General features: G+C 64.5%; 95 protein-coding genes (1 of these 95 running past the window's edge). 59 read left to right on the forward strand and 36 right to left on the reverse strand.

What is annotated here, in order from left to right; all coding sequences use genetic code 11:
- The 4 genes from BCV67_RS09645 to rpmH all read right to left on the reverse strand — a co-directional run.
- On the reverse strand, window positions 1–597 hold the start of the coding sequence (locus tag BCV67_RS09645; RefSeq protein ID WP_062170862.1) for a polysaccharide deacetylase family protein. The gene continues 2,085 nt to the left of window position 1, outside the view; the window shows 597 of its 2,682 coding nt (coding positions 1–597); the start codon lies at window positions 595–597; its stop codon lies beyond the left edge, outside the window.
- Window positions 598–856: 259 nt separating this feature from the next.
- A complete protein-coding gene (gene yidC, locus BCV67_RS09650; RefSeq protein WP_062170859.1) occupies window positions 857–2,566 on the reverse strand; it encodes a membrane protein insertase YidC in 1,710 nt (569 codons plus the stop codon).
- The gene (rnpA, locus tag BCV67_RS19555) at window positions 2,566–3,069 is read right to left on the reverse strand and encodes a ribonuclease P protein component (protein WP_428999471.1); all 504 of its coding nucleotides are present in this window, start codon (window positions 3,067–3,069) and stop codon (window positions 2,566–2,568) included. Before rnpA ends, yidC begins: the two co-directional genes overlap by 1 nt.
- On the reverse strand, window positions 3,066–3,206 hold the full coding sequence (gene rpmH, locus BCV67_RS09655; RefSeq protein WP_006404565.1) for a 50S ribosomal protein L34: 141 nt from the start codon (window positions 3,204–3,206) through the stop codon (window positions 3,066–3,068). The genes rnpA and rpmH overlap by 4 nt, the downstream gene beginning before the upstream one ends.
- Before the next feature lie 253 nt (window positions 3,207–3,459).
- Here rpmH and dnaA point away from each other — a divergent pair, with 253 nt between their 5' ends.
- From dnaA to BCV67_RS09710, 11 genes are all read left to right on the forward strand, one after another.
- Window positions 3,460–4,788 carry a chromosomal replication initiator protein DnaA gene (dnaA, locus tag BCV67_RS09660; protein WP_062170857.1) on the forward strand — a complete coding sequence of 443 codons (1,329 nt, stop codon included), beginning with the start codon at window positions 3,460–3,462 and terminating at the stop codon, window positions 4,786–4,788.
- 368 nt (window positions 4,789–5,156) lie between these two features.
- On the forward strand, window positions 5,157–6,257 hold the full coding sequence (gene dnaN, locus BCV67_RS09665) for a DNA polymerase III subunit beta (protein ID WP_062170855.1): 1,101 nt from the start codon (window positions 5,157–5,159) through the stop codon (window positions 6,255–6,257).
- A 1,237-nt stretch (window positions 6,258–7,494) separates the two neighbouring features.
- Window positions 7,495–8,595, forward strand: coding sequence for a DNA replication/repair protein RecF (recF, locus tag BCV67_RS09670; RefSeq protein WP_062170854.1), 1,101 nt, complete (start codon window positions 7,495–7,497; stop codon window positions 8,593–8,595).
- 109 nt (window positions 8,596–8,704) lie between these two features.
- Complete coding sequence (gyrB, locus tag BCV67_RS09675; protein WP_062170852.1) at window positions 8,705–11,164, forward strand: DNA topoisomerase (ATP-hydrolyzing) subunit B; 2,460 nt, start codon at window positions 8,705–8,707, stop codon at window positions 11,162–11,164.
- A 72-nt stretch (window positions 11,165–11,236) separates the two neighbouring features.
- The gene (locus BCV67_RS09680) at window positions 11,237–12,070 is read left to right on the forward strand and encodes a CPBP family intramembrane glutamic endopeptidase (RefSeq protein WP_062170850.1); all 834 of its coding nucleotides are present in this window, start codon (window positions 11,237–11,239) and stop codon (window positions 12,068–12,070) included.
- Between the two features lie 73 nt (window positions 12,071–12,143).
- Window positions 12,144–12,950 (forward strand): M48 family metallopeptidase, encoded by an 807-nt coding sequence (locus BCV67_RS09685; protein WP_062170848.1) that lies wholly within the window; start codon window positions 12,144–12,146, stop codon window positions 12,948–12,950.
- Between the two features lie 131 nt (window positions 12,951–13,081).
- A complete protein-coding gene (locus tag BCV67_RS09690; RefSeq protein ID WP_062170846.1) occupies window positions 13,082–14,266 on the forward strand; it encodes a tetratricopeptide repeat protein in 1,185 nt (394 codons plus the stop codon).
- 146 nt (window positions 14,267–14,412) lie between these two features.
- Window positions 14,413–15,087, forward strand: a complete 675-nt coding sequence (locus BCV67_RS09695) for an energy transducer TonB (protein WP_062170844.1) — start codon at window positions 14,413–14,415, stop codon at window positions 15,085–15,087.
- A gap of 86 nt (window positions 15,088–15,173) precedes the next feature.
- Complete coding sequence (exbB, locus tag BCV67_RS09700) at window positions 15,174–15,917, forward strand: TonB-system energizer ExbB (RefSeq protein WP_057629874.1); 744 nt, start codon at window positions 15,174–15,176, stop codon at window positions 15,915–15,917.
- Window positions 15,918–15,964: 47 nt separating this feature from the next.
- Window positions 15,965–16,393, forward strand: coding sequence for an ExbD/TolR family protein (locus BCV67_RS09705; RefSeq protein ID WP_057629873.1), 429 nt, complete (start codon window positions 15,965–15,967; stop codon window positions 16,391–16,393).
- A gap of 3 nt (window positions 16,394–16,396) precedes the next feature.
- Complete coding sequence (locus BCV67_RS09710; RefSeq protein WP_057629870.1) at window positions 16,397–16,807, forward strand: ExbD/TolR family protein; 411 nt, start codon at window positions 16,397–16,399, stop codon at window positions 16,805–16,807.
- A 1,285-nt stretch (window positions 16,808–18,092) separates the two neighbouring features.
- Here BCV67_RS09710 and BCV67_RS09715 read toward each other — a convergent pair.
- The 3 genes from BCV67_RS09715 to cls form a co-directional block, all read right to left on the reverse strand.
- Entirely contained in the window at window positions 18,093–18,860 is a 768-nt protein-coding gene (locus BCV67_RS09715) for a pyridoxine 5'-phosphate synthase (RefSeq protein WP_062170842.1), read from the reverse strand.
- Window positions 18,857–19,171 (reverse strand): hypothetical protein, encoded by a 315-nt coding sequence (locus BCV67_RS09720; RefSeq protein WP_062170840.1) that lies wholly within the window; start codon window positions 19,169–19,171, stop codon window positions 18,857–18,859. The genes BCV67_RS09715 and BCV67_RS09720 overlap by 4 nt, the downstream gene beginning before the upstream one ends.
- A 178-nt stretch (window positions 19,172–19,349) precedes the next feature.
- A complete protein-coding gene (gene cls / locus BCV67_RS09725) occupies window positions 19,350–20,810 on the reverse strand; it encodes a cardiolipin synthase (RefSeq protein WP_062170838.1) in 1,461 nt (486 codons plus the stop codon).
- Window positions 20,811–21,588: 778 nt separating this feature from the next.
- Here cls and BCV67_RS09730 point away from each other — a divergent pair.
- The 6 genes from BCV67_RS09730 to BCV67_RS09755 all read left to right on the forward strand — a co-directional run bounded on the left by BCV67_RS09730 (window position 21,589) and on the right by BCV67_RS09755 (window position 27,257).
- Window positions 21,589–22,104: a MarR family winged helix-turn-helix transcriptional regulator gene (locus BCV67_RS09730; RefSeq protein ID WP_062170836.1), complete on the forward strand. Its 516-nt coding sequence runs from the start codon at window positions 21,589–21,591 to the stop codon at window positions 22,102–22,104.
- Window positions 22,101–24,266: an FUSC family protein gene (locus tag BCV67_RS09735; RefSeq protein WP_065868100.1), complete on the forward strand. Its 2,166-nt coding sequence runs from the start codon at window positions 22,101–22,103 to the stop codon at window positions 24,264–24,266. The genes BCV67_RS09730 and BCV67_RS09735 overlap by 4 nt, the downstream gene beginning before the upstream one ends.
- Entirely contained in the window at window positions 24,256–24,468 is a 213-nt protein-coding gene (locus tag BCV67_RS09740; protein WP_062170832.1) for a DUF1656 domain-containing protein, read from the forward strand. The genes BCV67_RS09735 and BCV67_RS09740 overlap by 11 nt, the downstream gene beginning before the upstream one ends.
- A gap of 10 nt (window positions 24,469–24,478) precedes the next feature.
- Complete coding sequence (locus BCV67_RS09745; protein ID WP_062170830.1) at window positions 24,479–25,477, forward strand: biotin/lipoyl-binding protein; 999 nt, start codon at window positions 24,479–24,481, stop codon at window positions 25,475–25,477.
- A 64-nt stretch (window positions 25,478–25,541) separates the two neighbouring features.
- The gene (locus tag BCV67_RS09750) at window positions 25,542–26,633 is read left to right on the forward strand and encodes a PA0069 family radical SAM protein (protein WP_062170828.1); all 1,092 of its coding nucleotides are present in this window, start codon (window positions 25,542–25,544) and stop codon (window positions 26,631–26,633) included.
- Window positions 26,634–26,870: 237 nt separating this feature from the next.
- Entirely contained in the window at window positions 26,871–27,257 is a 387-nt protein-coding gene (locus tag BCV67_RS09755; RefSeq protein ID WP_062170827.1) for a hypothetical protein, read from the forward strand.
- 232 nt (window positions 27,258–27,489) lie between these two features.
- Here the strand turns inward: BCV67_RS09755 and BCV67_RS09760 are convergent, their stop codons facing one another.
- From BCV67_RS09760 to BCV67_RS09770, 3 genes are all read right to left on the reverse strand, one after another.
- Window positions 27,490–28,194 (reverse strand): 2OG-Fe(II) oxygenase, encoded by a 705-nt coding sequence (locus tag BCV67_RS09760; RefSeq protein WP_156455907.1) that lies wholly within the window; start codon window positions 28,192–28,194, stop codon window positions 27,490–27,492.
- Window positions 28,191–28,622, reverse strand: a complete 432-nt coding sequence (locus BCV67_RS09765) for a nuclear transport factor 2 family protein (RefSeq protein ID WP_065868101.1) — start codon at window positions 28,620–28,622, stop codon at window positions 28,191–28,193. The genes BCV67_RS09760 and BCV67_RS09765 overlap by 4 nt, the downstream gene beginning before the upstream one ends.
- 330 nt (window positions 28,623–28,952) lie before the next feature.
- Entirely contained in the window at window positions 28,953–29,960 is a 1,008-nt protein-coding gene (locus BCV67_RS09770; RefSeq protein ID WP_062170820.1) for a class 1 fructose-bisphosphatase, read from the reverse strand.
- Window positions 29,961–30,248: 288 nt separating this feature from the next.
- Between BCV67_RS09770 and BCV67_RS09775 the strand changes: the two genes are divergently transcribed.
- The gene (locus BCV67_RS09775; protein WP_062170818.1) at window positions 30,249–31,484 is read left to right on the forward strand and encodes an MgtC/SapB family protein; all 1,236 of its coding nucleotides are present in this window, start codon (window positions 30,249–30,251) and stop codon (window positions 31,482–31,484) included.
- A gap of 368 nt (window positions 31,485–31,852) precedes the next feature.
- On the opposite strand, the gene BCV67_RS09780 is transcribed toward BCV67_RS09775, so the two are convergent.
- Window positions 31,853–33,055, reverse strand: a complete 1,203-nt coding sequence (locus BCV67_RS09780) for an aromatic amino acid transaminase (RefSeq protein ID WP_062170816.1) — start codon at window positions 33,053–33,055, stop codon at window positions 31,853–31,855.
- 175 nt (window positions 33,056–33,230) lie between these two features.
- On the opposite strand from BCV67_RS09780, the gene BCV67_RS09785 reads away from it, so the two are divergent.
- The gene (locus BCV67_RS09785) at window positions 33,231–35,351 is read left to right on the forward strand and encodes a TonB-dependent receptor (protein WP_082746658.1); all 2,121 of its coding nucleotides are present in this window, start codon (window positions 33,231–33,233) and stop codon (window positions 35,349–35,351) included.
- Window positions 35,352–35,618: 267 nt separating this feature from the next.
- Window positions 35,619–35,942: a hypothetical protein gene (locus tag BCV67_RS09790; RefSeq protein WP_062171971.1), complete on the forward strand. Its 324-nt coding sequence runs from the start codon at window positions 35,619–35,621 to the stop codon at window positions 35,940–35,942.
- 429 nt (window positions 35,943–36,371) lie between these two features.
- Here the strand turns inward: BCV67_RS09790 and adhP are convergent, their stop codons facing one another.
- Window positions 36,372–37,400: an alcohol dehydrogenase AdhP gene (gene adhP, locus BCV67_RS09795; protein WP_062170814.1), complete on the reverse strand. Its 1,029-nt coding sequence runs from the start codon at window positions 37,398–37,400 to the stop codon at window positions 36,372–36,374.
- Window positions 37,401–37,507: 107 nt separating this feature from the next.
- Entirely contained in the window at window positions 37,508–39,037 is a 1,530-nt protein-coding gene (gene adh, locus BCV67_RS09800) for an aldehyde dehydrogenase (protein ID WP_062170812.1), read from the reverse strand.
- A 241-nt stretch (window positions 39,038–39,278) separates the two neighbouring features.
- Between adh and BCV67_RS09805 the strand changes: the two genes are divergently transcribed.
- On the forward strand, window positions 39,279–41,138 hold the full coding sequence (locus BCV67_RS09805) for a sigma-54-dependent Fis family transcriptional regulator (RefSeq protein WP_062170810.1): 1,860 nt from the start codon (window positions 39,279–39,281) through the stop codon (window positions 41,136–41,138).
- Window positions 41,139–41,412: 274 nt separating this feature from the next.
- On the opposite strand, the gene eda is transcribed toward BCV67_RS09805, so the two are convergent.
- Window positions 41,413–42,051, reverse strand: coding sequence for a bifunctional 4-hydroxy-2-oxoglutarate aldolase/2-dehydro-3-deoxy-phosphogluconate aldolase (gene eda, locus BCV67_RS09810; protein ID WP_062170809.1), 639 nt, complete (start codon window positions 42,049–42,051; stop codon window positions 41,413–41,415).
- Window positions 42,038–43,060: a sugar kinase gene (locus tag BCV67_RS09815; RefSeq protein ID WP_062170806.1), complete on the reverse strand. Its 1,023-nt coding sequence runs from the start codon at window positions 43,058–43,060 to the stop codon at window positions 42,038–42,040. Before BCV67_RS09815 ends, eda begins: the two co-directional genes overlap by 14 nt.
- A 273-nt stretch (window positions 43,061–43,333) precedes the next feature.
- On the opposite strand from BCV67_RS09815, the gene BCV67_RS09820 reads away from it, so the two are divergent.
- The 4 genes from BCV67_RS09820 to BCV67_RS09835 all read left to right on the forward strand — a co-directional run bounded on the left by BCV67_RS09820 (window position 43,334) and on the right by BCV67_RS09835 (window position 54,587).
- A complete protein-coding gene (locus tag BCV67_RS09820; protein WP_062170805.1) occupies window positions 43,334–46,105 on the forward strand; it encodes a TonB-dependent receptor in 2,772 nt (923 codons plus the stop codon).
- A 248-nt stretch (window positions 46,106–46,353) separates the two neighbouring features.
- Window positions 46,354–49,482, forward strand: coding sequence for a TonB-dependent receptor (locus BCV67_RS09825; RefSeq protein WP_062171968.1), 3,129 nt, complete (start codon window positions 46,354–46,356; stop codon window positions 49,480–49,482).
- A gap of 78 nt (window positions 49,483–49,560) precedes the next feature.
- Entirely contained in the window at window positions 49,561–50,622 is a 1,062-nt protein-coding gene (pelA, locus tag BCV67_RS09830) for a pectate lyase (RefSeq protein ID WP_231732413.1), read from the forward strand.
- 170 nt (window positions 50,623–50,792) lie between these two features.
- Window positions 50,793–54,587, forward strand: coding sequence for a LamG-like jellyroll fold domain-containing protein (locus BCV67_RS09835; RefSeq protein WP_082746657.1), 3,795 nt, complete (start codon window positions 50,793–50,795; stop codon window positions 54,585–54,587).
- A 316-nt stretch (window positions 54,588–54,903) separates the two neighbouring features.
- Here the strand turns inward: BCV67_RS09835 and BCV67_RS09840 are convergent, their stop codons facing one another.
- The 3 genes from BCV67_RS09840 to BCV67_RS09850 form a co-directional block, all read right to left on the reverse strand.
- On the reverse strand, window positions 54,904–55,494 hold the full coding sequence (locus BCV67_RS09840; RefSeq protein ID WP_082746656.1) for a cysteine dioxygenase family protein: 591 nt from the start codon (window positions 55,492–55,494) through the stop codon (window positions 54,904–54,906).
- Window positions 55,495–55,550: 56 nt separating this feature from the next.
- Window positions 55,551–57,155 carry a carboxylesterase/lipase family protein gene (locus BCV67_RS09845; RefSeq protein ID WP_062170799.1) on the reverse strand — a complete coding sequence of 535 codons (1,605 nt, stop codon included), beginning with the start codon at window positions 57,153–57,155 and terminating at the stop codon, window positions 55,551–55,553.
- Between the two features lie 101 nt (window positions 57,156–57,256).
- Entirely contained in the window at window positions 57,257–58,243 is a 987-nt protein-coding gene (locus BCV67_RS09850) for an alpha/beta hydrolase (RefSeq protein WP_082746742.1), read from the reverse strand.
- 140 nt (window positions 58,244–58,383) lie between these two features.
- On the opposite strand from BCV67_RS09850, the gene BCV67_RS09855 reads away from it, so the two are divergent.
- The 10 genes from BCV67_RS09855 to BCV67_RS09900 all read left to right on the forward strand — a co-directional run bounded on the left by BCV67_RS09855 (window position 58,384) and on the right by BCV67_RS09900 (window position 69,322).
- Complete coding sequence (locus BCV67_RS09855) at window positions 58,384–59,211, forward strand: 2-keto-4-pentenoate hydratase (protein ID WP_062170797.1); 828 nt, start codon at window positions 58,384–58,386, stop codon at window positions 59,209–59,211.
- Window positions 59,212–59,248: 37 nt separating this feature from the next.
- Entirely contained in the window at window positions 59,249–60,253 is a 1,005-nt protein-coding gene (locus BCV67_RS09860; protein ID WP_082746655.1) for a TRAP transporter substrate-binding protein, read from the forward strand.
- A gap of 13 nt (window positions 60,254–60,266) precedes the next feature.
- On the forward strand, window positions 60,267–60,800 hold the full coding sequence (locus BCV67_RS09865) for a TRAP transporter small permease (protein ID WP_062170793.1): 534 nt from the start codon (window positions 60,267–60,269) through the stop codon (window positions 60,798–60,800).
- 3 nt (window positions 60,801–60,803) lie between these two features.
- Window positions 60,804–62,087 (forward strand): TRAP transporter large permease, encoded by a 1,284-nt coding sequence (locus tag BCV67_RS09870; RefSeq protein ID WP_057630408.1) that lies wholly within the window; start codon window positions 60,804–60,806, stop codon window positions 62,085–62,087.
- Window positions 62,088–62,175: 88 nt separating this feature from the next.
- Window positions 62,176–63,753 (forward strand): family 43 glycosylhydrolase, encoded by a 1,578-nt coding sequence (locus BCV67_RS09875; RefSeq protein WP_062171960.1) that lies wholly within the window; start codon window positions 62,176–62,178, stop codon window positions 63,751–63,753.
- 15 nt (window positions 63,754–63,768) lie between these two features.
- The gene (locus BCV67_RS09880) at window positions 63,769–64,854 is read left to right on the forward strand and encodes a LacI family DNA-binding transcriptional regulator (RefSeq protein ID WP_082746654.1); all 1,086 of its coding nucleotides are present in this window, start codon (window positions 63,769–63,771) and stop codon (window positions 64,852–64,854) included.
- Between the two features lie 217 nt (window positions 64,855–65,071).
- On the forward strand, window positions 65,072–65,827 hold the full coding sequence (kduD, locus tag BCV67_RS09885; protein ID WP_062170791.1) for a 2-dehydro-3-deoxy-D-gluconate 5-dehydrogenase KduD: 756 nt from the start codon (window positions 65,072–65,074) through the stop codon (window positions 65,825–65,827).
- 434 nt (window positions 65,828–66,261) lie between these two features.
- Window positions 66,262–66,900, forward strand: coding sequence for an RpiB/LacA/LacB family sugar-phosphate isomerase (locus tag BCV67_RS09890; RefSeq protein WP_057630411.1), 639 nt, complete (start codon window positions 66,262–66,264; stop codon window positions 66,898–66,900).
- 277 nt (window positions 66,901–67,177) lie between these two features.
- A complete protein-coding gene (locus BCV67_RS09895) occupies window positions 67,178–68,374 on the forward strand; it encodes a GDSL-type esterase/lipase family protein (protein WP_062170790.1) in 1,197 nt (398 codons plus the stop codon).
- A gap of 231 nt (window positions 68,375–68,605) precedes the next feature.
- Complete coding sequence (locus BCV67_RS09900) at window positions 68,606–69,322, forward strand: hypothetical protein (protein WP_065868215.1); 717 nt, start codon at window positions 68,606–68,608, stop codon at window positions 69,320–69,322.
- Between the two features lie 45 nt (window positions 69,323–69,367).
- Here BCV67_RS09900 and BCV67_RS09905 read toward each other — a convergent pair whose 3' ends face one another.
- A complete protein-coding gene (locus BCV67_RS09905) occupies window positions 69,368–70,282 on the reverse strand; it encodes a LysR family transcriptional regulator (protein WP_062170786.1) in 915 nt (304 codons plus the stop codon).
- 137 nt (window positions 70,283–70,419) lie between these two features.
- Here BCV67_RS09905 and BCV67_RS09910 point away from each other — a divergent pair, with 137 nt between their 5' ends.
- The 5 genes from BCV67_RS09910 to BCV67_RS09930 all read left to right on the forward strand — a co-directional run bounded on the left by BCV67_RS09910 (window position 70,420) and on the right by BCV67_RS09930 (window position 74,873).
- Window positions 70,420–71,130 carry a pirin family protein gene (locus tag BCV67_RS09910; protein ID WP_062171957.1) on the forward strand — a complete coding sequence of 237 codons (711 nt, stop codon included), beginning with the start codon at window positions 70,420–70,422 and terminating at the stop codon, window positions 71,128–71,130.
- Between the two features lie 371 nt (window positions 71,131–71,501).
- The gene (gene copC, locus BCV67_RS09915) at window positions 71,502–71,882 is read left to right on the forward strand and encodes a copper homeostasis periplasmic binding protein CopC (protein ID WP_082746653.1); all 381 of its coding nucleotides are present in this window, start codon (window positions 71,502–71,504) and stop codon (window positions 71,880–71,882) included.
- Between the two features lie 9 nt (window positions 71,883–71,891).
- A complete protein-coding gene (gene copD, locus BCV67_RS09920) occupies window positions 71,892–72,788 on the forward strand; it encodes a copper homeostasis membrane protein CopD (protein ID WP_231732412.1) in 897 nt (298 codons plus the stop codon).
- A gap of 25 nt (window positions 72,789–72,813) precedes the next feature.
- Window positions 72,814–73,506: a heavy metal response regulator transcription factor gene (locus tag BCV67_RS09925; protein WP_062170782.1), complete on the forward strand. Its 693-nt coding sequence runs from the start codon at window positions 72,814–72,816 to the stop codon at window positions 73,504–73,506.
- Window positions 73,506–74,873, forward strand: coding sequence for a heavy metal sensor histidine kinase (locus tag BCV67_RS09930; RefSeq protein ID WP_062170780.1), 1,368 nt, complete (start codon window positions 73,506–73,508; stop codon window positions 74,871–74,873). Before BCV67_RS09925 ends, BCV67_RS09930 begins: the two co-directional genes overlap by 1 nt.
- 18 nt (window positions 74,874–74,891) lie before the next feature.
- On the opposite strand, the gene BCV67_RS09935 is transcribed toward BCV67_RS09930, so the two are convergent.
- From BCV67_RS09935 to BCV67_RS09955, 5 genes are all read right to left on the reverse strand, one after another.
- Window positions 74,892–75,548 carry a DUF2894 domain-containing protein gene (locus tag BCV67_RS09935; RefSeq protein ID WP_062170779.1) on the reverse strand — a complete coding sequence of 219 codons (657 nt, stop codon included), beginning with the start codon at window positions 75,546–75,548 and terminating at the stop codon, window positions 74,892–74,894.
- Window positions 75,545–76,195, reverse strand: a complete 651-nt coding sequence (locus BCV67_RS09940) for an OmpA family protein (protein ID WP_062170776.1) — start codon at window positions 76,193–76,195, stop codon at window positions 75,545–75,547. The genes BCV67_RS09935 and BCV67_RS09940 overlap by 4 nt, the downstream gene beginning before the upstream one ends.
- A gap of 5 nt (window positions 76,196–76,200) precedes the next feature.
- Window positions 76,201–78,288, reverse strand: a complete 2,088-nt coding sequence (locus BCV67_RS09945) for a DUF802 domain-containing protein (RefSeq protein WP_062171950.1) — start codon at window positions 78,286–78,288, stop codon at window positions 76,201–76,203.
- Window positions 78,289–78,298: 10 nt separating this feature from the next.
- Window positions 78,299–79,015 carry a DUF3348 domain-containing protein gene (locus BCV67_RS09950; protein ID WP_062170775.1) on the reverse strand — a complete coding sequence of 239 codons (717 nt, stop codon included), beginning with the start codon at window positions 79,013–79,015 and terminating at the stop codon, window positions 78,299–78,301.
- 87 nt (window positions 79,016–79,102) lie between these two features.
- Entirely contained in the window at window positions 79,103–79,375 is a 273-nt protein-coding gene (locus BCV67_RS09955) for a metal/formaldehyde-sensitive transcriptional repressor (RefSeq protein ID WP_057629483.1), read from the reverse strand.
- Window positions 79,376–79,440: 65 nt separating this feature from the next.
- Here BCV67_RS09955 and dmeF point away from each other — a divergent pair, with 65 nt between their 5' ends.
- A complete protein-coding gene (dmeF, locus tag BCV67_RS09960) occupies window positions 79,441–80,421 on the forward strand; it encodes a CDF family Co(II)/Ni(II) efflux transporter DmeF (RefSeq protein WP_062170773.1) in 981 nt (326 codons plus the stop codon).
- 211 nt (window positions 80,422–80,632) lie between these two features.
- Here dmeF and BCV67_RS09965 read toward each other — a convergent pair whose 3' ends face one another.
- Both BCV67_RS09965 and BCV67_RS09970 read right to left on the reverse strand, forming a co-directional pair.
- A complete protein-coding gene (locus BCV67_RS09965; RefSeq protein WP_062170771.1) occupies window positions 80,633–81,268 on the reverse strand; it encodes a response regulator transcription factor in 636 nt (211 codons plus the stop codon).
- Window positions 81,265–82,371, reverse strand: a complete 1,107-nt coding sequence (locus tag BCV67_RS09970; RefSeq protein WP_062170769.1) for a sensor histidine kinase — start codon at window positions 82,369–82,371, stop codon at window positions 81,265–81,267. Before BCV67_RS09970 ends, BCV67_RS09965 begins: the two co-directional genes overlap by 4 nt.
- 167 nt (window positions 82,372–82,538) lie before the next feature.
- On the opposite strand from BCV67_RS09970, the gene BCV67_RS09975 reads away from it, so the two are divergent.
- Window positions 82,539–83,258: a hypothetical protein gene (locus tag BCV67_RS09975; protein ID WP_062170768.1), complete on the forward strand. Its 720-nt coding sequence runs from the start codon at window positions 82,539–82,541 to the stop codon at window positions 83,256–83,258.
- Window positions 83,259–83,381: 123 nt separating this feature from the next.
- On the opposite strand, the gene phhA is transcribed toward BCV67_RS09975, so the two are convergent.
- Complete coding sequence (gene phhA / locus BCV67_RS09980) at window positions 83,382–84,272, reverse strand: phenylalanine 4-monooxygenase (protein ID WP_062170766.1); 891 nt, start codon at window positions 84,270–84,272, stop codon at window positions 83,382–83,384.
- A gap of 132 nt (window positions 84,273–84,404) precedes the next feature.
- Between phhA and BCV67_RS09985 the strand changes: the two genes are divergently transcribed.
- Window positions 84,405–84,887: an Lrp/AsnC family transcriptional regulator gene (locus BCV67_RS09985; RefSeq protein ID WP_057629470.1), complete on the forward strand. Its 483-nt coding sequence runs from the start codon at window positions 84,405–84,407 to the stop codon at window positions 84,885–84,887.
- Between the two features lie 267 nt (window positions 84,888–85,154).
- Here BCV67_RS09985 and BCV67_RS09990 read toward each other — a convergent pair whose 3' ends face one another.
- The 3 genes from BCV67_RS09990 to BCV67_RS10000 form a co-directional block, all read right to left on the reverse strand.
- Window positions 85,155–86,189 carry a patatin-like phospholipase family protein gene (locus BCV67_RS09990; RefSeq protein WP_057629471.1) on the reverse strand — a complete coding sequence of 345 codons (1,035 nt, stop codon included), beginning with the start codon at window positions 86,187–86,189 and terminating at the stop codon, window positions 85,155–85,157.
- Window positions 86,190–86,295: 106 nt separating this feature from the next.
- Window positions 86,296–86,907 (reverse strand): hypothetical protein, encoded by a 612-nt coding sequence (locus tag BCV67_RS09995; RefSeq protein WP_062170764.1) that lies wholly within the window; start codon window positions 86,905–86,907, stop codon window positions 86,296–86,298.
- Between the two features lie 167 nt (window positions 86,908–87,074).
- On the reverse strand, window positions 87,075–88,088 hold the full coding sequence (locus tag BCV67_RS10000; protein WP_062170762.1) for a TIGR00266 family protein: 1,014 nt from the start codon (window positions 88,086–88,088) through the stop codon (window positions 87,075–87,077).
- Between the two features lie 169 nt (window positions 88,089–88,257).
- Here BCV67_RS10000 and BCV67_RS10005 point away from each other — a divergent pair, with 169 nt between their 5' ends.
- Window positions 88,258–90,588, forward strand: coding sequence for a TonB-dependent receptor (locus tag BCV67_RS10005; protein ID WP_062170759.1), 2,331 nt, complete (start codon window positions 88,258–88,260; stop codon window positions 90,586–90,588).
- 125 nt (window positions 90,589–90,713) lie between these two features.
- On the opposite strand, the gene BCV67_RS10010 is transcribed toward BCV67_RS10005, so the two are convergent.
- Together BCV67_RS10010 and BCV67_RS10015 are read right to left on the reverse strand one after the other, a co-directional pair.
- Complete coding sequence (locus BCV67_RS10010) at window positions 90,714–91,820, reverse strand: glycoside hydrolase family 18 protein (RefSeq protein ID WP_062170757.1); 1,107 nt, start codon at window positions 91,818–91,820, stop codon at window positions 90,714–90,716.
- 350 nt (window positions 91,821–92,170) lie between these two features.
- Window positions 92,171–93,007, reverse strand: coding sequence for an acid phosphatase (locus BCV67_RS10015; RefSeq protein WP_062171948.1), 837 nt, complete (start codon window positions 93,005–93,007; stop codon window positions 92,171–92,173).
- Window positions 93,008–93,306: 299 nt separating this feature from the next.
- Here BCV67_RS10015 and BCV67_RS10020 point away from each other — a divergent pair, with 299 nt between their 5' ends.
- Together BCV67_RS10020 and BCV67_RS10025 are read left to right on the forward strand one after the other, a co-directional pair.
- On the forward strand, window positions 93,307–94,176 hold the full coding sequence (locus BCV67_RS10020; protein WP_062171945.1) for a hypothetical protein: 870 nt from the start codon (window positions 93,307–93,309) through the stop codon (window positions 94,174–94,176).
- 11 nt (window positions 94,177–94,187) lie between these two features.
- Window positions 94,188–95,372, forward strand: coding sequence for a DUF4785 domain-containing protein (locus tag BCV67_RS10025; RefSeq protein ID WP_062170755.1), 1,185 nt, complete (start codon window positions 94,188–94,190; stop codon window positions 95,370–95,372).
- A gap of 39 nt (window positions 95,373–95,411) precedes the next feature.
- Here the strand turns inward: BCV67_RS10025 and BCV67_RS10030 are convergent, their stop codons facing one another.
- Window positions 95,412–96,236: an ABC transporter ATP-binding protein gene (locus BCV67_RS10030; protein ID WP_062170753.1), complete on the reverse strand. Its 825-nt coding sequence runs from the start codon at window positions 96,234–96,236 to the stop codon at window positions 95,412–95,414.
- Window positions 96,237–96,363: 127 nt separating this feature from the next.
- Between BCV67_RS10030 and BCV67_RS10035 the strand changes: the two genes are divergently transcribed.
- The 4 genes from BCV67_RS10035 (at window position 96,364) to BCV67_RS10050 (ending at window position 101,059) form a co-directional block, all read left to right on the forward strand.
- Complete coding sequence (locus BCV67_RS10035; RefSeq protein WP_062170751.1) at window positions 96,364–97,566, forward strand: DesA family fatty acid desaturase; 1,203 nt, start codon at window positions 96,364–96,366, stop codon at window positions 97,564–97,566.
- The gene (locus BCV67_RS10040) at window positions 97,563–97,892 is read left to right on the forward strand and encodes an EF-hand domain-containing protein (protein ID WP_062170749.1); all 330 of its coding nucleotides are present in this window, start codon (window positions 97,563–97,565) and stop codon (window positions 97,890–97,892) included. The genes BCV67_RS10035 and BCV67_RS10040 overlap by 4 nt, the downstream gene beginning before the upstream one ends.
- Before the next feature lie 316 nt (window positions 97,893–98,208).
- Window positions 98,209–99,021 carry a bifunctional DNA-formamidopyrimidine glycosylase/DNA-(apurinic or apyrimidinic site) lyase gene (gene mutM, locus BCV67_RS10045; protein ID WP_062170747.1) on the forward strand — a complete coding sequence of 271 codons (813 nt, stop codon included), beginning with the start codon at window positions 98,209–98,211 and terminating at the stop codon, window positions 99,019–99,021.
- Between the two features lie 433 nt (window positions 99,022–99,454).
- Window positions 99,455–101,059 carry a glucan biosynthesis protein gene (locus BCV67_RS10050; RefSeq protein ID WP_062170745.1) on the forward strand — a complete coding sequence of 535 codons (1,605 nt, stop codon included), beginning with the start codon at window positions 99,455–99,457 and terminating at the stop codon, window positions 101,057–101,059.
- A 207-nt stretch (window positions 101,060–101,266) separates the two neighbouring features.
- Here the strand turns inward: BCV67_RS10050 and BCV67_RS10055 are convergent, their stop codons facing one another.
- A complete protein-coding gene (locus tag BCV67_RS10055; RefSeq protein ID WP_062170742.1) occupies window positions 101,267–101,887 on the reverse strand; it encodes a thymidine kinase in 621 nt (206 codons plus the stop codon).
- Between the two features lie 123 nt (window positions 101,888–102,010).
- Between BCV67_RS10055 and BCV67_RS10060 the strand changes: the two genes are divergently transcribed.
- Entirely contained in the window at window positions 102,011–103,996 is a 1,986-nt protein-coding gene (locus BCV67_RS10060) for a UvrD-helicase domain-containing protein (RefSeq protein ID WP_062170740.1), read from the forward strand.
- Between the two features lie 241 nt (window positions 103,997–104,237).
- A complete protein-coding gene (locus BCV67_RS10065; RefSeq protein WP_062170737.1) occupies window positions 104,238–104,759 on the forward strand; it encodes a GNAT family N-acetyltransferase in 522 nt (173 codons plus the stop codon).
- 125 nt (window positions 104,760–104,884) lie between these two features.
- Here the strand turns inward: BCV67_RS10065 and BCV67_RS10070 are convergent, their stop codons facing one another.
- Window positions 104,885–105,550, reverse strand: coding sequence for a YceH family protein (locus BCV67_RS10070; RefSeq protein WP_062170735.1), 666 nt, complete (start codon window positions 105,548–105,550; stop codon window positions 104,885–104,887).
- Between the two features lie 190 nt (window positions 105,551–105,740).
- On the opposite strand from BCV67_RS10070, the gene BCV67_RS10075 reads away from it, so the two are divergent.
- The 4 genes from BCV67_RS10075 to plsB all read left to right on the forward strand — a co-directional run bounded on the left by BCV67_RS10075 (window position 105,741) and on the right by plsB (window position 111,281).
- Window positions 105,741–106,643: a 5'-nucleotidase, lipoprotein e(P4) family gene (locus tag BCV67_RS10075; protein WP_062170732.1), complete on the forward strand. Its 903-nt coding sequence runs from the start codon at window positions 105,741–105,743 to the stop codon at window positions 106,641–106,643.
- The gene (gene pyrF, locus BCV67_RS10080) at window positions 106,640–107,359 is read left to right on the forward strand and encodes an orotidine-5'-phosphate decarboxylase (RefSeq protein WP_062170730.1); all 720 of its coding nucleotides are present in this window, start codon (window positions 106,640–106,642) and stop codon (window positions 107,357–107,359) included. Before BCV67_RS10075 ends, pyrF begins: the two co-directional genes overlap by 4 nt.
- A 308-nt stretch (window positions 107,360–107,667) precedes the next feature.
- A complete protein-coding gene (locus tag BCV67_RS10085; RefSeq protein WP_062170728.1) occupies window positions 107,668–108,651 on the forward strand; it encodes a hypothetical protein in 984 nt (327 codons plus the stop codon).
- Complete coding sequence (gene plsB, locus BCV67_RS10090) at window positions 108,651–111,281, forward strand: glycerol-3-phosphate 1-O-acyltransferase PlsB (RefSeq protein ID WP_062170725.1); 2,631 nt, start codon at window positions 108,651–108,653, stop codon at window positions 111,279–111,281. Before BCV67_RS10085 ends, plsB begins: the two co-directional genes overlap by 1 nt.
- A 580-nt stretch (window positions 111,282–111,861) precedes the next feature.
- Here plsB and BCV67_RS10095 read toward each other — a convergent pair.
- Complete coding sequence (locus BCV67_RS10095; RefSeq protein WP_156455903.1) at window positions 111,862–112,056, reverse strand: YdcH family protein; 195 nt, start codon at window positions 112,054–112,056, stop codon at window positions 111,862–111,864.
- Window positions 112,057–112,131: 75 nt separating this feature from the next.
- Here BCV67_RS10095 and ttcA point away from each other — a divergent pair, with 75 nt between their 5' ends.
- The 3 genes from ttcA (at window position 112,132) to BCV67_RS10110 (ending at window position 114,956) form a co-directional block, all read left to right on the forward strand.
- Window positions 112,132–113,061 (forward strand): tRNA 2-thiocytidine(32) synthetase TtcA, encoded by a 930-nt coding sequence (gene ttcA / locus BCV67_RS10100; RefSeq protein ID WP_062170723.1) that lies wholly within the window; start codon window positions 112,132–112,134, stop codon window positions 113,059–113,061.
- 141 nt (window positions 113,062–113,202) lie between these two features.
- The gene (locus BCV67_RS10105) at window positions 113,203–114,111 is read left to right on the forward strand and encodes a recombination-associated protein RdgC (RefSeq protein WP_062170722.1); all 909 of its coding nucleotides are present in this window, start codon (window positions 113,203–113,205) and stop codon (window positions 114,109–114,111) included.
- Between the two features lie 53 nt (window positions 114,112–114,164).
- A complete protein-coding gene (locus BCV67_RS10110; protein WP_062170721.1) occupies window positions 114,165–114,956 on the forward strand; it encodes a M48 family metallopeptidase in 792 nt (263 codons plus the stop codon).
- Window positions 114,957–115,343: the final 387 nt, after the last annotated feature.

Consider the following 115,343-nt stretch of genomic DNA (forward strand, 5'->3'; position numbering starts at 1 on the left):
CGCACGGGTGCGCTCGAAGCGGCTGAAGATGCGGGTCAGTTCCTGGTTGTAGTTGCGCTCGATCTCATCCAGCGCCTCCAGGTCTTCGCCGATGCGCTGGTGCAGCTTCACCGCCGGCAGCGAGGAATCCGCACCGACACGCTGATGCAGCTCACGCAGCACTTCGCGGAAGGCCAGGCGGTCGGCGTCGTAGAGCTCGGGCGAGGATTCGATGTAGTCCAGCACCGTGCCCAGCGTGGCAAAGCGCTGCGGGTTGGGATCGTGCAACAGCGCATCGAACTGCGCGGCGATGGCCTGGCGCTGTTCCAGGCTGTCGTGGAACAGCTGCTGGCCGATGCGGCTGGACGTCTGGCGGTCGGCGGCCGACTGCTGGGTTTCGTCAGCCAGCAACACCACGATGCGGCGCTGGCCATCGAGCAGCTTCTGCAATGCGGTCAACAACGGCGCGGCTGCAGGATTTGCCGCAGCGGCAGCCTGCGCGCTGGCCTGGGTTGGCGTTGCGGTGCCGGTTTCGTTCTGCTTGGAACAGCCTGCAACCGTCAGTGCGGCAAGCAACAAGGCAGGCAAGGTCAGGCGACGCGACAACGAACGGGGCATGGCAGGCTCGGGATGAAAGGTGCAGCAGATGTGGCGATTCTAACGCCACCGGCGAAAAGGCCGGCTTGCGGTGCTGTTTGGCTGTTTGTGGGAGCGGCGTAAGCCGCGAAGCACGCACAGCATCAGATTGCCCAGGTGCCAAGGATTTCAGCAATGTCAGCTTCGCGGCTTACGCCGCTCCCACAAACCGCCGGACAACCGATCCGCCTGCAGGAGTCTTACCCACATGCGAAAAGCCCGCCTTGCGGCGGGCTTTTGCTTACTTGGCTTCGATCACCTTGCTCGGCGTATCTTCGCCGTGCTTCTTGATCATCCACCACTGCTGCAGCAGGCTCAGGCTGCCGTTGACCACCCAGTACAACACCAGGCCGGACGGCATGAAGGCCATCATCACGCCGAACACCAGCGGCATGAACTGCATCATCTTCTGCTGCATCGGGTCCATGCCCACAGCCGGGGTCAGCTTCTGGGTGAACCACATCACCGCGATGTTGATGATCGGCAGGATGAAGTACGGGTCACGTGCGGTCAGATCCTGGATCCAGCCCAGCCACGGTGCCTGACGCAGTTCCACCGATTCCACCAGCACCCAGTACAAGGCGAAGAAGATCGGCATCTGGATCAGCAGCGGCAGGCAGCCACCCAGCGGATTGATCTTCTCCTTCTTGTACAGCTCCATCATTGCCGTCTGGAACTTCTGCTTGTCGTCGCCGTAGCGTTCCTTCAGCTGCGCGATGCGCGGCTGGAACTTGCGCATCTTGGCCTGCGACTTGAACTGCGCGTTGGCCAGCGGGAACAGCGCCATCTTCAGCAGGATCACCAGGCCGATGATGGACCAGCCCCAGTTGCCGATCAGCTTGTGCACCTGGTTCATCACCCAGAACAAGCCCTGGCCGATGATGGCCATGATCGAGAAGCGGCTGTAATCGACCACGCGGTCCAGGCCCTTCACGTCTTCCTTGGCGATCTGGTTGACCAGCTTCGGGCCCACCCACAGGCGCGCCTCGGTGCTGACCTTCTGCCCCGGCGCCACGGTGAAGCCCGGGCCGCGCGCTTCGATCACGTTGCGCGGGCCGTTCTGCGACAGCAGGTACAGCGAGGACTGGTCAGCCTGCGGAATCCAGGCGGTGAAGAAATGGTGCTGCAGCATCGCCACCCAGCCACCACTGATGGTCTGGTTGATCGGGCCGTCTTCCAGGTAGTCCTTGAACGCACGACGCTGGTAGCCATCGGCTGGGCTGAACCAGGTGGCGCCATTGAAGCTGAAGGAATCCGGGTTGGTCATGCCCTTGTTGATCACCGGCGGCACGCGGTCCAGCTTGCGGAACACATAGCCCTGCCACGGCGCGGTGCCGGTATTGACCACTTCATCCTTCACGCCAACGGCGTAATCGCCGCGCTTGAAGGTGTAGGTGCGGTGGATGCTGACGCCGTTGGGGCCGTTCCACACGAACGGCACCTGCACTTCGTCCTGGCCTTCCGCCAGGGCAACGGCGGTGACGCCGGCTGCGGGCTGGAAGCCGTTGGCGCCGGGGACGGGCGAGTTGTTCTGGCTGGCCCAACCGGCGGTGGCGCTGTACGGGTGCGCCTTGTCTTCGGTGAGCAGCTGCACCGGCGGGCTGCCGGCGGCCTTGGTCTGCGGGAACTGCAGCAGATCGGCGTCGAGCACGCTGCGGCCGTCCAGCACCAGCTTCAATACATCGGTGGTGACGGTGACGCGCGGTGCGCTGGAAGCGGCTTCCATGCCGGCCGGCGCGGTGGCCACGGGGGCTTGGCCCGGCACGGCGGCCTGCGGCACTTCAGCGGTGCCCGGAGCGGCCAGATCGGCGTCATTGGCGCCAGGTACGGCTTGCTGGGTGGTGGCTACGGTCGCCGGATCCGGTGCGGCCTTTTCGCGACCCCATTCCATCCACAGCAGCACGGCTACCATCAGCCAGGCAAAAATCAGGAATACACGGGTCTGGTTCATCAGCAGGCAGGCTCGGCTCGACCGGACGAGGTGTCCGGTACGTTCAAAGGAAGAGGGGCGTCAGCGCCCTCGCGCGGCGGCATTGTGCCGCCCGCAGCCACAGGGGGCAATGCGCCGGCACGGCGCAGCAGGCGCTCGAACGCCTCACGGATCTGTTGATTGGTGGCGGTCTTGGCCGCCGACCGGGCAACGATGACGTAATCGCCACCGCTCAGACACGCGCGTAGGTGGCGTGTTGCATCGCGCAACACACGCTTGATACGGTTACGACCGACCGCACGCGTATCCACTTTGCGTGACACAGCCAGACCGAGTCGAGCGGGGCTATCCCCTTTCAACCAGTGGAGTGTCATCAAAGGATCGGATACACGGCGGGCGCCGTTGAAGACCGTTGTATATTCGGCACGCGTACGAACCCGCGCAGAGCGAGGAAATCGCTTGCGCGGGCAGGTACTGATCACGATCGGTGTTGCGATTGCCGCTTCACGCGGCAACGCAATCAAGCGCTGAGGACTTTGCGGCCCTTGGCGCGGCGACGCGACAGGATCTTGCGGCCGTCGGCGGTCTTCATACGAGCACGGAAACCGTGATCGCGCTTGCGCTTGAGGTTGCTGGGCTGGAACGTGCGCTTGGTGGCCATTGGGGGCACCTGTATGAAGTGGACGGAAAGAACCGGAAATTCTATAGACCCTACCGGGGGGTCGTCAACCTTTGCGTAACAAAGATATTCACAGGCCGGTGTACAGCTTGTGGATGAGCCTGTGAATAAATCCGGGACAAGCATTCCCGCTTGGGGTTTGCGGTGGTAGTCTGGGCCATCCACTTTCCCCCTTCCGGCCTGTGGCCCGGCGGCTTTCTGCGCCCGGCTGGCAAGCCTTTGATGATTATTGCTGATGGATGCCTGGTCACGTTGTCTCGAACGTCTGGAGGCGGAATTCCCGCCTGAAGATGTCCACACCTGGTTGAAGCCGCTTCAGGCCGACCAACGCGCTGACAGCCTCGTGCTGTACGCGCCAAATGCGTTTATTGTCGATCAAGTGCGCGAACGCTACCTGCCGCGCATCGGCGAACTATTGACCCACTTTGCCGGTTTCGGCGAGGTGATCCTGGAAATCGGCTCGCGTCCGCGGGCGCCGGAACCGGCGCCGCTGCTCGCCCCGACGGCCAGTTTCGTGCCGGCCGCGCCGGTGGTGCCGTTCAACGGTAACCTCGACGCGCACTACACCTTCACCAATTTCGTGGAAGGCCGCAGCAATCAGCTGGGTCTGGCGGCTGCATTCCAGGCCGCGCAGAAACCAGGTGATCGTGCGCACAACCCGCTGCTGCTGTACGGCGGCACCGGTCTGGGTAAAACCCACCTGATGCTGGCGGCCGGCAATGCCATGCGCCAGGCAAATCCGGCGGCAAAGGTGCTGTACCTGCGTTCGGAACAGTTCTTCAGCGCGATGATCCGTGCGCTGCAGGAAAAGTCCATGGATCAGTTCAAGCGCCAGTTCCAGCAGGTTGATGCGCTGCTGATCGATGACATCCAGTTCTTCGCCGGCAAGGACCGCACCCAGGAAGAGTTTTTCCACACCTTCAACGCTTTGTTCGACGGCAAGCAGCAGATCATCCTGACCTGCGACCGCTACCCGCGCGAAGTGGAAGGTCTGGAAGCACGCCTGAAGTCGCGTCTGGCCTGGGGTTTGTCGGTGGCCATCGAGCCGCCGGATTTTGAAACCCGTGCCGCCATCGTGCTGGCCAAGGCCCGCGAACGCGGCGCCGACATTCCGGACGACGTGGCGTTCCTGATCGCCAAGAAGATGCGCTCCAACGTGCGTGACCTGGAAGGTGCACTCAATACACTGACCGCCCGTGCCAACTTCACCGGCCGTGCGATCACCACCGAGTTTGCCCAGGAAACCCTGCGCGATCTGCTGCGTGCCCAGCAGCAGGCGATCAGCATTCCCAACATCCAGAAAACGGTTGCCGATTACTACGGGCTGCAGATCAAGGATCTGCTGTCCAAGCGCCGCACCCGTTCGCTGGCCCGTCCCCGCCAGGTGGCGATGGCGCTGACCAAAGAGTTGACCGAACACAGCCTGCCGGAAATCGGCGATGCGTTTGCCGGCCGCGACCACACCACGGTGCTGCATGCCTGCCGCCAGATCCGCACCCTGATGGAAACCGACGGCAAGCTGCGCGAGGACTGGGAAAAGCTCATCCGCAAGCTCAGCGAGTAAGCGCAGCAACATCACCTCAGGAGGCTCTCGTCGGCAATTTGGGCGGGAAATCCATCGGGTAATCGGCGGGGTGGTGAGAAGTTGAGCGAATCATGCACCGACGCCACAGCGGCGTCATCGCACAAAACGGTGCATGATTCGGGGGCAGGCGTTGGAGAAGTTGTGGATAAAATTGGCTGGCAGAAACGCCGCAAATTTATCCACAGCTTCACCCACCTGCTCAGTGCCAGTAATACACGGGTTTCAAAGCAAATAAACCCATTTAAAACAAGCGCTTAGCTGTGTTTTAAACCAAATCTGGCTCTACCAGCACCACCAAGCTTTTGATTTAATCCACATCTTTTAAAAGCATAGGGGCACGAAACCACATGCGTTTCACACTGCAGCGCGAAGCCTTTCTCAAGCCGTTGGCCCAGGTCGTCAACGTGGTTGAACGCCGCCAGACTCTGCCGGTTCTGGCTAATTTCCTCGTCCAGGTGCAAGGCGGCCAGCTTTCGCTGACCGGTACCGACCTCGAAGTGGAAATGGTCTCCCGCATCGCGGTCGAAGATGCCCAGGACGGCGAAACCACGATTCCGGCGCGTAAGTTGTTCGAAATCATCCGTGCCCTGCCCGACGGCAGCCGCATCACGGTTTCGCAGACCGGCGACAAGATCACCGTCCAGGCCGGTCGCAGCCGTTTCACCCTGGCTACCCTGCCCGCCAATGACTTCCCGTCGGTGGACGAAGTGGAAGCCACCGAGCGCGTGGTCGTGCCGGAAGCGGCGCTGAAGGAACTGATCGAACGCACTGCTTTCGCCATGGCGCAGCAGGATGTTCGCTATTACCTCAACGGCCTGCTGTTCGACCTGCGCGACAGCATCCTGCGTTGCGTGGCCACCGATGGCCATCGCCTGGCACTGTGCGAAACCGCACTGGAAAACGATAACGGCGCAAAGCGTCAGATCATCGTGCCGCGCAAGGGCGTTACCGAACTGCAGCGTCTGCTGGAAGGCGGCGAGCGTGAGGTTGAGCTGGAAGTGGGTCGCAGCCACGTACGCATGAAGCGCGACGATGTCACCTTCACCTCGAAGCTGATCGATGGCCGTTTCCCGGACTACGAAGCGGTGATTCCGATCGGTGCCGACCGCGAAGTGAAGGTTGAGCGCGAAATCCTGCGCGCCGCCCTGCAGCGTGCCGCCATTCTCTCCAACGAGAAGTATCGCGGCGTTCGCGTCGAAGTGACCCCGGGCCAGCTGAAGATCAGCGCGCACAACCCAGAGCAGGAAGAAGCGCAGGAAGAAATCGAAGCCGATACCGTGGTCAGCGACCTGGCCATCGGCTTCAACGTGAACTACCTGCTCGACGCCCTGTCGGCGCTGCGCGATGAGCACGTTGTCATCCAGCTGCGTGATTCCAACTCCTCGGCACTGGTTCGTGAAGCCAGCAGCGAGAAGTCGCGTCACGTGGTGATGCCGCTGCGCCTCTGACCTGCACGTTCCACGTGGAACACGAAGAAGCCCGGCCTGATGCCGGGCTTTTTTGTTGCCTGGATTCCGGGAACCAATCCAGGTTCCACGTGGAACAGCGCGATCTCAATCGCTGATTCGCTGGATTCTGGATGTTTGCCCCGGCCTGGGCTGCTGGAAATTCGCCGAGCAATGGTGGGACCGCAGTTGATTCCCCTTCTTCAGCCGAATTGGTGAGTTGAGGGGATATCCCCAGTGCGGGGGATTGATCGCGACAGCATGCCTGTCGATTGCCAAAGCAAGCTGGTTTTTACGATTCAGCGCTCTCGCGTAGGCGGCGCCACTCCGGCTACGTTCTGGCTCGGCTGAGCCAAAGACTCCAGCTCTGGCCTGCGGCTTGAATACCTGGAGTGAGCCCCTGCCCCACTCCGCTTGCAGCAGATCGGCCAGTTCCGCTGAAGGCTGCATGCGGGACCTGTAGTACGGCTATCCGCGCAGCGCCAATCGCTTTGATTTACTGAAACTTTCCCGATGCGGCCAAGTGCCGCGTGGCCAGGACAAGGGCCGGCTTTCGATGCGCCACTGATTCCTTGAAATCCGCGAGCACTTCCCGCCGAGAGGGTAATCAGATTTCAAGAAATCTGCCCCTGTTCCACGTGGCGGTATCCAGGCCAGCAAGGCAGGCAGACGGAGCGGTTTCGGTCAGCTGCGAATTTCGTGAAATCTGAAACCGGCAGCAGTATCTCCGCCCGCAGATTTCAAGAGATCACAGGGCTTGGTTTTGGCCCTTTCTGGCTGCCGGTTTTCTCAGCTCTATGCTTTAAATCTGAGAATAAATCAAAAGCTTGGTGGTGATGGTAGGAGCAGATTTTATGTAAAACTACCTTAAGTTGCTGTTTTACATAGCGTTATTAGCCTTGAAACCCCCTGTAGAACTGGCCTTCAAGCCTGTGGATATCTGTGGATAAGAGAGAAGGGTGCTTCAAAGGTCAATCTTATCCACAGATTGCCCCACTTATACACAGGGTTTGTACCCCGTTCTATACATGCGGGAAAAAGACCGCCGATTTCGTGAAATCTGCAGCAGCCCCGCCCACATCACCTCTCAGATTTGAAGAAATGCGGGGATGTTCCACGTGGCACCTGTTTACCCCGGCAGCTGGCAGTCGACGGAACTGCTCAAACTGGGCGGATGCTTTAAGCTGCGCATGGCCAGCCACGGACTGCGTGGCGGCGTCATGCTTTCTTTCGAGCGTCAATGCATATCGTCCGTGTTGCCTTGAGCCGTGTACGGCGGTTCGATTCGGTGGAGTTGGCTCCCCGCCCCGGCATCAACCTCATTACCGGCGCCAATGGCGCTGGCAAGACCAGCGTGCTCGAAGCCCTGCACCTGATGGCGTATGGCCGCAGCTTCCGTGGCCGCGTGCGTGATGGCCTGGTGCAGAAAGGTGCGGAGAATCTGGACGTTTTTGTCGAATGGCAGGAGCGAACGGGCGCAGAACAAGGCGTTTCAACCCGCCGCGCCGGCCTGCGCCACAGCGGACAGGCCTGGAAAGGCCGGTTGGACGGCGAAGATGTGCTGCAACTGGGCAATCTCTGCGCCGCTTTGGCCGTGGTGACTTTTGAACCCGGCAGCCATGCCCTGGTCAGCGGTGGCAGTGAACCCCGTCGGCGCTTCATCGATTGGGGATTGTTCCACGTGGAACCTGACTTCCTTCCCCTGTGGCGCCGCTATACCCGGGCCCTGAAGCAGCGGAATGCGTTGCTGAAGATGGGAGCCCCCGGGAAACAGCTCGATGCCTGGGACTGGGAGCTGGCCGAAGCAGGTACTCCGCTTACCTCCAGACGCCAGCACTATCTGGAACGCCTGCAGGATAGAGCCGTGGCGATTGCCGCCGATCTGGCACCGGGCCTGCAATTGAACAGTTTGGAGCTGCAGCCAGGGTGGCGTCGGCACGAAATGTCGTTGGGTGATGCCCTGTTGCTGGCGCGCGACCGCGACCGCAGCGCCGGCTATACCTCGGTAGGCCCACACCGCGCAGATTGGAGCGTAGGTTTCACGCAGATTCCGGGACGTGACGCCTTGTCGCGCGGCCAGGCCAAGCTTACGGCGCTGGCCTGCCTGCTTGGCCAGGCCGATGACTATGCCGCGCAGCGGGGCGAATGGCCGGTCATCGCGCTGGATGATCTGGGCTCGGAGCTGGATCGCAACCACCAGCAGCGCGTACTGGAGTATCTTGCAGGGACACCTGCGCAGATCTTCATCACCGCCACCGAAACACCGGCCGCTCTTGAAGCCGATCTGCATCCTGCAGCTGTGTTCCACGTGGAACATGGCGTCATCACTACCGAAAAATGAGCCTTCAGGGCGGAAATCCCCCCGGCAGGTATAATCGGAACGTCATCCCCTATCTCTCATGCCTGTTCCACGGAACGGCGCATGACCTGCGGAGCCTACGGCAAGCGCAATGAGCGAAGAACAGAACACCCCGGTCAACAACGGCAATTACGACGCCAACAGCATCACCGCATTGGAAGGCTTGGAGGCTGTACGCAAGCGTCCCGGTATGTACATCGGCGACGTCCATGACGGCACTGGCCTGCACCACATGGTGTTCGAGGTTGTCGATAACTCCATCGACGAAGCACTCGCCGGTCATGCCGACAACGTGTTGGTCACCATCCATGCCGACGGTTCGGTGTCGGTGGCCGATAACGGCCGCGGCATCCCGGTGGGCAAGCACGCGCAGATGAGCCAGAAGCTCGACCGCGAAGTCTCCGCTGCTGAAGTGGTGATGACGGTCCTGCATGCCGGTGGCAAGTTCGACGACAACAGCTACAAGGTTTCCGGTGGCCTGCACGGCGTCGGCGTCAGCGTGGTCAACGCGCTGTCGCAGAAGCTGATGCTGGATATCTACCAGGGCGGTTTCCACTACCAGCAGGAATATGCCGACGGTGCCGCGGTAACCCCGCTCAAGCAGCTCGAAGCCAGTGACCGCCGCGGTACCGTGTTGCGGTTCTGGCCGTCGGTGTTGGCGTTCCACGGCAACGTCGAATTCCATTACGAAATTCTGGCCCGCCGCCTGCGTGAGCTTTCGTTCCTCAATTCCGGCGTCAACATCACCCTGGTGGACGAGCGCGGCGAAGGCCGTCGCGACGACTACCACTACGAAGGTGGCATCAAGAGCTTCGTGGAACATCTGGCGCAGGTGAAGACCCCGCTGCATCCGAACGTGATCGCGGTAACCGGCGAAGCCAATGGCATCGTGGTCGAAGTTGCGCTGCAGTGGACCGATTCCTACCAGGAAACGATGTACTGCTTCACCAACAACATTCCGCAGAAGGACGGCGGTACCCACCTTGCCGGCTTCCGTGCCGCGCTGACCCGTACGCTCAACAACTACATCGAGCAGAGCGGCATCGCCAAGCAGGCCAAGATCAGCTTCACCGGCGACGATATGCGCGAAGGCATGATCGCGGTGCTGTCGGTCAAGGTGCCGGACCCGAGCTTCTCCAGCCAGACCAAGGAAAAGCTGGTCAGCTCCGACGTCAAGCCGGCGGTGGAAAGCACCTTCGGTGCCAAGCTGGAAGAGTTCCTGCAGGAAAACCCGAACGAAGCCAAGGCCATTGCCGGCAAGATCGTCGATGCTGCCCGAGCCCGCGAAGCCGCGCGCAAGGCCCGCGATCTGACCCGCCGCAAGGGCGCGCTGGATATCGCCGGCCTGCCCGGCAAGCTCGCCGACTGCCAAGAAAAAGATCCGGCCTTGTCCGAACTGTTCATCGTCGAGGGTGACTCGGCAGGTGGCTCGGCCAAGCAGGGCCGCAACCGCAAGAACCAGGCGGTGCTGCCGTTGCGCGGCAAGATCCTCAACGTGGAACGTGCCCGCTTCGACCGCATGCTGGCTTCCGACCAGGTCGGTACGCTGATCACCGCGTTGGGCACCGGCATCGGCCGCGACGAGTACAACCCGGACAAGCTGCGTTACCACAAGATCATCATCATGACCGACGCCGACGTCGACGGCGCGCACATCCGTACGCTGCTGTTGACGTTCTTCTACCGGCAGATGCCGGAACTGATCGAGCGTGGTTTCGTGTATATCGGCCTGCCGCCGCTGTACAAGATCAAGCAGGGCAAGACCGAGTTGTACCTGAAGGACGACCCGGCGCTTGATGCTTACCTGGCTAACAACGCGGTGGAAAACGCGGCGCTGATTCCGGCCACTGGTGAGCCGCCGATTGAAGGCGTGGCGCTGGAGAAGCTGCTGCTGACCTATGCGTCCGCGCAGGAAGCCATCAACCGCAACGCGCACCGCTACGATCGCAGCCTGCTCGAAGCGCTGGTGGATTTCACCCCGATGGACCTGGAACACCTGCGCACCGCCGGCCCCGGCGAAGGCCTGGAAGCCCTGGCCGCGCGTCTGAACCAGGGCAGCCTGGGTACGCCGCGTTACAGCCTGGTCCTGCAGGAACCGAACGAACAGCGCCCGGCCGCAGTGCTGGTAACCCGCCGCCACATGGGTGAGGAACATACCCAGGTGCTGCCGCTGGCTGCCTTCGAATCCGGCGAACTGCGCCAGCTGCACGCAGCCTCGCAGCTGTTGCACGGCCTGGTGCGCGAAGGCGCCACCATCAACCGTGGCAACAAGTCCTCGGAAATCACCGGCTTCGCCCAGGCCCAGGCCTGGTTGATGGAAGAAGCCAAGAAGGGCCGCCAGATCCAGCGCTTCAAGGGCCTGGGTGAAATGAACCCGGAACAGCTGTGGGACACCACCGTCAATCCGGATACCCGGCGCCTGCTGCAGGTTCGCATCGAAGACGCCGTGGAAGCCGATCAGATCTTCAGCACCTTGATGGGCGATGTGGTGGAACCGCGCCGCGACTTCATCGAGAGCAATGCGCTGAAGGTCATGAATCTGGATATCTGATCCAGAGCGCAATCGCTCGCGTGGGCGCCGGCAACGGCGCCCACATCTGTCCGTGCCACTCCCAGGTCCGCGATGTCCAGCCTCCCTGACGTACCGCTTTCCTCGCCGTCTTCGCCCTCATCCACGCCCGGCTCTCCGGTGCTGGGTTTTGGCCTGGATCTGCTGATCGGCATTGCCACGCTGCTGTTCCTGAGCGTGCTGGGCGGTTTGGCCTGGGGCTTGTGGCGCGGGGTTGAAGTGGGCATGCAGGCCGCCCGCGACGGTGCCACGCCCGTTGCGTCCGAGCTGGCCAATGCGCTGGGCGCACCCGGTGCCTTGGCGCAGATGCTGATAGCGCTGTTTTCCACCGGCGGTGCGGCCTTGCTGCTGTATTTCCTGCGCCGGCGTGCCAGCCCGGCAGAACGCGCACATTCGCATCAGGCTTTGCGCCGCGCTTCCACCTGGGGTTGGATCGCCCTGGTCGCCGCCGGTGTTTTTCTCGGCAGCAGCTTCATTGGCTGGGTGGCCAAGCAGATGGGCGTGGAACCGGTGCCGACCAACCTGCTGTTGATGCAGCAGGCCTGGGCGCACTACCCGGTATTCCTGGTCGTTTTTGCGGTGCTGTTGGCACCGGCCTACGAAGAACTGTTGTTCCGCCGCGTGTTGTTCGGGCGGCTATGGGCGGCTGGCCGCCCGGTGCTGGGCATCGTGCTCAGCAGCATGGCGTTCGCGTTGGTGCATGAAATTCCCGGCACCAGCCCCAACAGCTTCCCGGCGATGCTGCAGCTGTGGGTGATCTACGGCGGCATGGGTGCCGCTTTCGCCTGGGTTTACCGCAGAACCGGCACCTTGTGGGCGGCGGTAATCGCACATGCGGTGAACAATGCGATCGCTCTGGCAGCTATGGTGTTGCTGGGCACGCAATAAGATCGCGACGCGCGGTTGACGAAAAATTAAGCAAGACGCTCGCACACTGCAGACCTGAATCAGGGGAACCCGGATGAAAGCTTTCGGACTAGCCGTAGTTGCCGCGTTGGTGCTCAGCGCATGTGCCACCACCACCTCCCCTACCGGGCGGCGTCAGGTTGTAGGCGGGGTTTCCCAGCAGCAACTGGATCAGCTTGGCGCGCAGGCTTTTGCGGAAACCAAGGCCAAGCAGACCCTCAACCGCGACGCCAGGCAGAACGCCTATGTGCAGTGCGTGGTCAACGCACTGGTGGCGCAGCTGCCTTCTCAATACCGTGGCGTACGGTGGGAAACCGCCGTTTTCGTCGACAAGGAACCGAACGCCTTCGCCCTGCCGGGCGGCAAGGTCGGGGTGAATACCGGCATCTTCAGCGTGGCCAAGAACCAGGATCAGCTGGCGGCGGTGATCGGCCATGAGATCGGCCACGTCATCTCGCGCCACCACGAAGAGCGCCTGACCCGCCAGCAAGGCACCCAGCTCGGCCTGGGCATTCTCGGCGCGCTGGCCGGCGCAGCTTACGGCGATACCGCCGCCAGCGCGGTCAACCAGTTCGGCGGAATGGGCGCACAGGGCCTGATCCTGTTGCCCGGCTCACGCACGCAGGAAAGTGAGGCTGACGTGGTGGGGCAACGTCTGATGGCACAAGCCGGGTTTGACCCATCACAAGCGGTGAACTTATGGCAGAACATGATGGCAGCGGGTGGAAACCGTTCTCCCCAGTGGCTTTCCACCCATCCAGACCCCGCCAACCGCATCCGTGAATTACAGCGAGACACCCCCGCGCTGGAGCCTGTCTATCAGCAGGCGAAGCGCTCCGGTGTAGTCCCTCGCTGTGGTTAGTTGTAGGGAAATGCTGCAGTACACCATCAGAAGTGATTTCTCCGTCAAATAATTTCTGATACGTTTGTGTGCTCGGTTTCGTTCCGACAGTTTGAATTTCTACCGCCCCGGCGGCTCCTTCGAGGTGAAACATGATCTTCCGCAGCCCAAAGCACGCCGTGCTCTCCATCCTCATCGCCACTGCATTGGGCGGTGTTGTCGTCGCTGACGCTGCGGCGCAGTCGCGCTCGTCCGAGCGTCGTGGCAACAAGGAAAGCGCCAAGGCTGAGGTGTTGTACCCGGAAGCGACCCGCGTCGACCCGAAGGGCAAGGCGTCCTCGAAGATGGGCAACAAGCTCAACAAGCTGTTTGCTGCCTACAACAAGCAGGAATATGCGGAAACCCGCACCTTGGCCGATGAAATCCTGGCCTCGCCCGATGCCAACGATTACGACAAGGCCGTGGCCAACCAGCTGGCATCGCAGGGTGCCTACAACCTGGACGACAACGCCGCCGCCAAGCAGTACCTGCAGCAGGCGATCGCGCTGAACCAGCTGGACAACAACGGCCACTTCCAGGCGATGTTGATGCTGGCCCAGCTGCAGCTGCAGGACGAGCAGTATCCGGAAGGCCTGGCCAACCTTGACAAGTACTTCGCCGAGTCCAAGTCGAACAAGCCCGAAGAACTGATCATCAAGGGCCAGGCGCTGTACCAGACCGAAAAGTACGCCGAGGCGATCCCGGTGCTGAAGGCGGCCATTGCCGCCTCGCCCGAGCCGAAGGACAACTGGAACCAGCTGTTGATGGCCTCCTACGCCGAAGCCGGCCAGACCGGTGAAGCGGTCAAGGAAGCCGAGGCACTGGTGGCCAAGAACCCGGCCGACAAGAAGGCCCAGCTCAACCTGGCCAGCATGTACATGCAGGCCGACCAGATGGACAAGGCTGCCGCAGTGATGGACAAGCTGCGCGCGGCTGGACAGCTCACCGAAGAGCGCGAGTACAAGCAGTTGTATTCGATCTACGCCAACACCGAGAACAAGGAACGGGACGTCATTGCGGTGATCAACGAGGGCATGTCGAAGGGCATCCTCAAGCCGGACTACCAGACCTATCTGGCGCTGGCCCAGTCGTACTACTACACCGATCAGGTGCCGCAGGCGATTGAAGCCTGGAAGAACGCGGCCCCGCTGTCCAAGGACGGGGAAACGTATCTGAATCTGGCCCGCGTTTTGCATGCGGAAGGCCGTATCCCCGAAGCGAAGCAGGCTGCGCGTGACGCACTGGCAAAGGGCATCAAAACCCCTGCCGATGCAAACAAAATCATCAACCTGAAGTAAGCAGGAATAACGCCTGAACGGCTGCAATTTTGATGCGCAGCTGGTCAGGATTGGTATAAGCTTGGAGGTTCCTGCGGTGTCATGCACCGCTGAATCAGGGGTGGTTCCACACACCCGCCCCGACCCCACTAAAGAGTTCTTGGCGCATGACGGAACAACTGGTCTTCCACCACAGGTATGACGACAGCCAGAAAGAAACGGGTCTGAGCTGGCCTCGTATCGCTGGTATCGCATTTGTAATCGCACTGCATCTTGCAGCCCTGATGATGCTTCTGATCCCGGCCGTTGCCCCCAAGGCAGCCGCTGAAAAGGAACGCAACGTCATGGTGACGCTGGTCGACGCACCACCGCCGCCGCCACCGCCGCCGCCGCCGCCGCCGCCGCAGGACACCCCGCCGCCGCCGGTCAAGAACCTGGCGCCGCCGAAGGCTTCGCCGTTGCCGCCGCCGCCGGAAGCACCGGTTATCGACGTGCCGGAACCGCGTCCGAACGACGTGGTGACGCCGCCGGCTCCGCCTGCACCGCCGTCGCCGCCGGTTGACATCCAGGCCAGCGTGGACATCTCGTCCAAGGCCATGAACCCGCCGCGTTACCCGCCGGCTGCATTCCGTGCCGGTATCCAGGGCGAGGTCATCCTGATCATTGATGTCGATGCCAGCGGCAACGTCACCAATGTGTCTGTCGAGAAGTCCAGCCGTAACCGCGACCTCGACCGAGCTGCAATGGAAGCGGCGCGCAAGTGGAAGTTCAACCCCGCACAGAGCGGTGGATCGAAGGCAGCTGGTCGCGTCCGCGTCCCGGTCAACTTTGCGCTGAGCTGATCGGCGTGGCGGCTTTGATGGCCGCCACCGGGTCAGGTCAACTTTAGCTACACCCTTTAACACCACACACAACAAAGGTAAGCGTCATGCTGCAGGAAATTTTCATCGCCGCTGCTGCCGGGGGCAACGCAAACAACGCCCTTTCGCAGATGGGCTTCGAGCATCTGATCCACGAAATGACCACCAAGCCGGGCGACTTCGCCGTTTCCTGGGTTGTTCTGTTGACCCTGGTGATCATGTCGGCCATGTCCTGGTACTGGACCGTCATCAACATCTTCCGTACCGCTCGCCTGAAGTCGGCTGCTGATCGCGTGCCGTCGCAGTTCTGGGATGCCCCGAACGCACAGGACGCCATCCGCGCCATGGAAGAGCAGCCGGCTTCGGAGCCGTTCTCCAAGATCGCATTGGACGCTGCCCAGGCTGCCGCTCACCACCAGCAGGCTGGTGCTTCGGAAACCCTGAGCCGTTCGGAATTCGTTGACCGCGCCCTGCGTCAGGCCGTGACCCGCGAATCCAACAAGCTGCAGGGCGGCATGATCCTGCTGGCCACCGTCGGTGCAACCGCTCCGTTCGTGGGTCTGCTGGGTACCGTGTGGGGCATCTACGGCGCGCTGATCAAGATCGGTGCAACCGGTTCGGCCTCGATCGACGCCGTTGCCGGCCCGGTGGGTGAAGCACTGATCATGACCGCCATCGGTCTGTTCGTGGCTATCCCGGCCGTGTTCGCCTTCAACTTCTTCAGCAAGATCAACAGCGCGACTGTCAGCAAGTTCGACACCTTCGCTCACGATCTGCACGACTTCTTCGCCACCGGTTCGCGCGTTCGCTAATCCGGCAAGTCGAGTAAGTCTTCGCAACGATATAGACGGAGCCCGTTATGGCTTTCAGTAGTGGTAACAGCAGCGGCCCGATGGCCGACATCAACGTCACTCCCCTCGTGGACGTGATGCTGGTGCTGCTGATCATCTTCATCATCACGGCTCCCCTGATGTCCCATAAGGTCAAGGTGGAGTTGCCGGAAGCCAACCTGATCCAGAATCCGGATACTGCGCCTGATCGCAAGAATCCGATTACGGTGGCGGTCAAGGAAGACGGCAAGCTCTACTGGAACGACGAAGAGGTCTCCAAGGAGACCTTGGAATCGCGTTTCGCGACCGCTGCACAGCAGACGCCGCAGCCGCCCCTGAATCTGCGTGGTGACAAGACCACCAAGATGAAGGTGATCAACGAGGTCACCAAGATCGCGCAGGGTCAGGGCATGCTGGATGTCGGTTTCGTTGCCACCAAAGACAAGCAGGGGCAATAAGACATGGCATTCAGTAGTGGTGGAAACAGGGGCCCAATGGCCGACATCAACGTCACTCCCCTCGTGGACGTGATGCTGGTGCTGCTGATCATCTTCATCGTTACCGCGCCGATCATGACGTATCCGATCGCCGTGGATCTGCCGCAGCGGGTCATCAACCCGCCGCCGCAGCTGCGCGAGCCGCCGCCGCCGATCGACCTGCGGGTTGATTCAAGCAACCAGGTTTTCTGGAACAACAGTCCAGTGAACGTGCACGACTTGCAGCAGAAGATGGAAGAAGAAGTACAGAAGGATCCGACCAACCAGCCGGAACTTCGCATCGAAGCAAGCCCGGATTCCGAGTACGACGTCATGGCCAAGATCCTGGCCCAGGCGAAGAACGCTCAGATGAAGAAGATTGGCTTCGTGCAGTAAGCAATACTGCAATACCAAGTCATGACGCGACTGGAAAACGCCCTCCTTGTGGGGGCGTTTTTTTTGCTGTTTTTTGCCGGTGGAGTTTGCCAGTTGCGCTTCTGGCAGCGGCGGGCGCTGCGGCGTCAGCGCCGGCAGAGAAGGCAGAGAAGGCAGAACTGTCAGAAATGGCAGATCAAATGCCGAAGCAGCAGATCAAGCCCCTCTCCCGTTCACGGGAGAGGGGTTGGGGTGAGGGCAGACCGGAGTAGCCGTTTTCCAACGGCATTCGATTTTTCCGAAGCCAGAAACAGCAGCCAAAAAACCAAGCATCCAGGACTCCCTGCGGCGCTGCCTGGCCATGCGATCACCAAGCAAATTCAGCCGAGTTCTCCAACCAATCGTTGGAGCCAGATTTCGCTAGAGACTTACCCGCAGCACACACTTATCCGCACGGCATTGTGGATAGTTCCGAGCCGCCTCTGCCGGCGCGTAATCTCAGTAACAGCCTGTGGATTACTGCGGAATGCTCCACGTGGAAACGGTTCGATTCGGAGCTGAGGGGCTCGACGAACCCGCCCCCACGTTTGTGGATATCTTCACTGGCATCACTGCCGCAGCAGCGTAGCTGCCCTGCCCCACCCCGCAGTCGCGTACATGTGGATAACTTGGCACGGAATGCCTACTGGGGCTTTTCCGCTTCGCGCTGGAACGCGGGAATAATCGCTTGAATCCCAGCAGCTCTGCATCAAAAACGGCATTTTCGGACTGAACTCCCAGAGCCCGAAAAGCACGACTTGAGATTCCCTCCAGCAGTAAATGCGCGGCGAAGGCCGAATATAGGCCTTATTTTGCTGATATTGATCTGTGGATAGCGAATCGCCTGCCAGGCTGAAACCGCTCAGACCGAGATCGCCGTCAGAGCAATACAGTCGCAGCCAGGTTGCTTGCGAAATGTGCGCTGGAAGGCAGCTACACCCCGATTGCTACATCCAGAGCCAGATTGAAGCCTGTGGATAAGGTTGCCGCGCACACGCTCCAAGACTGGCTTGACTAAGCCGCAGGCGAGGCCCAAACGTCGCTATTCCGCTTATCCACAATGCTGAGCAGTTCAGTCAGCGCCCTACGAAATGCTGTGGAAACGTATGTGGATAAGTGTGTGGATGCAATTTCATCCCCACCCTGCCAGGGCAGCCAGCGATTCGTAAGTATTGCTGGCTTGAAGTGGCGGACGCCAATGGCTTGCCGGAGCGAACGCAGCGCTGTTCCCTGGCTTTCGCTGGCGGCAAAGCAAACCTGAGCCTGCTTATCTGCTCAGGCTCTCGGCTTCGGCAATGGCTGCCAGATAGCCCGCAACGCTTGCTTCCAGCCCGGTATACAAGGCTTCGCTGATCAAGGCGTGGCCGATGGACACTTCCAGCACGTCGGGGACGTGGGCGAGGAACGCACTCAGATTGGCCTGCGACAGGTCGTGGCCGGCATTGACGCCGAGGCCTGCAGCCTGCGCGCGGCGCGCCGCATCGGCGAACTCGGCCAGCGACTCCCAAGGGTCGCCGGCAGCATGTGCTTCGGCAAAGGGGCCTGTGTACAACTCCACGCGATCGGCGCCGAGCACGGCGGCCTGGGCGATATCCGGATTACCCGCATCCACGAACAGGCTGACCCGGCAGCCAAAGGACTTGAGCGTGGCGATCAGCGGCCGCAGGCGTGCGCCATCGCGGTCGAAATCGAAGCCGTGATCGGAAGTCAGCTGGCCATCGCTGTCGGGCACCAGGGTGGCCTGTGCCGGACGGGTCTGCTCGCACAGTTCGAGCAGGCCGGGATAGCCCTCGCGCGGTGGCGCGAACGGGTTGCCCTCGATGTTGAACTCGACGCCATGTTGCTGGGTGAGCGCGGACAGCATCAGCACGTCGGTGGCGCGGATATGCCGCTGGTCCGGGCGCGGGTGCACGGTGATGCCGTGCGCGCCGGCACGCAGGCAGGTCATCGCCGCGCGCACCACATCCGGATCATTGCCGCCACGCGAATTGCGTAGCACGGCAATCTTGTTGACGTTGACGCTGAGCACGGTCATGGCTGCGGCAGCTCACGTTCGTTGGCCGGGGCCGACGTGCTTGCAGCCGCCTGTGCGACCGACGCTGCCGGTGTTGCAGTGCTGGTCTCGGCGGCGGGCCGCAGCTGTGCGCGCAGCGCCTGCAGTTCGGCGGCATGCAGCGGCCGGGGCACCGTGTTCATGCCGCCAAAGCGGGCCACGTACAGGCCTTTGGCCCACAGCAGCAGGAACACCAACGCCGCGAGCAGGGCCAGAACCAGCAGCCAGCTGTGGGTGGTGGAGAAGGCGAGCAGGAACGCGCCCAGCGCAAGCAATAGAAACAGCCAGTACATGACGATCTCCCCATCAGAGGCGTGCAGTGTAACGGCGCGGGCAGTGCCGATTCCATGCCGCGCCGGCTGCTTGGGCCGCTGTACCGGTGAATGGGCAAACCGGGTTAAACCGGTGGATAAGTCCCCTGCCCGGCCGTGCACGCTGCACTGCCGGACGCCGGCGGTTGCAGCGTCACGGCTACAGCAGCGGCGAGGCCAGTCTTGCGAAGGCCTCGGGCAGGCGCTTGCGCCACAGCGAGCGGTCGCGGATGGGCTGCACTTCCTCGGCGCTGTCGAACTCGGCCTGCAGGATGGCTTCCAGCTCGGCGGTGAGCTTGCGGTCGGTATACATCATCGACAGTTCGAAATTCAGCCGGAAGCTGCGGTGATCGAAGTTGGCGGTGCCGACGATGCAGGTGTCGTCGTCGGCGATGAAGGCCTTGCTGTGCAACATGCGCGGGCCGTATTCGAAGATGCGTACGCCCGCTTCCAGCAGCTCGTCGAAGTAGGAGCGCGCGGCGAGGGTGACGAATCTGGAGTCGCTCTGCTTGGGCACCATCAAACGCGTGTCCAGTCCCCCGAGCGCGGCCGAGGTCAAGGCCATGCGTGCCGCCTCACCGGGCACGAAGTACGGCGTTACCAGCCAGACGCGGCGCTTGGCTTCCTGGATGGCAGCCACATGCAGGCGGTGGATGGGCTCCCAGGCCGAATCCGGGCCGGACACCAGCACCTGCGCATCGATGCTGCCCTGCGCGCGGCTGGGCACATCGGCCGGGAACAGATCGGCACGGTCGAACAGCTCCGGGCGCTGCTCGCTGGCGTAGATCCAGTCTTCCAGGAACACCAGCTGCAGGCTGTGGACAACCTGGCCGCGGATGCGCATGTGCAGGTCGCGATAGGCATTGGGGTTGCGGCTGTCGTCTTCCTCGTCGGTGACGTTGATGCCACCGGTGAAGGCCACCTCGCCGTCCACCACCACCAGCTTGCGGTGGGTACGCAGGTTCAACCACGGCCGCTTCAGCGGCTTGAGCAGTTGGCGCGGGTGGAACCAGGCCATTTCCGCGCCGGCATCGAGCAAGGGCCGCAGGAAGGATCTGCGTACCTTCGACGACCCCACCGCATCCAGCAGCAGGCGCACCTTGATACCGGCGCGCGCACGTTCGATCAGCGCGTCGCGCATGGCGGTACCGGCATGGTCCGGTTCGAAGATGTAGTACTCCAGGTTGACGTGGCGGCGCGCCTTGCCGATGGCCTCGATGATCGCCGCATAGGTGGCCGCGCCATCCAGCAGCCAGTCGACATCGGTGGCGGTGCTCGGCGACAGGCCGGTGGTGGCCTGCCCTACCCGCGCCAGTTCGGTGCAGTTGGCATCGGGCGGGCACACCGCGTCGTAGGTGCTCATGCCCTCGCGTGAGCGGCCACGGCGCAGGCGCTGGCGCACGATCTTCTGCGGGCCGAACAGGTAGAACACGAACAGGCCGATGTAGGGCAGCGCGGCCAGTGACAGGATCCAGCTCAGTGTCGCCACCGGCTCGCGCTTCTGCAGCACGATGTAGCAGGCCAGTACGAGCAGATAGGTGAGGTAGGCGGCGGCCAGGATCTGGGCGACGTGGGGAATGCTGGACAGACTTGTCCACAGGTCTTGGAGGGTTTGGCGCATGCACGGATTCTAGCGATGGCCGATGACCGCAGGGGCCCTGTTGTTCCTGCGGGCGTGTGATCTTGTGCTCTTGTGGGAGCGGCGTCAGCCGCGAAGCCACTGATGGATCAGGCGCGGGATATCTGGGACAGCCATGACATCGGGCATGCCACAGCGCGCGGAAGGAACCCCAGCTTCGCGGCTGCCGCCGCTCCCACAAGCAGACCAAGTGCGACATTGGCCAACGACGGCGGGGCCCGCTGTTCTTGTAGGAGCGGCGTCAGCCGCAAAGCAACAGATGGATCCGGCGTCGGAAACCATGAACAGCCATGGCTCCGCGCATGCACAGCGCGCGGTGGGAATGCCAGTTTCGCGGCTGCCGCCGCTCCTACAAGCAGACCAGGTGCGACATTGCCCAATGACGGCGGGGCCCGCTGTTCCTGTAGGAGCGGCGTAAGCCGCGAAGCCACTGATGGATCCGGCGCCGGAAACCCTGAACAGCCATGACATCGGGCATGCCACAGCGCGTGGAAGGAATCCCAGCTTCGCGGCTTACGCCGCTCCTACAGGCAGCCCGGCGCGACATTGGTCAACGACGGCGGGGCCCCTGTTCCTGTGGGAGCGGCGTCAGCCGCGAAGCAACAGATGTATCCGGCATCGAAAACCCCGGACAGCCATGACACAGGACATGCCACAGCGCACGGAAGGAATGCCAGCTTCGCGGTTTACACCGCTCCCACAAAAGCACCTGCGGTCTTTGTGCATTGCATCAATTACTACATAAGTGTAATATACCGGGATGGACAAAACCCTTCCCGCCGCCGGCGGCTACGCCAGCATCGACCAGAAGCTGGCGATCAGCAGCCGGCGCCACCCCGGCTTTCCGCGTGACCAAGCCATGCTGGCGCGGCTGATCAAGCTGGTGCACAAGCTGTTCTGCGACCACGGCAACCAACTGATGCGCGATTACGGTATCTCCCATCCGGAGTACAACGTGCTGATGATGCTGGATGGCTCCGAGCAGGGCCTGAGCCCGTCGGAGATCAGCGAGGCGGCCAGCGAGAAGTCGTCCAATGTGACCCGCCTGATCGACCAGCTGCTGGCCAAGGACCTAGTCAGCCGCGAACCCAGCGCCGAAGACCGGCGCAAGCTGGTGGTGCGGCTCAGCCCCGCCGGCGAGGCACTGATCGAACAGGTGATGCCGGCGGTGATCCAGCAGTTGCAGCGCTTCTTCAGCGGCGTCGAGCCGGAAGAACTGCGCCATACCGAAACCGTGTTGACCCGCATCCTGATGGGTTTGGAACAACAGCCATGAGCGCCCTGCCGGCCGAGCACGTGCCAGGCGCGCAAAGGTCCCCCAACACGCTGCTGCACACCGTCACCCAGGCCATGAACGGCGAACGGGCGGTGTGGGCCTACATCGGCAAGGTGCTGGTGGCCTTGTACCTGTCCGGCTGGATCGCGATGCGGCTGGGCATGAGCTCGCCCGGCACCGCGATGATCACTGTGCTGGTGGTGATGAACCGCAATACCGGCATGGTGCTGGCCAAGGCGTTCTACCGTGGCGTGGGCACCGTTGTTGGCTGCGCGATGGCGGTGCTGATCGTGTCGTTGTTTCCGCAGAGCCCGGTGGCGCTGGTCACTGTGATGGCGCTGTGGGCCGGCTTCTGTGCCGGCGGCTCGGTGTGGAGCCGTGGCATGGCCTCGTATGGCTTCGTGCTGTCCGGGTACACGGTGGCGATGATCGTGTTCCCGGTGATCGAGCAGCCGCAGAACATCCTCAACAGTGCGCTGGAGCGTACCGGCGAGGTGCTGCTGGGCATGGCGGTGACCAGCGTGGTGTTCGACGTGCTGTGGCCCAACCGTCTGCGCGCCGGCCTGCGTGCGGCCGACGACGGCAACCTCAATGACTTCCTGGGGTTTGTCGCCGATTCCATCGGGGGCCGCCTGCAGGGCTTCGAGGTGATCGAACGCACCCAGAGCCGCGTGGTACAGGGCGCGATCCAGTTCGAGGATCTGCGCGCCATGGCTTATTTCGACGACCCGATCCTGCGCAGCAGCAACGGCCAGCTCAAGCTGATCAACCAGCATTTCATGGCCGCCACCTCGCGCTTCCAGGCCCTGCATCACCATATCGATCGGCTGCGCCGCAGCAAGGACGAGGCCTTGGTCAGCGCCATCCGCGCCAGTCTCAAGCCCTTGCTGCCGCTGTTGGACGACAGCGCCCTGCGCGATGATGTGCCCGCCCTGGCCAAGGCATTGCAGCACTGGTGCGGGCAACTGGATGGCCTGTTCGCACGCGAGCGCCGTGCGTTGCCGGCCGAGCTGCAGGCCGGCTTCGATGCCAGCGCGTTGCTGGTGCGCCGATTTGCCGAAGAACTGCAGGCCTACCTCAGCGCCAAGGCACGGATGGAGACCGGCAAGGGCCGCCTGCGTGCCCGCGCACCGCGCCTGAGCAAGGTGCGCTTCACACGCGCCAACGACTGGTATGCCATCGCGCTGGCGGCCGTGCGCTGCTTCGTGGTGATGCTGGCCTTGTCGCTGCTGTGGCTGAGCAGCAGCTGGAACCAGGGCGGCCTGGCGGTATTCGGCATGGCCGCGCTGGTGGCGATGTCCTCGGCGGCACCGGACCCGCTATGGGTGGTGCGCCGCGCCACCATCGGCCATGTGGTGGCGCCGTTCTTTGCCCTGCCCGGCTTCGTCGCCATGGCCTTGGCACCGGATTTCCCGATGCTGGTGCTGCTGACCCTGCCATCGATGCTCGCCTCGCTGTACATCTCCACCCGGCCGCGTTTTGCGGTGATCGGCATGGCGATGAATGTCGGCATCCTGGTTTCGTGGAACATGGGCCCGCACTTCCATCCCAGCGCGCAGAGCTTCCTGGACAACTCGCTGACCATGGCGGTCGGCGCCTTCGTAGCGATGGGTGTGTTCATGCTGGTGCCGGGCCTGCCGGGCAGCAAGCAACGCCAGCGGCGCCTGCTCGAGCGCCTGCGCGCGCAGGTGCAGCTGGCGGTAAGCGCCCCTCTGCCAGGCCTGCTGCCGAAGTTTGAAAGTGTCAGCCGCGAGTTGTTCCAACAGGTGGCCAGCCGCACCACGGCCGGCAGCCGGCCGTCGCGGCAGCTGTTCGAATGGGCGCTGCTGGTGCACGAAGCCGGGCATTGCGCGATCGACCTGCGCCATGACCTGGCCGAACAGAACCTGCCCGCTTCCTTGCATGCGCGGATTGAACAGGCGCTGGCGTTGCTCGGCCAGCTCTACCGCACGCCGCGCGCGCGCACCCTGCGCGATGCCAAGGCCAGCGTGCAGGCCGCGCTGGGCGAACTGGCCGGCCCGCAGCCGCAGGCCCTGCGCGCGGTGCGTGATCACCTTTACCTGCTGCAGATGAGCCTGGATGACAGCGCCTCGGTGCTGGCCGCCTATGTGCAGCGTTCCCGTCGCCAGCAACGCCTGAAGGAGGCCCGTCATGCCGTTTGAAGTTTCCATGGGCGGTATCTATTTCCCCGGCGCACTGGTGCTGGTGGTGCTGCTGCTGCCGGTGTTCGGCCTGCTGGATTACGGCCTGGGCCGGGTTGGCCTGTACCGCCGCGCGCTGCACCCCTCGCTGGTGCGGGTGGCCTTGTTTGCCGCCATCTACTGCATGGCGCTGTTGTTGTTCCTGCCCCACTTTTCTGATTGAGGATGTCCCGATGAAAACCGCCAGCCTGATACGAGGCGGTGTCACCAGCGTGGTGGTGCTGCTTGCCGCAGTGCTTGCCTACGTGGTCTGGCACCAATACATGCTTACGCCATGGACGCGCGATGCGCGCCTGCGTGCCGAGGTGGTGCGCCTTGCCCCGGATGTGTCCGGCCTGGTCACCGAGGTGGCCGTGCATGACAACCAATTGGTGAAGAAGGGCGAGTTGCTGTTCGTCATTGACCGTGATCGCTACGCGCTGGCCGTCGCCAAGGCCGAAGCCGATCTGCAGGCCGCCGAAGCGGCTGCACGTGCAGCGGGCGCCTCGATCTCCGCCGCCAGTGCCGGCGCCAACGCCAGCCAGGCCGAATACCAGATGCGGCAGGAACAGGCCCAGCGCCGCGCCCAGCTCGACGGCATCGTCTCGCGCGAATCGCAGGCCGATGCCCGTGCGGTGGCGCAGGCTGCACAGGCCAGCTGGAAGCAGGCACAGGCCAGCGCGCATGCCGCCAGCGCCGGCAGCCAGCAGGCACTTGCCGCCTTGCAGCAGGCGCGGGTGACGCTGCAGCAGGCACAGCTGGAACTGGGCCGTACCGAAGTGCGCGCCAGCGCCGACGGCACCATCACCAACCTTGACGTGCGCGTGGGCGATTACGCCGCCGCCGGCCAGGCGCGGATGGCGCTGGTCGCCAGCGAAGGCATGTGGGTGTACGGCTACTTCGAGGAAACCAAGCTGCCCAAAATCCATCGCGGTGACGCTGTGGATATCCGCCTGATGGCCGGTGGCCTGCGCCTGCACGGCAAGGTCGAAGGCATCGCCACCGGCGTGGCCGATGCGGCCGGCCCTACCGGCAGCAATCTGCTGGCCGAGGTCGAACCCACCTTCAACTGGGTGCGGCTGGCCCAGCGCGTGCCGGTGCGGGTGAGCATCGACCCGGCTTCGGTACCTGCCGATGCCGTGCTCAGCGCCGGCATGAGCGCCACCCTGGTGATCAAACCCAAGGCCGGCTGAAGCGCGCGCTGGATGAATGCGGCTTGTCGCAGATCCTGCGACCAGGCCGCGTTAGCGTAGGCATATGCCTACCCCGATCAAAGGCCGCGGTGCCAGCACCTACCTGCCCGGCCGTTTCGAAACCCAGACCAGCGAAGCTGTCGATGACGGCTGGGCGGTCGATGAGAGCGAGGAATTCGCCGAGGCCAGGCTGCGCACCGACGTGCGCCCGGAAACCGCGCGCAGCATCATCAGCCGCAACAACTCGCCGGACGTGGGCTTCAGCCAATCGGTCAATCCGTATCGCGGTTGTGAGCATGGTTGCTCGTATTGTTTCGCGCGGCCGACGCATGCCTATCTGAACCTGTCGCCAGGGCTGGATTTCGAAACCAAGATCTTCGCCAAGACCAATGCGGCGGAGGTGCTGCGTCGTGAGCTGTCCAAGCCCGGCTACGTGCCGCAGCCGATCGCACTGGGCATCAACACCGACGCCTACCAGCCGATCGAACGCAAGTTGGGCATCACCCGCCAGCTGATCGAGGTGATGCAGGAGACCAAGCATCCGTTTTCGCTGATCACCAAGAACGCCCTGGTTGAACGTGACATGGACCTGCTGGCGCCGCTGGCCGAGCAGCAACTGGTCAGCGTGCATTTCTCGGTGACCTCGCTGGACCCGCATCTGTCGGCAAAACTCGAACCGCGTGCCTCGGCACCGCATGCACGGCTGCGTGCAATGCGCAGGTTGAGCGATGCCGGCATTCCGGTCGGCGTGATGGTGGCGCCGGTGATTCCGTGGATCAACGACGCCGAACTGGAAGCGGTGCTGGAAGCCTCACGTGAGGCCGGCGCCAGCAGCGCCGGTTATGTGCTGCTGCGGCTGCCGTATGAAGTTGCCCCGCTGTTCCGCGACTGGTTGGATGCACATTACCCGCAGCGCGCGGAGCACGTGATGAGCACCATCAACCAGCTACGCGGCGGCAAGGATTACGACAGCCAGTTCGGCAAGCGCATGCGTGGCGAAGGTGTGTACGCGGACCTGCTGGCAAACCGCTTCAAGCTGGCCAGCAAGCGACTCGGCTTCAACGCCTCGCGGCAGCAATGGCCGTGGCTGGACTGCAGCAAGTTCATCGCCCCGCTGCCACCGAAGAAGCCATCGCTGCAGGGCGAGTTGTTCTAGGCCCCACTTGTAGTGCCGAGCCATGCTCGGCAGCAGACGAAGTCAGTTGTAGGAGCGGCGTAAGCCGCGAAGCTGACATCAATGAAATAGCAGAATTTGCCGCAGCGGGTGGATTGGGAGCTTCGCGGCTTACGCCGCTCCCACAGGCTTTGCTGGTAAAGCTTCAGCCGAGCATGGCTCGGCTCTACAACAGCGGGTGCGCTACGCTGTTGGCTGGATTTCGAGGGCAGTCAAACCATGCGCAGGCAATACCATTTCCGTCAAAGCGACGCAGGCTTGCTGGCCTGGGATGTGCATCGTTTGATCGCGCTCAGCCGCGAACTGCCGGTCTCGCATGTTCCGTTGTCTTCAATCGCAGAACTGGACGAAGCCTATTGGTGGGATGCCGGCTCGCCACCACCCACATGTAGACAGGTGATCGATCAAATGCAGCTGGTGGAGGCTGCTGATCTGCAGTATCCGATCATTCTCTGCCCGCAAGGACGGATGATGGATGGCATGCATCGCGTGGCAAAAGCGTTGCTGCAGGGGAAGCAGGAAATCGCAGCAGTACGTTTGCTGGAGCTGCCTTCGCCGGACCATATTGGCGTTGACCCGGACGATCTCTGCTACGACGACGTTTGAGATGTACTGATCACCGTAGTGCCGAGCCATGCTCGGCACTACGTGGAGTCCTTTGTAGGAGCGGCGTAAGCCGCGCAGCCGGCAGCAATGAAACTGTGCAGGCATCATCGCCTCGGATGGATCGTCAGCTTCGCGGCTTACGCCGCTCCTACATGGGGTTTTCGGGTAAAGCTTCAGCGGAGCATGGCTCCGCTCTACATGTGAAGCGGGCAACCCCCATGAGCGTCAGGGATCAGCCACCATCGCCATACAAACGCTGCGCAGACTGGAACAATATCCAACTCGTCGCAATGAACTTGTCCCCACCCTGCGGGCGGTTGCCGCGATGGGTGTGGGTGAAGGCTGTTGGTGCGATCAACAGGCTGCCAGTACGCGGCACTACCTTGCGTTGCTGGAACAGGAACTCGGTTTCGCCGTTTTCGAAGCCATCGTTGAGATACAGCGTCCACAGCAGATGGCGGTGCAGGGTTTCGCCGCCCGGGTCGCGCGGGAACAGTTCGCAGTGCCAATACGGATAGCCGCCCTCGCCCGCTGTATACCATTGCAGATTGATCGCGCCGGGGCGCAGGCAGGTGCGCGCGAGTTCGGATAGCGCGGCATCGTCCATCCCTTGGAAATCATCCGCACCCAGTCGCCGCGCCTGGCCATCCGCGTCGGGCACCTGCAGCATCAACGGCGAAATCAGAACCTGTGGGTAACGCCGCAGGTAATGCAGCATGCCGTTGAACACGGCCTGCTGCAGGCGCTGTTCGACATCGCGCCAGCCCTCATTGCCGCTGATGCGCAGGTCGTGGCTGCGCTTGAGTTCGGGGAAAACGCCGCTGCCGACCTGGCCGGGTTTGAGTTGTGTGCTGTGGCGCAGGCGCTCGACGATGGCAGCGCAATCGGCAGCGGACAGCGCGTTGTCATAGACCTCGATGAAGTCGGGCACGCTCATGGTGCGGCCTCCGCCAAGCGTGAGGAATGCGAGGCCAGCATCTGCCATTGGCCATCACGCAGCAGCCAGACGCGGGTGAAGCGGAACCGCCCCTGCCAGGGTTTGCCATCGCTGATGGCCGCCTGCACGCTGGTGCCGGTGATCACCGCGGTATCGCCATGCAGGCGGACCTGCACGTCTTCATTGTCGATGCGGGTATTGCGGCGCTGGCGCGTGGCCAGTTCCTGCAGGTAGTCGGCCTTGTGCTGCACACGGCCATCGGAATGGGTCAGCAGCCAGTCGTCGGCCAGCAAGGGTGCCAGTGCCTTGGCATCGCCATGCAGGCGCAGCTGGTTCCAGGCCGCGTCGGCGTGTTCCAGCGCCAAGGGGGTTTGTGCCCAGGCCCAAGCGGGGACCAGCAACAGCCACAGCATGATGAATCCGCGCATCGATGGTATCTCCGGAGAGCTGCCGTCGATGGTGGCGCGAACCGCCCCGCATGTGTAGTGCCGAGCCATGCTCGGCAAGGGCCTTTCCAAGCAATGCCAGCTTGGTTTACCGGGAAAGCCTCTGCCGAGCATGGCTCGGCACTACGCACTACCGTAGCCCGGGTAAGCGCAGCGCACCCGGGAGCTTTGTGCGGACGGCTCCGGGGGCGCTGTGCTTACCCGGGCTACGTGCCGAATGGCGGCAGTGGCTTCGCGGCTTACGCCGCTCCTACAGGTTGGTTCATCGGCAACGCCTCTGCCGAGCATGGCTCGGCACTACGGAACGGTTGCTCAGGCGTCGTGGTCGCGGTGGTAGCGGGTGGCTTCGGCGACTTCGTTCTTCGAGCCGAGGAATACCGGTACGCGCTGGTGCAGCTGGGTCGGGGCGATGTCGAGGATGCGCTCGCGGCCATCGGTGGCGGCGCCGCCGGCCTGCTCCACCAGCAACGCCATCGGGTTGGCCTCGTACATCAGGCGCAGCTTGCCGGCCTTCGACGGGTCCTTCTTGTCCCACGGGTAGATGAAGATGCCGCCGCGGGTCAGGATGCGGTGCACGTCGGCCACCATCGAGGCGATCCAGCGCATGTTGAAGTCCTTGGCGCGCACGCCTTCCTTGCCGGCCAGCAGATCGGCCACATAGCCCTGCATCGGCGCCTCCCAGTGGCGCTGGTTGGACATGTTGATGGCGAACTCCTTGGTGTCCGCCGGTACCTGCATGCCGCGCTGGGTCAGCACGAACTCGCCGGTTTCACGGTCCAGGGTGAAGGCGTGGGTGCCATGGCCCACGGTCAGGATCAGCATGGTGCTGGGCCCGTAGATGCAGTAACCGGCCGCCACCTGCTGGGTGCCGGGCTGCAGGAAGTGCTCGTCGCCCGGCTTATCCACACCCTTGGGCGAGCGCAGCACCGAGAAGATGGTGCCGACCGAGACGTTCACATCGATGTTGGAGCTGCCATCCAGCGGATCGAACAGCAGCAGGAAGTCGCCCAGCGGGTATTCGGACGGCACCGGCTGGCAGTGGTCCATTTCCTCCGAGGCGCAGGCGGCCAGGTGGCCACCCCAGGCGTTGGCTTCGAGCAGGATCTCGTTGGAGATCACGTCCAGCTTCTTCTGCGCCTCGCCCTGCACGTTGCCGGTGCCGGCATCACCCAGCACGCCGCCCAAGGCGCCCTTGCTGACGGCGATCGAGATGCTGGTGCAGGCGCGGGCAACCACCGCCACCAGCTGGCGCAGGTCGGCGTTGATGCGCTTGGCATGCTGTTCTTCGATCAGGAAGCGGGTCAGCGACGTACGGGACATGGACGGCAACTACCTTCAGACAAAAGGAGGGCTATTGTCGCGGCTGGACCTTTTTTTTACGAGCCATGGCCAGACTTTGTCTTTCTGTGGACAAATATGGACAGCGTCCATCGCCCGGTTTGTTATGCCAACGGGGTGAAGGGGAGAAACCCCGCCATGGCGAGCGCGACAGGGTTATCCACAGAGGTTTGGGGATAATTTCTGATGGGAATGAGATGTGGATAAGTCCGTGGGTATTGGCTTTATCCACAGCCTTCGTACCATTCAGGGCCTTGCTGGAGATCACTAATGGATTGGAATCAGGCCATACACGGTTTGTTGACTGCCTTGGGCATCGGCTTGCTGATCGGAGCGGTACGCGAACGCCAGCACGGTGGCCGTACCAGCCTGCAGGCAGGAGTGCGCACGCATGCGTTGGCCGCCCTGCTGGGCGCTGCCGGGCTCATGCTGGGCCAGGCCGTGTTCGTGGTAGCTCTGCTGGCCGTAGCGGCGCTGGCCTGGACCAGCTATCGCGTCACCTCGCGGGAAGATCCCGGCCTGACTGGTGAGATCGCCCTGTTGTTAACCGTGCTGCTGGGCGGCTTGGGCATGCAGCAGCAGGCGCTGGCTGCGGCGCTGGGTGTGGTGGTGGCCATCCTGTTGTGGGCCAAGGCGCCGTTGGCGCGGTTGAGCCGGGAGGTCATCAGCGACCAGGAAGTGCGCGATGCCTTGCTGCTGGCGGCCTGCGCGCTGGTGGTGCTGCCGATGTTGCCCGACCGCGCGGTCGACCCTTGGGGCGTGCTGGTGCCGTCCAAGCTATGGCAGATCGTGGTGTTGGTGATGGGCGTGGGCATGCTCGGGCATATCGCCTTGCGGACGGTGGGCGCGCGCTGGGGCTTGCCGGTAGCCGGGTTCTTTTCCGGTTTTGCCTCGTCGACGGCGGCGGTGGCCGGGTTTGGCCGCGGCAGCCGTGCGGCGCCGGGCTTGGTGATGCCGTCGGTAGCCGCGGCCTTGTTGGCCAACCTTGCCTCGTTACTGCTGTTTGCGGCAGTTATCGGCACCAGTTCGCCGACGTTGTTGAAAGCGGCAGCGTGGCCGCTGGCGGCAGCGGCACTGGTGCTGCTGCTGTGTTCGGCGTTGGGGCTGCGCCACGTAGCCGATGAAGCGGTGCCGCAGGGGCCACCAGCGAAAGCCTTCCAGCTCAAGCATGCCTTGCTGATCGCGCTGGTGATTGCAGTGGTGCTGCTGTTGTCAGAAGGGCTACGGCAACTGTTTGGGCAGGCCGGCGCCTTGGCCGGGGCGACGATTGCCGCCCTGGGTGAACTGCATGCGGCGGCCGCCAGCATTGCCGGGCTGACGGCCTCCGGTGGCCTGGAGCTGGCGCAGGCGCGCTGGGGCGTGGTGGCCTTGCTGGCCTCTGCGTCACTGGCCAAGTCGGTGCTGGCGTTTGCCAGTGGTGGCGGCCGTTACGGCGCCGGTGTGGCCTTTGGGCTGGGGGCGATGGTGGTGGCTGCGGTGGTGGTTACCTGGGTGGTGCCTGGCTAGTTGTGGATATCCACAGAGGGTTGTGAATAAGGCTGGGGGAAGTGGCAAGAGCAGGGGCAAAGGCACCCCTCCCCAGCCCGCCCGGCCCGAAGGCACAGCCTTCGGTCGTTCATCAGGCCGCACGCCAGTGGCGCGCAAACGGGCCTTCTTCACCCCCTTGCCTGCGGCAAAGGGAGGGGGCAACGGCTGCAGCCCTCATCATTTTGCGAACTGCAGGCTCTAGCCCCCTCCCTTGCGCAGCGCGCAGGGGAGGGCTGGGGAGGGGTGCCTTAAAGCTCTTGCTCCACAGCCTTATCCACAACCCTCAAACCACAAAAAAGCCCGGGTTTCCCCGGGCTTTTCATCAACACATCAGCAGCAACAATCAATCAGCCGCGGCTGACTTCGTAAACCGCCTTGGCCACGTAGTCCAGATTCTTCTGGCTCAGTGCGGCCACGCAGATGCGGCCGGTGCCGACGGCGTAGATGCCGTAGTCGTCACGCAGCGTGTCTACCTGTGCCTTGCTCAGGCCCGAGTAGGAGAACATGCCGGCCTGCTGCTGGATGAAGCCGAACTCCGGCGCGCCCAGGGCGGCCAGCTTCTGCACCATGCCGGCACGCAGGGCGTGGATGCGCTCGCGCATTTCGGTCAGCTCGGCTTCCCACACGCCACGCAGCTCGCCGCTGCCCAGCACGCCGGCCACCAGGGCGGCACCGTGGGTGGAGGGGCTGGAGTAGATGGTGCGGATGATGCGCTTGACCTGCGACTGCACGGCCTTGGTCGAGGCGGCATCCGGGCCCACCACCGACAACGCACCCACGCGCTCGCCATACAGCGAGAACGACTTGGAGTACGAATTGGCGACGATGAAGCTGTCGATGCCGGCCTCGGCGACAATACGCACTGCCTGGCCGTCCTGCTCGATGCCCTTGTCGAAGCCCTGGTAGGCCATGTCGATGAAGGGGAACAGCTGGCGGTCCTTCAGCAGCGCGGCAACCTGCTTCCACTGCTCGGTGCTCAGGTCGGCGCCGGTCGGGTTGTGGCAGCAGGCATGCAGCAGCACTACGGTGCCCGGCTGCAGCTTCTGCAGGTCGGCCAGCATGCCGGCGAAATCCAGGCCGTGCGCGGCGTTGTCGTAATAGGTGTAGTCGACCACGTCAAAACCGGCAGCGCCGAACACGGCGCGGTGGTTTTCCCAGCTCGGGTTGCTGATGGCGATGGTGGCGTGCGGCAGCAGACGCTTGAGCAGGTCGGCACCGACGCGCAGCGCACCGCTGCCGCCAACGGTCTGCGAGGTGGCAACGCGGCCAGCGGCCAGCAGATCCGAACCCTCGCCGAATACCAGCTTCTGGGTGGCCTGGGTGTAGGCCGGCAGGCCGTCGATGGGCAGGTAGCCGCGCGGTTTGGCCTCGGCGGCAAGCTGCTGCTCGATCTGCTTGACGGCGCGCAGCAGCGGAATGCGGCCGTTTTCGTCGTAGTAGATGCCCACGCCAAGATTGACCTTGGTGGTGCGGCTGTCAGCGTTGTAAGCCTCGGTCAGACCCAGAATCGGGTCACCAGGAACCTGTTCCACGTTTGCAAAGAAGGACACGGCGATACTCGTATCAGTGGCGGGGAGTGGGGGTGGTTCGGCGCGGGATGCAGCAACGGCGCGCTCAGAACCGCATCATCCTAACAGGGCTGGGGCCTGCTGGCCCTAGGGTTTCAACTGGAACTTCAGCGCAGGGACGATGTCACTGTCACCTCGGATCGGGGATGATGGCCGGATGCGGACATGTAATCGGTTTTTTGTGTTTTGTGGGCTGTTGCTGGGGCTGCCGGCGCAGGCCGGGGAGTTGCCCACCACCACCCTGGACCGGGTCCAGGTACAGGCGGCCAAGGTCCACGCGGTGGACGATTTCGACCTGCCGGCGTCCACCACCACGCTGGGCGTGGATACCGACGGCAATGGCCGCGGCGCGCAGCTTTCCGAAGTGCTGGGCGCGGTGCCCGGCCTGCTGGCGCGTGACCGGCAGAATTATGCACAGGACACCCAGCTGTCACTGCGTGGCTTTGGCGCGCGTTCCACCTTCGGCGTGCGCGGCGTGCGGCTGCTGGTGGACGGGGTGCCGGCCACCATGCCCGATGGCCAGGGCCAGCTCTCGCACTTCAACGTGTTTGGCGCGGAGCGGGTGGAAGTGCTGCGTGGGCCGTTCTCGGCGCTGTACGGCAACTCCTCCGGTGGCGTGCTGCAGTTGTGGAGCGCGGACGGCGAGCAGGGCGATCCATGGCGGCTGCGCAGCAGCTATGGCAGCAACAACAGTTCCAGCACCGGCGTACAGCTCAAGGGCCTGGCCGGCGCAATGCACTACAACGTGGCGGCCAACCACTTCCGTACCGATGGCTGGCGCGCGCACAGCGCCGCGCGGCGGGAATCGGTGAATGCGCGTCTGGGCTTCGAGCTGGGGCCCGGCCAGCGGCTGGAGCTGCTGTTCAACGGCTTTGATGCGCCACATGCACAGGATCCGCTGGGCTTGAGCCGCGAGCAGGTACGCGACAACCCGCGTCAGGCCACGGCGGTCGCCGCTCAGTACAACACCCGCAAATCGGTGCGGCAGAACCAGGCGGGCGCGGTCTACAGCGCCGAGCGTGGCGCGCAGACCTGGCGGCTGATGGGCTATGCCGGCCAGCGTGCGGTGGAACAGTTCCTGGCGATTCCGCCGGGGCCGCAGAACAGTCCGCTGCATTCGGGCGGGGTGATCGACCTGGACAGCGATTACGGCGGCCTGGACGCGCGCTGGGCCCTGCACGGGCAATTGGCTGGCAAACCCCTGGAACTGGTGATCGGCGCAAATGCCGACCGCCAACAACAACACCGCAGCGGTTACGAGAATTTCGTCGGCAGCACCTTGGGCATCAAGGGCCGGCTGCGCCGCGATCAGCAGGACCGGGTGCAGAACGTGGACCAGTTCGCGCAGGCTTGGTGGCAGTTCAGCCCACGCTGGTCGGCGCTGCTGGGTGCGCGCCACAGCCAGGTGCAGTTCCGCTCGCGCGATCACTACATCACCGCCGGCAATCCCGATGACAGCGGCAGCCGCGATTACGCGGCAACCACACCGGTGGCGGGCCTGGTGTTCCGTGCCAGCGACGACCTGCGCTTCTACGCCTCGGCCGGGCGTGGCTTTGAAACACCAACCTTCAACGAACTGGGCTACCGCGCCGATGGCGCGGCCGGCCTGGCCCTGGATCTGGCCGCAGGCCGCACGCGCAATTACGAGATCGGCAGCAAATGGCGGGCGCAAAGCGGTGCGCGGCTGGAGCTGGCGCTGTTCCGCGCCGACAGCGACGATGAACTGGCGGTGGCGACCAACAGTGGCGGCCGCAGCAGCTACCGCAACATCGGTGCCACCCGTCGCCAGGGCGCGGAGCTGAGCTGGCAGCAGCCGATCGGTGCCGATCAGCAATTGCAGTTGGCCTATACCTGGCTGCAGGCCGAGGTGCGTCAGGCCTACCTGACCTGCACCGGCCTGCCCTCGCCCTGCAATCAGCCTGCGAACGAAGTGGCGACCGGAACGCGTCTGCCGGGGGTGCCGCGGCAGCAGCTGTTTGCGCGCTGGCAGTGGCAGCCGGGGCCGTGGCAATGGGCGGTGGAGCTGGTCGCCGCCAGTGATATCGGGGTCAACGACCTGGGCACTGCCAATGCGCCGGGTTACGGCTTGGTCAATCTGGAAATGGCGCGGCAATGGGCCACGCTGCGGGGGCCGCTGCGTGCGTTTGCCCGTGTGGACAACCTGCTGGACCAGCGCTACATCGGCTCGGTGATCGTCAATGACGGCAACCAGCGTTATTACGAGCCGGGGCCGGATCGGAGTTTCACCGTCGGTCTGCAGTGGCAATGGGCGCGGTGATCAGCCTCACCGCAAGCTGAGCGTGCGCGATCAGCTCCCTCCCTTTCGCGTAGCGAAGGGGAGGGTTGGGGAGGGGTGCTTTTGCTCCTGCCCTTGTTTTTGCCCTTGCGCCACCCACCCCACAACCCTCTAAACACCCCGCTCACCCCTAGCTAACGGCCACCGGCGTATCTGTGACCGCCCAACAGGGAGGGTTGTGCCATGTACCGCCCCGATCGAGTTGAGCATCCGCTAGCACCCACGTTGTTTGGTGCTGATCCCAAGCTGATGCGGCGTGGCCGGGTCAGGCGCAGCCAACATGCGGCCGACGAAGTGGCGCAGGATTTCGTGCAGTACAGCTTGGCTGACTATGCGCGGCGACGGCGCGGTGCACGCGGCTGGCTTGATCTGCAACCGGCCTATGCTTTCGCCCTGACCACTCATGCGGCGGACTGGCCGCGAGGCAACGTCGATACCGACGGCGAGCTTGCCGAGCACTGGGAGCAGGCGCGCGGCGGCTCACGGCTGCGCTGGGAACAGGTGCGTGACCTGGTTGAAGACGCATGGCTGGCACTGGATCGCATGCCGGTGGCCGCGGTGCACGTGCGCTAGGTGAGGTGTTTGTGGGAGTGGCATAAGCCGCGAAGCTGGCAATGTTTGCTTACCGATGGCTATGCAATCTGAAGGTGCATGAGCGCTTGCGGCTTCGCCGCACGCTTCGGCATCCAGCTTGTTTGTAGGAGCGGCGTAAGCCGCGAAGCTGGGAATTTTTGCTTGCCGATGGGTCTGCAATCTGAAGGTGCTTGAGCGCTTGCGGCTTCGCCGCTCCCCTCTCCTGCCTTCGGCATCCTCTCCCGCAAGGGGAGAGGAGAAGATCAACAGCAAAAGCCAAAGCAAAAAGCCAGAGCAAAAAGCCAGAGCAAAAAGCCAGAGCCAAGAGCCAAAGCCAAGAGCCAAAGCCAAAAGCCAAAACAAAAAACCCTCAAAAGCAATCCAGCCAGCACACCCCGGGGGAGGTGCGGGTGTGCTGGCCGGTTGCGGTCAGGCGTTGAAGTCCAACACCACACGGCCTTCAATCGCGCCTTCGTGCATGCGCTTGAAGACGTCGTTGATGTTCTCCAGCTTGTCGGTGCTCACCGTGGCGGCGACCTTGCCTTCGGCGGCGAACTGCAGCGATTCCTGCAGGTCCAGGCGGGTGCCGACGATCGAGCCGCGTACGGTGATGCCGTTGAGCACCATGCCGAAGATGTCCAGCGGGAAGTCGCCCGGCGGCAGGCCGTTCAAGGACACCGTGCCGCCACGCCGCACCATGCCCAAGGCCTGTTCAAAGGCCTTCGGCGAGACCGCGGTGACCAGGGCACCATGCGCGCCACCGATTTCCTTCTTCAGGAAGGCCGCCGGATCGGTGTTGCGGGCGTTGACGGTGATGCTGGCACCCAGGCGCTTGGCCAGCGCCAGCTTGCCGTCATCGATATCCACCGCGGCCACGTTCAGGCCCATCGCCTTGGCGTACTGCACCGCCATGTGGCCGAGGCCACCGATGCCGGAAATCGCCACCCAGTCACCGGGCTTAGTGTCGGTGACCTTCAGGCCCTTGTAGACGGTGACACCGGCGCAGAGGATAGGTGCGATCTCGACGAAGCCCACTTCCTTGGGCAGGTGGCCGACGTAGTTGGCGTTGGCCAGGGCGTACTCGGCGAACCCACCGTTCACCGAATAGCCGCTGTTCTGCTGCGCCTCGCACAGGGTTTCCCAGCCGCCCAGGCAGTGCTCGCAGTAACCGCAGGCCGAGTACAGCCATGGAATGCCGACGCGGTCGCCTTCCTTGATGTGGGTGACGCCCTCGCCCACCGCGACCACATGGCCTACGCCCTCGTGGCCGGGAATGAAGGGGGGATTGGGCTTTACCGGCCAGTCGCCTTCGGCGGCGTGCAGGTCGGTGTGGCAGACGCCACAGGCCTCGATCTTGACCAGGATGTCGCCTGCGGCCGGGCGCGGCACGGTGACTTCTTCGATCACCAGCGGCTTGCCGAATTCGCGGACCACGGCGGCTTTCATCGTCTTGTCCATCAATCGATCTCCTTTGTGGGGATAAGTCCAGCTTGGCGCCAAGCCAGGCCCGGCGCCTTGATCCAGATCACGCCGGCCAGCCAGCGCGGGCGCGATCTGGTTTCGGTTCAGAAAAAGCCGAGCTTTTTCGGCGAATAGCTGACCAGCAGGTTCTTGGTCTGCTGGTAGTGGTCGAGCATCATCTTGTGGTTCTCACGGCCGATGCCCGACTGCTTGTAGCCGCCGAATGCGGCATGGGCCGGATAGGCGTGATAACAGTTGGTCCACACCCGCCCGGCCTGTATCGCACGGCCCATGCGGTACAGGCGTGAAGCATCGCGGCTCCACAGCCCGGCGCCGAGGCCGTAGAGCGTGTCATTGGCGATTTCCAGCGCTTCTTCTTCGGTCTTGAAGGTGGTCACCGACACCACCGGCCCGAAGATTTCCTCCTGGAACACACGCATCTTGTTGTGGCCCTTGAACACCGTCGGCTTGACGTAGAAGCCATCGGCCAGGTCGCCATCGAGCTGGTTCTGTCTGCCGCCGATCAGCACCTCGGCGCCCTCGGCCCTGCCTATTTCGATATAGGCCAGGATCTTCTTCAGCTGCTCCCGCGAGGCCTGCGCGCCGACCATGGTGTTGGGGTCCAGCGGATTGCCCTGCTTGATCGCCGCCACCCGCGCCAGGGCACGCTCCATGAACTTTTCGTAGATCGATTCCTGGATCAACACGCGCGACGGGCAGGTGCAGACCTCGCCCTGGTTGAAGGCGAACATCACGAAACCTTCCACCGCCTTGTCGAGGAAATCATCGTCCTCGGCCATCACGTCGGCGAAGAAGATGTTCGGCGATTTGCCGCCCAGCTCCAGCGTCACCGGGATCAGGTTCTGGCTGGCGTACTGCATGATCAGCCGGCCAGTGCTGGTTTCGCCGGTGAAGGCGATCTTGGAAATACGCGGGCTGCTGGCCAGCGGCTTGCCGGCTTCCAGGCCGAAGCCGTTGACGATGTTGAGCACGCCCGGCGGCAGCAGGTCGCCAATTACTTCCATCAGCACCAGGATCGAGGCCGGCGTCTGCTCGGCTGGCTTCAGCACCACGCAGTTGCCAGCGGCCAGTGCCGGCGCCAGCTTCCATGCCGCCATCAGCAGCGGGAAGTTCCACGGGATGATCTGCCCGACCACGCCCAGCGGCTCGTGGAAGTGATAGGCCACGGTGTCGTTGTCGATCTGCGACAGGCTGCCTTCCTGCGCGCGCAGGGCACCGGCGAAATAGCGGAAGTGGTCGGCCATCAACGGTACGTCAGCGTTGAGCGTCTCGCGGATCGGCTTGCCGTTGTCCCAGGTTTCGGCATGGGCGATCAGTTCGAGATTTTCCTCTATGCGGTCGGCAATGCGGTTGAGGATGTTGGCGCGCTCGGTGGTGGAGCGCTTGCCCCAGGCGTTCTTGGCGGCGTGCGCGGCATCCAGCGCCAGCTCCACGTCCTCGGCGTTGGAACGCGCCACCTGGGTGAACATCTTGCCGGTGATCGGGGTGAGGTTGTCGAAATACTGGCCACTGCGCGGGGCCACCCATTGGCCGCCGATGTAGTTGCCATAGCGGGATTTGAACAGCGATTGCGGATCGGTGGCGTGCGGTTTGGCGGACAGGACTGCGTTCATTGCGTGATCTCCGGTTCGGCGGTGTGTGGCCGCGTGTGTGGCGGTACCGGTAACAGGCGCAAGAGTGATGCCAGGTTCCGCCTGCTGCAGCGCGGCAGCCCGCAAAGGCAACGCCGGCCGGGCCGGCGCGCGGATTTTGTTGCGCTGCGAAACGGCCAGTGATTGCAGCGCCCGCCCGGCTGTGCTGTTAATCGGGACAGTGGTTTGAACAGCTGTCGCAAAATGCGACACAGGAGCGCTCATGGCACTGGCACTGCAACACCGCGTGGGCAACGCCCGCCGCTCGTTCTTCGAGCGCGGCACCACGCCCGTGGGCACCGTGCCCGACACCATCCTGCAGTCCTGGCGGCGCTGCCAGCGCAGCGGCTTGCTGGTGGATGCCGAACCCGCCTTGGAGCCCCTGCCCGGCCACAACCTGCGCGAGCTGCGCGAACGCCATGAGCGGCTGTGGCGCTTGGCCCGCGCCGAACTGGACGGGCTGGCCGCACACCCCGCCAGCACCGGCAGCATCGTGCTGCTGACCGACGAGCGTGGCTGGATCCTCAACGCCGAAGGCAGCGCTGGCTTTCTCGACAAGGCCGGGCGCGTGGCCTTGATGCCGGGTGTGTGCTGGAGCGAATCGGCGGTGGGCACCAATGCCATCGGCACCGCCATCGTTGAAGGCCGCGCGGTGGAAGTGCGCGGTGGCGAACACTACTTCGCACCGCACGGCATCCTCAGTTGTTCGGCCATGCCCATCCACGATCCGCACGGGCAGTTGGCCGGTGTGCTCGACATCAGCGGGCCGGCCAGCGTGCAGCAGCTGCATGCGATCGGCTTGGCGCAGCTGGCCGCCAACCGCATCGAGCATCGTTTCTTTGAGAATGGTCTGGCCGAGTGCGAGCTGCTGCGCCTGCACCACGATCGCACCCTGCTGGGCACGGCCGGCGAAGCGTTGCTGGGCTTCCGCAATGGCCGCCTGGTCGCCGCAAATGGCGTTGGGCTGCGATTGTTCGGGCTGGAGCGTGGCGACATCGGCCGCGCCTCCTACGAAGCGCTGTTCGATGCGCCATTGGGTCGGATGCGCGACGACGGCCTGCTGCAGGACCGCAGCGGCCGCGTGCTGCATGGCCAGCTGGACGCGCCAACACCGAAAAACCGCTCACGCACCGTAAACGCCGCGCAGCCCATGGAACGGCCACTGCCAGTGGTGGTGGCTGCGCCCACGGTGGTCTTCGATGCCAGCCAACGTGAGCAGCTGCTGCGAGCCGGACGTGTCCTGGAGGCCGGTCTGCCGGTCCTGCTGCAGGGTGAAACCGGCACCGGCAAGGAAGTGGCGGCACGGGCGCTGCACGCACAGGGCAGCCGCAGCGGCAAGCCGTTCGTCGCAGTGAACTGCGCGGCCTTGCCGGAAGGATTGATCGAGGCCGAACTGTTCGGCTACGAGGAAGGCGCCTTCACCGGTGCCCGTCGGCAGGGCAGCCAGGGCCTGCTGCGGCAGGCACAGGGCGGCGTGTTGTTCCTCGATGAGATCGGCGACATGCCACTGGCCTTGCAGCCACGCCTGCTGCGCGTCCTGCAGGATCGAGAACTCTCGCCGCTGGGCGGCGGCAAGCCGGTGAAGCTCGATTTCATGCTGATCTGCGCCACCCATTGCGATCTGCAGCAGGCAATGGACGAAGGCCGCTTCCGCTCGGATCTGTATTACCGCATTGCCGACCACGTGATGCGGCTGGCGCCACTGCGTGAGGCACAAGACCGCGCGCAACTGCTGCAGGCGATGTGGCAGCCGCTGGCGCAGGGGCGTGCTTTGAGCGTGGCGGCAGAGACTGCGTTGGTGACGTATGACTGGCCGGGCAATCTGCGCCAGCTGGCGGCATGCCTGCGCACCCTGGTGGCGTTGACCGAGCCGGGCGCGGTGATCGATAGGGAGCTGCTGCCGGAGTATCTGCATCGGCTGGCGTCGCGTGTTGCCGCTGCGCCGGTGATGGACGGCAACCTGCAGGAACTGGCCTTGGAGGTGATGCGGCAGACGCTGGCGGCCTGCGATGGCAATGTCAGCCTGGCGGCGAAAAGGTTGGGGGTTAATCGCAGTACTTTGTATCGGCGCTTGAAGCTCTAGAGCTAAGCAACAGCAACAGCGACGGCACCCCTCCCCAACCCTCCCCTTCGCTACGCGAAAGGGAGGGGGTGGTTCGCGCGGCCTGCAAGACCGCGAGCGACTGCAGCTTCAGCCCCCTCCCTTTGCCGAAGGCAAAGGGAGGGTTGGTTCGCGTGGCCTGCAAGACCGCGAGTGACTGCAGCTTCAGCCCCCTCCCTTTGCCGTAGGCAAGGGGAGGGTTGGGGAGGGGTTAGCTTTTGACTTTGACTTTGATCTAGAGCCAGCCCCAACCCCATCACCCCGGCAACACCGCCGCAGCACGCGCCAAGGTTTCAATCCCCTTCCAATCACGCGCCTGCAGCAGCTCACGCGTGGTCAACCACGAACCGCCCACGCACAGCACATTCGGCAGGTGCAGGAACTGCGATGCGCTCTGTGCGCTGATGCCGCCCGTCGGGCAGAAGCGCACATCACCGAATGGCCCGTTCCAGGCCGACAACATCGCCGCGCCGCCGGCCTGCGCCGCCGGGAAGAACTTGAACGTATCCAGGCCGTGCTCCAGCCCGCGCATCAGTTCGGACGAGGTGGCAACGCCGGGCAGGAACGGCAGGTCGGTGGCGCGTGCCACCGCATACAGCGTGTCGGTTGCGCCCGGCGAGACTGCGAAGCGGCCGCCGACCGACTTCACTTTTTCCATCTGCGCCGGCGTCAGCACGGTGCCGGCACCCACCACCGCATCGGGCACGGCCTCGACCATGGCCTTGATCGCCTCCATCGCCACCGGCGTGCGCAGGGTGACTTCGATCACCGGCAAACCGCCATTGAACAAGGCCTGCGCTACCTGTACCGCATCGTCGACGTTGTCGGGGGTGAACACCGGAATCACCGGGGCCAGTTTGAGCACTGCGCGTACGCGCGGATCAGCGCCGGACATCGAACTTTCCTTCGCCCATCAGGGCCATGACGTCGGCCACGCCGACATGGTTGAAATCACCGGGAATGGAATGCTTCAGGCAGCCTGCGGCCAGCCCGAAACGGATCGTGGTTTCAGTATCCATGCCCTCGATCAGGCCATGCAGCACGCCAGCCGCGAAGGCATCGCCGCCGCCGATGCGGTCGACGATATCGGTCAGCTCTTCAGCCGGCGCCAGCGCACGGGTGCCATCGCGCCCAAGCAGCATCGCGCCCAGCGAATGGTGGCCGACGCTATGCGCGGTGCGCTGCGTGCAGGCCATGTACTGCAGGCGTGGGAAGGCCGCAAACGCCATGGCTGCGGCGGCGTCCACGCGTGCCTGCGGCTCGCTCTGGTTGAACTCGCCGCCCAGCACCACGCCGATGTCGCGGTAGTCGGCAAACACGATATGCGCGCAATCAAACAGGTCGCGCAGGATCGCCCTGGCGTCGCCGCCCCAGCGTTCCCACAATTTGGGCCGGAAGTTGCCGTCGAAGGAAACCTTGATGCCGCGCTCATTGGCCGCGCGTGCGGCAGCCAGGGTGGCCTGCGCCGCTTCCATGCCCAGTGCCGGGCTGACCCCGGACAGGTGCAGCCACTGCGCGCCCTGCAGCAGTGCCGGCCAGTCGTAGCTGTCGGCGCGGGCGCTGGCAAAGGCCGAATCGGCGCGGTCATAGACCACTTCGCTGGGGCGGTGGCCGGCGCCGGTGGTGAGGAAGTACAGGCCCATGCGGCCGTCACTGCGGCGCACGCGGCTGGTGTCCACGCCATGGCGGCGCAGTTCTCCGGCTACCGCCGCACCCAGCGGGTTGTCAGCCACCACGCTGACCATTGCCACCTCATGGCCGAAGTGCGCGAGCGACACGCCGACATTGGCCTCGGCGCCGCCGGCATGCACGTCCAGCGCGGGCGACTGCAGCAACAGCTGGTTGCCGGGCGCGCCCAGGCGCAGCAGCAGCTCGCCGAAACACACAACACGGGGGGAAATCATTGGCATTCCTGTCTCCTTGTCGATCGGCGCGCATCATGGCACGGCTGATTGACTATCGGTGTCATTTCCCCGCCGCTGTCCCCTTATCTGCCCGTGTTACCGTCCGCGGATGTCCCTCAGACAAAGGTTTTCGCCCTGTTTGCCTCCTGTTGCAGTGCAAGATGCTCCATCTTCACGCAGCTGCTACTTTCCGTTTTGACCAGCGGTGTCATCCGGCAGAAAGCACAAGCCAGAGCCACTGCATCGCATGCAAACCTTGGAGAGGGGACGCACATGAATCCACGTAACACGCAGAAAAAGACACCGGTTACCTTGCTCGCCATGGGGATCAGTTTGGCCCTGCAGGCGGGTGTTGCCATGGCCCAGGATGCAGCTGCGCCGGCCACCAGCGGCACCGCCGCCACCGAACTGGATGCGGTGACCGTCACCGGTTATCGCGCCAGCGTGGAGAAGGCGCTGGACATCAAGCGCGGCGAAGCCGGCATTGTCGACGCCATCGTTGCCGAGGACATCGGCAAGTTCCCGGACAGCAACCTGGCCGAGTCGCTGCAGCGTATTCCCGGCGTGGTGATCACCCGTGATGGCGGCGAAGGCCGCAACATCTCGGTGCGTGGCCTGGGCCCGGATTTCACCCGCGTACGCATCAACGGCCTGGAAGCGCTGAGCACCGTCGGCAGCAGTGATGGCCAGGGCGGCACCAACCGCGGCCGCGGTTTCGACTTCAACGTGTTCGCCGCCGACCTGTTCACCCAGCTGATCGCACGCAAGACCGCCTCGGCTGATGTCGAAGAAGGTTCGCTGGGCGCCACCGTCGACCTGCGCACCGCGCGCCCGTTCGACTATGACGGCTTGACCATCGTCACCAATGTGCAGGCCTCGTACAACGATGCCTCCGAATCGGCGATGCCGCGTTTTGCCGGTTTGATCGCCAACAGCTGGGCCGATGGCAAGTTCGGTGCATTGCTGTCGGTGGCCTATTCCGAGCGCGAGACGGTTGAAGAAGGCAGCGGCACCGTGCGCTGGTCCGGTGGCAACACCAATGGGGGTTTCAACGCCGCTTCACCGTTCAAGGATGCCTTGAAGTCGGATGTGTACGCGCCGCGCTTCCCGCGCTACACGCTGATGGAGCATGACCAGAAGCGTCTGGGCGTGACCGGTGCGCTGCAGTTCAAGCCCAGTGATCGCACCAGCTTCAGCCTAGATGCGCTGTATTCCAAGATCGACGCCAAGCGCGATGAGAAGTACATCGAGGCCAACGGCCTGAGCAAGTCGTCGGCCGACGGCAAGAACCAGATCGTCGTCAACAACGGCGAAGTGCGCAACGGCGCGCTGGTCTATGCGGAAATGGACAACGTCGATATCCGCGCCGAGAACCGCCACGACGAGTGGAGCACCGAGTTCTACCAGGTCAGCCTGGACGGTGAGCATCGTCTGACCGACAACTTCACCATCACCGGCAAGGTGGGTACCTCGCGCTCCAAGCACGACAACCCGGTCCAGGCCACCGTCATGATGGACAAGCTCAACGTCGACGGTTACAGCTACGACTACCGTGGCAACCCGAACAAGCCGGTCTTCAACTACGGCGTCAACCCGACCGATCCCAATGGATGGACGCTGTCCACCATCCGTCTGCGCCAGAACTACGTCACCAACGATTTCGACAACGGTCAGTTGGAGTTCTCGTGGGTGCTGGGCCCGTCGCTCACCCTGGAAGGTGGCGTGCAGGCCAAGAACTTCAGCTTCGATTCGATGGAGCGCCGTCGCGTTGGCAACGAAGCCACCTCGCTGCCCAACTTTGCCGGCGGCACACGCATCGTGCCGGTCAACATGACCGAACTGGCCAGCCTCAACGGCATGTCCGGTTCGCCGGGCAAGTGGGTGGTGCCGAATTTCAACGGCATCGCCAATGAGTTCGACATCCTCAGCGGCGAAGGCATCTACGCGCTGGCCGACTACGCTGCCAGCATCCGCAGCGTGCAGGAGCAGGACCGCGGCGGTTGGTTGATGGGCAAGTTCGGTTTCGACATCGGCTCGATCCCGGTCACCGGCAATATCGGTGCGCGCTACGTCAAGACCAAGCAGACCTCCAGCGGTATCGCCACGGCCAGCGGCACGCCGGTCAGCACCACGGTCAGCCGTGAGTACAACGACTTCCTGCCGTCCTTGAACGTGGTGGCGGAAATCACCCCGGACTTCCTGGTCCGCTTCGGCGCCGCCAAGGTGATGTCGCGTCCGGGCCTGGGCAGCCTGACCCCGGGCGTCACCGTCAGCGTCAGCGGCAGTGCGCGTACGGTCAGTGGCGGCAACCCGGCGTTGGATCCGATCCGCGCCAAAACTGCCGACCTCGGTTTTGAGTGGTATTTCGCCGAAGGCGCAATGCTCGGCGTCGGCCTGTTCTACAAGGACATCGAGAGCTTCATCCAGGCCACCAAGGAAAGCCGCGTCTACTCGACCAGCGGCCTGCCGGCGAGCCTGCTCGACAATCTCAATGCCAGCGTCACTGACGAGTTCGTGTTCAGCACCCCGGTCAACACCCCCGGTGGCGACCTGACCGGTGTGGAGTTCAACTACACCCAGCCCTTCACCTTCCTGCCGGGCAAGTGGGCCAACTTCGGTACGCAGCTGAACTACACCTACGTCGAGTCGAAGATCCAGTACGTCACCGCCGGTGGCGTGATGGCGCAGAAGGACGACCTGATCGGGCTGTCGCGCAATGCCTGGAACGCCACCCTGTTCTATGAAGGCGAGAGCTGGTCGGGCCGTGTTTCGGCGACCAATCGTGACGACTACCTGATCCAGGTACCGGGTACCGAAGCGGGCTTCGACAGCAAGGGCCTGGGCGTGCATGGCCAGAGCGGCACCACCTTCATCGATGCGTCCATCCACTACCGCATCAGCGACCAGCTGGAAATCAGCCTGGAAGGCGCCAACCTGACCAACGAACCGCAGGAATCGTGGGTGGCCAACCCGTCGGTGTCGCTGCCGCTGGAATACAGCGAAACCGGCCGCCAGTTCACCCTGGGCCTGCGTTACAAGTTCTGATAGCAGCACTTTGGCAGGGACCGGATCGCATTCTCTCCGCAGATCCGGCCCTGCCCTTTCGCTACCCGCAGGCCTGCTTACGCCATGGCCTGCCGCTTGTTTCTGCCGGGCCGCAATGGCCTGGCACAGCCTGTAGTACTCGCCAGGGAAATCACTCTTACCCTTTCAGTCCGCTTGATTCCCCGCCCGGGGAAGGAGCCCACCGCATGGATCGTAAGCGCCGTTTTGGAAAGACACCGATTACCTTGATGGCAACCGCCATTGCTTCGGTATTGACCGCTCCCCTCGCCTTTGCCCAGTCCGCACCCGCGGCCGCCGCGGCCACCCAGCTTGATGCAGTGAACGTCACCGGCTACCGCCAGAGCCTGCAGAAATCGCTGGACGAAAAGCGTTACACCACCGAACAGGTGGATGCGATCTTCGCCGAGGACATCGGCAAATTCCCCGACCAGAATCTTGCCGAGTCGCTGCAGCGCATCGCCGGCGTATCGATTGATCGCGAAGGTGGCGAAGGCCAGCGCATCTCGATCCGTGGTCTTGGTGCCGATTTCACCCGCGTGCGCCTCAATGGCCTGGAAGCGTTGGCCACCGCCGGCAACGGCAGCAGTGGCGTCAACCGCAGCCGTGGTTTCGATTTCAATACCTTTGCCTCCGAGCTCTTCAGCCAGGTCAAGGTCAACAAGACCCAGTCGGCGCAGATGGACGAAGGCTCGCTGGGCTCAACGGTGGATCTGCGCGGCTCGCGACCGTTCGATTTCGCCGGCTTCCAGGCCTCGGCCTCGGCCCAGGCCGGTTATGGCGAATTGTCGGAGAAATTTGATCCGCGCTTCTCCGGCCTGATAAGCAACACCTGGGCCGATGGCCGCTTTGGTGCACTGCTGTCCGGCTCGTACAGCAAGCGCAACGTCTACGAGGAAGGTTACAACCCGGTGCGTTGGGAACACGGCAACCACCGCAATTCGAACCAGTCCACCGCTGCCAACAACGGCACCTATGGCTTCTGCTCGCCGGCAGGCTACGACCCGCAGACACCGCGCAACCCTGCTTCCAATGAAACCGCCGCCGGCAGCGGCAGCCAAGCCAACCAGGACCGCAACAACGGCTGGGGCAGCTACGGCATCAGCAAGACCCACTGCGGCAACGGCCTGCCGCGCCCGGCCAATACACCGGAGAACATCACCGCCTACGAGACCGCGACCAATGCCTGGATTCCGCGTTATCCGCGTTACATCCGCACCGCGCATGAAATCGAGCGGTTGGGCGTAACCGGCGCGTTCCAGTTCAAGGTGTCCGATGACACTCTGCTCAGCTTCGATGCGATGTACTCCAAACTGGACAAGGAGCAGCGCGAAGATTCCATCGGTGCCAACCTGCACCGCGCCGCCAACCTCGGCGGCAAGACCCAGATCGTGGTGCGCGAGGCCGAGGTGGATGCGCAGAACCGGCTGATCTACGGCGTGTTCGACAACGTCGATTTCCGCACCGAGTCGAGCCTGATCGAGGAATCCACCACCTTCCAGCAGTACAGCCTGAATCTTGAGCACCACTTCAACGACGCGGTGAAGATGGAGGCCGTGCTCGGCCACTCCAGCTCGGACTATGAGCGCCCGGTGTTCTCGCTGGTGAGCTTCGACAACAGCAATGTCGATGGCTTCGTGATGGACATGCGCAACGGCGGCGACATGCCGAACATGACCTTGCCGTTTGCCCTGAACGACCCGGCAGCGTGGTCGTGGTTGGGTTATGGCGCGGTGCCGGTGAACAGCAATGGCACTGCTCGCGGCAGCAACATCAGCGAAGTGCGCTTGAACCCCAGCTACGTCAACAACGCCTTCGATACCGCCAAGATCGACCTGCAGTTCAACATCAATCCGACCTTCACCCTGCGTACCGGCCTTGCCTACAAGGACTACGACATGGAGTCGGAGGAATACCGCCACATCAGCTACGGCCGCCTGGCCCAGGCCTTGCCGGCCGGGGTGACCGTGGCTGACCTGAGCACCAACCTGACCGGCTTTGGCAAGAACCTGTCCGGCAATGTGCCGAACGGTTGGCTGATTCCGGACTTCGGCAAGATCGCCGAGTTGCTCAACATCAACTGCAACTGCGATACCGGTGTGCAGGGCGGTGACTACCGCCTGGCTGGTATCGGCCACTTCGGCGCCTCCAACAACAACTTCGAGGTCAACGAGCGCAGCCTGGGTGGCTATCTGCAGCTGGATTTCAACACCGAGCTGTGGGACCGCGCTTTCCGTGGCAACCTCGGCGTGCGTGTGGTCAATACCCAGATCAATGCCTCGGGCTGGGCGCCATGCAACGCGGCCACCTCGGGCAACAATTCGGCCAACTGCGAATCGTTCTTTGGTGTCGCCAGTGCCACGGCTGCCGCCGGTGAGCGCTCGCTGGTGCGCTCGGTGGTCAACCACAGCTACCAGGACGTGCTGCCGTCCTTGAACTTGGCCTGGGACGTGGCCGAGAACGTGGTGCTGCGCTTTGGCGCGGCCAAGACCATGGCCCGCCCGACCCTGGCTTACCTGTCGCCCAGCGTCAGCGGTGGCCCGACCGGCTACTTCGACGATGGCCGCGTGTTCGCGATCAACCTGGGCAATCCCAAGCTCGACCCTTTCCGCTCCACCAACTACGACCTGAGCGCGGAGTGGTACTTCGGCGACGGTGGGCTGCTGTCGGCGGCGTTGTTCTACAAGGACATCGACAGCTACGTGCAGCGCACCCGCCTGCTGACCACCTGGGGCGACATGGGCTACTCGCTGGACCTGCTGCCGGCCGGATTCACCGCCGACACCGTGTTCAACGTGCAGAGCTACTACAACACCCCGGGCGGCCCGTTGAAGGGCTACGAGCTGAGCTACCAGCAGCCATTTACCTTCCTGCCCGGGATCTGGAGCAAGTTCGGCATCCAGCTGAACTACACGCATGTCGAGTCCAGCATCAAATACATGTTCAGCTCGGCCGGCAACGGCAATACCAGCATCACCACCGCCTTCACCGACAACGACCTGGTCAACCTGTCGCCGAACTCGTACAACGCCACGCTCTACTACGACGATGGCAAGTTCAGCGCCCGTGTTTCCACCAGCTATCGCGACGGCTATATCGGCGAAATCCTGAGCCAGGAGAGCGTCTGGGACCTGGACGGCAAGCAGCTGGCCACGCCCGATGTAACCGGCAAGGACAGCGTGCGCAATGTGGATTTCAACATGTCGTACAAGCTGAGCAAGAAGCTGTCGCTGACCTTCGAGGCGATCAACCTGCTGGACACGCCGGACCAGCGTTACGTGGACTCGGCCCTGCAGATGGCCGACCGCTACACCGTCACCGGCCGCCAGTACTACCTCGGCGCACGTTACAAGTTCTGAGATGACACAGCGGCACGGCCAAAGCAGTGAAACCGCGATGCCAGCACGCTGGCATCGCGCTGCATGCAGGAGGAAGCGATGAGGCATCTATGGTTACCCACCGCGCTGTTGCTGGGCGCGGGCTGGCTATGCCCGGCGGCGCACGCGGCTGCGCCGCGCACCGAGCCGGAAGCGGAGAACATGCTGCTGCTGCAGACAGCGTCCGGTGGCTGGTCCAAGCAGTACCAGGGCAAGGCGGTGGACTACCAGCATGTATTCAGTGCTGGCGAACGCGCAGCGCTGCAGGCACCGGACCGGCTGGACGATGCCAACATCGACAACAAAGCCACCACGCGCGAGATCCGCCACCTGCTACAGGCCTGGCAGCACACCGGCAACGGCGCCTACCTGAAGGCCGCACAGCGCGGCGTGGACTATCTGCTGGCCGCGCAGTACGCCAACGGTGGCTGGCCGCAGTACTACCCCGACCGTTCGCTCTACCGCCATCAGATCACCTTCAACGATGACGCGATGACCCGCGTGCTCGACCTGTTGCAGGACATCGCCGAAGGCGCACCTACGGTTGCGGGCTTGCCGGCGGACTACCGGGGCAAGGCCAACGCCGCCTTGCAACGTGGGCTGGGCAATGTGCTGGCCACGCAGATCCGCATGAACGGCCGCCTGAGCATCTGGGCGGCGCAGTACGACGAGGTCAGCCTGCAACCGGCCAAGGCGCGCTCCTACGAGCTGCCATCGTTGGCGGTATCCGAGTCGGTAGGCGTGCTGCGCCTGCTGATGCGCCAGCCTGAGCCGGGCCCGCAGACGGTGACAGCCATTGAAGCCGGCCTGCAGTGGCTGCAGGCCAATGCGCTGCCGGACCTGGCGATGCGCAAGGTCGAGGCGGCGGACCAGCCCAGCGGCAAGGACGTGCTTATAGAACCTTTGGCAGGCGCACGGCTGTGGGCGCGCTTCTACGATCTGCAACAGGGACGGCCGATGTTCGTCAACCGCGAGGGCGAGCGTGTGGCGCGCTTCGCGGATATTCCGAACGAACGCCGGGTAGGTTATGCCTGGTATGGCGTGTGGCCGGAGCAGTTGCTGGTGCGGGAGTGGCCGAAGTGGGCGCAGCGGCATGGGCGGAAGATGCCGGAGCGCACGTGAAGCCTGGCCCTTCTCCCTCCGGGAGAAGGTGGCCCGAAGGGCTGGATGAGGGCAAGAGCGAAGCCCATGCAATCCTGCATTGCGGATGCGCCCGACCCTCTCCCCAACCCCTCTCCCGGAGGGAGAGGGGCTAAAGCAAAGCAGTCAACCGATTTGGAATGAGCTAGACGATGAACCAGAAAACCGTGTTGCGTCCCACCCACCTCGCCTGCGTGCTGGGCCTGCTGTTGGCGCCGTTGAGCGCGCTCGCGCAGTCGCCTGAACTGCTGTTCCGCGTCTCCGCAGACCACGGTTTCGTCGCCGACAACGCACGCGGCGACGCCACCCCCAACTTCCAGGACAAGGTCAGCCTTGTCGACGACGGTGCGCATGGCCGCGCCATCCAGTGGCAGGACGATGGCGTGCTGTCGTGGAACGCACCCGGCAATATCCAGGCCGAACGCGGCACGTTGTCCTTCTTCTGGCGCTCGCGTTACGTGGTGGGCGAAACCCCGTTCGTGATCTTCCGCGTCGGCTATGCCGACCACAGCAGCTGGGACATGGCCTGGCTGCGCATCGACTGGAGTGGCCACGGCTTCGACGCCTTCGTCACCGATGCCAACCTGGCCCGCACCCGTGTCTCGTTCAAGCTCGACAGCAATCCTTCGCCCGAACAGTGGCAGCACATCGCTTTTGCCTGGGACGAGGACAAGGGCGTCAAGCTGTTCGTCGACGGCCGTGAAGTTGCGCAGGCGACGACTACCGGTGACTATGACGCCGCGTTGGACCAGTTCGGCCTCGCCGGGCGGGTGATGGCGCCCTACCAGGTGCAGAGCCGCTACAACTTCCTGCGCGGCAGCGACTTCGATGAGATCCGCGTCTACGACCGCATGCTCGATGCCAATGGCGTCGCCGCGCTTGCACGCAATGCCGACCCACGCAGTGCCGAGACCGGAACCGCGTCGCAGCGTGCCTGGTGGCACCGCTATGGCTGGGAAAGCGCGCCGCCACCGGCACTGAGCGGCGCGACGACAACGATCCGCAAGGTCGAGTTTGCCGACGTCAAGGACAAGCTGCAGTGGATGTGGAAAGGCACCGACGGCATTGCTGAAACCACCTGGCCGGGCGTCTACAACCGCTCGCGCCTGCCCGGTCGCAATGACTATATGCAGCTGCCGGACTGGAACACCTATGTTGAAGGCGGCCAGCAACTTGACCTGACCGTGCCGGCCGGCGAAACCATCAACCGCATCGAGATCCGCGGTGCTGCCTATGGTGAGCTGAAAGGCACGGCAGGCAGCCTGTTCAATCGTCCGCAAGGCGTGGTGCGCAGCGTTGACGGCTTTGCCGATCAGGTGGGCGGCACGCTGCACTTTCTCAACACCGCCCAGGAAACGCCGATCCAGGAAATCTGGGGCTATCAGGTCAGTGACACCGCCGAGCCGGAAGGCACAGTCAAGCAGCGCTACCAGATCGACAGCAGCGTGCTGCCGGACTACATCAACATCGCAAGCCTGCGTGACTACATCGACGGTCGCTTCGCGCCGGACGAGCGCAGCACGGTGATGGCCCTGCCCAAGGGTGCGGGCTCGCGCAAGCGCGGCGCCGACAGCCTGCCGGCCAAGCCGATGCCGATCGTGCATGTGCTGGTTCCGTCCGGTGTGGGTGATGCACCGGCCGCGCAGCCGCTGATCCGCAGCTGGGCGCATAGCTGGGAGAACATGCACGATGGCCTCGATGGCGTGGCCATCGATATCCCGGCACTGGATCTACCGGCCACGCATGACGGCCTGATTCCGCTGAACATCCGCATCAAGGACCCGATCTGGCCGGCACGCGACATGATTGATGTCTCGGTGTCGGTGAAGCCGGGCGAAGCACGCACGCTCTGGCTGGATCTGCGCGATCGCATCCTTACCGCCGACAGCCTGTGGATCTCGGTGGCCTCGGCGGCACCGGGCTTCAATGCGGCATCGCTGGATGGTGGTGAAGTGCGGCTTGTCTTCAAGGACCGCAAGGAGGCGACCAAGCAACACGTTGCCGATCGTTTCAACCAGGTGCGTGACAACTGGGGCTTCCTGGTCGAGGAACACACCACCTCCAAGCGCCAGCGTCTGTACGCGCGCGTTTATGCCGATCTGAGTGATCTGCTGCGGGTTGATCCCGAGCATGAACTTGGCCGTCTGTACTGGAACTACATCAGCTACAACAGCCAGGGCAAGCCGCCGTTTGAGCAGCCACTGCCGCCCAAGGGTGTGCCGCTGTGGGCGTTCCGCCAGGTGGAAGACCTGAAGTATGTGCGTCGTTTCGTCGACTGGTGGATTGAAAACCGGCAGGTGGCTTACGGAGATTTCGGCGGCGGTATTTCCGATGACTCGGACCTGGTCCAGCAATGGCCGGGCCTGGCGCTGATGGGCGTTGAACCGGAGCGGCTGAACACCTCGCTGACAGCACTGTCGGACGCGGTTTACAAGAACGGCATGTTCTCCAACGGCCTGAGCACCATCGAGACCGACGAACTGCACGCTTACGAGGAAGGCATCAACGCCAACAGCGCGATGCTCTACCTCAACTGGGGCGACCCGCTCACCGTCGAGCGCCTGATGGAGACGGTGAAGGCCTTCGACGAGCGCATCATCCTGCGCAACCCGCAGGGCAACCTGCTGTTCTCCAGCAACTGGTTTGGCGGCAACAAGGTCTACCGCGAGCCGAACTGGCAGTGGCAGAAGCCGTATTCGTTCCCGGCGCTGCACCCGGCCTTCCTGATCGGCGAGTACAACGCCGATCCGACCGGCCGCAAGCTGGTCACCGGTCTTGCCGATGGCTATCTTGCCCACGCTTACAAAGACGACAAGGGCCGCTTCACCCTGCCCAACGAGATCAACTGGGCCACCGGCAAGACCCGTGGTGGCGAGCTGAACCAGGGCTCGGGCAGTGGCGATGTGATGCATACGTTCTGGGCCGCGTGGCGCTGGAGCGGCGATGCCAAGTACCTGCAGGCGCTGGACTACCGCGTGCTGCGTGGCGGGCCGGGCGTGCTGTCCAATCTGGGCGAGAACTACGTCGATGTACTGGGCAGGCAGCAGGATTGGGGCAAGCAGTTGCTGGCCGACGCCGCCAAGGGCGGCAGCGGTTTCGCCGCGATCAGTGCCTGGCAGCAGACCGGTGACAAGAAGTATCTGGAAGCGCTGCATGCCGATGGCATCCAGGCCAAGGCGCAGCGCGAGTACATGAACACCGAAGGCCACTGGTGGAGCGACCGCGTCGAAGCGCCGAGCGAGTTCCTGCAGCGCCTGCGTCTGGGTGGTATCGGCTTGAAGCGCAACCAGAGCTGGCCGGGGCATACCGTCAGCTGGCAATTCGACCAGCCTGAGGGTGCCGAGCAGGTTGCGTTGCTGGTGCATGCGCCCTCGCGCGAGCGTTTCAAGGTGATCGCCTACAACCTGGGCAACACGCCACTGGACGCGACGATGACCGGCTGGAACATCGCCGCAGGTACCTGGCGGGTGCGCAGTGGCGTGGATCGTGACGGTGATGATGTGATTGACGGCAAGGCGGAAGTACGTGAGCTGCTGCTTGAGAAGAGCGCGAGCACGCAGCTGCGGTTTGCGCCGAAGCAGAGTCAGGTATTCGAGTTCGAGCTGGTGACAGCGGGTACGCCGGTGGAGACGCGCGCCGATCTGGGTATTGGCCGCGGCGATCTGAAGATCGATGGCGAGCGCGTGCAGCTGACCGTGCACAGCCTGGGGCATGTGGGTACCGGTGCTGGCTATGCGGTGCTGGAGGATGCGCGCGGGCGTGAAGTCGCGCGGGTTGCAGTGCCTGCCTTGGAAGCGCCGCTGGATCTTGTGCCGCGCACGGTGACAGTGGAGCTGGCCTTGCCCGCCGGCTTCAAGCGAGAGGGAGCGAGTGTGCGGGTGGGCCTGGAGGGAGATGGGGCTGAGGTGACGAAGCTTAATAATCGGTTGCCGTTGCCGACGCGTTGATGCTTTGAAGCCCCTCTCCCCTTGCGGGAGAGGGGTTGGGGAGAGGGGAGGCGATCGAAGATCGCTGCTTATATTCGCTCAAAAGCGAGCGTGCTCCGCACGCCTCCCCTCTTCCGCCCTTCGGGCACCTTCTCCCACAAGGGGAGAAGGGAGCAAAAGCCAAAAGCCAAAAGCCAAAAGCGCCGCCCAAAACTGTAGTGCCGAGCCATGCTCGGCAGGTGGCATTACCGGGAAAGCCTCTGCCGAGCATGGCTCGGCACTACAGGCGTGCCGGCTTCGCGGCTCACGCCGCTCCCACAAAACCCCTGCGCGCCAATTACGCGTCCAAACCCAATTCCCTGCACTCACGCGCATACCAGTGCGGGGCATCACCAATCGGCTGGAATACATGGCTGCGTTCCATCACGCCCTGATAGACGTGCACCGATATCGCAATCTGGTCCTCATCACTGTTGCGCAGCGTATGGAACTCATCCGGAGGAATCAGGTTGCCGGCGCTGCCCTTGCTGCCTTGCAGGCAATCACGCGGAACGAACCGGTAACGCTCACCCTGGCGTTCCAGCATCTGGTACGGAGTTATCTCCAGCGTGCCCTGCCATACGCCTTCCACGCACCACAGGCCGTCGTGGTCGTGCAGTGGCGTGCCCTGCCCCGGCCCCCAGGTCATGGCAATGATGCTGTAGCCATGCTGCGGGCTGCGGTAGATCTCGCGGCGCGCGTAGTGGTCATGCACTGGCGCGTGCACGCAGGCGGGCAGCACGATCTGCGGGTCCTTGATGGCCTGTTCCAGTACGCGTTGTACCTGGGTAACGGTGCTGTGGGTGTCGGCGGCCTGCACGGCGGCATCAATGCCGTCCAGCAGTCGCTGGCGCCCGACGAATTCGGGGTGCGGCGATTGCAGTGTCATCAGCGCAGTCTAGGCAATGCCGGTAAAGATTCCGTTGAAATGCGCCACTCACCCGCTCAGAACGTGCCGCGCTGGATGAAGGGTGCCTGCTGGTACAGCCGGCGCTCGCCACCACGCGGGTCGTCCATCTGCCGGCTTTGCGTATCGAACAGCATCGTTTGGCGACGCTCCAGCCCGTAGTGCTGCCAGTGCGGCAGGTCTGCATGATTCGGGTCGCCGTGGCGGGCAAAGGCCAGCAGGGCATCGCTCATCGTGTCCGCCAGCTGCTGCATCGCCGCACCGCTGCCGGTGCGTGATCCGGGCTGGGTGTTGTTGTGGAATACCAGTGGAATGTCCAGCGTATGGAAGGCGCGCAAACGGGCGACATCGCCGTCGCGGTCGTAGCCGTCCAGTTGATAGGCCCAAGTTGGCGCGCCCTGGCGCGCGCGTGCTTCGAGTTCTTCCACGGCACCGCGCCAGGAGCGGCCGGCGGTGGTTGCGGCAAAGAACACTTCTGACGGCGAATACTGCGGGTATAGCCGGCGGTATTCGGCGATCACCACCGACGGCAATAGATCCACGTATTGCTGCGCCTCGAGCTTGGCCGGCAATTCTTCCCAGCTCAGTTCGAAATTCTTCGGGTCGTTGCCGAGGAAGGCGCGGGTTTCGTCATGTGTATTGCCGATCACCATCGGGATCGCCGCCGATTGCAGTGCTGCCTGCGGCCAGAATGGATGCACCGGCAGATTGCGTGCGTCCAGCACCGGGCCGACATACAGGCTGCTGTTCTCCACCCGCGAGGGGTCGCGCACCTTCACCGCTTCCAGCAGTTGCTGCATCGGCATGCGCCGCAACGCATCGGCATCGGTCTTGAAGTGTTCCAGCACCAGCTGCGCGCGCTGGGTGGCCGCGCGTGGGCCGGCGGCGGTGGCCTGTTGGCCGCTCATCGTCCAGGCGCGATGGAACAGGCCTTGTGCGGCCGGCATCGCCATCAGCGTGGCGATCTTGGCGCCACCACCGGATTGGCCGAACACGGTGACGTTGTCGGCATCGCCGCCGAATTCGGCCGCGTGCTGGCGCACCCATTGCAGCGCCTGGATCAGATCAAGCTGACCAACATTGCCGGAGTCGGCAAAGCGCTCGTCGCCGAGCTGGGCCAGGTAGAGATAGCCGAACAGGTTCAGCCGGTGATTGACCGTGACAACCACCACGTCGCCACGCCGGCACAGGTTGCCGCCGTCATACAGTGAGTCGCTGCCGGAGCCGTTGTTGTAGGCACCGCCGTGGATATAGAACAGGATCGGCCGCTTGCCGCCGTCGCGCAGGGCTGGCGTCCACACGTTGAGATAGAGGCAGTCTTCGCTGCCCGGGCCTTCGCTGCCGGTCTGCGGCGCGGCGGCCCCGTAGTCCAGGGCATCACGTACGCCGCGCCAGGGTTGTTCGGTCAGCGCGGACTGGAAGCGGCGTGGTGCGGTGTCGGCGCCATAGGGGACGCCCCGAAAGACGTGTACGCCGGCTTCGGTCTGGCCGCCGAGGCGGCCGCTGCGGACGCGGGCGATGGGGCTGCTGGTGGTGCTGGCCCAACTGGCGTTGCTGACGGTGGCAACGCTGGTTGCTGCGACCAGCAGGGTGGTTTGCTGGAGGAAGCTGCGGCGGGCCGGGTTGTTTGGGTTCTGGGGCATGGTGGTTGTCTTTGATCAGGCGGTTTGGTGGTCAAGAGGCCTGATGGTTCTGCCCCCTCTCCCCAACCCCTCTCCCGCGAGGGGAGAGGGGCTTCAAGGCGTTATTTCGGTTGAGTTGTCTGCGACGCCATCCAGCTCAAGGCCAGTTGCGGCCAGGCGGCGGTGGTCAGGCCTGCGGTGCCGCGGGTGCCGAAGCCGTGGCCGCCATGCGGAAACAGGTGCATTTCGGTACTGACCTTGGCACTGCGCAGGCTGTCGTAGAACTGCAGGCTGTTGCCCACCGGCACCACGTCATCATCGGCGGCATGCAGCAGGAAGGTTGGCGGCGTGTCCGCGCGTACCTGCCGCTGCATCGAGTACTGCTGCAGCAGTGCGTCGCTGGGCATGTTGCCCAACAGGCGCTGGCGCGAGCCTGCATGGGTATCGGCGCCGATCATGGTGATGACGGGATATATCAGCAGCTGGAAATCGGGGCGCGCGCTTTCTGCGTCGATTGCATCGCTGTGCGGGTAGACGTTGCGGTCGAAGCCATTGCCCAGCCGTGCGGCGAGATGTCCGCCGGCCGAGAACCCCATCGCGCCGATACGCTGCCGGTCCAGGCCCCATTCCGTGGCGCGGTGACGGATCAGCCGCATCGCGCGCTGCGCATCGGCGAGCGCGGCTTCGCGGTCGGTGCGGCCTTCGCCGGGTAGCCGGTAGCGCAGTACGAAAAGGGTCACGCCACCCTGCTCCACCAAGGCCGGCACCAGCGCCGTGCCTTCCTTGTCCAGCACTACCCGCTGGTAGCCGCCGCCGGGGATTACCAGCAGCGCGCTGCCATTGGGCCGCGCCGGGCGATAGGCCACCAGATAGGGCGTGCTGACATGCTCGATATAACGGTCTGGCAGTGCCGGATCGGCGCTGCGTTCGACGATGCGCTGCGCCTGCGGCAGCGCTTTGTCCCCCGGTGCCATACCTTGCGACCACAGCGCGATACGCTCGGCGGAACCCGGTGCGGGTTCACCGTCGATGGCAGCCAGCAACGGGGCTGCGGTAAATCCGATGAGGGCGGCGAAAGCCAACTGCAGCAAGGGTTTCAGTCGGATCATGGGCGTCGGGTTTGGCGGGGTGGCGGTGGCGCGGGCCTGGTTCTGGTGCACTGCACATTGTCATATGACACCGGTTTACCTTATACAGCCAGTCACGGCACTGTCGATGGGCAGTGCAACAAAGTCACCAGGAGACGCACTTGAGCAACGACCAAGGCAGCCAGCAGCAGGCAAGCGCCGCGCTGGACGAGATTGCCCGCACTTTTGTGGAAGCACGCCGCGACGGCCGTTCACTTCCGGATTTCCCGGGTGCAATCCCGGAGGACTTGGTCACTGCCTACCAGGTGCAGGACCTGGCCATCGGCCGTTGGGATGACAGCGTGGTCGGCTGGAAAGTGGGCTATATCGCTGCCGAGCGCCGCGACAACTCCGGTGATGACCGTCTGCTTGGGCCGATTTTCAAGCGTAATCTCTGGAATGCTACCGGTGGCATCGTGGAGATCCCGGTATTTGCGGCCGCCGGCGGCTTCGCCGCGGTAGAGGCCGAATACGTGCTGGAACTGCTGGCCGATGCACCGGCCGACAAGCTGGACTGGACCCCGGAAGAAGCTGAAGCGCTGCCGGCGCGGCTGTTCATCGGCGTGGAAGTGGCTAGCAGCCCGCTCAAGACCATCAACGTGCTGGGCCCGCGCGTGGTGGTGTCCGATTTTGGCAACAACAACGGCCTGGTGCTGGGTGGCGAAGTGCCGAACTGGACCCGCTGCGACGAGCCGGAGCTGCGCGCACAGACCGAGATCGACGGCGTGGTGGTCGGCACCGGTGGCGCCAGCACCCTGCCCGGCGGCCTGCGTGCAGCCTATGCCTTTGCGCTGTCGCGTTCGGCCAAGCGTGGCCGGCCGTTGAAGAAGGGCGAGCTGATCGCCACCGGCAACGCCACCGGCATCCACGACATCGCCGTGGGCCAGGTGGCATTGATTCGCTTCGCCGGTTACGGCGACATTTCCTGCAGGGCCGTGCCGGCCGGGTAATCCCGGCAGCCACGGTAGCAACGCGTTGGAGGGCGCTATGGTTACTCGAAGAGGCTTTCTCAAAACCGGCATGGGGGCATTTGCCGCACCGGCACTTGCCGCCTGCTCGGCAGGCAGCAAGGGTGTGGCCGGCGGCAGCCAGCTGCTGACCGCCACCGATGTACACGTGGCCGATTACCCGACCGTCACCGCGGTCAAGTGGATCGGCGAACAGCTGCGCCGCGAAACCGGCGGCCGCCTGGGCTTGAACCAGTTCCACTCCGGCCAGCTCGGCCGCGAGTCCGAGGCGATCGACATGGCCCGCTTCGGTGCCATCGACATCACCCGCGTTTATTCCGGTGCGCTCAACAATGCGTTTCCGCTGACCCGCGCGCTGTGCCTGCCGTATGTGTTCGACTCGGTCGCACATATGCGCCGCGCACTGGATGGCGGCGTTGCCGATGCGGTGTTGCAGGGCTTTGAAAGCCGCGATCTGGTCGGCCTGGCTGTCTATGACTCCGGCGCGCGCAGCTTCTACAACACCAAGCATCCGATTGTTGAGCCCAAGGACCTGCATGGCCTGAAGCTGCGCGTGGCCAGCTCGGACATCTTCCTGCAGCTGATGCGTCTGTTCGGTGCCAACCCCACGCCGATGTCGCTGGGCGACACGTTCTCCGGCATGGAGACGCACATGATCGACGGCGCCGAAAACAATATGCGCAGCTTCCATTCCAGCCGCCATTTCGAGGCAGCGCATTACTGGTCCGAGAGCCAGCATTCGTACGCGCCGGACATCCTGCTGATGTCGCGCCGCAGCCTGGACGCACTGAGCCCTTCCGATCGCCGCCTGGTGATCGAGCTGGCGCGGCAGTCGGTGCAGGTGATGCGCACCGCCTGGGACGCGTCCGAAGACAAGGCCCGCGAAGCGGTGCTGGCATCCGGGGTGAAGTCCAACGCAGTGGACATGCCGGCGTTCCGCGCCGCTGCCGAACCGTTGCTGCGTGACTACCTGCAGCAGGCCGATATCGCCGCGCTGCACCGTCGCATCCGCGACTTCGCCTGAGGGGGCCGTACCGATGTCCGATTCCAACGTACAACCGGCCCCGGCAGGCTTCCAGCGTGTGCTGGAAAAACTCGCCGACGTGGTCATCTACATCGCCGTCGCCGCCCTGCTCGGGCTGGTGGTGGTGCAGGGCTGGCAGGTCTTTGCCCGCTATGTGATCAACGATTCGCCGAGCTGGACCGAGCCGGTCACCCTGCTACTGCTGAGCACCACGATGAGCATGGGCGCGGCCGCGGGCGTGTATACCAATCGCCATTTCGGCTTCTTCCTGCTGGCCGAGCAGATGCATCCGCTGGTCAAGCGCGTCATCGATGCGCTGGTGCCGCTGATCGTCGCCACCATTGGCGGCTTTCTCGCCCGCTGGGGTTGGGTGCTGTGGCTGGATGGCCTGCACATCAAGACCGCCGGCGCCAACCTGCCGCAGAGCGTGAACTACCTGCCGCTGAGCATCGGTGGTGCGCTGATGGCGGTATTCGCGCTCAATCGCCTGCTGTTGTCGCTGCGTGCTGGCGCCGGCAACGCCGCCAACGCTGAAGGAGACCGCTGAGTCATGGGTATCGCAATTCTCTTTGCCGTGTTCGGCGTGCTGTTGCTGATCGGCGTGCCGGTGGCCTATGCCCTGGCAGCGGCCTCGCTGGCTACCTTGCTGTACCTGGATCTGCCCAGCATCGTGATGGTGCAGCAGATTTCCGCCGGCACCGGTTCGGCCTCGCTGATCGCCATCCCGCTTTTCATCTTCGCCGGTGAAATCATGATGCGCGGCGGTATTTCCGAGCGGTTGATCTCGCTGGCCTCGTCGCTGGTCGGGCGCATGCGGGGCGGCCTGGGCCAGGTCTCCATCCTGTCCTCGCTGTTCTTCGGCGGTGTGTCGGGTTCGGCCATCGCCGACGTCTCGGCGGTGGGCGGCACGATGATTCCGCAGATGGTCAAGCGCGGCTACGACCGGGATTTCGCGGTCAACGTCAGCATCACCGCCGCATTGGTGGCGCTGCTGGTGCCGCCTTCGCACAACCTGATTCTGTTCTCCGCCGCGGCCGGTGGTGGCCTGTCCATTGCCGATCTGTTTGCCGCAGGCATCATGCCGGCGCTGTTGATGACGGTGGTGCTGATGGTCACCGGCTACGTGGTTGCACGTCGCCGTGGCTACGGCGTGGAGGCTTTCCCGGGCTGGCGTGCGGTGCTGCTGCGGCTGGTTGCCGCCCTGCCCGGCCTGGGCCTGGTCGGCCTGATCTTCTTCGGTATCCGCGCCGGCATCTTCACCGCGGTGGAGTCGGCGGCCATCGCCGTGGTCTACGCGCTGCTGGTGACCACCGTGCTGTACCGCCAGCTGCGCATCAAGGAGTTCTTCGAAACCGTCATCCATGCGGCACGCAGCACCGGTGTGATCCTGTTCGTGATCGCCACCGCCGCGGTGTTTGGCTGGTTGCTGGCCTACCTGCAGGTGCCGGCAGCGGCAGTGGAGTTCCTGCAGTCGTTTGCGCACAGCAAGTACATGGTGCTGCTGATGATCGTGGTGATGCTGCTTTTGCTGGGCACCTTCATGGACCTGGCGCCGATGATCCTGATCTGCACGCCGATCTTCCTGCCGGTGGCCAAGGCCTATGGCATCGACCCGATCCACTTCGGCCTGGTGCTGGTGCTGACCGGTGGTCTTGGCCTGGTGACGCCACCGGTGGGCTCGGTGCTGTTCATCGGCACCGCCATCGGCAAGATCAGCGTGGGCGAAAGCATGAAGACCATCTGGCCGTTCTGGATGGCGGGGTTGGTGGTGTTGCTGATTGTGACCTTCTTCCCCGAACTGTCGTTGTGGCTGCCAGCCCTGCTGCGTAGCTGATGCACGCACGCTGCGGGCAGGCTCGCGCCTGCCCGCGGTTGTGCCTTGGCGTTGGCCTGTGCGCTGCGCCGTCAACCTGGAGATGACGATGAACGTGACCCGTACCCTGGCCGCGCTGGCCACGGCTTGCCTGCTTGCGGCCGCGCCGGCTTGGGCCGCCGCTGCACAGACCACCCCGAAGCGTGGCATCGAGCACCAGCGCATGGCTGACCTGGGCAATGGCAGCTTCCTCAACCCGGTGCTGGCCGGCGATCACCCGGACCCCTCGGTGCTCAAGGACGGTGACGATTACTACCTCACCCTGTCCTCGTTCGACGCCTACCCCGGCCTGCCGATCTGGCATTCGCGCGACCTGGTGAACTGGCAGCCGCTGGGCCATGCCATCACCACCAATGTCGGCGCGATCTGGGCACCGGACATCATCAAGCACGGCAGCCGCTACTACATCTATTTCCCGGCCCGTACCGGCGAGTCGCGCAGCAACTTCGTGGTCTGGGCCGATGACATCAAGGGGCCTTGGAGTGAGCCGATCGACATCGGCCTATCCGGCTACATCGACCCCGGCCACGCCGTCGGCGAAGACGGCAAGCGCTACCTGTTCCTGTCCGGCGGTGATTACGTACAGATCAGCGACGACGGCCTGAGCGTGGTCGGCAAGCCCAGGCACGTGTACGACGGCTGGCGTTACCCGGCAAGCTGGGACGTGGAGTCCTATGCCCAGGAAGGCCCGAAGATCAGCCAGCGCAATGGCTGGTATTACATGACCACCGCCGTGGGCGGCACCGCCGGCCCGCCGACCGGGCATATGGTCATCACCGCACGTTCGCGTTCGATCCACGGGCCGTGGGAAAACGCGCCGAACAACCCCATCACCCGCACCGTCGATCGCGCCGAGCCGTGGTGGTCACGCGGCCATGCCACCTTGATCGAAGGCACCGACGGGCGCGGCTGGATGATGTACCACGGCTATGAGAACGGCTACTGGACGCTGGGCCGGCAGATGCTGCTGGAGCCGATCGAGTGGACCGCCGATGGCTGGTTCGTGGCCAAGGGCGGCGATCTTGGTGCGCCGCTGGCCAAGCCTTCCGGTGAGGCCGTGCCGCATGGCATGGCGCTGTCCGATGACTTCAAGGGTGGCAAGCTTGGCCCGCAGTGGTCGTTCTTCAACCCGGCCCGCGACGAATACCAGCGGCTGTCCTTCGACCAGAACGGCATGACCCTGCAGGGTAAGGGTACGACCCCGCGCGACAGCTCACCGCTGACTGCCATTGCCGGCGACGTGGCCTATGAATTCGAAGTGGAGATGGACATCGAGCCGGGTGCGTTCGGCGGTGCCCTGCTGTTCTACAGCGACCGCCTGTATGCCGGCGTCGGCAGCAATGGCGAACAGTTCATCCTGCACCGCTATGGCGAGGAGCGCCCCACCCGGCCCCAGCCCAGCGCCACCGGCGGCAAGCTGTGGCTGCGGGTAACCAACAACCGCCATATCCTCACCATCCACAGTTCCAAGGACGGCAGCAGCTGGCAGAAGTATCCTGTTCAGATGGAAGTCTCCGGCTACCATCACAATGTGGCGGGGAAATTCCTTGCGCTGAAGCCGGCCATCTACGCTGGCGGCAACGGCAAGGTGCATTTCCGCCAGTTCCGCTACCGCGCATTGGATTGAGCGCGGCCCGATAGAATGAATGTATTGAACGGTTTCAAGGACATCCCCTTGCGCAAGAAAGCCGACGTCGCCGCCACGCCCCAGTCACTGGGGCGGCCCGCCACCATCAACGACATCGCGCGGTTGTCGGGTGTTTCCAAGAAAACCGTCTCGCGGATCATCAACAACTCGCCGCTGGTGCGCAAAGACACCCGTGACAAGGTCGAGGCGTTGATGCGCGAGGTCGGCTACACGCCCGATCCGCTGGCGCGTGGCCTGGCGTTCCGGCGCTCGTTCCTGATCGGCATGGTCTACGACAACCCCACCGCGCAATACGTGGTGGACATGCAGAACGGTGCACTGGACGCGTTGCGCGGCTCTACCTTCGAGCTGGTGGTGCACCCCTGCGACACCCGCAGCCCCGGCTATATCGAGGGCGTGAAGCGCTTCGTGCAGCAGCAGAAGCTGCACGGCGTGATCCTGGTGCCGCGTGCCTCCGAAGACCAGGCGCTGGCCGACATGCTGGATGAAATCGGCTGCCGCTTCACCCGCATCGCCGCGCTGCCGCTGGATGAAACCTCGCAGATGGTGATCACCCACGACCGTGACGGTGCGGCCGAGGCGGCCGACTACCTGCTGTCACTGGGCCACCGCGATATCGCCCTGATCACCGGCCCCACTGCCTACCGTTCGGCGCATGAACGCACCGCCGGTTTCATCGAGGCGCTGGAACGGCGTGGCATCGAGCTGCCGCCAGCACGCATCATCGAGGCCGGCTACACCTTCGAATCCGGTGTGGCCGCCGCCGAGAAGCTGCTGCTGGGCAAGCAGCGTCCGACCGCCATCTTCACTGGTAACGATGAGATGGCCGCCGGCGTCTACAAGGTCGCCATGCGCGCCGGCATCAGCATTCCGCGCGAGTTGTCGGTGGTCGGTTACGACGACAGCCCGTTGGCCTCGCGGCTGTGGCCATCGTTGACGTCGGTGCGCCGCAATACCCGTGACACCGGGCGTACAGCGGCCGCGATGCTGATCCAGCCCGAAGGCAAGAACGCCATGCCGATGGCCAGCGTACGCCCGCATCTGATCGTGCGCGATTCCTGCCAGCCACCGCAGGACTGAGCACCCCAAGTTTTTGTTTTGCAAGGGAAACTACTTATCTTGCAGTGCAAAATGACACCGGTTTCCATAATTGGCTAGAATCGTCTGGCAGGCCCGCCGAATGCACCAGCGGGCCACTGGACAGATGCGCTGACCGGGTTTACCCCGGAGCCATCGCCCCGCTACGGCGCCCGCCGCCGCCAGCACCATCGAACTACCGCTCTGGGAGAGGAACAGCATGACGAATCCATTCAGTCTCGAAGGCAAGGTCGCCCTGGTAACCGGTGCCAATACCGGCCTGGGCCAGGGCATCGCGCTGGCGCTGTCCGCCGCCGGTGCCGATATTGCCGGCGCCGGCATCGTCCCGGCCGACGAGACCGCCGACAAGGTGCGCGCGCTGGGCCGCCGCTTCCTCAACATCGAAGCCAACCTGATCAGCATCGAGCCGGTTGAGCGCGTGGTTGCCGAAACCATCGCCGGCCTGGGCCGGCTTGACATCCTGGTCAACAACGCCGGCCTGATCCGCCGCGCCGATGCCGTGGATTTCAGCGAGAAGGATTGGGACGACGTGATGAACGTCAACATCAAGTCCGCCTTCTTCATGAGCCAGGCGGCCGGCAAGCATTTCATCGCTCAGGGCAGCGGCAAGATCATCAACATCGCCTCGATGCTGTCCTTCCAGGGCGGCGTGCGGGTGCCTTCGTATACCGCGTCCAAGAGTGGCATTGCCGGCATCACCCGCCTGCTGGCCAATGAATGGGCAGGCAAGGGCGTGACCATCAACGCCATCGCGCCGGGTTACATGGCCACCGACAACACCGCGCAGCTGCGTGCCGACGAAGACCGCAACAAGGCGATCCTGGACCGCATCCCGGCAGGCCGCTGGGGCAAGCCGGAAGACCTGGGCGGCACCGCGGTATTCCTGGCATCCAGCGCCTCGGATTACGTCAACGGCGCGATCATTCCGGTGGATGGTGGTTGGTTGGCGCGTTGATGGTTGAAGGTGGTGGGTGGAGGCTTTTAGAGCAATGAAGAAGCGAAAGCTTAAGGGCTGGAAAGCGTAGAGCGCCCTCACCCCTACCCCTCTCCCGCATGCGGGAGAGGGGACAGCAACAGACAAGGCAGGAGCTGAAGCAACGTCAGAAGCTAAGGCCAAAGCCAAAGCCAAAGCCAAAGCCAAAGCCAAGGCCAAGGCCAAGGCCAAGGCCAAGGCCAAGGCCAAAGCAACGGCAACGGCAAGAGCTAAAACAACGGCCTAAGCAACGGCTAAAGCAATAGCGAGCGGCAGCAGCCAAGTTGCAGCCGCGAGCAGCACAGATTTCCCTTCTCCCGCTTGCGGGAGAAGGTGCCCCGAAGGGGCGGATGAGGGGAGCTTTAGCTTCCACCCCATCACCAACACCGTTTCCCCCTATAAATGAGAGTCACGCAATGAAAATCGCATTGATGCAGGAGTTCAGCCAGGCCGCCAAGAACCCGGTGGTGCTGGAACAGCTCAACACCGTCGCTGCCGCACAGGGCCACGACGTGTACAACGTCGGCATGGACGGTGACAACGATCACCGCCTGACCTACATCCACCTGGGCATCTGCGCCGCACTGCTGCTCAATGCCAAGGCCGTGGATTTCGTGGTGGCCGGTTGCGGCACCGGGCAGGGCGCGATGATGTCGCTCAACGCATGGCCGGGCGTGTACTGCGGCTACTGCATCGAGCCGACCGACGCCTTCCTGTTCGCCCAGGTCAACAGCGGCAACGCGCTGGCACTGCCGTTCGCCAAGGGCTTCGGCTGGGGCGCGGAAATCAACATCCGCTACATCTTCGAGAAGGCATTTGCTGGTGAGCGCGGCCAGGGTTACCCGGCCGAGCGCAAGGAATCGCAGATGGCCAACGCCGGCATCCTGGCACAGGTGAAGCAGGGCGCTTCGAAGGACTTCGTCGAAGGCCTGAAGTCCATCGACCAGGAACTGGTGAAGCAGGCCGTCGGTGGCGAGCGCTTCCAGAAGGCATTCTTCGACAACGCGCAGGACCAGAACATCGTCGCCTACGTGAAGAGCGTGCTGGGCAAGTAAGCCCTGGTGTGCAGCAGCGCCCTCGCGGGCAGACAAGGGCGCCTGCGGGCGCCTTTGTTGTTTGTGGATTCTGGTGCTCTATCAGCGCTCCTTGGAAAACGTATCCAGCCCTTCTCCCCTTGCGGGAGAAGGTGCCCGTAGGGCGGAAGAGGGGAGGCGTGCGAAGCACGCTTGCTTCTCGGTGCTGGCAGACAGAAAAGCAGCGATCTTCGATCGCGTCCCCTCTCCCCAACCCCTCTCCCGCAAGGGGAGAGGGGCTTCAGAGCAGAAGCAACGCATGAAATTTTACGCACTGTCGCTCGTCGTCCTTTGCGTCTCCGCATTTTCAGCCCAGGCCCAAGCCCAATCCAACGAACCCACCCACCGCATCTTCATAGCCGCAGACTCCACGGCAGCCAGCTACGGCCCCGAGCGCGCTCCACAAGCCGGCTGGGGCCAGGCGCTGCAAAGCTGGCTGGATGAAGGCCAATGGCAGGTACGCAACCATGCCGTTGGTGGCCGCAGCACCCGCAGCTTCATCAATGAAGGGCGGCTGGTTGCAATCGAAAAGGAGCTGCAAGCAGGCGATGTACTGCTGATCCAGTTCGGCCACAACGATGCCAAGCGCGAAGACCCAACGCGCTACACCGATCCAGACAGCGACTACCCACAATTCCTCTCGCGTTACATCGCTGCTGCACGCGGAAAGGGCGCAACACCGATCCTGATCACCCCGGTTGCGCGGCTGCTCTACGACTTCGGTGCGCTGCTGGATACACATGGCCGCTACACGCAGGCAATGAAGCAGGTGGCGAAAGCGCAGAACGTGCAGCTGATCGATCTCAACGCCAGCTCGATGGCGTGGATACGCGCGCTGGGGGAGCAGGGCGCCAAGCCTTACTTCATGTTCGTCCCCGAACAGAACAAGGCCGATGGCACGCACTTCAGCGTCGCAGGTGCAACTGCGGTTGCCTGCCAGGTGATGCGTGGCTGGGTCGAGATCGCACCGCAGATGAAAGCAACACTGAAGCGCGATATCGACTGCGGTGCGATCAGCGCAGGGCAGGGCGTTGCAGCCTCCACACCAAGTGCCGCGGCACCGGCAGTTGCGGCTTCAACGCAGGCTGCAGGCAACCCGCACGGCTCGCAGGTGATCCGCGAGCAGGACATCGGCCGCGCGCAATCCGGCCCACATGGCGGCGCCGGACCGACCACGGCGTACTCGTTCTTCGCCGACGTAAGCGATCTGCCCTTCGTGATGCGCAAGCGTGTACTGCACAAGGGCGCCGGCATCGGCCTGCATCCGCAGCACAAGGATGAGATCTACTACATCGTCAGTGGACGCGGCCTTTATGTGCTGGATGGAACGCAGTACGAAGTAGGGCCAGGACATGCGCTGCTCACGCGCAGTGGCAGCCACCACGCCCTGCAGCAGAGCGGCGACGAGGACTTGGTGGTGATGCTGGCCTATCCAACCGCAGCAGCGCGCAACTAGGCATGCGGCCTGCAGGCCGCGCCCGGGCAGGCGCGGCCGGGCAAAGTTGACAGTGCGCGCCTGCGCCCTCAATGTGCCGCGCAATGGGGCTTGAAGTCTGTGATGGGTGGCCGGGGAGGCCATGCCGATCTCAGCTGCAGGGAGTGATGCCTGGGTGCCATGTGCGGCCCGGCCCGCTGCACCTCCGCGGTTGGCAGTAGGGACACCATTGGTCACTTCAAAGGAATGCAGATGAGCAAGCTCAAGGCGATCGTTTTCCCGATGTTGCTGTTGGGTGTGGTCGGCGCCGCGCAGGCGCAGGCGTTCCCGTCCTGGAAGGCCTATCGGGCACAGCAGCAGGCCGCGCAGGCGGCATCCAGCAACGCAGATGGCAAGGCAGCTGTGGCTGGCCAAGCCGGCCAGCAGACCTCGCAGCCGGCCTATCCGGCCTCGGCACCCTACAGGGCACCGGCCAGGCGGCCGGCGCCGGAGAACGGTGCGGTCTTCGTGGGCGTGCAGGCTGGTCGGGGCAAGATCTACGAGGAGGTCGACCAACGCGCGATCATCGCCAATGCCGGCTACCGCTGGCAGGCGGGGGACTACTCGCAGGTCGGTATCGAAGTGGGTGCCGGTCGGCTGGATGACACCAGCTGGCGCGATATCCATATTCCACGCGTGAGGTTCAACAACATCGGTGCCAATGCCCGCTTCAACTTTGGCGACAGCCGCTGGTTCGGCGTTGCACGGCTGGGCTACTGGCGCGCGAAAACCGAAGACCTGTGGGGCGACAACGTCACCATCGACGGTTTCTACAGCGGCCTCGGCGTGGGTGTGGATGTCAACCGTCATTTCAACCTGCAGTTGATGTACACCACTTACGCCTACTCCTCGCAGTACTACTACGACGACTACGAGTACGACATCAATCGCGCCGATACGCTCACCTTCGGTGCGGAAGTCCGCTTCTGATCCCTGCGGGCTTGTGGCCATTGATGGCCGAAAGCCCGCACGAAGTTATGCGCTGGCCCACGGCTCCTGCTCCAGCCGCTGCGCCAGGTAGTCGATCAAGGCCTGCACCCGTGCAGGCCGGTGCAGGCCGGGCGGGGTGATGATGCTCAGCGCCAACGGCTCCACCTTCCAGTCGTCCATCGCGGTCTGCAGGCGGCCATCGCGCAGTTGCTCCCAGACCAGGAACTCCGGCTGCAGGGCCAGGCCCAGCCCCGCCTGCAGGGCGGCATCGAATACTTCGGCATTGTTGGCCTGCAGCTGGCGCGGCACGGTCTGCGCGAACTCGCCATGCCGCGGGTGGCGGAAGCGCCAGGTGTTGCCGCTGCGGGTGTAGCTGTACTGGAAGCCGCGATGCTGGGCCAGATCACGCGGATGCGTGGGCCGACCGTGCGCTTCAAAGTAAGCAGGGGAAGCCACCAGCAGAATCCGCACCTGGCATAGCTGGCGCGCACGCAGGCTGGAATCGGCCAGGGTGGAAATGCGCAATGCCACGTCGAAGCGTTCGGCCACCAGGTCGACCATCTGGTCGCTGAGCTGGATATCCAGCTCCACGTCCGGGTGGGCCTGCATGAAGGCCGGCAGCAACGGTGCCAGCCGCGATACGCCAAACGACATCGGTGCCGCCAGCCGGATCAGGCCACGCAACGCGGCCGAACGGTCTGCTACTTCGGCTTCCACCGCCTCGCCTTCGTCGAGGATGCGTGCGGCCCGCTGCAAGGCGGCCTCACCGGCGGCGGTCAGCGACATGCGCCGCGAGGTGCGGTGGAACAGGCTGGTGCCGATGCGTGTCTCCAGCCGGGTGATGGCCTTGGATACGGTGGCCTGTGACAGCTGCAGTTCCTCGGCGGCGCGGGCGAACGAGCCGGCTTCGGCGACCTTGGCGAAGATGGCCCAGGCTTCCAGATCGGGCAGGCGGTTCATGGTGGCGGCTCGCAGGGCAGGGTGGTCCAATCATGTCATAAATGGAAAGAATGACTTTCCATACTTTCTATTCTCGACATCGGCATGCAGGCCTAGACTGGCCCCATCGAATCACCACCCGCTTGCAGGAGAACGCCATGATTGAACGTCGCCCATTTGCCAACCTTGGTGGAGCCAATCACGGTTGGCTGGATGCCAAGCACCATTTCTCGTTTGCCGAGTACCAGGACAACAAGCGCATGAACTGGGGCGCGATGCGGGTCTGGAATGACGACACCATCCAGCCCGGCACCGGCTTCCCGCCGCATCCGCATGCGGAGATGGAGATCATCACCTACGTGCGCGAAGGCGCCATCAGCCACAAGGACGACCAGGGCAACCAGGGCCGTACCGAAGCCGGCGATGTGCAGGTGATGAGTGCCGGCACCGGCATCCGCCACGCCGAATACAATCTGGAGCCGGGCGTCACCCGCATCTTCCAGATCTGGATCTTTCCGGACCAGCGCGGTGGCAAGCCGTCGTGGGGCACCAAGCCCTTCCCGAAGGGCGAGCGCTCGGGCCGCTTCATCACCCTGGCCAGTGGCATGCAGGGTGACGACGAGGCACTGCCCATCCGTGCCAACGCCCGCGTCCTGGGCGCCACGCTGAAGGCCGGTGAAAGTACCGAGTACCACTTCAGCGATGGCAACCGTTACGGCTACCTGGTGCCCAACACTGGCAAGGTCGAGGTCAACGGCGTGCAGCTGGAAGCCCGTGATGGCGCCGCCATCAATGGCGAGAGCAGCATCCGCGTCACCGCGCTGGAAGATGCCGAGCTGGTGCTGGTGGATACCGCCGCGCTGCAGTAAGCCGCATCCGGCGCAGGCGTGCAGTGCTGGTCGAGTCGAGCAGCACTGCAGCGTGCGGCAGCATTTTTTGTGGGAGCGGCGTGAGCCGCGAAGCAGGTACATCAGCAGATGCCCCGGATGCCAAGGGCTTCGGCAAATGACAGCTTCGCGGCTGACGCCGCTCCCACAAAAGCAATGCAGCAACCCAGCCGGGGCTGTTGGTGGATAACTTGAACAACCCTCAGCGGCTAGGCTTTCAGGGATGCTGCGCTTGCCCGGGCGATGCTGATGATGCGGTTCTGCCGCGGTTTCTGACAGTTTCGTAATCTGCAGGTCAGCTCGATGACAGCTGGGCGCGCCTAGCCTGAGCACCTCTCCTGCCGGTGCCTGCCATGTCATTGCCTCGTCGTTTTTCTCTCCCTGCTGCCGCGTTGCTGCTCGCCGGCCTGCTGATGTCCGCAACAGCGATGGCGCACCCGCGCGTGGTGCAGTCCAATCCCGCAGCCAACGCAGCGGTGGCCGCGCCGGCGCAGATCGATGTGACCTTCAGCGAAGCGCTGCTGGCACGTGGTTCCTGTGCCGAGCTGTTCATGGGCCACGGTCGCCTGTGGATGAAGGTAGCAGTGGCGCCCTCGCAGGTGCTTGCCGATGGCCGCACCCTGCGCACGGTGCCCAACGCGCCACTGGCGCCGGGCAACTACCGCCTGCAGTGGCGCACGGTGGGGGCGGACAGCCACCCGATGACCGGTGAACTCGATTTCAGCGTCAAATAAGCGGGCCGGATGATGTCCGACGCCTTTGTCTACGCGCTGCGCTTTGCACTGTATGCGGACCTGATGCTGCTGTTCGGGGTGCCGGCGTTCGTGCGCAGCCAACGCTTGGCGCTGCCGGGCTGGCGCAGCTGGGGCCTGCTGCTGGCCGGGGCAGGGCTGGCGATGGTGCTGCTGGATGCGCTGCTGCGTGTCTCCACGCTGCTTGATGTGGCACCGGATGGGCTGGGCGTGGATGACCTGGCCTGGTTCATCGGCGCCACCACCGCAGGCCATGCCGCGCTGGCCCGCGCTGCGGTGCTGGCGCTGCTGCTGCTCCTGCTGCTGCCGCGTCGCCAGCACCCACGGCAGCTGCTGCCGCAGACAGCGTTGGCCGCCATCGCGCTGGGCAGCCTTGCATGGAACGGCCATGCCGGCGCCGGTGAGTACCTGCAGGGTTGGCCACGGCTGATCTCGGGCATCGTCCACCTGCTCGCCGCCGGCGCCTGGCTGGGCGCCATCGCCGCGCTGCTGGGTCTGCTCCGGCGCAGCCAGCAACGGCCGCAGGGCGAACGTGCGGCGGCCTTGCTGGCGGGACTGCGCGGTTTCGCGCTGCCGGGCACGGTCATCGTCGCGTTGTTGGCCCTTACCGGTGGCATCAGCTACATCGACCTGGGCGGCAGCATCACCCGACTGACCGATACCGCGCACGGCCGCTGGTTGTTGTTCAAGCTGCTGCTGGTGGGCGGCATGCTGCTGCTGGCCGCGCTGCATCGCTGGCGGCTGGTACCGGCGTTGGCAGCGGCCCTGCAGGCAGGGGTCAGCCAGCCATTGCGTGCATTGCGCCGCAGTCTGTCGCTCGAACTGCTGCTGGCGCTGCTGGTGCTGGCATGTGTCGCCGTACTGGGTACGCTTGACCCATCAGCCTGAGCCATCGTCTCTTCGAGGACCGCCAATGAAGTTGTTGATCGTCGAGGACGAACCCAAGACCGGCAGTTATCTGCGCCAGGGCCTGGAGGAAGCCGGCTACGTGGTGGACCTGGTGGCCGATGGCGTGGACGGGCTGCACCTGGCCGCCAGTGGCGACTACCAGCTGCTGATCCTGGACGTGATGCTGCCAGGCATGGACGGCTGGAGCGTACTGGCGCGCCTGCGTGAGGCAGGCAATCCGCTGCCGGTACTGTTCCTGACCGCGCGCAGCAGCATCCCCGACCGCGTACAAGGCCTGGAACTGGGTGCCGACGACTACCTGGTCAAGCCATTTGCCTTCGTCGAGCTGCTGGCGCGGGTACGCACCCTGCTGCGTCGTGGCCAGCTGCAGCCGCAGGCGGAACGCATCGTCATCGCCGACCTGGTGGTGGATACCCTGCGCCGCCGTGTAGAGCGCGGCGAGCGTCGCATTCCGCTCAGCCAGAAGGAATATGCCCTGCTCGAACTGCTGGCGCGGCGGCGCGGTGAAGTGCTGCCTCGTTCGCTGATCGCATCGCAGGTGTGGGACATGAACTTCGACAGCGACACCAATGTCATCGATGTCGCGGTACGCCGGCTGCGGGCCAAGATCGACGATGACTTCGCGCAGAAGCTCATCGTCACCGTGCGTGGCATGGGCTATGTACTGGAAGCGCCTTCGGCCGGTGACGGAGCGTGATGCGGCGCCGCTCGCTGGTCTGGCGGCTGACCGCGCTGCTGGCGACCGTGAGTGTGCTGGTGATGGCGGTGCTGGGCATCGCCATCGATCAGGCGGTGCGGCACAACTTCAACGCACTGGACCGCGCCGAGCTCGAGAACAAGGCGGCGTTGATCCGCGATATGGCTGCCACGGTCGCGCCACAGGAGCTTGCCCAACGCCTGGGCGAAGCGCTGGGTCATCACCCCGACATCGCGTTCTGGATCGGCGATGCCGACGGCAATGTGTTGTTCTCCACCGCGCCCGCGGCGCTGCTGGCTTACGCGCAGGACCACCCACCCACGGCGCCGCTGCGGCACCAGGCTTGGCGCCTGCCGGATGGCGACCGCTACAGCGTGCTGCACCTGCAGCCGGCCGCATCGCAGGGCCGTGCGTTGACCCTGTTGCTGGCCATCGATGGCGCCCGCCACGCGGCATTCCTGCGCGGTTTCCACCAGTTGCTTGCAGCCTGCATCGTGCTGGCCGCAGCGGCCAGCAGCCTGCTCGGCGGCTATGTGGTGCGGCGTACGCTGCGGCCGCTGCAAGGCCTCGCCGATGAAGCCAGGCAGATCACCACCGAGCACCTGGACCGGCGTCTGTCGGTAGGTGCCGCACCGGCCGAGCTCGACCATCTGGCGCAGACCCTTAACAACATGCTGGCGCGCCTGCAGAACGATTTCGTGCGCCTGTCCGAGTTCTCCGCCGACCTCAGTCATGAGCTGCGCACGCCGATCACCAACCTGCTCACCCAGGTGCATGTGGTGCTGGCGCAGCCGCGCGACAACGCGGCCTATCGCGACGCACTGGGCTCCTGCGCCGAGGAGATGCAGCGGCTGTCGCGGATTGTTGCCGACATGCTGTACCTGGCCCAGGCCGAAACGGTGGACGCACTGCCTACCCGCGAGCAGGTGCCACTGGGCAGCCTGGTTGATGCCTTGCTGGAGTTCTACGGTCTGTTGGCCGAGGACAAGCAGGTGCAGCTGCAACGCGACGGCGACGGCGTGGTGCAGGGCAATCGCCTGATGCTCCATCGCGCGGTCGCCAACCTGCTGTCCAATGCAATCCAGCATTGTCCGCCCGGCGGCCTGGTGCAGATCCGCATCCGCAGCGATGCGGCGTTGTGCAGCATCGCGGTCGGCAATCCCGGCCCGCCGATACCTGCGGAGGTACTGCCGCGCCTGTTTGACCGCTTCTACCGTGCGGATCGCTCACGCGGGCGCGGCCATGGCGAGGGAGCAGGGCTGGGCCTGGCGATTACCCGCGCCATTGCCCAGGCGCATGGGGGGCAGGTGCAGGTGGCGTCCACGGCGCAGGGCACGACGTTCAGCCTGCTGCTGCCATTGCGCTGATCCGCATGCGCTAGCCCGCTACGGCTTCCTGCGCTTGCTGCTGGTGCGCGCGGGCTTGCGGCCGGCGGCGGTGCGCGCGCTGTTGCCTTGTGATCCACCTGCGCCCAGTTGTTCCATCCACGTCAGCACGTCCACGTAGGCGATGAAGTGCTGCAGGTACTCCGGCGAGATCTCCTGCATCAGCGCCATCGCGCGGTAGGTGAGCACGCTGGAGTGCAAAGGGCCGGCATCTTCGGGCAGCGAATCCAGGCACTGCCGCAGCAGGCTGTCGATGCGGATGCGGCTCCATAGCTGCTGGAATTCATCCAACGCCGGCATCAGCGCAGACTCGTTGCTGTCTGCACTGTCGGCGGCACCGGCGGCGGTGTTGGAGGTGGCCAATGGCAGTTGGTACTGCAATGGATCGGCCGTCAGCTGCAGCAGCAGTGACTGCAGCGGGCTTTCGGCAGCGTCTGCGGCAACGCGCTTCGGGGTTTGCACGCTTGCGAGCTGCGCATAAGCCGCGATCAGCTGCGACAGGCGCGCATCCAACTGCGCACGCGCGCTGCCGGTATAGCCTTGCGCACGTTGCGCCAGTGACGCGATCAGTTCGAAGCGTGCCGGATCGACACGATCGGCGCCGCTGTCACGCCACGCCTGCAACTGTGCCAGCGCTGCCGGATCAGCGGACGTCATTGCGCGGCATCGTCCTTGCCGTCCTGCTTGGGACGCGGAATCGGCGCGATCTCGACGCGGCGATTCTTTGCCCGGCCCGCTTCGTCATCGTTGCTGCTGACCGGTTGCTCGGCACCAAAGGCTGCGGCGAACACCGACTGCGAGGGCACGCCGTCGGCAATCAGCGTGCGGGTAACGGTGAGTGCACGTGCGGCCGACAACTCCAGGTTGTCGGCAAAGCGCCCATGGACCACGCGCACCGGCTGGTTGTCGGTGAAGCCGCTGACCATCAGGATCTCTTCGCGCGTGCCCAGGTATTCACGCAGCGGCGCGGCCAGGCTCTGCAGCAGTTCGCGGCCTTCCGGCTGCAGCTGGTCGGAGTTGAGCGCGAACAACACGCTGCCGCTGATGCCGATGCGGCCATTGATCACCGTCACCCGGCCGGCGGCCAGCGGTGCGGCCAATGCCTGTTCCAGCGTCTTGAGCTTGGCGGTCTGTTCCTGGCGCTGCTTGACCTCTTCATCCAGGCGGTTGTGCAGCAGCAGCTGGATGCCGATCACACTGGCCAGTATCAGCACGAAGGCACCGAGCAGTACCGACATCAGGTCGCCGAACGCGGCCCATGTAGTGGCGCTGGATTCGGCGTCGAATTCGATTTCGTCGCTCATCGCGCTCAGGCTCCGGCGTTGTCGCGGGCGACGGCCAGCTGCTGCAGTTCGCCGATGATCTGCTTCTGCGAGAGCATGCTCAGGTCCACCACTTCGCGTGCTTGGGCGACGTAGTAGGCCAGCTGCTCATCGCTGCGGGTCAGCGACTTGTCCAGCGCGCTTTCAATCAATTGCAGGCGTTCGTTCAAGGCTTCGGTGGACTGGCCAAACAGCTGCACGGCGCTGCCGAAAGCATCGCCGAGGCTGGCCAGTTCCACCGCGCTGGCGGTGACATTGGCGGCGGCGTGGTCGAGCCTGCTGGTTTCGCCTTCGAGCTGGGTGCTGAAGCGGCTGCCGACGCGTTCGAGCAGATCGGCCGAGGTGCTGACCAGCGCGTCGATGGCGCTGCGCTGTTCGGTCGATGCATGGGTTACCGCGCCGAGCAGGGTCTCCAGCGTGGACAGCAGGTGGCTGCGTTCTTCCAGCATGGCGGTGTCGCGGACCATGCTGTCGGAGAGCTTCTGGCGCAGCTCGGCCACCACTTCGGCGGCGGCGCGCGGTGCTTCCGAGGCGCTCTGCACCAGTCGCGAGATCTCGGCGATGGTGTCGCGGGCCTGCGCCCGCTGCTGCTCGCTCATGGTCTGCGTGGTCTGCGCCAGGCTGTCGCAGATCTGCTGCTGGCGTTGCGCGACCGCTTCGCCATTGCGCTGCCAGCTGCTGTCCAGCGTGTCGACCATCGCCGACAAACGCTGCGACCACAGCTCAAGACGCTGTTCGTCGCGCGCCGCCAGCGCGGTCTGCAACTGCTCATGCGATTGCTGCAGCGTGCCGAGCAGCGACTGTGCGTGCTGTTCGAGTGCGGACGACGCGCCCAGCAGCGCCTGCTCATTGCGCTGCGCCAGTTCTCCGTGCGCGCTGTGCTGCTGCGCCAGGGCATCGCGCCAGGCGTCGGCGGTGCGGCTGACATTGTCTTCCATGCGCGCGGCGACGCCGTCGACCAGGGCGTTGCTGCGTTGTTCGAAGTTGCTGCTGAACTGGGCCAGAGCCTGCTGCAGCTGTTCAGTCAGTGCGCTGTTGCTGCGCTGCTGTTGCTCAAGCGCGGTGTTCCAGCTGCTGCCCGCGGTTGCGGCGGCGCTTTGCACGGCGGCGTTGATGCCGTCGAGCTGCTTCTGCACGGCATTGTCGATGCTGGCGTGCAGGGCGTTGGATCTGTCTGCCAGGCCGGCCATCGTTGCATCCACCACCGGTTGCAGCGCGGCACCCACGGCATTGGCCTGCTGGCTGATACCGGCCTGCATCGCTTGCTGCAGCGACGCTGCCAGCTGCGTGTAGGCCGCTTCGGTGCGCTGGTGGAATTCCTGCTGGCTGGCCTGCAGGCGTTCGTTGTTGGCCTGGTGCTGCTGTTCCAGGCTGCCCATCATGGCCTGCAGGCGCTCGACCAGGGTCGGCATCAGCGCGTTCTGTTCCTGCAGCAGGCGGAAGGTTTCACCGCGCTGGAAGCGCTGCGAATGCACGCGCAGTTGGCTGGCGATGCCGGCATCCAGTTCCTGCACGGTCTGCGCGCGCTCGCGGCGCAGCAGGGCCGACAACAGGCCCAGCGCGGCGGAGCTGGCCACGCCGGCGATCGAGGTGCCGAAGGCGAAGCCCAGGCCCTTGACCGGCGCTGCCAGCGAGCTGCGGATGGCGTCCAGGTCGGTGGCGCTTTCCAGCGCCAGGCCGGTGCCGCGCAGGGTCGCCATCATGCCGAGCAGGGTGCCGAGCATGCCCAACAGCACCAGCAGGCCGACCAGATAGGGGGTGAGCGCAGGTGCGGGCAGGCCGACCCGTTCGCCCTGTACACGCAGCCGCACCGGATTGCGCAGGCCCGCCGGCAGGCGGCCAAGCCAGCCATCAAGGTTGTCCGCCGCCTCGCCGATCGACGGCAGGGCCTGCTGCAGGCCGGCAGTGGCCTGGCGGTAGCGGAACAGTTCGGCCGCACCGGCCAGATAGCAGGCGGCGATGACCGCGGCGATGACCGCGGCAAGCGGATGGGTGCCGGCATAGCCCACGCCGATCCAGCACACGGCCAGCAGGCCGACAAGGAAGACAACGACAGCAACGAGGTTTCTGGACATGAGGTACGGATTACCGGGTGCGTAGCGCTGCGAGCAGGCCATTGATGGGGTGGAAGCGGACATCCAGTTCGGCCAGCAGCGCGATGCGCAGGTCTTGCCGGAACGTGGCCAGCCAAGGGCCGGTGGGTGCCGCCGGGGGTTCCGATGCCGGGGCATCGACGGGGTCGTGCGCGGCTGTGTCATACAGCCGTTGGTAGTGCAGGCCGAGCAGCACCGGCACATGGGAGAGCAGGGTGTGTTCGCGCGGGCTGAGGGTGGCTTCCATCACCGCGTCGACTTCGGCCAGGCGCGCCTTGGCGGCGGATTGGCGGGCCAGCATGTCACGCAGACGGCCGCGCAGGCGGCCGCTGGCAGTCTGCATGGCGCGCTGCTGGTTCAGGTAGTGCTGGCGGTACGGGGCGAAGCCGGGCGGGAGCTCGGCGTCGGCAGGCGCGGCGTTGCGCGGCGGGGCGAGCTCGATGTCGGCCTGGATGGCGTCAATCAGCTTGGCATGCACCCGCGCGCATTCAGCATCCTGCGCATCGTCGTATTCGGGGCCCGGCTCGGGCGCCGGCGGCGGGTTGTCCAGCGCCTTGGACAGGGTGATGGCGCGGTTCCAGTCGAACCACTGCGCCAGCCGCTCCGGCACCGCAGGCGCCGCAGGGGAGGTTCCCTCCTCATTGAAACGGGCCAGCAGGCGAATGAACGCCGGGCCCAGAACGGCCGCCCGTTGGGATGCTTTCGCCATGGTCCTGACTAAAAATTGGCCATTTTACATGTTGCTGCAAACCGCGCCGGGGGCCCGGCATTCAGGGCCGGGGCCGGGCGGCAGGGCTCAGCGCGCATGGCGCTTGAGCAGTTCCAGCAGCAGCTCGGCCTCTGCGGCGCGCTTGGCCGGGTCCGGTTCGGCCACCACATGCTCGCTGAGATGGCCGGCCATCACCTCCAGCATCAGCCCGTGCATCGCGCCCTTGGCGGCGGCGATCTGCACCAGCACAGCATCGCAGTCGTCGCCGCTTTGCAGCGCCTGTTCCAGCGCTGCCACCTGCCCGGCGATGCGCCGCACCCGGGTCAGCAGCTTCTTCTTGTCACGTTGGATGTGTGCCATGGCTGGCATCATATACCCCATGGGGGTATAGAATCACGCCGCCCATCCTGCCATCCAGAGCTCCCATGCAACTCGACGCACTTGCCGATTCCCGCCGCCACGGCCACGCCTTCAGCGACGGCAATCCGCTGGCGGAAAAGAACACCCGTCGCGCGATGGTGCTGACCCTGGTGATGATGATGGTGGAGATTGCCGGCGGCTGGTGGTTCAACTCGATGGCAGTGCTGGCCGATGGCTGGCATATGAGCTCGCATGCCTTGGCGTTGGGCTTGGCGGCGTTTGCCTATGCCTGTGCGCGGCGCTATCGCGACGACCCGCGCTTTGCCTTCGGCACCTGGAAGATCGAGATATTGGCCGGTTTCACCAGCGCCATCCTGTTGCTTGGCGTGGCGGCGATCATGGCGTTCGAGTCGATCCTGCGCGTGTTCAAGCCCAGCCCGATCCACTATGAGCAGGCCATCGCGATCGCTGTCATCGGGCTGGCGGTGAACCTGCTGTGTGCGTGGTGGCTGCGTGATCAGCATGATCACCATCACCATCACCATCACGGACATGAGCATGGGCATCAGCACGGACAGCATGACCATGCGCATGGCGATCACCACCATCATCATCACGATCTGAACCAGCGCTCGGCCTACCTGCACGTGCTGGCGGATGCAGCGACCTCGGTGCTAGCGATCATCGCCCTGCTCGGCGGCCTGTATTTCGGTGCGTCGTGGCTGGACCCGCTGATGGGCATCGTTGGCGCGGTGCTGGTTTCGGTCTGGGCCTGCGGCCTGATCCGCCAGACCAGCGGCGTGTTGCTGGATGCGCAGATGGACGCGCCGGTGGTGGCCGAAATCCGCGAAGCGGTGGAGCAGGGTGAGGTGCCGGCACGGATCAGCGACCTGCACGTCTGGCAGGTTGGGCGTGGCCGCTATGCCTGTGCGATGGAAGTGGTGACCGCGTCGGCGGTGGCGCCGGACGTATTCCACCGCGCCTTGGCCATCCACGAAGAAATCGTGCATGTGACGGTAGAAGTGCGCAGCGCAGCATCGCTGTAGTGCCGAGCCATGCTCGGCAAGGGCTCCACCCGTAACCCATCAGTCATTGTGGGAGCGGCGTCAGCCGCGAAGCCGATAGACCACCAGATCGTGGATATGTCGGTGTTCCAGCATTGCCAGCTTCGCGGCTGATGCCGCTCCTACGACGGGTATATCGGTAGAGCCCCTGCCGAGCATGGCTCGGCACTACCGGTTGCGCATTGGCCGATTGCTAGATCACCCGCAGGGTGATCGCCTTCAACACCGCGCGGGTGCGATCGCGGGTGTCGAGCTTGTCGAGGATCGCCGAGACATAGTTCTTCACCGTGCCTTCGGCCAGGAACAGGCTGCCGGCGATCTCGCGGTTGCTGTAGCCGCCGGCCATCAGCCGCAGCACCGCCACTTCCTTCTGGCTGAACAGCTCTTTGGGCGCGTCGTCGGCGTGGTAGCGATAGCGCTGGCGTACCGCATCGGTGCTTACCGGCTGCAGCAGGGTCTGGCCGGCGATGGCGCGCGTGATGGCCTCATGCAGGTCTTCGGGTGCGGCGTCCTTCAGCAGGAAGCCCTGCGCACCGGCTTCGGTGGCGCGCAGCAGTAGGTTGCTTTCGTCGAAGGTGGTCAGGAACACGCAGGGCGTCGGGTCGCCTCTGGCGCGCAGCGTCTTCAAGGCCTGGATCCCATCCATGCCCGGCATGCGGATATCCGACAGGATCAGTTGTACCGGCTGCTGCGCCAGTTGCTCTAGCAGCGCTTCTCCGTTGTCAGCTTCAAACACGATGCTGATGCCCAGCTGCTGCAACAGGGCGCGCAGGCCGGCGCGGATCAGCGCCTGGTCGTCGACCAGGGCAATGCGGGGAGCGTCGTTCATGCCGGCAATTCCACACGAATCTGCAGGGCGCCGGAAGCGGCGCGCTGCAAGTGCAAGCTGCCGCCTTGCTCGTCAACCCGCTCGCGCATGCCGGTCAGGCCGGTGCCGGCGCGCGGTTCGCCACGCAGCTGGCCGTCATCTTCCATGGCCAGCAGCAGGCGCCCGTCGCGCTGTTGCAACACAACCCGCAGCACCTTGGCGTCGCTGTGGCGGGCGCTGTTGGTGAGCGCCTCCTGCACACAACGCAGCACGGTTTCGGCCTTGGCGGTGTCGTTGAGCTGCACGTCCTCATCCAGCTGCAATTGCAGGCGCGGGCGTGGCAACGGCGCGGCAAGCGCGTGCAGCGCGGTATCCATGTCGAGTTGGCCGCTGTCGCGCAGGCAATGCACCACCGCGCGGATATCGCCGAGCAGCTGGGCCGACAGCTGCTCGCATTGGGCCAACTCGGGTGCAGCACCCGCCTGCCCGGCAAGCGCGCGCAGATGCAGGCGTAGCGCGGTGAGTTTGTGCCCGGCGACATCGTGCAGTTCGCGTGACAGCCGCAGCCGTTCCATATCGCGCGAGCGCTCCGCGAGCAGGGCGCGGGTGGCCAGCAGGTCGGCGTTCACCAGCGCCAGCCGGCCGCGGGCCTTTTCCGAGCTGCCCGCGTAATGCGTGGTGAGCATGGCGAAGGCCTGGAAACCGGCGAAGATCAATACCACTGCGGCAGGGTGGCTGTGCACGTCGCGCAGTACCAGGTACATGCCCACATTCACCAACAGCATCACCACCAAGGCGGTGCGCAACGGCCAGCTCATCGCCACCTGCGCGGCCAGCATTACCAGCAATGCGGGTGCGACGCCGCTGCGGTGGGCCAGGCGGATGACCACCAACGCTGCCAGCGCTTCGATCACCAGCATCACGCTGCGCTGTGGGGCGGGCCGCTCGTAGCTGGCCGCCAGCAGGAATGCGAACAGGAACAGCAGTGCACTGCCCCAACGCAGGGCGGTCTGCGCGCCTGCGTCATAGGGCAGGGTGGCAACCACCGCCACCCAGGTGAGCAGGCCGGCGAGATTGAGTGGATGCAGCAGCCTGTGCCAACGCGAGCGGTGAGTAATTTGCATGCCCGCATGCTGCTGGGCGCAGACGCCAGCGGCAAGGGGCAGACGACAGAAAGTGACTTCCGGCAGGGTCGATCGGTGACTGGCGCGACTGCCGTGGGCGCAGTGGCTCACGCACGCTGTACACAGGCCATCGCATTCCGCCGGCCGCCACTGAAGAGACCACCGTCATGCCCGGATATTCCCTGATCGTCGCGCTGCATGTGCTGGCCGGGGTGGTAGCGCTGATCAGTTTCTGGTCGGCGGCGCTGATGAAGAAGGGCTCGCCGCGGCATCGTGCGGTGGGCAAGGTCTACCTGGTGGCGATGGCCAGCATTGTGGCCAGCTCGGTGCCGATCACGGTCCAGTTCGCCTTCTTCCGCCAGCAGCCGTTGACGGCCCTGTTCCTGGCCTACCTGATGGCGATCACCGGCAATGCCACCTGGTTGGCCTGGCGTGCGGTCACCGACAAGCGCGACTGGAAGAAGCTGGTGTCGCGACCGGGTTGGCATCTGGCGTTGTGGCCGATGGTGGTACTGGCGCTGGCCGTGGTGGCCACCGGCGTACAGCATCGGCAGGTGTTGTTCTTCGGTTTCTCGGCGATTGGCTTGTGGGCCGGTTGGCGCATGCTGAAGTTTGCCCGGCGTGGCCCGGCGCGGCCGGACTGGGCCTTCCGCCAGCACTACCAGTCGATGCTGGGTGCCGGTATCGCCACTCATGTGGCTTTCCTGGGCATCGGCATGCGCCCGGTGTGGCAGTGGCTGCTCAGCCACACCACCGTGCCGGCGCTGCTGATCGAGTTGTTCCCGTGGGCGGCGCCGCTGGTGGTGGCGCTGATTGCCGCGGCTTGGTTGAACCGCAAATACGGTGGCCGGCGGGTGGCCAAGGTGGCTCCGGTCAAGGCTCAGTGAATTGCAGGTGTGGTGTTTGAGAGCCCCCGGGTGCGCTTCGCTTACCCGGGCTACGGGTACGAGGTATCTGCATGAAGAAGCCGCCCTTGGGCGGCTTCTTTTATTGCGGTGATGCGAGCGGGCTTAGACGTCGCCGCCGTCGGCCCAGCCTTCGCCGCTGCCGCGTTGGAACACGGTATCGGCGGCCTGAACGTCGCCGGCAGGCAGATGCTCGGCATCGGCCAGGCGGGCGTAGATCGGGGTGAAATCCGGTTCGGTTGCGGCCATCAGCTGCTCGAAGCCGTCGATGACGAAGTAACTCTTCTGGAAGGTGTCGATGCGGTAGCGGGTGCGCATGATCCGCTCCAGATCGAAGCCAATGCGGTTGGGCGCGGCCGATTCCAGCGAGTACAGCGATTCACCCTTGGACGAGACGATGCCGGCGCCGTAGATGCGCAGGCCGTCGGCGGTGTTGATCAGGCCGAACTCCACCGTGTACCAGTACAGGCGGGTCAGGTTCTGCAGCGCGTCCGGGCCGATGGCATGCGCCTTGACCCCACCACGGCCGTAGGCAGCCATGTAGTCGGCGAACACCGGGTTCATCAGCAGCGGTACGTGGCCGAACAGGTCGTGGAACAGGTCGGGTTCGGCGATGTAGTCGATCTGCTCCGGGCGGCGGATCCACCAGGTCACCGGGAAGCGGCGGTTGGCCAGGTGATCGAAGAAATCGAGCTCCGGCAGCAGGCCCTCCACGCCCACCAGCGTCCAGCCGGTGGCCGCGCCCAGCACTTCGTTGAGCTGGTCGAAGCGCGGAATCATGTGTTCGCTCATGCCCATCTCGTCCTGGGCATCGAGGAACTCCTGACAGGCACGTCCTACCAGCAGTTCACGCTGGCGCTGGTACAGCGTGCTCCAGGTGGCGTGGTCGTCGGCGCTGTAGCTGTCCCAGGGCTGCTCCACCACGGCGGTGGTATAGACCGGCACGTAGCCCTTGTCGGTGTGCTGGTGTTCGACGCGGCGCGGGTGGGCTTCCATGGCGGCAGCTCCTGAAGGGAATAGATAAGCGCATGGTAGGAAGCCTGCCGCGCAACAGGTGTGCGTAATTGCCAGACGGATGGCTTCTGACGCAATATTGTTGCGTCCATTCCATGCTGCGGAGCAACAAAAATGGCGTCGGTGAACCTTGATCGCACGGATCTGCGGCTTCTGGTCGAAATACAGCAGCATGGCCGCGCCACCAATGCCGAACTGGCAGCGCGGGTGAACCTGTCACCGTCAGCCTGCCTGCGGCGGGTGCAGCGGCTGGAAACAGAGGGCGTGATTGCCGGTTATGGCGCACGCCTTGAGCCACGCGCGATCGGGCTGGGTCTGCAGGCCTTCGTACGCGTGCAGCTGTCCAAGCACGGGCAGGCGGCGATCGATCATTTCGTGCAGGCGGTGCAGCTATGGGATGAGGTGGTGGCCTGCCACGCGCTCACCGGCGACATGGATTACCTGCTGCAGGTCTACGTGCGCGACCTGGATCACTTCTCCGAGTTCCTGCTCGACAAGCTGCTCAATGCGGCCGGCGTGGCCGACGTCAATTCCAGCTTCGTGCTGCGCACGGTGAAGGAGTTCCGCGCGCTGCCGCTGTCGCAGCTGGGGCGGTGAAGTAGCGAAGGCTCCGCAGCTTGAAGCCCCTCTTCCGTTTACGGGGTGAGAGGGGCAGCTTGCGCGAACCATTGGTTCGCTGCCCGTCGAACGCCCTTGCGCAAGCGCAAGGGCCGGGGCGCGGAGCGGGGGTTGGGGTGAGGGCGCTCTATGCTTCAGATTGTGGGAGCGCCGTAAGCCGCGAAGCTGACAATCTGAAACGTCTCCGGCTTCGCGGCTTACGCCGCTCCCACAAAACTACAAAAGCTGCAGCGCTACCGTTGTTCGTCAACGCGCCGGTGCGCTGCAGTTCTTTTCGACACCGCGCAGCTTCTCGATGCGGCTGCGGCTGTCCTGGCAGCGCTGGTGTGCTTCTGCCTGCACGGCGGCGGCACGCGCATCGGCGTTGCGTGCGGTGGCAACACGTGCCTGCTGCAGGCGGGCGATGCCGGCGCGGATCTGCGGCATGGCTGCCATCGCTGCCTTCTCGCCTTCCAGAATGGCGCGGCCGCGTTGTTCAAAATCGGCTGCGCCGATATCCAGCACCGCCGGACGGATCACCACGTCGGCGCGCGCCAGTTCCTGCTCGCCCAGGCGCTGGCCCATGATGGTGATCGACTGGCCCACCGCACCGAGCAGGCCGGTCGGGCGCTGGCCGGTGGCGCGGCTGGAGATATCCACTGCGATAACGAACTCGGCACCCAGCTGCTTGGCCGCATCCACCGGCACCGGGCTGACCACGCCGCCGTCGACATAACTCTTGCCACCAATGATCACCGGCTCGAACACGCCGGGGATGGAACTGGAAGCCCGTACCGCCTGGCCGACATTGCCGCGCACGAACACCGCTCGCTCGCCGGTCTCCAGCTGGGTGGCGACCGCAGCGAACGGCTTCTCCAGTTGCTCGGCGCGCTTGTTGCCGACCTGTGCATTGACGTAGTCCTGCAGCTTCTGGCCCTGCACCAGCCCGCCGGAGAACAGGCGGATATCGCGGATGCTGGCTTCATCCAGCGCCACCGCCTTCTGCTGCATCTGGAAGGCATTCATGCCGCTGGCATACAAAGCGCCAACCACGCTGCCGGCGCTGGTGCCGGACACCACCACCGGCTCGAAGCCATTGGCTTCCAGCATCTTGATCACGCCGATATGCGCAAAGCCCTTGGCCGCGCCACCGCCCAGCGCCACACCGATCTTGACCGGCCGCACCGGCGTGGTCGGCTGCACCGCAGCCGGCGGGGTGGGCTTGGTGTTCTCGCCGCCACAGGCTGCCAGCAGGCCAAACAGGGAGAGGGACAGCAGCAGACGGGCGTTGCGCGCTTTCATGATGAACAGGGGGCTTTGGAAAGGGCGCCAGCATAGCGCTTTGGGCTGGCAAGGCCGCCAGCGGACTCACGGTTGGTTTAACCAAGGCTGCCATCGGCAGCCGGCATCAGCCTGCGTAAAGCGCTGGCGCCCACAACGACACCACTATTCCCAGCAGGACGACTATCCAGAAAAGTGCGCCCAACACCATCCACACCCAGTTGGCAGCGGTCAGCCGGGCGTTGCGGTCGCCATCGGGGTCGCCGCAGGCAAGGTTGGCCGCGCGCTGCGCCTGTACCAGCGACATCATATTCAGCACCAGAAACAGCATGCCGATCCCGAAGCTTGGCAGTGGCGGCAGGACGGCGTCGGGGATGCGGCTGATGATGCGGCCAACAATCGCCGAGATCACGAAAGCGCCGGCCCACATCTCCGGTGACCAGCTATAGCGCTGGCCGGAACGGCGCAGGCGCTGGTCGATTTCCTGGTTCAGGCTGTTGGCGAAGAAGATCGCGAAGATGGCGCGGGGCACCGGCCAGATATCCAGCTTCTTGTCACGCTTGTGCCGGCTCCAGTGCTTCCAGAACCAATACACCGAGTAGAAGCCCAGGGTGGCCACATAAAGCAGCACCAGCTTGGTGATGGAAACCACATAGAACGGCGGCAGGCCAGAGGGTTCTGCGCTTTCCTGCGTCAATGATGCCTGTGGTGGAGCGTAAATCGAGTCCTGCGCATCCATGGCTTCCTGCCTTCCCTGAAAATGAATGCCGCGAGTATGGCGACTGCTCCTGGGCGCGACAAGCAGATACGTCTTCTCTGTATCAAAGACGGCATTTTCCTTGCGCGCAGGGGCGCAATATTCCGTAACCCGGACTTTCCAGCCGGGCTACGGAAACCGTGGCGCCATCAGAACTTGTTGTCACCATCCAGCAAACGCCCCAGCCCACCCAGCACCGAGCCTTCACCGCGGCTTTGGCCGCCACCCTGCGGTGCGGCGGCATACATGCGGCCAGCCAGGCGCGAGAACGGCAGCGATTGCAGCCAGACCTTGCCCGGGCCGGTCAGCGTTGCCAGGAACACGCCTTCGCCGCCGAAGAACATGCTCTTGAGGCCGGCCACGCGGCGCACGTCCATGTCCACGCTGGCGTGGTAGGCCACTACGCAGCCGGTATCCACGTCGATGCGCTCGCCCGCCGCCAGCTCGCGTTCAACCACGCAGCCGCCGGCATGCACGAATACCCAGCCGTCGCCTTCGAGCTTCTGCATGATGAAACCCTCACCGCCAAACAGGCCGGTCATCACCTTGCGCTGCAGGTGCACGCCCACCTGCACGCCGCGCGCGCCGGCCAGGAAGCTGTCTTTCTGGCAGATCAGCTTGCCGCCGTGCTGGTCCAGCTTCATCGGCAGCACCGTGCCGGGGTAGGGCGCGGCGAAGGCGACCTTGGCCTTGCCGTTGCCGGTATGGGTGAACAAGGTGGCGAACAGGCTTTCGCCGGTGATCACCCGCTTGCCGGCTGACATCAGCTTGTCCATGAAGCCGCCGCCCTGGCCCTCGTGGCGGCCATCACCGAACACGGTGTCCATCTGCACGGACGAATCCTTGAACATCAGCGCGCCGGCCTCGGCAATCGCGCTTTCGCCCGGGTCCAGTTCGATTTCCACGAACTGCATCTCATGCCCGATGATGCGGAAATCGATATCGTCAGCCTGGTTGCGGTTGCCAGCCACCGGCGGCGGCATCGGCGGTGGGCTGGTCTGGCCACCGAACTCGGCGATTTCGCTGACTGCCTGCCAGCCCTGCATGCCCTCGCGCCAGGCCAAGGCCTGGCGGTTACCCTGGGCAAAGCGGCGCGCAGCCTCGTCGTCCAAGGGGCCGACGCGATCGGCTTGGCCGGGAATATGGAAATACCATTGGGTCATGGTGGTACGCCTGGGGGAAGTTACGCCCAAGTCTATGCGGCGGAACTGGGTCACACCCCTGACAGTCGTCATGCCGATGAATACCTGAACGATTGCGATACGAATGTTGTACTGCAACAATTCCGTGCTAGGCGCAGTTCCCATTTCTCCTCAACAGGCCCGTCTCGCCATGTCCCCGACCCGTATCGCTCGCCGCCGCTTGCCGGCAGCGCATCCGCTGTTCGTCGCCGTTCTTGCCGTATTGCCCTTCACCGCTGCAGCGCAGGACGCGACCACCGCCCAGAAGGAAGCAGCCACGCTGGATGCGGTGAAGGTCACCGCGGCACGCAAAGTCGAAAACATCCAGGACGTGCCGGTTTCCATCAGCACCGTCAGCGGCGAGAAGCTCGACGCGCTGGCCTCCGGTGGCACCGATGTGCGTTACCTGTCCGGCCGCGTGCCGAGCCTGAACATCGAATCCTCGTTCGGCCGTGCGTTCCCGCGCTTCTACATCCGCGGCTATGGCAACACCGATTTCCGTCTCAACACCTCGCAGCCGGTATCGCTGGTGTATGACGACATCGTGCAGGAAAACCCGATCCTGAAGGGCTTCCCGATCTTCGACGTGGAGCAGGTGGAAGTGCTGCGTGGCCCGCAGGGCTCGCTGTTCGGCCGCAACACCCCGGCCGGCGTGGTCAAGTTCGACTCGGTGCGTCCGTCGCAGGAGTTTGAAGGCTATGGCAAGGTCGGCTACGGCAGCGACAACCTGTGGAACGTGGAAGCGGCCGTGGGCGGCGCATTGAGCGCTCGCTGGTCGGCACGTGTGTCGGCCCTGTACCAGCGCCGCGACGACTGGGTGAAGAACACTGGCCCGGGCCCGAACGACGGCCTGGAAGGTTATGACGAGTCGGCCGTGCGTGCGCAGTTCCTGTACGAAGGCGACAACTTCGAGGCCCTGCTCGGTGCGCACAAGCGCCACCTCAACGGCACCGCACGCCTGTTCCGCGGCAACATCTTCAAGAAGGGCAGCAACGATTTCGTGCCCGGCTTCGACGAGAACAAGGTATCGATCGACGGCCTCAACCACTCCGAGCTGGACAGCAGCGGTGCCAATGCGCGCCTGAGCTGGGACCTGGGTAACTACAAGCTGTCGTCCATCACCGGTTACGAAACCGTGGACACCTTCAGCGTCGGCGATATCGACGGTACCTCGGGCCCGTATTTCACCGCCGATGTGCCGTTCGCATCGGAAACCGCTGACGGCATTCCCAGCCACTCGCAGTGGACCCAGGAACTGCGTCTTGAATCGCAGAACGAAGGCCCGTTGAACTGGCAGACCGGCCTGTTCTACTTCAAGGAAGATTACGACGTCGACAGCGTCAGCTACGACACCACCAACGGCAGCAAGCAGGACGGCTTCCAGCGCATCAACCAGACCAACGATGCGTGGGCGGTATTCGGCGGCCTGACCTTCCAGGCGACCGACAAGCTGGAGCTGCGTGCCGGTGCGCGTTACACCATCGACAAGAAGGATCTGAAGGTAAAGGACTACTGGAACACCGGTTTCTCACCGTGCATCGCGCCGACCCTGAGCAATCCGCCGGGTGTTGCCAAGTGCGATCTGGCCGGTCTGCTCGCCGCGCAGCAGGCAGCCTTCGCCGCTGGCGATGCGGTTGATCCGTACCTGTCGGCCTCGACCAAGGACAAGAAGTTCAACTGGGACTTCTCGGCCACCTATGCCGTCAATGACACCGTCAATGTTTACGGCCGCGTCGCCACCGGTTTCCGTGGCAGCTCTATCCAGTCCGCCGGTGCCTTCAACGACAAGACCGTGGCCGATCCGGAAACCGTGTTGTCGTTTGAAGCCGGCGTAAAGGCCGACTTCTGGGACAACCGTGCGCGCTTGAATGCCAGCGTCTACCACTACCGGGTCAAGGACCAGCAGCTCACCGCCGTGGGTGGCGCACAGGGCAATGCCAACATCCTGCTCAACGCCGACAAGAGTGTGGGCAAGGGCTTCGAGCTGGATCTGCAGGCCTACCTGACCGACAACCTGCTGGTCACCCTGGGCAGTGGCTACAACCACACCGAGATCAAGGACGCCGATCTGAGCGTGGCCGGCTGCTTCTCCTGCACCGTGACCAATCCGCTGGATGCCAACGGCAAGGTGCTGATCAACGGCAATTCGCTGCCGCAGGCGCCGGAGTGGACCCACAACATGACCGCGCGCTGGTCGCTGCCGCTGGCCGATGGCACCCAGCTCTACGTGTTCACCGACTGGGCCTACCGCAGTGAAGTGAATTTCTTCCTGTACCAGTCCAAGGAATTCACCGGCAAGTCGCTGCTGGAAGGCGGCCTGCGCGTGGGTTACCAGTGGAACGACGGTGACTACGACGTGGCCCTGTACGGCCGCAACATCACCAACCAGATCCGCGCTACCGGCGGCATCGACTTCAACAACCTCACCGGCTTCATCAACGAGCCGCGCCTGTGGGGTGTGGAGTTCAAGACCCGCTTCTAAGCCGGCATTGGTTTGTGTGACGAACGAAGAAGGCGCGGAGCAATCCGCGCCTTCTTCGTTTTGTAGTGCCTTGTTCTTCTGTAGTGCCGAGCATGGCTCGGCACTACAGAATCTACGCGCGGCGTTTAGCGCAGCGCGTCATGCAACACATCAAGCAGCTGCTCGTTGTCATCGCCACCCTGCTCCCAGTACATGATGCCGCCCAGGCCCTGCTGCTTCACATAGTCGGCCTTGATCCGCAGCGATTGCGGATCGTCATAGCTGATCATGCGCCGCTCCTTGGCGTTCCACAGCCATGGCACCTGCGCCTCGTCATCCCACAAACGCTGCCACTCCGGCGCGTTGAGGCAGGTGTGGACGATGTCGCGCCAGGTGATGAAGCCGCCCTCCGCAGTGAACTTCTGGAAGCGCCCATTGTTGGCCGTGCCTACATCGCCGAAGGTGCGGCCATAGAACGGCACGCCCACATTGATCTTGGCGGCGGGAACACCGGCATCGAGAAAGTACTTCACCGCATCCACGGTGGTGCGACCTTGCGGCGTGGCCAGCGATGAGCGGGCAAGCCCGGAATGATGACCGGTGGTCTTGGTCAGGCTGCCGTAGAAGTCATACGTCATCAGATTGATCCAATCCAGTGACTGGGCAATGCGCGGCAGCTCCAGGCCTTCGGCGGCACGGCCTTCGGCGGCGGCGATGGTCAGCAGGTAATGGCGCTTGCCTGCACCTTCGCGGTCCAGGCGCGCGCGCAGTTCTTCCAGCAGCAGGGTGAAATTGTGGCGGTCATCCGGGCTGTGGCTGATGCCGGCGTCACCGAGCGTGGGGTACTCCCAATCGACATCCAGGCCATCCAGCTTGAACTGGTGCATCAGCGCGACGCTGCTATCGATGAAGCGCGCGCGTGCAGCTGCGCTGGCGGCGGCCTCGGAGAAATTGCCTGCGCCCCAGCCACCGATCGACAACACGATCTGCAGCGACGGGTTGTCCGCGCGCTTGGCGACGACCGCATGCAGGCGCGCGGGGTCCACATTCTCCGGCAGATGGACGGTGCTGTCGGGCTTGACCACGGCGAAGGCGAAGTTGACCACATCGAGTTTCCGTGCCGACAGCTGCAACGGCGCAGGGCTGTCCATCACATAGCCGATCAAGCGCGGTGACTGCGCCTGCACGGCAAAGGGCAACAAGGCGGCGATCAACAGCGCCTGCAGACGTGGATAGCGAAGGAATACCGGCATGAGAGTCCCCAATGAATGGACCTTGGACTGTACCCGCAGGAGCCACCAGCGTGCCAAGGCGGTGACGTCGGAAACCATCACGGTAGTGCCGAGCCATGCTCGGCAAGGGCATTACCGGTAAAGCCAATCCTGTAGTGCCGAGCCATGCTCGGCAGGGGGCATTACCGGGAAAGCCTCTGCCGAGCATGGCTCGGCACTACCGCCCCCTCCCTTTGCCGCAGGCAAGGGGAGGGCTGGGGAGGGGTTGGCTTTGGGGCCTTTCAAGCATCGCCAGCTTCGCGGCTGACGCCGCTCCTACAAAATCGGGTCGCTTGGCTCCCGATGCCGGGCATGGCTCGGCACTACGGCTTTCAGTGGGCTTCGGGGATGTCCGAGGTCAGTGCAGCTGTCTCTGCTGCGCAGTCGCGTGGCATCGGCAAGTTCAGTGTGCGTGCGTGCACCAGTTCTTTGCGCGCCTGGGCCAGGTCGGCGGCAAATTCCGGGTTGTCATGCAGCCGTGCCACCGTGGCGGCGCCCATGAACTGGCCCTGCTGCACGTCGCTGTACCAATGCACGTTGCAGACCAGCCGGCTATGGCCGTAACTGCGGCCGCGTTCGATCAGCGCGGTGGCATGTTGCGGATCGATCTCCGACAGGATCAAGGCCCAAGCCCAGCCTATGGCGGTATGCCCTGAAGGATAGGAGCCACTGTCGCGCAGGCCCTGCTCATCGTCCGGCGTGCAGGTCGGCGCGTTGTTGACCATGAACGGGCGCGGACGCTGGTAGTGCGTCTTGGCGGCCTTGGTCGCGGCGCTGGCATCGATGCGGCTGCGTTCCAGCAGCTGATACAGCACGGGCGTGGTCTCAGCAGTGACCGCAACGCCGAGCGCGCAGCTGAACTGGTTGGCGCCAGCGGGGAAGCTCAGGTCGGCATCGGTGTGGGCCTGCACGAAACGTGCGCTGCCGCGCAGGGCCATCGCCTGTGTGGCGACCGCTTCATCCAGTTGCGCGGCGACGGAACCGGCGGCGGGCGGTGCAGGGCTCAGCGCCAGGCTGTCAGGGATGGCGCCATCCTGCAGATAGCCGACAGCGCGTGCCGGTGTCAGCGGTTGGCCATCCGGGTGGCTGCCGGTGGTGCTGCAGGCGCCCAGCAGGGCGGCCGTTGCCAGGGCGAGGCCCAGGCGGGAAAGACGGGCAAATCGGAACATTGCGTGTGTGACGTGGTCGATGGAACGGACCGGCATCATGTCACCGTTGCGCGCGTCGTGCCGGGCACAGGTCATGCTGCGCTGCCAGATTGACTTCCATCGCATGTGGAAGACTGTGACGGCACCGTCATGCGCGCTTCGCGATTTTCAGCCAACAATCCAAAGCTTGCGGGCAGCGGCACTCTCCGGTCTGAGGGGGCGCGCATCCCGCGCCGCGGCGGCAGGGGTGCGGGGGCATCCGGCCATCATCGCGGCAATCTCTTCAGGGGGAACACCAAGAGAGGAGCGCTCGCATGAGCATGAAGGGGAAGTGGCTTTGGGCAGGACTGGCACTGGCAGCGACCAGCACCGCAGTCAATGCGGCTGACGTGGTGGGCGTGGCCTTCGTGCATGGCACTGGCAAGCAGACCAATGCGTTGGCCGACTACTGGCAGCCGGATATCGTCAACACCGTGCGTGCGGGGCTGCCCAACAGCGCCAACTACACGGTGATCAATTGTGATTTCACCCAATACATGTGGAAACCGGACGCGGCAGGCTGCCTGGCCGGCCAGCTGACCAGCTTCATCAACAGCCGCGGCATCACCAAACTGGTGGTGATCACCCATTCCAACGGCGGCAACGTGATGCGCTGGATCATGTCCAACCCGACCTGGGACAGCCGTTACCCGGCCATCATCACGCGCCTGCACAAGGTCAATGCGTTGGCACCGTCCTCGGCGGGCACGCCGCTGGCCGATGCGGTGATGAACGGCAATGTGTTCGAGCAGGCACTGGGCTGGTTGCTTGGGTACGAGAGCGACGCGGTACGCATGCAGCAGGTGAGCTGGATGGCCACCTACAACGCCAACAATCTGTATGGCACGGCGGGCCGGCCAGCACTGCCCAAGCCGTTCCGGGCGGTGGTGGGCACCGAGGTGGAATCCTCGCCGTTCGATTCGGACAGCTATTGCGGCGGCTACGCACAGAACGTGGGGCTGGAGGCGACGCAGAACTGGCTGGCCAGCTGCTCGGACGGCTTCCTCAACTGCAGCAGCCAGTCGGCTGCCGGCAGCGTCTGGTTCCGCGACGTCAGCCGCACCCGCGATGCAGAGCCGCTCAGCCATGCGCAGAGCCGGCGCAACTGCTTCAACCTGGACACCATCCTGCGCGCCGACGTGAACCTGTGAGGAGCCATGCAATGAACAAGCAAACGACGTTGATGCTTGCCCTGGCGCTGGCCTGCAACGGCGCAGCGATGGTTGCGGCCCAGGCTGCGGTGGTGGACCGGGTTGCTCCGGCGGTGGTGTCTGCCGCGGTGCCGGCCGGCGAATTCGAACACGCGCCGGTGCAGTTCGCCTGGGCATTGAATCCGGCCGATGTGGTGAGCGCGCCTGAGCCTGAGGTGATGGAAAGCCGCAGCTCCTGGCGCATGGTCGAGGCAGCCGAGCTGCAGAGCGGTGTGGACGTGCCGGTGTCGGCGGCGGGGGCGGTGATCCAGCTCAGTCCCGCGCGTGGCGCCAAGGCCCTGGATGTGCAATCGCTGCAGGTGCGCGAGGGCAGTGCACCGGTGGCCGCGCGTCGCTTTGAACGTGCCGCGTTGAAGGACGCCGGCATGGCGGTGGCGCCCGGCACCGCCATGCTCAAGCTGCAGGACAGCCAGCCCGGTCGTTACCGGGTGCAGGCAACCGACGCACGCGGCAGCTACGTGATGCAGGTGCTGGAACCGGACAGCCCGATGGTACTGCGCGCACGCACCGACCGCAGTGTGGCGCTGGCCGGCGACACCCTGCGTGCGCAGGTGAACATGGATGGCGTGCAATCCACCCGCGCCGAAGTGGCAGCACGTCTGGCCGCTTCCCGTTTCACTGCCGAGGGCCTACTGGTGGCACCGGACGGGCGCACCTGGACGGTGCCCATGCGCAGCGACAAGGCCGGCGGGCTGGTTGCCGATGTGGCAATTCCGGCCGGTGGCAGTGATGTGCAGGGCCTGTGGGAACTGCAGGTGTTCGCCGACCAGGGCGGCATTGCCCGCGATACCCGGCTGGCGTTCGCGGTGGCCAGGCCCACCGCGCGCCTGGCCAGCGCGGTGCGCGCAACCAGCCTGTCAGACCTGCGATTTCCCGTGCAGGTCGGGGCGCCTGGGCGCTACGAAGTGCGCACCACGTTGTTCGCCACCGGCACCGACGGCAAGCTGCGCGCAGTGGCGCAGGGGCATAGCGCGGCCTGGTTCGCCAAGCCCGGTCGCGGTGAACTGGCGTTGAGTTTTGCAGGCGTCAAACTGCCGGCCGGCTATGCCGCGCCGTATGAGCTGCGCGAGGTGGAACTGCACGACCAGACCCGCATGGCGCCGATCGAACGGCGTGCACGCGCAGTGCGCTTCTGAGTGACGGCAGCGGGGTTGGCAGGTGCCGGCCCCGACTGCTCAGGCCGACAGCACGTGCGCCTGCAGGCGGCCATCCTGTTCGGCGACATCGATGCTGCCGCCAAATACCTCCGACAGCGGCGCGGACTGCAGCAGCTCGGCGCGTGTGCCATCGGCGAAGATGCGCCCGCCCTTCATCAACACCACGCGGTTGATCTCCGGGATCACCTCCTCGATGTGGTGGGTGACCAGCACCAAGGTGATGCCCTGCTGGGCCAGGTGGCGCATGCTGTCGATCAGGTGGTGGCGCGAGATCAGGTCCAGCCCGGTGGAGGGTTCGTCCAGCAGCAGCGCCTTGGGCTGGTTGACCAGTGCCCGCGCGATCAGCACGCGGCGGGTTTCACCGGCCGACAGTTCGGCATAGCTGCGGCCCAACAGGGGCAGGGCCCGGGCCAGCTCCAGCGCATGCCGCACGCGCTGGCGCATGGCATCGGTGACGTCACGGTGCGCCGGTACCACGTAACTGGCGAAGAACCCCGAAATGACCGCCTCTTCCACGCTCAGCCCGGGCATGTCGGACAGGTTGCTGGACAGATCGCCGGTGACGATGCCCAGCTGCGCCCGCAGCCGGTCCACCTGCCAGCGGGTCTGGCCCATCACCTTGACCGGCACCTGACCATCGGCGCGCGCCAGTGGATACAGTTCGCGCGTGATCAGCTTGATGAATGAAGATTTTCCGCAGCCGTTGGGGCCGAGAATGGCGGTGTGCTGGCCCTGTGCGATGCGCAGGTTCAGTTCGTGCAGAACGCGCACCTGGCCGCGGATGACGCAGGCATGGTCCAGTTCGATCAACGGGGCCGCGTCGGCGGCAGGGGCAGTGGGCATTCAGGTGGCAGGTGGCAGCTGAGGATTCGACCAACGGACGTACCGCAGGTGGGTGAAGTTTGCGCCGACAGCCCCCATCATGTGTAGCACTGGTTTCATCTGGCACCGACTGCCTGGAGTTCCCGCAATGCCCGACGTTCTGCTCGATTTCCTCACCGGTGGCATTGCCGGCCTGGGCTGGTGGGGCATGCTGGCAGTGCTGCTGGTGTTCACCCAGCTCACCATCTTCGCGGTCACCCTGTACCTGCACCGCAGCCAAGCCCATCGCGGCGTGGAGTTCCATCCGCTGGTGTCGCATTTCTTCCGCTTCTGGGTGTGGCTGACCACCTCGATGATCACCCGCGAGTGGGTGGCCATCCACCGCAAGCACCACGCCAAGGTGGAAACCGAGGACGACCCGCACAGCCCGGTCACCAAGGGCATCGGCAACGTGTTCTGGCGCGGCGTGGAGTTGTACCGTGAAGCCCGCACGCTGCGCGGCGACATCGAACAGTACGGCCGCGGCGCGCCGGAAGACTGGATCGAGCGCAAGCTCTACACCCCGCACGCCAACCTCGGCCCGGTCAGCCTGTTCGTGATCAACACCGTGCTGTTCGGCCTGCCCGGCATCGCCCTGTGGGCGATCCAGATGGCGTGGATTCCGTTCTGGGCGGCAGGCGTGGTCAACGGCCTGGGTCACTGGTGGGGCTACCGCAATTTCGAATCGGCCGACACTTCCACCAATCTCACGCCGTGGGCGTTCTGGATTGGCGGCGAAGAGCTGCACAACAACCATCATGCCTTCCCCTCCTCCGCGCGCTTCTCGATGCGGCGCTGGGAGCTGGATATTGGCTGGCAGGTGATCCGCGTGCTGCAGTTCCTGCGCCTGGCCACGGTGTTGCGGGTTGCACCCAGCATGGACATCCGCCCGAACATCGCCGTGCCCGATGCCGATACCTTGAAGGCGCTGCTGTCGCACCGCTTCCAGGCGATGACCGATTACCAGCGCAATGTCTTCACCCCGGCGTTGAAGGAAGAGGCCGCCGCTGCCGGCGCCAAGCTGCGCAAGCTGCTGCCGCGACGCATGCGCAAGGGCCTGGTCAATGATGGCCGCTGGCTGAAACCCGACTGCCGTGTGCAGTTGAACAACTGGGTGCAGCAGCGCCCGCGCATCCAGTTGCTGGTCGAGCACCGCGCGCGCTTGTCCGCGCTGCTGGAAGCGCGCAGCCATGATGCCGCCGAACGTCTGCGTCAGCTGCAGCAGTGGTGCCAGGAAGCCGAGGCCAGCGGCAGTGCCGCATTGCAGGCCTATGCCGCGCGCCTGAAGGGCTACTCGCTCAGCGGCGCATGAAGACGATTCTTCTGGTCTGTCTGCTGGCTGCGGCGTTGCCTGTGGCCGCGCAGGTGCAGGACACCAACGAGTACCTGCAGCGCATGGACAGCGATGGCGATGGCCGCGTCAGCCCGGACGAATACCTGCAGTGGATGCTCTACGCCTTCGACAAGATGGACCGCAATGGCGACGGTGTGCTGGAAGCCGCCGAGCAACCCGGCGGCCGCGGCAAGCCGATCGGTCGCGACGAACAGCGGCAGGTGATATTGGCCCGCTTCGCCCGCCAGGATGCCAACGGCGATGGCTACCTCAGTGCCCGCGAGCTGATGGCACCCCCGCGCTGAGCTGCATCTGTCGGGTGGCTTGTAGGGGCGGCATAAGCCGCGAAGCCAAGAATCCAGCCGCAGCCAATAACGCAGCGCAGTCGATACAAGCCCGCAGTCCGCCATCTCTTGCTTCACGGCTCCCGCCGTTGCCACAAATACAATTGCCCGAGCTCCGAACCCCGCGTTGTAGGAGCGGCGTAAGCCGCGAAGCCAAAAATCCAGCCGCAGCCAACAGCGCATTGCAGTCGATACAAGCCCGCAGTCCGCCATCACCTGCTTCACGGCTCACGCCGTTCCCACACACAAAAGCAGACACCATCGCCTTGAGGCCCGCATGCCAGAACTACCCGAAGTAGAAACCACCCGGCGCGGGCTGGAGCCGCATCTGGTGAATCGAAGCATCCACGGCGTGATCCTGCGCCGGCCGGACCTGCGCTGGCCCATTCCTGCGGAGATAGAACAACTGCTGCCGGGCCAGCGCATCGAGGCGATCCGCCGCCGCGCCAAATACCTGCTGCTCGACACCGAGCGGGGCAGCGCGGTGCTGCACCTTGGCATGTCCGGCAGCCTGCGCGTACTGCCCGGCGATACCTCGGTGCGCGCACACGACCATGTCGATATCAGCCTGGAAGATGGGCGGCTGCTGCGCTTCAACGACCCTCGCCGCTTCGGCAGCCTGCTATGGCAACCGGCAGGTGAAACACACGAGCTGCTGCGCGATCTGGGCCCTGAGCCGCTGGATGCGGATTTCGACGGCGATTACCTGTTCCAGCGCAGCCGTGGCCGCAAGGCGCCGATCAAGACCTTCCTGATGGACCAGGGCATCGTTGTCGGCGTGGGCAATATCTACGCGGCGGAAAGCCTGTTCATGGCCGGAATCAATCCGTTGCGCGAGGCCGGCAAGGTGTCGCGCGCGCGCTACCAGCGCTTGGCCGACGCGGTGAAGGAAATCCTGGGGCATGCGATCCAGCGTGGCGGTACCACCCTGCGTGATTTCATCAGCCCCGATGGCGCCCCCGGTTACTTCGAGCAGGAGCTGCTGGTGTACGGCCGCGAGGGCGAGACCTGCAAGCAATGCGGTCGCGCGCTGCGCTATGCCAGCATCGGCCAGCGGGCGACGGTGTGGTGTGGGTACTGCCAGCGCTGAGCGCAGGGACTGCAGGCGAAGCTCAAGTGCTACCCCTCCCCAGTCCTCCCCTTGGCTGCGCCAAAGGGAGGGGGCAGCTCACGCGCACGTCCAGATCGCAGCAGGGCCGCTTTTGCCCCTTTCCTTTGGCGAACCCAAGGGGAGGCGGCAGCTCACGCGCACCTTCAGATCGCAGCAGTGCCGCTTTTGCCCCCTCCCTTTGGCGCAGCCAAGGGGAGGGTTGGGGAGGGGTGAGCTTCACTGTTTCTGATGTGGCGGTAGCTTCGCGGCTTACGCCGCTCCTACAGCGTTATGGATTGCTGGTGAAGCCCCTGCCGGGCATGGCTCGGTACTACGGGCAGCTGAAGCGGATGTTCATTCAGTGACGGGTCCAGGCTGTCGATTCACCTAAATCCGCCTACCATGCTGCGGTCCCCTCCCGGCCTGCCTTTCCATGCAACGACGCGACTTCCTGCGCAACGCCGCAGCCGCCTTGGCGGCCTTCGGGCTTCCCACTTTCACCGCCTGCGCGGCCGGCAAGCCGGCACAGCTGGGGCTGCGCCGCCTGGGCCAGCCGCAGACCTTTGATTTCGCCACGCTCAAGGGCCAGGCCCGGGCGCTGGCGCAGGCCCCGTACAAGAGCCACAAGCGCACCTTGCCGGGCGCGCTGGAGAAACTCGACTGGGACCAGTACCAGTCCATCAGCTACCGCCAGGATCACGCCCTGTGGGCGGACCAGCCGGGCAAGTTCCAGGCCAAGTTCTTCCACCTGGGCCTGTACTTCCATTCGCCGGTGCGCATGTTCGACGTGGTCGATGGCAAGGCGCAGGAACTGGCCTATGACGGCGCGGCGTTCAACTACGGCAAGAGCGGTATCCATGACGGCGAATTGCCGGCCGACTTGGGCTTTGCCGGTTTCCGCCTCAACACCCGCACCGATACCGACCGCGACTTCGCCGCCTTCCTCGGCGCCAGCTATTTCCGCGCGGTCGGCAAGGAGGGCCAATACGGGCAGTCGGCGCGTGCCGTGGCCATCGATACCGGCATGGGCCGACCGGAGGAATTCCCGGATTTCATCGCCTATTACCTGGAACAACCGGCCGCCGACTCGGACACCCTGGTTGTCTACGGCCTGCTGGATTCGCCCAGCGTTGCCGGCGCTTATCGCTTCGCCATCACCAATGGCGACGTGCTGCTGATGGATATCGACAGCGCGCTGTACCCGCGCAAGGAAATCGAACGGCTCGGCATCGCCCCATGCACCAGCATGTACCAGGTGGGCGAGAACGATCGCCGCATGGATTGGGACTGGCGCCCGGAGATCCACGACACCGATGGCCTGTCGATGTGGAACGGTGCCGGCGAATGGATCTGGCGGCCGCTGTGCAACCCGGCCAACCTGCGCTTCAACATGTTCGTGGACAACAACCCGCGCGGCTTCGGCCTGCTGCAGCGTGACCGCAACTTCGACCATTACCAGGACGACGGCGTGTTCTACGAGAAGCGCCCCTGCCTGTGGGTGGAACCGAAGGGGCAATGGGGTGAGGGCTCGGTGCAGCTGGTGGAGATTCCCACCGTTGATGAAACCTTCGACAACATCGTCGCGTTCTGGAACCCCAAGGCCAAGCCGCAGCCGGGCCAGGAACTGCTGGTCGGCTATCGCCTGTACTGGGGCGCCGAGCCGCCGGCGCGTCCGCCACTCGCGCATTGCGTGGCCAGCCGCACGGGCCTGGGCGGCATCATCGGCAAGAAGCGTGAATATTTCTCGTGGCGCTTCGCGGTGGATTTCGAAGGCGGCGAGCTTGCCAGCCTGATCGACAAGGGCGAAGTGGAAGCGGTGGTGGAAACCAGCCGCGGCCGAGTGGAAGTTGTATCGGCGCGCCCGCTGCGCGAGATCAAGGGCTACCGCGCGATGTTCGACCTGGTGCCGCCGGAAGGCAGCACCGAACAGATCGACGTGCGCCTGTACCTGCGCAGCGGCGGCAAGACCCTGACTGAAACCTGGCTGTACCAGTACACGCCGCCGGCTGCGGGCGCGCCGGAGCGGACGTTGTATTGAAGCGCTTGAGGGCTTTGCTTGAGGGCTTTGCTTGAGGCTTTTGCTTAAGCCCCTCTCCCGTTCACGGGAGAGGGGTTGGGGTGAGGGGAGGCTTTAAAAGCCAAAGCCAAAGCCAAAGCCAAAGCCAAAGCCAAAGCAGCGCTTCGCGCCTTCCCCTCATCCGCCCCTTCGGGGCACCTTCTCCCGCATGCGGGAGAAGGAAAAGCGTTACAACGGTAGCGGCGCCTGCATCGGGTCAATCCGGCCTTCACCGCGGGTGATCTTCTTGAACTCGGCGCGGCTCACCGACACATAGCGCTCGTTGCCGCCGATCTCCACCTGCGGGCCGTCCTGCACTGCGAAGCCGTTCTCGTCCACGCGCACGGTCATCGTCGCCTTCTTGCCGCTGTGGCAGATGGTCTTGATTTCCTGGATCTCGTCGGCCCAGGCCAGCAGGTACTGACTGCCTTCGAACAGCTCGCCGCGGAAGTCGGTGCGCAGCCCGTAGCACAGCACCGGAATGCGCAGCTGGTCGACGATTTCCGACAGCTGCCACACCTGCGCCTTGCTCAGGAACTGGGCTTCGTCCACCAATACGCAGCCGAGCCTGCCGTGGGCGGCCATGTCCTGCTGGATCAGCTTCTGCAGGTCGGTGTCACGCTCGAAGGTGGTTGCCTCGGCCTGCAGCCCGATCCGCGAGGCGACCACACCGGTGCCGGCGCGGTGGTCCAGGTGCGGGGTCAGCAGCGCCACCCGCATGCCGCGCTCGCGGTAGTTGTGCGCGGACTGCAGCAGGGTGGTGGTCTTGCCGGCGTTCATCGCCGAATAGTAGAAATAGAGCTTGGCCATTGAATCAGGAACTAGGGGATGGGAACCAGGAGCCAGTGAAAACAACATCGGATCCCGAGGGGTGACAGAATACATGCCGCCCTGAAGCCCTGCCTTTACTGGTTCCTATCCCCTAGTTCCTGAATGCTCGATTCCCTCAATCCCCCCCAACGTGCCGCGGCCGTGCATGCCGAAGGTCCTCTGCTGGTGCTGGCCGGTGCCGGCAGCGGCAAGACCCGCGTGATCGTGGAGAAAATCGCCCATCTGATCGGTATTGGCCGCTATAGCGCCCGCCGTATCGCTGCGATCACCTTCACCAACAAGTCGGCCAAGGAAATGCGCGAGCGTGTGGCCAAGCGCCTGCGCGCCGAGGATGCGGCCGAGGTCACCATCTGCACCTTCCACGCGTTGGGCCTGAAGTTCCTGCAGATCGAACATGAACACGTGGGGCTGAAGCGCAGTTTCTCCATTTTCGATGCCGACGACGCCGGCGCGCAGATCAAGGATCTGCTGGGCGGCAGCAATGCCAAGCCCGATGACATCGAGGACATGAAGAACCTGATCTCGCGCGCCAAGAACTCCGGCCTGTCGCCCGAGCAGGCGATGGCGGCGGCGCGCAGCAACCGCGAAAAAGACGCGGCGATGGTCTACGAGCTGTACCAGGCCCGCCTGACTTCGTTCAATGCGGTGGATTTCGATGACCTGATCCGGTTGCCGGTGCAGGTGCTGGAAGAAAATCCGGATATCGCCCTGGCCTGGCGCGAGCGCATCGGCTATCTGCTGGTCGACGAATGCCAGGACACCAACGACGCCCAGTACCGGCTGCTCAAGCAGCTGGCCGGGCCGCGCGGCAATTTCACCTGCGTGGGCGATGACGATCAGTCGATCTACGCCTGGCGCGGCGCCAACCCGGAAAACCTGCAGCAGATGGCGGTGGATTACCCGGCGCTGCAGATCATCAAGCTGGAACAGAACTACCGCTGTTCCAACCGCGTGCTGCGTGCGGCCAATGCGCTGATCGCGCACAACCCGCACGAGCACCTGAAGACCCTGTGGTCGGACCAAGCCGACGGCGAGCGCATCCGCGTATGGGAGTGCCGCAACAGCGAACACGAAGCGGAAAAGGTGGCAGCCGAAATCCACTTCCTGGCGACCAGCCGCAAGATTCCGTGGAGTGATTTCTGCATCCTGTTCCGCGGCAACTTCCAGTCGCGGCCGCTGGAAAAAGCCATGCAGCTGGTCGGTGTGCCGTACCACCTCAACGGCGGCACGGTGTTCCTCGAGCGGCAGGAAGTGAAGGACACCCTGGCGTGGTTGCGGCTGATCGTGAACCCCGACGATGACACCGCGTTCATGCGCGCGGTGCAGTCTCCCAAACGTGATGTGGGCGCCAGCACCCTGGCCAAGCTGGCCGAGCTGGCATCCGAGAAAGATATTCCGATGGCGCACGCCGCCGAGAGCATGGGCGCGCTGGCCCAGCTCACCCCGCGTGCGGCCAACAGCCTGAGCCGGTTCACCGACATCCTGCGTGCGCTGCGGCTGGACATGCGGCAGATGAGTTCGGGTGATCTGGTTCGCCGCGTGGCCAAGGATTCAGGCATGTTGGCCGAGCTGCGCCATGCGGCCAAGGACACGGCCGGCTACGAGCGCCGCGCCAACAACCTGGAAGAACTGGCTTCGTGGTTCGAGAGTGGCCCGCGTGGTGCCAGCGCCGCCGACATGGCCGCGCAGCTGGCGCTGATCTCACGCAACGACAAGGACGACGGCGGCAACCAGGTGCGGATGATGACGCTGCATGCGTCCAAGGGCCTGGAGTTTCCGTATGTGTTCATCGTCGGCTGCGAGGACGGCGTGCTGCCGCACCAGGTCAGCCTGGACGAGGGCAACCTGCAGGAAGAGCGGCGCCTGCTGTACGTGGGCATCACCCGCGCCAAGATCCAGCTGTGGATGAGTTTCAGCCGCTTGACCCGCAAATTCGGCGAGCACATCCGGCTCAAGCCCAGCCGGTTCTTTGATGAAATTCCAGCGAGCGAGATCCAGCGCGACGGCGCCGATCCGGTCGCCGATGCCGCGCACAAGCAGGAACGGGCGAAGGCTGGATTGGCGGCGATTCAAGCACTGTTTGATTGAGGTTTTGCCGCTCCCCTTTGGTGCAGCCAAGGGGCAGGTCGGGTGGGGTAGATTTGGCCCTTGGCTTTGCGGTTTGATTGGGGCTCACTGCTAACAACCCCTCAGCCCTCCCTTGGTAGAAGGGGGGGCGGTAGTGCCGAGCCATGCTCGGCAGGGGCTTTACCGACCAACATCAAAAGCCACCCCTCCCCAGCCCTCCCCTTTGCTGCGCAAAAGGGAGGGGGCTAAAACCGAGCCCCTTATGTCCCTGATCCAGACCGAACGCCTGCAACTGCGCCTGCTGCGTGACGACGACGGCGATGCCGCCGGGATGCTGCAGCTGCTCAATGAGCCCGGCTTCCATCAGTTCATCGGTGACCGCGGCGTGCGCACGCTGGAGCAGGCGCGCGATTACGTGCGCAAGCACACTTTCGGCAGTTACACGGCGCATGGCTTCGGCATGTATGCGGTTGAACGGCGCAGCGACGGGGCCTGGCTGGGCAACGCCGGGCTGGTGCGGCGGCCGGGCCTGCCCACGGCCGATGTCGGCTACGCGCTGCTCTCCCCGCATACGGGGCAGGGCTATGCACGCGAAGCGGTGCAGGCGGTGCTGGCTTACGCTCGCGCCAGCCTGGGCCTGGGTGAGCTGCGCGCGATCGTGTCGCAGGGCAATGCGCGTTCGGTGGCCTTGCTGGAAAAGCTTGGCTTCGACCGCGACGGCACCGTGGTGCTGCCTGGCGAGGTCGAACAGCTGCTGATGTTCGTCCACCGGCCAAACCGGTAATCCGCTCAGCTGCGTAGCCCGGGTAAGCGCAGCTGTAAGGATCCCAGGGATCTCTGATTTTCCGCCAAAGGCGCGGGGTGCGCTGTGCTTACCCGGGCTACGGTCAGAATGCCTTCTGCACCGGCTCAGCCGCCGAGTTGCTCCTGCAACGCTGCCAGCTGCGCCTGCAGGGCGGCCACGGTGGTTTCCAGCTGCTGCACACGATCTTCCAGGGCGCTGTTGTCCAGCGTGGCGGCAGCGGTGGTCGATGCACGGTAGTTTGCCGCCAAGGCCTCCACATCCACCGGGCCCGAGAGCAGATGCATGAAGCGGTCTTCGCGCTGCCCGGAGGCGCGCGGCAGCTGCACCACCAGCCCGCGCTGCTGCATGCGTTCCAGCTGGTGGCGCAGGTCGGCGGCATCGGCGAACCGGGCCATGCGCTCGCTGCGCGTGGCCAGTTCAGCGGTGGTCTGCGGCCCGCGCAGCAACAGCAGGCCGAGCAGGGCGACCTGCTGGCGCGGCAGGTCGAGCTTGATGCCGGCCAAGTGCTCGTAGCGCTCGGCACGCGAGGAGAAATGCTGGCGGGCCAAGCCCATGGTTTCCAGCTGGCGCAGCGCGTGCTGCACCTTGCCGGTTTCCAGGCTCATCACCGGCTCGCGTGCGGTCTTCTGGTTGGCCGCGACCTGGGCGGCATTGACCGTAAGCGGGTAGGCGTCCGGGGTGGTGGCCTCCTTTTCGATCAGGCAGCCGAGCACGCGCGCCAGGGCGGGGTCGAGCACGGGGAAATCGGGGGTCTGGCTGGTGTCGGTCACGGTCCGGGCTCTGGTCTTGCAAGGGGGCGCAAGCATAGCGGAGAGCGGAACACGGGGCTGAAACCCCGGCATTCCGGGCTTTGCGGGCACCGGCCGTGGCTGGGGTTCCGGGCCGTGCCTGCGGCCGGCGGGGCGGGCAGGCCGACGAGCCGGTAAACTTGCCCGGTTTTCGAAGATCCCGGTAGTTTCCATGTCCCGATTCCCCGCCTTTACCCTGCTGGCCGGCGCCGTGCTGTCGCTGGCCGCCTGCAGCTCGACCGCGCCGCTGAGCCGCGTTTCTCCGGCCCCGGCCGACGCCCTGGTGGCCCCGGCCAATGCCCCCAACGACAACCTCAATGCCGTGCTGTGGGTGCAGCGTTCGCAGGAATACCGGGCCAGCGCGCTGCAGACCTGGAAGCTGGCCGCTGCACAGCTGGACGCGGCGCTGGCCGACGGCCGCTGGACCGCGCTGTTGCCGGAAGAAGGCGGCAGTCACCAGGCGGCCACGCTGAAGCCGGCGGTGGTGGTGGACGTGGACGAGACCGTGCTCGACAACTCGCCCTACCAGGCGCGGCTTGTGCATGACGGCGCCAGCTACAACGACGCCACCTGGGAAGCCTGGGTGGATGAGCGCAAGGCCCAGCCGGTGCCCGGTGCGGTGCAGTTCGCGCAGGCCGCGGCTGCCAAGGGCGTGACCATGATCTACATCAGCAACCGCACCGCGGCGATGAAGGACGCCACTATCGCCAACCTGCGCCAGGTCGGCTTCCCGGTCGCCGATGACAGCGTCTATCTGGGCCTGGGCACGCCGGTGCCGGGCTGTACCGAACATGGCAGCGAGAAGGGCTGCCGCCGCCAGCTGGTGGCGCAGCAGTACCGCGTGCTGATGCAGGTAGGCGACCAGTTCACCGATTTCCTGCAGGTCGAGGACAACAGCCTGGCCGCGCGCGACCTGCTGCTGGACAAGTACCAGGGCTGGATCGGCTCGCGCTGGTGGATCCTGCCCAATCCCACCTACGGTGGCTGGGAAGGTGCGGCCATCAACAATGCCTGGTCGTTGCCGGCCGATCTGCGCAACGGCGCCAAGCGTGAAGCGCTGGAGCTGGCCCGATGAGCCGTGCACCGCTGCCCCTGCGCGCCGATGAACGCCTGATCTTCGCGCTGGACGTGCCCGGCAAGGCCGAGGCCATCGAATGGGTGGACAAGCTCGGCAATGCGGTGTCGTTCTACAAGATCGGCATGGAACTGCTGGCTTCGGGCGAGTACTTCGATGTGCTCGAAGAACTGGCCAAGCGCGACAAGCGGGTGTTCGTCGACCTCAAGTTCTTCGATATTCCGGCCACCATCGCCGGCGTGATCCGGCGGTTGTCGCAGTGGCCGGTGAGCTACTGCACCATCCATGGCTGGCACCCGGGCATGATGGAAGCTGCTGCCGCCGCCAATACTTCGGACATGCGCCTGCTGGCGGTGACCGTGCTGACCTCGATGGGGCGGCCGGATCTGGCCCAGATGGGCATCGACCGTGAGCCGGTGGACGTGGTGGTGGAGCGCGCGCTGGCCGCGCAGCGGGCCGGCATTGACGGGGTGATCGCCTCTGGCCAGGAAGCCGCGCCGATCCGCGCGGCTACCGGTCAGGGTTTCTCCATCGTCTGCCCCGGCATTCGCCCTGGCGGCCCGGTGGATGATGACCAGCAGCGCACCGTGGGCGTGGCCCAGGCCTTCGCTGACGGCGCGGACGCCATTGTGGTGGGGAGGCCGATCCGCCTGGCCGCCGATCCGCGTGCCGCGGCCTTGGCCATGCAGTGCGAAATTCTTGATTCAATCAAGTAAAATCAATAACTTATACTATTGTTCATCAAGTATTGCTTTAACTGAATCCGGCAGGTAGGCTACGTCTCGTCCGGTTCTACCGGCGATGCGTCAAACATGTCTACCGGCCTCGTGCCGGTTTGAGGGGTCTGTCACCGGCAACGGGGCGGCCTCTTTTTTTATTGCGGGATCGAATGCCGGCGCAGAGCGGTGATGACCGCGGCCGCGGCCTCCCGCCGTGCCGTGCTTCGACGCCGTGACGGCCGTGCTTGCTGCTGTCACCGGGCAGGCATCAAGATGCTCGGCCTACGGGGAGGATCGAGGCCGCCATGCAACGACGTTCATTACGCAGCTGCCAGACCATCGCCCTGGCGGCCGTCTGCCTGGTGGTCTTGACGGTTGCCTGCAAGCGCACCCCGGAGGCACTGCCCGGCGCCGCGACCGAGCCGGCGGCGGCGGTACGCCAGCTTGTCCAGCACCTGCGCGACAACGATCTGGTCGCCTATGCCCGCGATGCGGTGCCGCCAGCGCAATACGCCGAGCTGGAGGCCGCCTGGGCGCAGGGCCACAGCCGCTGGCCGCTGACCGAGCTGCCGCTGGACGAAAAGCTGCCCGCGCTGCTGGCGACGCTGTCGCAGAAGGATGCCGAACGCCAGCTGCAGCGTGCCTTCAAGGCGCAGCTGGAAGGGCAGAACGCCGCCGTGCGGCAGGCCGCGCACTCGCTGGGCCTGTTTGGTGTGCAGTACATCAGCCATCAAGGTGACTACAACGCCGCCGAACGTGCGCATTACGTGCAGTTGGTCACCGCCCTGAGCGATTGGGCCCAGGCTGCGCCGCTGCCCGATCCCACGCTCGCGCAGACCTCCATTGCCACCCTCACCGCAGCTGCCCGCGCCACCGGCCTGGCCGGCGAACAGGCTTTCCAGGACGCCGGCATGACCGGCACGCTGCAGAAGCTCGGCCCATTCGCCGCCGCCAGCAAGCAGGTGCTGGCCGCCTACGGCTTGAACCTGGATGAAAGCGTGCAGCAGATGCGCACCGGCCTGGTGTCCCAGAACGGCGACCGCGCCACTGTGCGCGTGCAATACCCGCTGGCCGGCAAGGAGCTGGACCTGCAGGTGGCGTTGGTGCGGCGTGACAACCGCTGGTATCTGGCCCGCACCCTGGGCGAAGTGGAGGCGCTGCTGACCGCCGCGCGCGCTGCCGAGCAGGCCAACGCCGAGGCCGAGCAGGCCAAGTCCGATGCGCTGCCGCCGGCCGAAAACCCGGCGTTGGAAAAACCAGACAACGCCGCCGCGACGGCTAAGCCATAATGGCGCCGATGTCGAAACAGAAATCCCAGCCCGACCAGGGTGAACTGCTGCCGCCGGACGCCGCCAACGCGACGCCCGCCACTCCTGCTGCCATCGTGCCGGGCGCCTCCGCGCGGCCGGTGCCCGTGGCCCGTGCTGCCCGTCGTCCGCTGTGGGCGCGCCTGCTGGGCAAGCTGATCGAGCCCTGGCTCGGCCTGAAGATCGAGCCCGACCAGGCCGGCCAGCACAATGACGGCCGCCCGGTGGTCTATGTGCTGGAAGACTACGGTCTGTCCAACGCGCTGATCCTGGACAAGGCCTGCCGCGACGCTGGCCTGCCTTCGCCACTGGTGCCGCTGGCCGGTGACCCCACCGGCCGCAAGCGCGCCTATGTGGCCCTGTCGCGCCGTTCCAGCAACAACATGCTGCTGCCCGAACAGCGCGGCGCCAAAACCCATTCCGACTCGCTGGCCAAGCTGCTGCAGGCGCACCGCGCCAACCCCGGCCTAGACGTGCACCTGGTGCCGGTGTCGATCTTCGTCGGCCGCGCCCCGGACAAGCAGAGCGGCTGGTTCGCGGTGCTGTTCTCGGAAAACTGGGCGCTGGTTGGCCGCTTCCGCCGGCTGTTGGCGATCCTGCTCAACGGCCGCGACACCATTGTCCGGTTCGCGCCGCCGGTATCGCTGCGCGAGACCGTGGACGAAGGCCTGGAGCCCGAGCGCACCGTACGCAAGCTGCAGCGCGTGCTGCGCACCCACTTCCGCCGCATCCGCGAATCGATCATCGGCCCCGACCTGTCCACCCGCCGCCTGCTGGTGGACAAGGTGCTGGAGTCGGACCCGGTGCGCGAAGCCATCGCCACCCAGGCCAAGCGCGACAACTCCAAGACCACCGACGCCTGGAAGAAGGCGCAGGGCTACGCCTGGGAAATCGCCGCCGATTACTCCACCCCGGTGGTGCGTTCGGCCAGCTTCATGCTCAGCCACGTCTGGAACCGCATCTACGCCGGCGTGCTGGTGCACCACCTGGACAAGTTCAAGGAAGCCGCGCCTGGCCACGAAATCATCTACGTGCCCAGCCACCGCAGCCACATGGACTACCTGCTGCTGAGCTACCTGCTGTACGACCGTGGCATCGTGCCGCCGCACATCGTGGCCGGCATCAACCTCAACCTGCCGGTGGTCGGCACGCTGCTGCGCAAGGGCGGCGCGTTCTTCATCCGCCGCTCGATCAAGGGTAATGCGCTGTATTCGGCAGTGCTCAGCGAGTACGTGGCGCAGCTGGTGGCAGGCGGTTACTCGATCGAATACTTCGTCGAAGGCGGGCGCTCGCGTACCGGCCGGCTGCTGCAGCCCAAGGGTGGCATGATCTCGATGACGCTGCGCGCCTTCCTGCGCCAGCCGCGCAGGCCGGTGCTGTTCCAGCCCATCTACGTTGGCTATGAAAAGCTGATGGAGGGCAACAGCTACCTCGATGAGCTGACCGGCCGGCCGAAGGAAAAGGAATCCATCTGGGCGCTGTTGTGGGGCATTCCCAAGGTGCTCAAGCAGAACTACGGCCAGGTGGTGGTGAATTTCGGTGAGCCCATCGCGCTGAATGACGTGCTGGCGAAGATGGCGCCCGAATGGGACGGCCAACCGGTGCCTGAAGACGAGAAGCCGAGCTGGCTTGCTGGCACCGTCGACGTGCTTGCCGAGCAGATCCAGGAGCGCATCAACGCCGCTGCCGACGTCAACCCGATCAACCTGCTGGCATTGGCGCTGCTGTCCACGCCCAAGCACGCGATGGGCGAGGCCGACCTGATCGCGCAGATCGAGCTGTGCAAGAAGCTGCTGGTGGAAATGCCGTATTCGGACCGGGTCACGGTCACCCCGCATTCGCCCGAACGCATCATTGCCCACGCCGAGGAAATCAACGTCCTCAGCCGCATCAAGCACCCGCTGGGCGATGTGCTCAGCGTCAGCGGCGATACCGCAGTGCTGCTGAGCTACTTCCGCAACAACGTGCTGCACCTGTTCACCGCCTCCTCGTGGGTGGCGTGCTGCTTCCAGAACAACCGCCGCATGAGCCGTGGCGGCCTGCTGCGGCTGGGCCGCGGCCTGTACCCGTTCCTGCAGGCAGAGCTGTTCCTGCCGTGGACCGAGGACGAGTTCGCCGCGCGCATTGACCAGACCATCGACGTGTTCGTGCGCGAAGGCCTGCTGCAGCACGTGGGCGAGGACGACGGCGGCATGCTGGCACGCAGTACCGGCCAGACCGACGAGGTGTTCCGCCTGCGCGCGATCGGCCATTCGCTGCAACAGGCGTTCGAGCGTTATTACATCGCCATCTCGGTGCTGGTGAAGAACGGCCCGGGCACGCTCGGCGCCGGCGAACTGGAAAGCCTGTGCCAGCAGGCCGCACAACGCCTGAGCCTGCTGTACGCGCCGGCGGCACCGGAGTTCTTCGACAAGACCCTGTTCCGCGGCTTCATCCAGAAGATGCGCGAACTGCGCCTGGTCTGGCCGGACCAGAACAGCAAGCTGCTGTTCGACGAGCGCCTGGATGCCTGGGCCAAGGACGCCAAGTTCATCCTCGGCCGCGAACTGCGCCACACCATCGAACGTGTGAGCCCGGAAGCGGTGAAAGCGGAAGTGCCGCCAGTAGTCTGAGTGACACCTGTAGCGCGGAGCCATGCTCCGCTGGGACGTTACCGGTACGGCCCCTGCCGAGCATGGCTCGGCACTACCTGCTTCGCTCCCTCCCTTTCGCGTAGCGAAGGGGAGGGTTGGGGAGGGGTAGGTTTTGATGTTGTTTGTGGCCGTGCACGGTGATGGGGCGTGCCGTTGTGGGAGCGGCGTAAGCCGCGAAGCCACTGCTTGCTCAGATTGCAGGCACACCGGTGATTGCAACCCTGCCAGCTTCGCGGCTTACGCCGCTCCTACAGTTCCGGGGTTGCGGGATTGCCTTGGGAAGCCCCCTGCCGAGCATGCCTCGGCACTACCTGCTTCGCTCCCTCCCTTTCGCGTAGCGAAGGGGAGGGTTGGGGAGGGGTAGGTTTTGACTTTGTTTGCGGCCGTGCAGGTTGTGGGAGCGGCATAAGCCGCGAAGCCACTGCTCGCTCAGATTACGGCCATGCCGGTAATTCCAGCTGGGCCAGCTTCGCGGCTTACGCCGCTCCTACAAGCTCTGCGGTGTTGCAGGATTGCCTTGCAAAGCCCCTGCCGGGCATGGCTCGGCGCTACGCCGCGTTCAGGCGGGCTCGTCCGGGATCAGCATGCATTCCAGCCGGGTGATGCAGTCGCGCAGCTGCAGCTTGCGCTTCTTCAGCCGCTTGGCTTCCAGATCGTCGTCGGGGTTGGCGGCCAGGCGCGCGATGTTCTCGTCCAGGCTGCGGTGTTCGGCCCGCAGGACGGCGATGCGTTGGCTGATCTGCTCGGGGGTCATGGTCTCCACGGGGGTTGAGCATACACGTTGCCATCGGCCACGTGAGGGATGCCGCCGACCCGGTAGAATGGCCGGATGAGCGCTGTCATTTCCCTGCCCGATCCCGCCCCGCGGGCCCGTGATCCGCACGCGGCCGAACGTGAACACCAGAAACTCGGCAAACGCCTGCGCCACCAGGTAGGCCAGGCCATTGCCGATTTCGGCATGATCGAAGCCGGCGACAAGGTGATGGTCTGCCTGTCCGGCGGCAAGGACAGCTATACCTTGCTGGACGTGCTGCTGCAGCTGCAGAAGAAGGCCCCGGTGCCGTTCGAGTTGGTGGCGGTGAACCTGGACCAGAAGCAGCCCGGCTTCCCCGAACATGTGCTGCCCGAATACCTGGCCTCGATCGGCGTGCCGTATCACATCATCGAACAGGACACCTATTCGGTGGTCAGCCGGGTGATCCCTGAAGGCAAGACCATGTGTTCGCTGTGCTCGCGCATGCGCCGTGGCTCGCTGTACACCTATGCCGAAGCCAATGGTTTCACCAAGATCGCCTTGGGCCACCACCGCGATGACATGGTGGCCACGTTCTTCATGAACCTGTTCCACCACTCCAAGATTTCCGGCATGCCGCCCAAGCTGCGCAGCGACGACGGCAAGCATGTGGTGATCCGCCCGCTGGCCTATGTGCGCGAAGCGGACATCATCGAGTACGCCGATGCCCGCCAGTTCCCGATCATTCCGTGCAACCTGTGCGGCAGCCAGGAGAACCTGCAGCGCAAGCAGATCGGCCTGATGATGAAGCAGTGGGAGAAGGACACGCCCGGCCGCATCGAGCAGATCTCCCGCGCGTTGGGCGACATCCGTCCCTCGCAGCTGGCCGATCCCAAGCTGTTCGATTTCCTGTCGCTGGGTCGCCGTGAAAACGCGCCGCAATCTGATGCGCAGGCATGGCTCGACGGCAGTGACAAACAACAAGATCAACAAGCCCTTCTCCCATCGGGAGAAGGGTTGGGATGAGGGTAGGCAGTGCTACGGTGATCTGAAGTCAGGTAGCGCGCTTTTCTCATCCGCCCGCCTCGATGGCGGCAAGCTCTCCGGAGCAGCTTCTCCTACGCTGGGAAGCCAGGCCCTGAACCATGATTACGAAATAGGACACCCATGTTTTTCAAGAACCTCACGCTGTTCCGTTTCCCGACCTCCATTGATTTCTCCGACGTCGACACGCTGTTGCCGCAGGTGGTGCTCAAGCCGGTTGGTGCGCTGGAAATGACCTCGCGCGGCTTCATTTCGCCGTTCGGCCGTGAAGAAAAAACCCAGTTCTCGCATCGCATCGGTGACGCGCTGTGGTTGACCGTGGGCGGTGAGGACAAGATCCTGCCCAGCGTGGTGGTCAACGACCTGCTGGCGCGCAAGCTGGAAGAAATCGAAGAGAAGGAAGGCCGCAAGCCCGGCGGTCGCGAGCGCAAGCGCCTGAAGGACGACCTGCTGCATGAGCTGCTGCCGCGCGCCTTCGTCAAGAGCTCGCGCACCGATGCCTTCCTAGACCTGCAGCACGGCTACGTCGCCGTCGACAGTTCCAGCCGCAAGACCGGCGAGAATGTGATGAGCGACATCCGCGGCATGCTCGGCAGTTTCCCGGCGATGCCGCTGAACGCCGAAGTCGCACCGCGCGCCATCCTGACTGCGTGGATTGCCGGCGAGCCGCTGCCCGAAGGCCTGAGCCTGGGCGAAGAATGCGAGATGAAGGACCCGGCCGAAGGTGGTGCGGTGGTCAAGTGCCAGCACCAGGAACTGCGCTGCGACGAGATCGACAAGCACCTGGACGCCGGCAAGCAGGTGACCAAGCTGGCGCTGATCTTCGAGGACAACCTGTCCTTCGTGCTGGGCGACGACCTGATCGTGCGCAAGCTGAAGTTCCTCGATGGCGCACTGGACCAGCTCGAGCACATCGACGAAGAAGGCCGCCGTGCCGAACTGGATGCGCGTTTCGCCTTGCAGAGTGGTGAAATCCGCCGCTTGTTCCTGCTGCTTGAACAGGCGTTCAAGCTGAGCAAGGCTGACAGCTGAATCCGTTGCTGACCTACCCGGTTTCGTAACCGGGTAGGGACTATGCTGGACTCATGGCCAGTCTGCTCCGCCGTTTGATGACACCCGCCGCGCCGGTGATCCAGCGCGACACGGTGCGCCTGCGCCTGGACGATGCCGAGATCGACGTTTTGCGCGTGCGTGACCCGCGCGCGCGCCGGCTCAAGCTCAGCGTCGATGAACGCGGCGCGCGGCTGACCATGCCGCTGCGTGCCAGCCTTGTTTCCGGCGAACGCTTTCTGCAGGCCAACCGGCAATGGCTGCAGCAGCAGCTGGCGCGGCTGGGCGGCGATGGTCTGCTGGCACCGGCGCTGCAGCTGCGCGAACCGGGCGTACTGCCCTTGCGCGGTGAGTTGCTGCCGGTGCAATGGCAGGAGGGACGTTTCACCCGCATCGAGGTCGATGCCGGCGGGGTCAACATCCAACTGCCAGCACGTGCCGGTGAGCCGGCATTGCGGCGTGCACTGCGTGAGTTCTACGAAGTGCAGGTGCGTGCCGATGTCGGCCAGTGGTTGCCGCGTTACCTGCCGGGTCTGTCGCGCGCGCCGTCACGGTTACGGCCCAAGGTGATGTCCTCGCAATGGGGCTCGCTGGCGCCGGACGGCTCGATGGCCCTGGATCTTGCGCTGGTATTGGCGCGTCCATCGGCGTTCGAATACGTGCTGGTACACGAGCTGTGCCACTTGCTGCAGGCCAATCACTCGCCGGCATTCTGGGCGGAAGTGGAGGCGCGTTTTCCTGCCTGGCGGGACGAGCGTGATTACCTGCGCGAGGAAGGGCGCAGGCTGAAAAGCACCCTGCATCAACTGCTGCGCGCGCAGGGCTGAAGCAGAGCCAAAGCAGCCATGTAGTGCCGAGCCACGCTCGGCAGGGGCTTTACCGCAAAACCCAAAGCCCCCTCATCCACCCCTGCGGGGCACCTTCCCCCAAGAAGGGGGCGCAGTCCCGCAAACGGGAGAAGGGCGAAGCCAAAACCAAGCAATGCCTGTAGTGCCGAGCCATGCTTGGCAGGGGCCGTACCGCAAAACCAAAAGCCCCCTCATCCGCCCCTGCGGGGCACCTTCTCCCGCAAGCGGGAGAAGGGACAAAGCCAAAAGCCAAAAGCCAAAAGCCAAAAGCCAAAAGCCAAAAGCCAAAAGCACCCCTCCCCAACCCTCCCCTTGCCTGCGGCAAAGGGAGGGAGAACACCGGTCGCTGCAGGCATTGGAACAGCT

The sequence above is a fragment of the Stenotrophomonas nitritireducens genome (assembly GCF_001700965.1).
Taxonomy (GTDB): Bacteria; Pseudomonadota; Gammaproteobacteria; order Xanthomonadales; family Xanthomonadaceae; genus Stenotrophomonas; species Stenotrophomonas nitritireducens_A.

Coding starts and splice junctions, on each gene's coding strand:
- yidC (WP_062170859.1), bottom strand. CDS start 2,566: ATGAACCAGACCCGTGTATTCCTGATTTTTGCCTGGCTGATGGTAGCC.
- rpmH (WP_006404565.1), bottom strand. CDS start 3,206: ATGGCCACCAAGCGCACGTTCCAGCCCAGCAACCTCAAGCGCAAGCGC.
- dnaA (WP_062170857.1), top strand. CDS start 3,460: ATGGATGCCTGGTCACGTTGTCTCGAACGTCTGGAGGCGGAATTCCCG.
- dnaN (WP_062170855.1), top strand. CDS start 5,157: ATGCGTTTCACACTGCAGCGCGAAGCCTTTCTCAAGCCGTTGGCCCAG.
- recF (WP_062170854.1), top strand. CDS start 7,495: ATGCATATCGTCCGTGTTGCCTTGAGCCGTGTACGGCGGTTCGATTCG.
- gyrB (WP_062170852.1), top strand. CDS start 8,705: ATGAGCGAAGAACAGAACACCCCGGTCAACAACGGCAATTACGACGCC.
- BCV67_RS09680 (WP_062170850.1), top strand. CDS start 11,237: ATGTCCAGCCTCCCTGACGTACCGCTTTCCTCGCCGTCTTCGCCCTCA.
- BCV67_RS09685 (WP_062170848.1), top strand. CDS start 12,144: ATGAAAGCTTTCGGACTAGCCGTAGTTGCCGCGTTGGTGCTCAGCGCA.
- BCV67_RS09690 (WP_062170846.1), top strand. CDS start 13,082: ATGATCTTCCGCAGCCCAAAGCACGCCGTGCTCTCCATCCTCATCGCC.
- BCV67_RS09695 (WP_062170844.1), top strand. CDS start 14,413: ATGACGGAACAACTGGTCTTCCACCACAGGTATGACGACAGCCAGAAA.
- exbB (WP_057629874.1), top strand. CDS start 15,174: ATGCTGCAGGAAATTTTCATCGCCGCTGCTGCCGGGGGCAACGCAAAC.
- BCV67_RS09705 (WP_057629873.1), top strand. CDS start 15,965: ATGGCTTTCAGTAGTGGTAACAGCAGCGGCCCGATGGCCGACATCAAC.
- BCV67_RS09710 (WP_057629870.1), top strand. CDS start 16,397: ATGGCATTCAGTAGTGGTGGAAACAGGGGCCCAATGGCCGACATCAAC.
- BCV67_RS09715 (WP_062170842.1), bottom strand. CDS start 18,860: ATGACCGTGCTCAGCGTCAACGTCAACAAGATTGCCGTGCTACGCAAT.
- BCV67_RS09720 (WP_062170840.1), bottom strand. CDS start 19,171: ATGTACTGGCTGTTTCTATTGCTTGCGCTGGGCGCGTTCCTGCTCGCC.
- cls (WP_062170838.1), bottom strand. CDS start 20,810: ATGCGCCAAACCCTCCAAGACCTGTGGACAAGTCTGTCCAGCATTCCC.
- BCV67_RS09730 (WP_062170836.1), top strand. CDS start 21,589: ATGGACAAAACCCTTCCCGCCGCCGGCGGCTACGCCAGCATCGACCAG.
- BCV67_RS09735 (WP_065868100.1), top strand. CDS start 22,101: ATGAGCGCCCTGCCGGCCGAGCACGTGCCAGGCGCGCAAAGGTCCCCC.
- BCV67_RS09740 (WP_062170832.1), top strand. CDS start 24,256: ATGCCGTTTGAAGTTTCCATGGGCGGTATCTATTTCCCCGGCGCACTG.
- BCV67_RS09745 (WP_062170830.1), top strand. CDS start 24,479: ATGAAAACCGCCAGCCTGATACGAGGCGGTGTCACCAGCGTGGTGGTG.
- BCV67_RS09750 (WP_062170828.1), top strand. CDS start 25,542: ATGCCTACCCCGATCAAAGGCCGCGGTGCCAGCACCTACCTGCCCGGC.
- BCV67_RS09755 (WP_062170827.1), top strand. CDS start 26,871: ATGCGCAGGCAATACCATTTCCGTCAAAGCGACGCAGGCTTGCTGGCC.
- BCV67_RS09760 (WP_156455907.1), bottom strand. CDS start 28,194: ATGAGCGTGCCCGACTTCATCGAGGTCTATGACAACGCGCTGTCCGCT.
- BCV67_RS09765 (WP_065868101.1), bottom strand. CDS start 28,622: ATGCGCGGATTCATCATGCTGTGGCTGTTGCTGGTCCCCGCTTGGGCC.
- BCV67_RS09770 (WP_062170820.1), bottom strand. CDS start 29,960: ATGTCCCGTACGTCGCTGACCCGCTTCCTGATCGAAGAACAGCATGCC.
- BCV67_RS09775 (WP_062170818.1), top strand. CDS start 30,249: ATGGATTGGAATCAGGCCATACACGGTTTGTTGACTGCCTTGGGCATC.
- BCV67_RS09785 (WP_082746658.1), top strand. CDS start 33,231: ATGCGGACATGTAATCGGTTTTTTGTGTTTTGTGGGCTGTTGCTGGGG.
- BCV67_RS09790 (WP_062171971.1), top strand. CDS start 35,619: ATGCGGCGTGGCCGGGTCAGGCGCAGCCAACATGCGGCCGACGAAGTG.
- adhP (WP_062170814.1), bottom strand. CDS start 37,400: ATGGACAAGACGATGAAAGCCGCCGTGGTCCGCGAATTCGGCAAGCCG.
- adh (WP_062170812.1), bottom strand. CDS start 39,037: ATGAACGCAGTCCTGTCCGCCAAACCGCACGCCACCGATCCGCAATCG.
- BCV67_RS09805 (WP_062170810.1), top strand. CDS start 39,279: ATGGCACTGGCACTGCAACACCGCGTGGGCAACGCCCGCCGCTCGTTC.
- eda (WP_062170809.1), bottom strand. CDS start 42,051: ATGTCCGGCGCTGATCCGCGCGTACGCGCAGTGCTCAAACTGGCCCCG.
- BCV67_RS09815 (WP_062170806.1), bottom strand. CDS start 43,060: ATGATTTCCCCCCGTGTTGTGTGTTTCGGCGAGCTGCTGCTGCGCCTG.
- BCV67_RS09820 (WP_062170805.1), top strand. CDS start 43,334: ATGAATCCACGTAACACGCAGAAAAAGACACCGGTTACCTTGCTCGCC.
- BCV67_RS09825 (WP_062171968.1), top strand. CDS start 46,354: ATGGCAACCGCCATTGCTTCGGTATTGACCGCTCCCCTCGCCTTTGCC.
- pelA (WP_231732413.1), top strand. CDS start 49,561: ATGAGGCATCTATGGTTACCCACCGCGCTGTTGCTGGGCGCGGGCTGG.
- BCV67_RS09835 (WP_082746657.1), top strand. CDS start 50,793: ATGAACCAGAAAACCGTGTTGCGTCCCACCCACCTCGCCTGCGTGCTG.
- BCV67_RS09840 (WP_082746656.1), bottom strand. CDS start 55,494: ATGACACTGCAATCGCCGCACCCCGAATTCGTCGGGCGCCAGCGACTG.
- BCV67_RS09845 (WP_062170799.1), bottom strand. CDS start 57,155: ATGCCCCAGAACCCAAACAACCCGGCCCGCCGCAGCTTCCTCCAGCAA.
- BCV67_RS09850 (WP_082746742.1), bottom strand. CDS start 58,243: ATGATCCGACTGAAACCCTTGCTGCAGTTGGCTTTCGCCGCCCTCATC.
- BCV67_RS09860 (WP_082746655.1), top strand. CDS start 59,249: ATGGTTACTCGAAGAGGCTTTCTCAAAACCGGCATGGGGGCATTTGCC.
- BCV67_RS09865 (WP_062170793.1), top strand. CDS start 60,267: ATGTCCGATTCCAACGTACAACCGGCCCCGGCAGGCTTCCAGCGTGTG.
- BCV67_RS09870 (WP_057630408.1), top strand. CDS start 60,804: ATGGGTATCGCAATTCTCTTTGCCGTGTTCGGCGTGCTGTTGCTGATC.
- BCV67_RS09875 (WP_062171960.1), top strand. CDS start 62,176: ATGAACGTGACCCGTACCCTGGCCGCGCTGGCCACGGCTTGCCTGCTT.
- BCV67_RS09880 (WP_082746654.1), top strand. CDS start 63,769: ATGAATGTATTGAACGGTTTCAAGGACATCCCCTTGCGCAAGAAAGCC.
- kduD (WP_062170791.1), top strand. CDS start 65,072: ATGACGAATCCATTCAGTCTCGAAGGCAAGGTCGCCCTGGTAACCGGT.
- BCV67_RS09890 (WP_057630411.1), top strand. CDS start 66,262: ATGAAAATCGCATTGATGCAGGAGTTCAGCCAGGCCGCCAAGAACCCG.
- BCV67_RS09895 (WP_062170790.1), top strand. CDS start 67,178: ATGAAATTTTACGCACTGTCGCTCGTCGTCCTTTGCGTCTCCGCATTT.
- BCV67_RS09900 (WP_065868215.1), top strand. CDS start 68,606: ATGAGCAAGCTCAAGGCGATCGTTTTCCCGATGTTGCTGTTGGGTGTG.
- BCV67_RS09905 (WP_062170786.1), bottom strand. CDS start 70,282: ATGAACCGCCTGCCCGATCTGGAAGCCTGGGCCATCTTCGCCAAGGTC.
- BCV67_RS09910 (WP_062171957.1), top strand. CDS start 70,420: ATGATTGAACGTCGCCCATTTGCCAACCTTGGTGGAGCCAATCACGGT.
- copC (WP_082746653.1), top strand. CDS start 71,502: ATGTCATTGCCTCGTCGTTTTTCTCTCCCTGCTGCCGCGTTGCTGCTC.
- copD (WP_231732412.1), top strand. CDS start 71,892: ATGATGTCCGACGCCTTTGTCTACGCGCTGCGCTTTGCACTGTATGCG.
- BCV67_RS09925 (WP_062170782.1), top strand. CDS start 72,814: ATGAAGTTGTTGATCGTCGAGGACGAACCCAAGACCGGCAGTTATCTG.
- BCV67_RS09930 (WP_062170780.1), top strand. CDS start 73,506: ATGCGGCGCCGCTCGCTGGTCTGGCGGCTGACCGCGCTGCTGGCGACC.
- BCV67_RS09935 (WP_062170779.1), bottom strand. CDS start 75,548: ATGACGTCCGCTGATCCGGCAGCGCTGGCACAGTTGCAGGCGTGGCGT.
- BCV67_RS09940 (WP_062170776.1), bottom strand. CDS start 76,195: ATGAGCGACGAAATCGAATTCGACGCCGAATCCAGCGCCACTACATGG.
- BCV67_RS09945 (WP_062171950.1), bottom strand. CDS start 78,288: ATGTCCAGAAACCTCGTTGCTGTCGTTGTCTTCCTTGTCGGCCTGCTG.
- BCV67_RS09950 (WP_062170775.1), bottom strand. CDS start 79,015: ATGGCGAAAGCATCCCAACGGGCGGCCGTTCTGGGCCCGGCGTTCATT.
- BCV67_RS09955 (WP_057629483.1), bottom strand. CDS start 79,375: ATGGCACACATCCAACGTGACAAGAAGAAGCTGCTGACCCGGGTGCGG.
- dmeF (WP_062170773.1), top strand. CDS start 79,441: ATGCAACTCGACGCACTTGCCGATTCCCGCCGCCACGGCCACGCCTTC.
- BCV67_RS09965 (WP_062170771.1), bottom strand. CDS start 81,268: ATGAACGACGCTCCCCGCATTGCCCTGGTCGACGACCAGGCGCTGATC.
- BCV67_RS09970 (WP_062170769.1), bottom strand. CDS start 82,371: ATGCAAATTACTCACCGCTCGCGTTGGCACAGGCTGCTGCATCCACTC.
- BCV67_RS09975 (WP_062170768.1), top strand. CDS start 82,539: ATGCCCGGATATTCCCTGATCGTCGCGCTGCATGTGCTGGCCGGGGTG.
- phhA (WP_062170766.1), bottom strand. CDS start 84,272: ATGGAAGCCCACCCGCGCCGCGTCGAACACCAGCACACCGACAAGGGC.
- BCV67_RS09985 (WP_057629470.1), top strand. CDS start 84,405: ATGGCGTCGGTGAACCTTGATCGCACGGATCTGCGGCTTCTGGTCGAA.
- BCV67_RS09990 (WP_057629471.1), bottom strand. CDS start 86,189: ATGAAAGCGCGCAACGCCCGTCTGCTGCTGTCCCTCTCCCTGTTTGGC.
- BCV67_RS09995 (WP_062170764.1), bottom strand. CDS start 86,907: ATGGATGCGCAGGACTCGATTTACGCTCCACCACAGGCATCATTGACG.
- BCV67_RS10000 (WP_062170762.1), bottom strand. CDS start 88,088: ATGACCCAATGGTATTTCCATATTCCCGGCCAAGCCGATCGCGTCGGC.
- BCV67_RS10005 (WP_062170759.1), top strand. CDS start 88,258: ATGTCCCCGACCCGTATCGCTCGCCGCCGCTTGCCGGCAGCGCATCCG.
- BCV67_RS10010 (WP_062170757.1), bottom strand. CDS start 91,820: ATGCCGGTATTCCTTCGCTATCCACGTCTGCAGGCGCTGTTGATCGCC.
- BCV67_RS10015 (WP_062171948.1), bottom strand. CDS start 93,007: ATGTTCCGATTTGCCCGTCTTTCCCGCCTGGGCCTCGCCCTGGCAACG.
- BCV67_RS10020 (WP_062171945.1), top strand. CDS start 93,307: ATGAAGGGGAAGTGGCTTTGGGCAGGACTGGCACTGGCAGCGACCAGC.
- BCV67_RS10025 (WP_062170755.1), top strand. CDS start 94,188: ATGAACAAGCAAACGACGTTGATGCTTGCCCTGGCGCTGGCCTGCAAC.
- BCV67_RS10030 (WP_062170753.1), bottom strand. CDS start 96,236: ATGCCCACTGCCCCTGCCGCCGACGCGGCCCCGTTGATCGAACTGGAC.
- BCV67_RS10035 (WP_062170751.1), top strand. CDS start 96,364: ATGCCCGACGTTCTGCTCGATTTCCTCACCGGTGGCATTGCCGGCCTG.
- BCV67_RS10040 (WP_062170749.1), top strand. CDS start 97,563: ATGAAGACGATTCTTCTGGTCTGTCTGCTGGCTGCGGCGTTGCCTGTG.
- mutM (WP_062170747.1), top strand. CDS start 98,209: ATGCCAGAACTACCCGAAGTAGAAACCACCCGGCGCGGGCTGGAGCCG.
- BCV67_RS10050 (WP_062170745.1), top strand. CDS start 99,455: ATGCAACGACGCGACTTCCTGCGCAACGCCGCAGCCGCCTTGGCGGCC.
- BCV67_RS10055 (WP_062170742.1), bottom strand. CDS start 101,887: ATGGCCAAGCTCTATTTCTACTATTCGGCGATGAACGCCGGCAAGACC.
- BCV67_RS10060 (WP_062170740.1), top strand. CDS start 102,011: ATGCTCGATTCCCTCAATCCCCCCCAACGTGCCGCGGCCGTGCATGCC.
- BCV67_RS10065 (WP_062170737.1), top strand. CDS start 104,238: ATGTCCCTGATCCAGACCGAACGCCTGCAACTGCGCCTGCTGCGTGAC.
- BCV67_RS10075 (WP_062170732.1), top strand. CDS start 105,741: ATGTCCCGATTCCCCGCCTTTACCCTGCTGGCCGGCGCCGTGCTGTCG.
- pyrF (WP_062170730.1), top strand. CDS start 106,640: ATGAGCCGTGCACCGCTGCCCCTGCGCGCCGATGAACGCCTGATCTTC.
- BCV67_RS10085 (WP_062170728.1), top strand. CDS start 107,668: ATGCAACGACGTTCATTACGCAGCTGCCAGACCATCGCCCTGGCGGCC.
- plsB (WP_062170725.1), top strand. CDS start 108,651: ATGGCGCCGATGTCGAAACAGAAATCCCAGCCCGACCAGGGTGAACTG.
- BCV67_RS10095 (WP_156455903.1), bottom strand. CDS start 112,056: ATGACCCCCGAGCAGATCAGCCAACGCATCGCCGTCCTGCGGGCCGAA.
- ttcA (WP_062170723.1), top strand. CDS start 112,132: ATGAGCGCTGTCATTTCCCTGCCCGATCCCGCCCCGCGGGCCCGTGAT.
- BCV67_RS10105 (WP_062170722.1), top strand. CDS start 113,203: ATGTTTTTCAAGAACCTCACGCTGTTCCGTTTCCCGACCTCCATTGAT.
- BCV67_RS10110 (WP_062170721.1), top strand. CDS start 114,165: ATGGCCAGTCTGCTCCGCCGTTTGATGACACCCGCCGCGCCGGTGATC.